This window comes from Niabella sp. (assembly GCF_030150205.1).
Lineage (GTDB): Bacteria > Bacteroidota > Bacteroidia > Chitinophagales > Chitinophagaceae > Niabella.
In genome coordinates this window covers 1-94,711 of record NZ_JASLGT010000014.1, presented here as the reverse complement: position 1 = coordinate 94,711, position 94,711 = coordinate 1, and the positions used below count along the sequence as shown (strand labels likewise).

74 protein-coding genes and 1 tRNA gene are annotated in these 94,711 nt (G+C 47.1%); 45 read left to right on the top strand and 30 right to left on the bottom strand.

Translation table 11 applies throughout. From position 1 onward, the window contains the following. Positions 1 to 281 precede the first annotated feature (281 nt). Positions 282 to 1,325: an IS110 family transposase gene (locus tag Q1V85_RS12585; RefSeq protein ID WP_300600430.1), complete on the top strand. Its 1,044-nt coding sequence runs from the start codon at positions 282 to 284 to the stop codon at positions 1,323 to 1,325. A 673-nt stretch (positions 1,326 to 1,998) separates the two neighbouring features. Beyond that, entirely contained in the window at positions 1,999 to 4,518 is a 2,520-nt protein-coding gene (locus Q1V85_RS12580; RefSeq protein WP_300600428.1) for a phosphocholine-specific phospholipase C, read from the top strand. Here Q1V85_RS12580 and Q1V85_RS12575 read toward each other — a convergent pair. Both Q1V85_RS12575 and Q1V85_RS12570 read right to left on the bottom strand, forming a co-directional pair. Further along, the gene (locus Q1V85_RS12575) at positions 4,515 to 5,276 is read right to left on the bottom strand and encodes a class I SAM-dependent methyltransferase (RefSeq protein ID WP_300600427.1); all 762 of its coding nucleotides are present in this window, start codon (positions 5,274 to 5,276) and stop codon (positions 4,515 to 4,517) included. The two genes, Q1V85_RS12580 and Q1V85_RS12575, sit on opposite strands and share 4 nt — an antisense overlap. Positions 5,277 to 5,303: 27 nt before the next feature. Next, on the bottom strand, positions 5,304 to 5,762 hold the full coding sequence (locus tag Q1V85_RS12570; protein WP_300600425.1) for a SufE family protein: 459 nt from the start codon (positions 5,760 to 5,762) through the stop codon (positions 5,304 to 5,306). A gap of 156 nt (positions 5,763 to 5,918) precedes the next feature. Here Q1V85_RS12570 and Q1V85_RS12565 point away from each other — a divergent pair, with 156 nt between their 5' ends. The 4 genes from Q1V85_RS12565 to Q1V85_RS12550 all read left to right on the top strand — a co-directional run bounded on the left by Q1V85_RS12565 (position 5,919) and on the right by Q1V85_RS12550 (position 9,042). Next, positions 5,919 to 6,164 carry a hypothetical protein gene (locus Q1V85_RS12565; RefSeq protein WP_300600423.1) on the top strand — a complete coding sequence of 82 codons (246 nt, stop codon included), beginning with the start codon at positions 5,919 to 5,921 and terminating at the stop codon, positions 6,162 to 6,164. Positions 6,165 to 6,307: 143 nt separating this feature from the next. Continuing rightward, positions 6,308 to 7,390 (top strand): 3-phosphoserine/phosphohydroxythreonine transaminase, encoded by a 1,083-nt coding sequence (gene serC, locus Q1V85_RS12560; protein ID WP_300600422.1) that lies wholly within the window; start codon positions 6,308 to 6,310, stop codon positions 7,388 to 7,390. A gap of 71 nt (positions 7,391 to 7,461) precedes the next feature. Continuing rightward, positions 7,462 to 8,049, top strand: coding sequence for a Crp/Fnr family transcriptional regulator (locus Q1V85_RS12555; protein ID WP_300600420.1), 588 nt, complete (start codon positions 7,462 to 7,464; stop codon positions 8,047 to 8,049). Positions 8,050 to 8,109: 60 nt separating this feature from the next. Further along, positions 8,110 to 9,042 carry an NAD-dependent epimerase/dehydratase family protein gene (locus Q1V85_RS12550; protein WP_300600418.1) on the top strand — a complete coding sequence of 311 codons (933 nt, stop codon included), beginning with the start codon at positions 8,110 to 8,112 and terminating at the stop codon, positions 9,040 to 9,042. Positions 9,043 to 9,436: 394 nt separating this feature from the next. Here Q1V85_RS12550 and topA read toward each other — a convergent pair whose 3' ends face one another. Further along, complete coding sequence (gene topA / locus Q1V85_RS12545; RefSeq protein ID WP_300600416.1) at positions 9,437 to 12,016, bottom strand: type I DNA topoisomerase; 2,580 nt, start codon at positions 12,014 to 12,016, stop codon at positions 9,437 to 9,439. Between the two features lie 219 nt (positions 12,017 to 12,235). After that, on the bottom strand, positions 12,236 to 13,078 hold the full coding sequence (locus Q1V85_RS12540) for an alpha/beta fold hydrolase (protein WP_300600414.1): 843 nt from the start codon (positions 13,076 to 13,078) through the stop codon (positions 12,236 to 12,238). A gap of 129 nt (positions 13,079 to 13,207) precedes the next feature. On the opposite strand from Q1V85_RS12540, the gene Q1V85_RS12535 reads away from it, so the two are divergent. The 5 genes from Q1V85_RS12535 (at position 13,208) to Q1V85_RS12515 (ending at position 17,654) form a co-directional block, all read left to right on the top strand. Next, on the top strand, positions 13,208 to 13,966 hold the full coding sequence (locus Q1V85_RS12535) for a DUF2520 domain-containing protein (protein WP_300600413.1): 759 nt from the start codon (positions 13,208 to 13,210) through the stop codon (positions 13,964 to 13,966). Positions 13,967 to 14,295: 329 nt separating this feature from the next. Then, positions 14,296 to 14,817: an HAD hydrolase family protein gene (locus tag Q1V85_RS12530; protein WP_300600411.1), complete on the top strand. Its 522-nt coding sequence runs from the start codon at positions 14,296 to 14,298 to the stop codon at positions 14,815 to 14,817. Positions 14,818 to 14,831: 14 nt separating this feature from the next. After that, positions 14,832 to 15,764, top strand: coding sequence for a geranylgeranylglycerol-phosphate geranylgeranyltransferase (locus tag Q1V85_RS12525; protein ID WP_300600410.1), 933 nt, complete (start codon positions 14,832 to 14,834; stop codon positions 15,762 to 15,764). A gap of 6 nt (positions 15,765 to 15,770) precedes the next feature. Beyond that, positions 15,771 to 16,361 carry a Maf family protein gene (locus Q1V85_RS12520; protein ID WP_300600408.1) on the top strand — a complete coding sequence of 197 codons (591 nt, stop codon included), beginning with the start codon at positions 15,771 to 15,773 and terminating at the stop codon, positions 16,359 to 16,361. 30 nt (positions 16,362 to 16,391) lie between these two features. Continuing rightward, positions 16,392 to 17,654: a DUF2851 family protein gene (locus Q1V85_RS12515; RefSeq protein ID WP_300600406.1), complete on the top strand. Its 1,263-nt coding sequence runs from the start codon at positions 16,392 to 16,394 to the stop codon at positions 17,652 to 17,654. Positions 17,655 to 17,737: 83 nt separating this feature from the next. Here Q1V85_RS12515 and Q1V85_RS12510 read toward each other — a convergent pair whose 3' ends face one another. Further along, the gene (locus tag Q1V85_RS12510) at positions 17,738 to 18,208 is read right to left on the bottom strand and encodes a hypothetical protein (protein WP_300600405.1); all 471 of its coding nucleotides are present in this window, start codon (positions 18,206 to 18,208) and stop codon (positions 17,738 to 17,740) included. A gap of 287 nt (positions 18,209 to 18,495) precedes the next feature. After that, the gene (locus Q1V85_RS12505; protein WP_300600403.1) at positions 18,496 to 19,125 is read right to left on the bottom strand and encodes an NUDIX hydrolase; all 630 of its coding nucleotides are present in this window, start codon (positions 19,123 to 19,125) and stop codon (positions 18,496 to 18,498) included. A gap of 59 nt (positions 19,126 to 19,184) precedes the next feature. Between Q1V85_RS12505 and pyrE the strand changes: the two genes are divergently transcribed. Next, positions 19,185 to 19,817: an orotate phosphoribosyltransferase gene (gene pyrE / locus Q1V85_RS12500; protein ID WP_300600402.1), complete on the top strand. Its 633-nt coding sequence runs from the start codon at positions 19,185 to 19,187 to the stop codon at positions 19,815 to 19,817. Here pyrE and Q1V85_RS12495 read toward each other — a convergent pair. The 7 genes from Q1V85_RS12495 to Q1V85_RS12465 form a co-directional block, all read right to left on the bottom strand. After that, positions 19,814 to 20,278 carry a hypothetical protein gene (locus tag Q1V85_RS12495; protein WP_300600400.1) on the bottom strand — a complete coding sequence of 155 codons (465 nt, stop codon included), beginning with the start codon at positions 20,276 to 20,278 and terminating at the stop codon, positions 19,814 to 19,816. The two genes, pyrE and Q1V85_RS12495, sit on opposite strands and share 4 nt — an antisense overlap. 706 nt (positions 20,279 to 20,984) lie before the next feature. Continuing rightward, on the bottom strand, positions 20,985 to 22,112 hold the full coding sequence (locus Q1V85_RS12490) for a glycosyltransferase family 4 protein (RefSeq protein ID WP_300600399.1): 1,128 nt from the start codon (positions 22,110 to 22,112) through the stop codon (positions 20,985 to 20,987). Next, on the bottom strand, positions 22,112 to 23,227 hold the full coding sequence (locus tag Q1V85_RS12485) for a hypothetical protein (protein WP_300600397.1): 1,116 nt from the start codon (positions 23,225 to 23,227) through the stop codon (positions 22,112 to 22,114). The genes Q1V85_RS12490 and Q1V85_RS12485 overlap by 1 nt, the downstream gene beginning before the upstream one ends. 8 nt (positions 23,228 to 23,235) lie before the next feature. Beyond that, positions 23,236 to 24,297: a UDP-N-acetylglucosamine 2-epimerase gene (locus Q1V85_RS12480; RefSeq protein ID WP_300600395.1), complete on the bottom strand. Its 1,062-nt coding sequence runs from the start codon at positions 24,295 to 24,297 to the stop codon at positions 23,236 to 23,238. Between the two features lie 961 nt (positions 24,298 to 25,258). Next, complete coding sequence (locus Q1V85_RS12475; RefSeq protein WP_300600393.1) at positions 25,259 to 27,892, bottom strand: TonB-dependent receptor; 2,634 nt, start codon at positions 27,890 to 27,892, stop codon at positions 25,259 to 25,261. A gap of 97 nt (positions 27,893 to 27,989) precedes the next feature. After that, positions 27,990 to 28,547 carry a hypothetical protein gene (locus tag Q1V85_RS12470; protein ID WP_300600391.1) on the bottom strand — a complete coding sequence of 186 codons (558 nt, stop codon included), beginning with the start codon at positions 28,545 to 28,547 and terminating at the stop codon, positions 27,990 to 27,992. Positions 28,548 to 28,612: 65 nt separating this feature from the next. After that, positions 28,613 to 28,686: transfer RNA gene (locus Q1V85_RS12465), tRNA-His, on the bottom strand. Positions 28,687 to 28,890: 204 nt separating this feature from the next. Between Q1V85_RS12465 and Q1V85_RS12460 the strand changes: the two genes are divergently transcribed. Further along, a complete protein-coding gene (locus Q1V85_RS12460) occupies positions 28,891 to 31,032 on the top strand; it encodes a carboxy terminal-processing peptidase (RefSeq protein WP_300600390.1) in 2,142 nt (713 codons plus the stop codon). Between the two features lie 90 nt (positions 31,033 to 31,122). Here Q1V85_RS12460 and Q1V85_RS12455 read toward each other — a convergent pair whose 3' ends face one another. The 4 genes from Q1V85_RS12455 to Q1V85_RS12440 all read right to left on the bottom strand — a co-directional run bounded on the left by Q1V85_RS12455 (position 31,123) and on the right by Q1V85_RS12440 (position 35,554). Next, positions 31,123 to 32,004: a sugar phosphate isomerase/epimerase gene (locus Q1V85_RS12455; RefSeq protein WP_300600388.1), complete on the bottom strand. Its 882-nt coding sequence runs from the start codon at positions 32,002 to 32,004 to the stop codon at positions 31,123 to 31,125. Between the two features lie 20 nt (positions 32,005 to 32,024). Further along, positions 32,025 to 32,903 carry a TIM barrel protein gene (locus Q1V85_RS12450; protein ID WP_300600386.1) on the bottom strand — a complete coding sequence of 293 codons (879 nt, stop codon included), beginning with the start codon at positions 32,901 to 32,903 and terminating at the stop codon, positions 32,025 to 32,027. Positions 32,904 to 32,911: 8 nt separating this feature from the next. Beyond that, complete coding sequence (locus Q1V85_RS12445) at positions 32,912 to 34,207, bottom strand: nucleoside permease (protein ID WP_300600384.1); 1,296 nt, start codon at positions 34,205 to 34,207, stop codon at positions 32,912 to 32,914. 66 nt (positions 34,208 to 34,273) lie between these two features. Further along, on the bottom strand, positions 34,274 to 35,554 hold the full coding sequence (locus tag Q1V85_RS12440; protein ID WP_300600382.1) for an MFS transporter: 1,281 nt from the start codon (positions 35,552 to 35,554) through the stop codon (positions 34,274 to 34,276). Between the two features lie 259 nt (positions 35,555 to 35,813). Here Q1V85_RS12440 and Q1V85_RS12435 point away from each other — a divergent pair, with 259 nt between their 5' ends. From Q1V85_RS12435 to Q1V85_RS12420, 4 genes are all read left to right on the top strand, one after another. Next, positions 35,814 to 36,869, top strand: coding sequence for a sugar phosphate isomerase/epimerase (locus tag Q1V85_RS12435; protein WP_300600380.1), 1,056 nt, complete (start codon positions 35,814 to 35,816; stop codon positions 36,867 to 36,869). 35 nt (positions 36,870 to 36,904) lie between these two features. Then, positions 36,905 to 37,303 (top strand): c-type cytochrome, encoded by a 399-nt coding sequence (locus Q1V85_RS12430; RefSeq protein ID WP_300600378.1) that lies wholly within the window; start codon positions 36,905 to 36,907, stop codon positions 37,301 to 37,303. 18 nt (positions 37,304 to 37,321) lie between these two features. Continuing rightward, positions 37,322 to 38,056, top strand: a complete 735-nt coding sequence (locus Q1V85_RS12425) for a DUF1080 domain-containing protein (RefSeq protein ID WP_300600377.1) — start codon at positions 37,322 to 37,324, stop codon at positions 38,054 to 38,056. Between the two features lie 64 nt (positions 38,057 to 38,120). Continuing rightward, positions 38,121 to 40,418 (top strand): beta-galactosidase, encoded by a 2,298-nt coding sequence (locus Q1V85_RS12420; RefSeq protein ID WP_300600375.1) that lies wholly within the window; start codon positions 38,121 to 38,123, stop codon positions 40,416 to 40,418. A gap of 278 nt (positions 40,419 to 40,696) precedes the next feature. On the opposite strand, the gene Q1V85_RS12415 is transcribed toward Q1V85_RS12420, so the two are convergent. From Q1V85_RS12415 to Q1V85_RS12390, 6 genes are all read right to left on the bottom strand, one after another. Next, positions 40,697 to 41,209 (bottom strand): hypothetical protein, encoded by a 513-nt coding sequence (locus tag Q1V85_RS12415; RefSeq protein ID WP_300600373.1) that lies wholly within the window; start codon positions 41,207 to 41,209, stop codon positions 40,697 to 40,699. A 63-nt stretch (positions 41,210 to 41,272) separates the two neighbouring features. Further along, positions 41,273 to 42,010 carry a Bax inhibitor-1/YccA family protein gene (locus Q1V85_RS12410; protein ID WP_300600371.1) on the bottom strand — a complete coding sequence of 246 codons (738 nt, stop codon included), beginning with the start codon at positions 42,008 to 42,010 and terminating at the stop codon, positions 41,273 to 41,275. Positions 42,011 to 42,386: 376 nt separating this feature from the next. Further along, a complete protein-coding gene (locus Q1V85_RS12405; RefSeq protein WP_300600369.1) occupies positions 42,387 to 43,784 on the bottom strand; it encodes a cation:proton antiporter in 1,398 nt (465 codons plus the stop codon). A 161-nt stretch (positions 43,785 to 43,945) separates the two neighbouring features. Beyond that, positions 43,946 to 44,713 (bottom strand): hypothetical protein, encoded by a 768-nt coding sequence (locus Q1V85_RS12400; RefSeq protein ID WP_300600368.1) that lies wholly within the window; start codon positions 44,711 to 44,713, stop codon positions 43,946 to 43,948. 162 nt (positions 44,714 to 44,875) lie between these two features. Then, a complete protein-coding gene (locus Q1V85_RS12395; RefSeq protein ID WP_300600367.1) occupies positions 44,876 to 45,313 on the bottom strand; it encodes a heavy-metal-associated domain-containing protein in 438 nt (145 codons plus the stop codon). A gap of 85 nt (positions 45,314 to 45,398) precedes the next feature. Further along, entirely contained in the window at positions 45,399 to 47,813 is a 2,415-nt protein-coding gene (locus Q1V85_RS12390; protein ID WP_300600365.1) for a heavy metal translocating P-type ATPase, read from the bottom strand. Between the two features lie 260 nt (positions 47,814 to 48,073). Between Q1V85_RS12390 and Q1V85_RS12385 the strand changes: the two genes are divergently transcribed. From Q1V85_RS12385 to Q1V85_RS12365, 5 genes are all read left to right on the top strand, one after another. Continuing rightward, positions 48,074 to 48,751 carry a (4Fe-4S)-binding protein gene (locus Q1V85_RS12385; RefSeq protein ID WP_300600363.1) on the top strand — a complete coding sequence of 226 codons (678 nt, stop codon included), beginning with the start codon at positions 48,074 to 48,076 and terminating at the stop codon, positions 48,749 to 48,751. 354 nt (positions 48,752 to 49,105) lie between these two features. Then, entirely contained in the window at positions 49,106 to 49,480 is a 375-nt protein-coding gene (locus tag Q1V85_RS12380; protein WP_300600361.1) for a hypothetical protein, read from the top strand. 391 nt (positions 49,481 to 49,871) lie between these two features. Next, positions 49,872 to 50,957 (top strand): efflux RND transporter periplasmic adaptor subunit, encoded by a 1,086-nt coding sequence (locus Q1V85_RS12375; RefSeq protein ID WP_300600359.1) that lies wholly within the window; start codon positions 49,872 to 49,874, stop codon positions 50,955 to 50,957. A gap of 26 nt (positions 50,958 to 50,983) precedes the next feature. Continuing rightward, entirely contained in the window at positions 50,984 to 54,148 is a 3,165-nt protein-coding gene (locus Q1V85_RS12370) for an efflux RND transporter permease subunit (protein ID WP_300600357.1), read from the top strand. Further along, positions 54,141 to 55,577: an efflux transporter outer membrane subunit gene (locus tag Q1V85_RS12365; RefSeq protein WP_300600355.1), complete on the top strand. Its 1,437-nt coding sequence runs from the start codon at positions 54,141 to 54,143 to the stop codon at positions 55,575 to 55,577. Before Q1V85_RS12370 ends, Q1V85_RS12365 begins: the two co-directional genes overlap by 8 nt. Before the next feature lie 435 nt (positions 55,578 to 56,012). Here Q1V85_RS12365 and Q1V85_RS12360 read toward each other — a convergent pair whose 3' ends face one another. Both Q1V85_RS12360 and Q1V85_RS12355 read right to left on the bottom strand, forming a co-directional pair. Continuing rightward, positions 56,013 to 56,903 (bottom strand): DUF72 domain-containing protein, encoded by an 891-nt coding sequence (locus tag Q1V85_RS12360; RefSeq protein WP_300600354.1) that lies wholly within the window; start codon positions 56,901 to 56,903, stop codon positions 56,013 to 56,015. A gap of 80 nt (positions 56,904 to 56,983) precedes the next feature. Next, positions 56,984 to 58,039, bottom strand: coding sequence for an FAD-binding oxidoreductase (locus tag Q1V85_RS12355; protein WP_300600432.1), 1,056 nt, complete (start codon positions 58,037 to 58,039; stop codon positions 56,984 to 56,986). A gap of 162 nt (positions 58,040 to 58,201) precedes the next feature. Here Q1V85_RS12355 and Q1V85_RS12350 point away from each other — a divergent pair, with 162 nt between their 5' ends. From Q1V85_RS12350 to Q1V85_RS12340, 3 genes are all read left to right on the top strand, one after another. Then, the gene (locus tag Q1V85_RS12350) at positions 58,202 to 58,618 is read left to right on the top strand and encodes an EVE domain-containing protein (protein WP_300600352.1); all 417 of its coding nucleotides are present in this window, start codon (positions 58,202 to 58,204) and stop codon (positions 58,616 to 58,618) included. Between the two features lie 256 nt (positions 58,619 to 58,874). Then, a complete protein-coding gene (locus Q1V85_RS12345; protein ID WP_300600350.1) occupies positions 58,875 to 60,659 on the top strand; it encodes an aromatic amino acid hydroxylase in 1,785 nt (594 codons plus the stop codon). Positions 60,660 to 60,689: 30 nt separating this feature from the next. After that, positions 60,690 to 61,190, top strand: coding sequence for a DinB family protein (locus Q1V85_RS12340; RefSeq protein WP_300600349.1), 501 nt, complete (start codon positions 60,690 to 60,692; stop codon positions 61,188 to 61,190). A gap of 309 nt (positions 61,191 to 61,499) precedes the next feature. Here Q1V85_RS12340 and Q1V85_RS12335 read toward each other — a convergent pair whose 3' ends face one another. Beyond that, on the bottom strand, positions 61,500 to 62,657 hold the full coding sequence (locus tag Q1V85_RS12335) for a homogentisate 1,2-dioxygenase (RefSeq protein ID WP_300600347.1): 1,158 nt from the start codon (positions 62,655 to 62,657) through the stop codon (positions 61,500 to 61,502). A gap of 388 nt (positions 62,658 to 63,045) precedes the next feature. On the opposite strand from Q1V85_RS12335, the gene hppD reads away from it, so the two are divergent. The 9 genes from hppD to Q1V85_RS12290 all read left to right on the top strand — a co-directional run bounded on the left by hppD (position 63,046) and on the right by Q1V85_RS12290 (position 72,721). After that, complete coding sequence (gene hppD, locus Q1V85_RS12330; RefSeq protein WP_300600345.1) at positions 63,046 to 64,176, top strand: 4-hydroxyphenylpyruvate dioxygenase; 1,131 nt, start codon at positions 63,046 to 63,048, stop codon at positions 64,174 to 64,176. Positions 64,177 to 64,394: 218 nt separating this feature from the next. Beyond that, positions 64,395 to 65,630, top strand: a complete 1,236-nt coding sequence (locus tag Q1V85_RS12325) for an aminotransferase class I/II-fold pyridoxal phosphate-dependent enzyme (protein ID WP_300600343.1) — start codon at positions 64,395 to 64,397, stop codon at positions 65,628 to 65,630. Between the two features lie 72 nt (positions 65,631 to 65,702). Beyond that, positions 65,703 to 66,731: a fumarylacetoacetate hydrolase family protein gene (locus Q1V85_RS12320; protein WP_300600342.1), complete on the top strand. Its 1,029-nt coding sequence runs from the start codon at positions 65,703 to 65,705 to the stop codon at positions 66,729 to 66,731. A gap of 63 nt (positions 66,732 to 66,794) precedes the next feature. Next, positions 66,795 to 67,181: a GxxExxY protein gene (locus tag Q1V85_RS12315; protein WP_300600340.1), complete on the top strand. Its 387-nt coding sequence runs from the start codon at positions 66,795 to 66,797 to the stop codon at positions 67,179 to 67,181. A gap of 52 nt (positions 67,182 to 67,233) precedes the next feature. Next, positions 67,234 to 68,109 carry a flavin reductase family protein gene (locus Q1V85_RS12310; protein ID WP_300600338.1) on the top strand — a complete coding sequence of 292 codons (876 nt, stop codon included), beginning with the start codon at positions 67,234 to 67,236 and terminating at the stop codon, positions 68,107 to 68,109. Between the two features lie 251 nt (positions 68,110 to 68,360). Continuing rightward, positions 68,361 to 69,164 carry a hypothetical protein gene (locus Q1V85_RS12305; RefSeq protein ID WP_300600336.1) on the top strand — a complete coding sequence of 268 codons (804 nt, stop codon included), beginning with the start codon at positions 68,361 to 68,363 and terminating at the stop codon, positions 69,162 to 69,164. A 411-nt stretch (positions 69,165 to 69,575) separates the two neighbouring features. Next, entirely contained in the window at positions 69,576 to 70,262 is a 687-nt protein-coding gene (locus tag Q1V85_RS12300; protein WP_300600334.1) for a hypothetical protein, read from the top strand. A gap of 35 nt (positions 70,263 to 70,297) precedes the next feature. After that, positions 70,298 to 71,860 (top strand): VWA domain-containing protein, encoded by a 1,563-nt coding sequence (locus Q1V85_RS12295; protein WP_300600332.1) that lies wholly within the window; start codon positions 70,298 to 70,300, stop codon positions 71,858 to 71,860. Between the two features lie 177 nt (positions 71,861 to 72,037). Further along, the gene (locus Q1V85_RS12290; RefSeq protein WP_300600330.1) at positions 72,038 to 72,721 is read left to right on the top strand and encodes a Sir2 family NAD-dependent protein deacetylase; all 684 of its coding nucleotides are present in this window, start codon (positions 72,038 to 72,040) and stop codon (positions 72,719 to 72,721) included. A 140-nt stretch (positions 72,722 to 72,861) separates the two neighbouring features. Here the strand turns inward: Q1V85_RS12290 and Q1V85_RS12285 are convergent, their stop codons facing one another. Together Q1V85_RS12285 and argS are read right to left on the bottom strand one after the other, a co-directional pair. Beyond that, positions 72,862 to 73,701: a hypothetical protein gene (locus Q1V85_RS12285; protein WP_300600329.1), complete on the bottom strand. Its 840-nt coding sequence runs from the start codon at positions 73,699 to 73,701 to the stop codon at positions 72,862 to 72,864. An 850-nt stretch (positions 73,702 to 74,551) separates the two neighbouring features. Continuing rightward, positions 74,552 to 76,327, bottom strand: a complete 1,776-nt coding sequence (gene argS / locus Q1V85_RS12280) for an arginine--tRNA ligase (RefSeq protein ID WP_300600327.1) — start codon at positions 76,325 to 76,327, stop codon at positions 74,552 to 74,554. A gap of 74 nt (positions 76,328 to 76,401) precedes the next feature. Between argS and Q1V85_RS12275 the strand changes: the two genes are divergently transcribed. Continuing rightward, entirely contained in the window at positions 76,402 to 76,965 is a 564-nt protein-coding gene (locus Q1V85_RS12275; protein ID WP_300600325.1) for a GtrA family protein, read from the top strand. Positions 76,966 to 77,478: 513 nt separating this feature from the next. On the opposite strand, the gene Q1V85_RS12270 is transcribed toward Q1V85_RS12275, so the two are convergent. Further along, positions 77,479 to 78,900 (bottom strand): DUF4403 family protein, encoded by a 1,422-nt coding sequence (locus Q1V85_RS12270; protein ID WP_300600323.1) that lies wholly within the window; start codon positions 78,898 to 78,900, stop codon positions 77,479 to 77,481. Positions 78,901 to 79,182: 282 nt separating this feature from the next. Here Q1V85_RS12270 and dnaK point away from each other — a divergent pair, with 282 nt between their 5' ends. The 6 genes from dnaK to Q1V85_RS12240 all read left to right on the top strand — a co-directional run bounded on the left by dnaK (position 79,183) and on the right by Q1V85_RS12240 (position 86,812). Further along, the gene (gene dnaK / locus Q1V85_RS12265; protein WP_300600321.1) at positions 79,183 to 81,099 is read left to right on the top strand and encodes a molecular chaperone DnaK; all 1,917 of its coding nucleotides are present in this window, start codon (positions 79,183 to 79,185) and stop codon (positions 81,097 to 81,099) included. A 255-nt stretch (positions 81,100 to 81,354) separates the two neighbouring features. Further along, positions 81,355 to 82,803 carry a Gfo/Idh/MocA family oxidoreductase gene (locus Q1V85_RS12260; protein WP_300600319.1) on the top strand — a complete coding sequence of 483 codons (1,449 nt, stop codon included), beginning with the start codon at positions 81,355 to 81,357 and terminating at the stop codon, positions 82,801 to 82,803. Positions 82,804 to 83,148: 345 nt separating this feature from the next. After that, positions 83,149 to 83,688 (top strand): lipocalin family protein, encoded by a 540-nt coding sequence (locus tag Q1V85_RS12255; protein ID WP_300600317.1) that lies wholly within the window; start codon positions 83,149 to 83,151, stop codon positions 83,686 to 83,688. 160 nt (positions 83,689 to 83,848) lie between these two features. Further along, positions 83,849 to 84,076 (top strand): hypothetical protein, encoded by a 228-nt coding sequence (locus Q1V85_RS12250; protein ID WP_300600315.1) that lies wholly within the window; start codon positions 83,849 to 83,851, stop codon positions 84,074 to 84,076. A gap of 361 nt (positions 84,077 to 84,437) precedes the next feature. Next, positions 84,438 to 84,698, top strand: coding sequence for a hypothetical protein (locus Q1V85_RS12245; protein ID WP_300600313.1), 261 nt, complete (start codon positions 84,438 to 84,440; stop codon positions 84,696 to 84,698). 206 nt (positions 84,699 to 84,904) lie between these two features. Next, on the top strand, positions 84,905 to 86,812 hold the full coding sequence (locus Q1V85_RS12240) for a sugar-binding domain-containing protein (RefSeq protein ID WP_300600312.1): 1,908 nt from the start codon (positions 84,905 to 84,907) through the stop codon (positions 86,810 to 86,812). A 33-nt stretch (positions 86,813 to 86,845) separates the two neighbouring features. Here the strand turns inward: Q1V85_RS12240 and Q1V85_RS12235 are convergent, their stop codons facing one another. Continuing rightward, entirely contained in the window at positions 86,846 to 87,334 is a 489-nt protein-coding gene (locus Q1V85_RS12235) for a hypothetical protein (RefSeq protein WP_300600310.1), read from the bottom strand. A gap of 575 nt (positions 87,335 to 87,909) precedes the next feature. Between Q1V85_RS12235 and Q1V85_RS12230 the strand changes: the two genes are divergently transcribed. The 4 genes from Q1V85_RS12230 to Q1V85_RS12215 all read left to right on the top strand — a co-directional run bounded on the left by Q1V85_RS12230 (position 87,910) and on the right by Q1V85_RS12215 (position 94,526). Further along, positions 87,910 to 88,770: an AraC family transcriptional regulator gene (locus Q1V85_RS12230; RefSeq protein ID WP_300600308.1), complete on the top strand. Its 861-nt coding sequence runs from the start codon at positions 87,910 to 87,912 to the stop codon at positions 88,768 to 88,770. A 73-nt stretch (positions 88,771 to 88,843) separates the two neighbouring features. Next, positions 88,844 to 90,295: an alpha-L-fucosidase gene (locus Q1V85_RS12225; RefSeq protein WP_300600307.1), complete on the top strand. Its 1,452-nt coding sequence runs from the start codon at positions 88,844 to 88,846 to the stop codon at positions 90,293 to 90,295. Between the two features lie 197 nt (positions 90,296 to 90,492). Further along, entirely contained in the window at positions 90,493 to 92,847 is a 2,355-nt protein-coding gene (locus tag Q1V85_RS12220) for a PDZ domain-containing protein (protein ID WP_300600305.1), read from the top strand. Between the two features lie 458 nt (positions 92,848 to 93,305). Further along, positions 93,306 to 94,526 carry an erythromycin esterase family protein gene (locus tag Q1V85_RS12215; protein WP_300600303.1) on the top strand — a complete coding sequence of 407 codons (1,221 nt, stop codon included), beginning with the start codon at positions 93,306 to 93,308 and terminating at the stop codon, positions 94,524 to 94,526. The last annotated feature ends 185 nt before the right edge of the window (positions 94,527 to 94,711 follow it).

Genomic DNA, 94,711 nt, shown 5'->3' with positions numbered 1-94,711 from the left:
CTCCTATGTTTGATTATAAAAAGTTCTTTGAGATATAGATCAAAGTTACCAATAGTTTTGAGTTTAATAAAGGTGAGAGGAGAGTGAGAGCGGGCTGAACGCTAAATAACATTAATAGTATATTGTCTATCAGATATCGCCTCACTCTTTTAATCTCTTCGAGTTTGAACAGAATGTAAGGAATACACAAGTTGTGTGGTATATCCAGGATATCCAGACAGGAGACAAAACGAAGGGAGATTTTTCACTTTATTATTTTATGGAATTAAAACAATATTGGTATGGAAAAAATTGTAAAAGAGGTTTGTGGTATTGATGTAGCCCAGGGCGAGTTGGTGGTAGCGCTGGGGCGGATGACGGGTGATCTAAACGCAGATGTTTACGCGTATAAATCGTTCACTAACAATCAGAAAGGGTTTGAGTTGTTATTAAAATGGGTGAAGAAATTGACCGTTGATTATGTGAATGTTTGCTTTGTAATGGAAGCTACAGGAGTGTATCATCAGAAATTGGCTTATTTTCTTTGCCAGAACGATCAGGTAGTAAGTATCGTGCTGCCTAATAAGATCAGTAATTATTTCCGGACCTTGGATGTAAAAACGGTTACGGATAAAACAGCGTCTGAAGCTATTACGTTGTTTGGATTAAGCAGGAAGTTAGATAATTGGACACCTCCAGATCCATTATTTAGGCAAATACGTCAATTAGTAAGAGAACGCGACCAGCTTATACAAGCTCGAACAGTGGCTAAAAACCAGCTCCATGCCGAGCAGGCGGAAATGCATCCACTGAGAAATACGATAGCCCGGTTTAAAAAGCAGATAGCGCTTTTAGACAAGCAGATAGCAGAGATTGTTGCAGATATCAATGTGTTGATCAAGTCAGACGAAAAGCTAAAAGCGAATATAGCGCTCTTAGCGTCTATCCGAGGGATCGGTTTACTAACAGCTGCTACGGTACTGGCTGAGACGAATGGTTTTGATCTGATCCGCAACAAAAGACAATTGACCAGCTATGCGGGCCTGGATGTGAAGGAGAAACAATCAGGGACATCGGTAAAGGGAAAATCCAAAATATCCAAAAGGGGCAATAAATACTTGCGAAAGGCGCTACATATGCCGGCATTGGCCGCTATTAAACATGATGAACGGTTTAAAGGCATTTTTGCAAGATTAGTGAGTAAGCATGGTATTAAGATGAAAGCGGCTGTAGCGGTGCAGCGAAAACTTCTGGAAATGATGTATACGCTCTACAAAAAACAAGAAAAATATGACAGCGATTATTTAAAAAAGCAAAATCAGCCGGCAGCTACAGAAGTGCAATAAAAAAGTAGAGAGCAATATTAAATAATTGCTCTCTTACACAGGCTGGCATAAAGCCGCCTAAAACACAAAAGTATTAAAAAAATTAAAACTTCTATTTGGTAATTAACACAGAATCTGATAGCTGATAGCCGAAAGCTATTTAAAGCTCAATATTAACCCCGTTTTATATCCAATGATCATGCTTAGCGTATGTTTGAGGTTCCTGGTTCCAAGTCGGGCTTCGGAGGGCGGGACGACCAGGGGGACGGGGGATTTCATTTAATGCCGTAGCTACATCCCCGGCCATATCTTCTGAAAACTGATAACTGATAGCTGAAAACTATTTAAAGCTCAATATTAACCCCGTTTTTATCCAATGATCATGCTTAGCGCATGTTTGAGGTTCCTGGTTCAAAACCGGGCTTCGGAGGGCGGGACGACCAGGGGGATGGGGGATTTCATTTAATGCCGTAGCTACTCCCCGGCTATATCTTCTGAAAACTGATAACTGATAGCTGAAAACTGCTGACTAGGCACTTTATTTTTCTTTCTTTCTCTTAAACTTTCTTAATTTTCTGCCGTCAAAATAGGAATAGAACCGGTCAGCAATGTTTTAATCGCCCCTCCGGGGCTCGTTAAATTATATTTGGCAGGTACTTTTTAAGACCATTGCTTCATTTATAAAAAAGATTGAATGGATAACAGACGCGCATTCCTGAAAAAGTCGATGCTGCTGTCGGGCGCAGCCGGCATTAAAGCCGCCGTTCCGGATAGCCTTTTAAAAGCCTTTTCCATTGACCCCAAACCGGGCAGTACCTTTTTAGACGCCGAACATATCGTGATCCTGATGCAGGAGAACCGTTCTTTTGACCATTGTTTTGGTACTTTACAGGGTGTACGGGGATATAATGACCCCCGGGCCATAACCTTACCGGATCAGAAACCGGTTTGGTTCCAGACCAATGAAAAAGGAGAAACCTATGCTCCCTTCCGGCTGAATATTAAAGAAACCAATGCCACCTGGCTGGGCGCACTTCCGCATTCACGCCACAGCCAGGTAGATGCATTTAATAATGGAAAGTATGATAAATGGCTGCCTGCAAAGAAAACGGGCAGCAAAAAATATGCGGCCATGCCGCTGACCATGGGCTACTATACCCGGGAAGACCTGCCGTTTAATTATGGACTGGCGGATGCCTTTACCGTTTGCGACCAGAATTTTTGTTCGGCCATGACCAGCACAACGCCTAACCGCTCTTTTTTCTGGACCGGAAAGATCCGGGATACGGATGACGGGTATCCCCGCGACAATATCCGTAATGATAATTTTGCACATGCTAAAATGACCTGGAAAACGTTTCCGGAACTGTTGACAGAAAATAATATCAACTGGAAGTTTTACCAGAATGATATTTCCTGTGGCGGCGGATACAAAGGCGAGGAACGGGCATGGCTGTCGAACTTCGGTTGTAACCTGCTGGAGTTTTTTAAAGCCTATAACGTAAAATATACGCCCCGGTATGTTGAAGGATTAAAACAACTGGTAGAAACACTGCCGGGAGAGATCAATCAACTGCAGGAGGAAAGTCCTTCCAGCGAAGAGGCTTCAAAGAAAATAAAAGCGGCACTCAGCAAAAAGCAGGCGGCATTGGATAATGCGCGGGCCGAACTGGAACGCTGGAGCCGGACCAATTTTGAGAAGCTGACCGATAAACAGAAGGAGCTTTTTTACAGTGCGTTTGTCAACAATAAAAAAGATGCACGCTACCGTTCGGTTTCCGAACTCAAATACAGCGAAGATGGCAAAGACCGGATGGTAACGGTTCCTTCGGGGGATATTCTCCACCAGTTCCGTAAAGATGTGGATGAGGGGCGTTTGCCTACTGTGTCCTGGCTGGCAGGCCCGCAGAATTTTTCGGATCATCCCAGCGCACCCTGGTATGGTGCCTGGTATGTTTCGGAGATCCTGGATATCCTTACCAGGAACCCGGAGGTTTGGAAAAAGACCATTTTTATCCTTACCTATGATGAAAATGATGGTTATTATGATCATGTGCCGCCTTTTTCCATTGCAGATAATAAGAAGCCCGGTACTGGAAAATGCAGCGAGGGCATCGATACAGAGGTAGAGCATGTACGGCTCGAATATGAATTGAAACAAGGCATTCCCGAAAAGCAGGCCCGTGAGGCCCCGGTTGGATTGGGATTCCGGGTACCGATGGTCATCGCATCACCCTGGAGCAGGGGAGGCAAGGTATGCTCGCAGTTGTTTGATCATACGTCTACACTGCAATTCCTCGAAACCTTTATCAACCAGAAATACAATAAGAAGATTCATCTCGATAATATCAGTGAATGGCGGAGAACGATTAGCGGCGATCTTACGTCTGCATTCAGTCCCTTTAATGGCGAGCCGGTACGGCAACTGCCGTTCCTGAAACGGGATGCATTTGTAGAAACCATTTATAATGCACAGTTTCAAAAAGACCCGGGAGGCTTTCATCTTTTATCGGCCAGCGACCTGAAGCAGGCGGAAAAAGGCGGCCGGGAACTGCCATTCATGCCCCGGCAGGAGCAGGGAACCCGTCCTTCTCCCGCGATCCCTTACGAATGGTACGTGGATGGAAACCTTTCTGAAGACAAAGCGGCCCTGGTTGTATCATTAAAAGCAGGCACCTCCGTGTTTGGTCAAAAAGCACAGGGCGCTCCGTTTACGGCCTATGCTCCTGTGGCATTTACAGATGAAACCGGGAAGGCGGACCTTTGCCGGAACTGGTCCTTTGCCGTAAAAAAGGGAGATACCCTAAGTTATGAGTGGCCGGTAAAAGCCTTTGCGCAGGGGAATTATCATCTGCGGCTGCACGGACCAAACGGGTTTTACCGCGAGTTCCGGGGCAACCAGCAGGATCCGCCCTTAAAGGTGCTTTGTACCTATGAGATGAACCGGGATCAGCCTACGGGGAATGTGTTATTGCTGTTCAGCAGCTCCGTACCGGTAACCGTTGATATCGTTGACAATGCTTATAAAAATAATACGGTCAGCAAGGCCGTCAACGGCAGTCAGAACCTGGTATTAAATCTTGCAAAAAGCGGTGGCTGGTATGATTTCAGTATAAAGATCAAGGGCAACAACAGCTTTGAAAAGCGGTATGCGGGCAGGGTAGAAACAAAAAAAGAGGGGATCAGCGATCCCTGTATGGGACGTACAGTTTAACCCAGCCGTCCCCAATATACCTTCGTGGCATAATGAATGATAACCTGGTTGCCGGTCTGATACTGATCAAACAGTGTTTTAAGATCGGCAACCATTTCTTTATATCCCGCTCCGTCTTTTGCGGGCATATAGGAGGAAGAAAGCAGGCGGCCTTCAAGTCCTTCATAGGTAAATACCTGCTGGTTGTCAAAAGCCGTTAACGTAACCAATCCCGGGGCAAAGAACGCTTCAATAGCGGCCGTATCAATATTCCGGTGATCTACTTTCTGGTATTGATGGCCATGCCGGACGATGAGTTCCTCATAGTCTTTTTCGAAGGGTGTTACCGTGAGCCGTTCATTCCAGATCAGGGCCAGTCCGCCACCGGGTTGCAGGATCCGCTCAAACTCCGGCCGGCACTGCTCCCTGTTAAACCAGTGAAATGCCTGTCCGGCAATGATCAAACCTACGCTTTGATCGGCAAGGGTAGTGGATTCTGCGGTACCGTCGATTGTTTTGAAACCCGGATACGATTGCAGCAGCTCTTCGCTTTTTTGCCGCATTTCCTGGTTGGGCTCAATGCCCCATACGGTATAACCTTTTTGTAAAAACAATTCGGCGGAGATCCCTGTGCCGGAACCGATGTCTGCCACCGGCAAACCTGGTTTTAGCAGGGCTTCCTGCTCCAGCAGGGCAATGATGGCCGCGGGGTAATGCGGACGGTATTTTACGTAATCTTCTACGCGGTTACTAAAACGGAGGGTGCTGTTTTGCGTCATGCAAAAATACCGGTAGTGCCGGCAGCGCTATGAAGTTTGGGGAATCTTATTGATCTGTCCTGTATCCAAATGTTGTACAATCGCCAGTGACTTGATGCGCTGTACCACAGAAAGAAAATCCCGCATCCAGGAGGCAGACAGGTATTGAAATAATTTGATCTCGTGCAGAAAATACAGGTCGGTATTGGTGATGGTTGACACGGTATGACCGGAATACACTTTTAATAAAAGATTGACCAATCCCCTTGTTATACTATGATCGCTGTCGGCTTTAAAGTAGATCCGGCCATCTTCCTTATAAGCCGTTACCCATACTTTCTTGCTGCAGCCGGCTACCAGGTTCTGATCATTTTTATCCGCTGCCTCCATGGCACCCGTACCATTTGAAACATGCTTTAAATGCCGGAAATAGGAGAATTTATTGACCGCAGCGGCCAGATGCTCAAACTCTGCGATGATTTTGTCTTGCATTCTGTTTATGTCCATGTGCGTAGTAGTTTACAGGTAATCCTAATATGTTTTGAACATAAGATAAAACGTTGAAATGAGCCCGATTCGTATGTGTGTGAATAAATAATATTTGAGCGAACGAATTCATTGGGTATGAATGCCTTCGGAAATGATTATCTTTGGGGATAAGCTATGGATTATAAATGTACACTGGATTCCGCCGACAGCTTTCTGGAATTGCTGAAATCGCATCTGGAAAATCAGCAGAAAGTTTCGCTGTTATCTGATATCGGCGGCTGGGAAAGGGCCGAAGGAATGATCCGGGAGATCGTTCAGCGGGATGGCATACAGTACCTGGTACTGGATAACGGCACTACCCTTGATATTTCAAAGATCATTGCGGTAAACGGTACCTTTAAAACAGATTGTTCCTGTTAACAGCGCAGATATGCTGCGAAATGGCGGGTTTGTTGAAAAAAAATCAACAGATCGGGATCTTATTAGAATTTAATTAAAGCATTTAGCAAGGTGCACGGTTCTTATTAATTTTGCACCTCATTTATTAAAAAACAGTTTTCAGAATGGAAAGAGTCTACAATTTTTCGGCCGGGCCCTGTGCATTACCGGAAGCGGTGTTATTAAGAGCACAAAAAGAGTTATTAAACTACAACAATACCGGGATGTCCGTGATGGAGATGAGTCACCGATCGAAAGATTATATGGCCATTATTGAATCAACAGAACAATTGTTCCGTGAGCTGATGCAGGTTCCCGACAATTACAAGGTATTGTTCCTCCAGGGAGGTGCATCCAGCCAGTTTGCCATGGTTCCCCTGAACCTGATGAACCGGAATAAAAAAGCAGACTATGTAAATACGGGTGTGTGGTCCGATAAAGCGATCAAGGAAGCATCCCGCTATGGTGCGGTAAATGTAGTGGCCAGTTCAAAAGACAAAACATTTAACTATATCCCCAAACTGGATCCGGCTACATTTACACCGGATGCCGATTATTTTCACATTACGACCAATAATACCATTTATGGAACCCGGTTCAATGCATTGCCGGATACCGGCGATGTAACACTGGTAGCCGATATGTCTTCCGACATCCTGTCTAAATACTACGATGTACGGAAATTTGGACTGATCTATGCCGGCGCTCAAAAGAATATGGGCGCAGCCGGAGTATGCGTGGTGATCGTAAGGGAAGATCTTTTAGGAAATGCAATGGAGTTTACACCGGCCATGATGAATTATAAAAATCATGCGGATAATGGGTCCATGTTCAATACCCCGCCCACTTACGGCATTTACCTGTGCAAGCTGGTTTACGAATGGCTGAAAGAGCAGGGAGGTGTAGAAGGTATTGCTGAAGTAAATATTGAAAAGGCACGTGTGTTATACGAATTCCTCGATAATTCTGCATTGTTTAGTGGAACAGCGGCAACAGAAGACCGTTCTATCATGAATGTGCCGTTCATTACAAAAGAGCATGCATTGGATGACCAGTTTTTAAAAGAGGCAGCGGCCGGCGGGTTTGTAAACCTGAAGGGCCACCGTACTACCGGCGGAATGCGGGCAAGCATTTATAATGCAACGCCTTTGGATACCGTACAAAAACTGGTGGATTTTATGAAAGAGTTTGAACAGCGGAACGCATAAAGTTATCTGGATAACAACAGCGATAAAGCCTCTGGTTATTTGCCGGAGGCTTTATTGTTTATCTTTACAGCATGTTGCATCCATTTATTGCCACCATACGCGGGTTTACGGCTTTCCCCGATGCGGAGGCTGATTATTTCCTGTCTCTTTTTTCAGAAAAAAAATACAAACGGGGCGCATTGTTGCTGGAAGAAGGGCAGGTGGCTAATGAAGTTTTTTTTATCATGAAAGGTAGTCTCCGCCAGTATTTTCTGAATGAAGAAGGACAGGAACGCACCTGCAATTTTTCGATGGAATATAGCTTCCTTACCGACCTTGAAAGTTTTTCCCGGAAGTCGCGGTCGGCTTCCAGCATTGTAGCACTTGAGCCAACAACCTGTTTGGTCATTACCTGTAAAGACCTGGTAACAGCCCTGCATACTTCTCCGGCTACTGCCGAATTTTTCAGGATAATTGTTGAAAATGTAGCAGCGGAGAACATCCGCCGCACAAAATCGTTATTGTCGCTTTCCCCGGAAAAACAATTCAGCGATCTGCTGCAGGAAAAGCCCCAGTTACTGCAACGGGTACCTCAACGGTATATTGCCCAGTACCTGGGCATTGCACCGGAAAGCCTGAGCCGTATCCGGAAACGGATGATGGTTCCTCAAAAATCTTAACACAGGTCATCGTTTGAGCAGCGTACCGGTGGTAGGTTTGCAATTATAAAACAAACAACCATGCAAACAATTTTAGGCGCAGGCGGTGACATCGGCAAATTTCTTGCAACAGCTTTAATGGAATATACCAACCGGGTGCGACTGGTAGGGCGGAATCCGGAAAAAGTAAATGAAACAGATGAATTATTTGCTGGTGACCTGCTGGATGCGAAGTTCGTTCAGAGCGCGGTGGCAGACAGTGAAGTTGTGTATATCACCGCCGGATTGCCCTATAACGCAACAATTTGGGAGCAGCAATGGCCCGTGATCATGGGCAATGTGATTGAGGCTTGTGTGCAGCACCATTGTAAACTGGTATTTTTTGACAATGTGTATGCCTATGCGAAAACGGCGATCCCTCACATGAAGGAAGATAGCTTCATCGATCCTCCCTCAAGAAAAGGCCGGGTAAGAACCGAGCTGATCCGGATGTTGGCCGCTGCTGCAGAAACAAAGGGATTGCGTTATCTTATTGCCCGCAGTGCCGATTTTTATGGTCCGGGCGCCCGGAATGGCATCTTAAACCAGCTGGTACTGGATAATTTTAAAAAAGGGCGCAGTGCCAACTGGCAAACCAATGCACATAAAATACATTCCTTCACCTATACACCGGACGCGGCGAAGGCTACAGCCATGCTGGGCAATACAGAATCCGCTTATGGCCAGGTATGGCATTTGCCTACATCGGAGGAGCGCCTTACCGGCAAGCAATTAATTGAACTGGCCGCCGCACAGATGCATATAAAGCCCCGCTATTTTGTTTTGTCGCCACTGCTGCTGGCATTGGGCGGATTGTTTTCCCGCACCATTAAAGAACTCCGGGAAATGCAGTATCAGAACAGTCAGGATTATTATTTTGACAGCTCAAAATTTATAAAGGCATTCGGGGTTAAGCCCACGAGCTATCGTGATGGGATCCGGCAAACGATGCAGGGGAGTGCTCCAACGGTTTAGCGCTCTTTTCCCTTTGTGTTTCTTAGAGTCTTGGAGTCTTCGTGGCCAGGTTTCACGCCACGGCGCAAAGGAGCAACGACGCAATGCCACAGGTGAACATTCCTTCAGTGTTTCAGCGTCTCTGTGGCTTATTTTCACCCGATGACGCAACGGTTTAGGTTCCTTTCCCTTTGTGTTGCTCTGTGTCTTGGAGTCTTCGTGGCCAGGTTTCACGCCACGGCGCAAAGGAGCAACGACGCAATGCCACAGGTAAACACTTCTTCAGTGTTTCAGCGCCCCTGTGGCTTATTTTCACCCGATGACGCAACGGTTTAGCGCTCTTTTCCCTTTGTGTTTCTTAGCGTCTTGGAGTCTTTGTGGCCAGGTTTCACGCCACGACGCAATGCTATAGTACTTATTTTTTCGTGGTCTTTTTCGCAGCTGCTTTCTTTTTAGCGGGAGCTTTTTTTGCTGCGGTTTTCTTTGCAGGTTTTGAAAATGCACCGGGTAATTCAGCTTCGATCATTTTTTTAACCGTTTCCACATCCAGCTGAGCTACCTCTTCCGGTGTATATTTTGAACCGTCTTCCTTTCTTCCAAGCTTCACCATCTTTTTGCCAAAACGGATAAAAGCACCCCAGCGTCCATTTTCAAGAGCGATCTTTTCTTCGGGCCATTGCTGAATATACCGGTTCGATTCCTTCTCCAGTTTTGTGTTGATCAGTTCATCAATGTCCGCCTGGGAAAGGTTATCAAAATTGTAGCGGCGGGGCACATTGATAAAAAGATCATTCCATTTGATATAAGGTCCAAAGCGGCCTTTACCTTTGGTAACGGGCTTTTCTTCAAAATGAGCAATGGGAGCGTCGGCAACCTGTTTTTCGCTGATCAATGCAATGGCACGCTCCATATCAACCGATAGCGGATCTTCTGATCGGGGAATTGAGATAAATTCTTCCCCCCATTTTACATAAGGACCAAAACGGCCTACATTTACGGATACCTCTTTCTCTTCATACGTACCTAATGTTACCGGAAGCTTAAACAGGTCCATGGCTTCCTCGAAGGTGATGGTTTCGATACTTTGCCCTTTCCGTAGGGTTGCAAACCGTGGCTTTTCTTCATCATCGGCATTCCCGATCTGGATCATCGGACCAAAACGGCCCATCCGGGCAATAACCGGCTTCCCGGTTCCCGGATCGGCGCCCAGTTCCCGTTCCCCTTTAATGCGTTCCGCGGTTTCGATGGTATTCTCAACGCCTTCCTTAAACGGATGGTAAAATTCGCCGATGAGTTTATTCCAGGAAAGTTTACCGTTAGCGATCTCATCAAATTCTTCCTCAATCCTGGCGGTAAAGCCATAATCCATAATATTCTCAAAGTACTGTTTCAGGAAATCGGTTACCACCAATCCCAGGTCGGTCGGAAACAGTTTGGCTTTTTCGGCCCCGGTGATTTCGGTATTTTCCTTTTTCGAAAGCTGGTTATCCTTTAAGGTAATGATGCGGAATTTACGTTCCAGCCCTTCCTTATCGCGCTTTTCTACATATTCCCGCTTCAGGATGGTTGAAATGGTAGGGGCATAGGTAGATGGCCGTCCGATGCCCAGTTCCTCCAGTTTTTTTACAAGAGAGGCTTCTGTATACCGGGGCGAAGGACGGGTAAACCGTTCGGTACCGGTCATTTCAACAAGCGGAAGCTGTTGCCCGATGGTTAACGGCGGCAGCATGCCTTCCTGTGCCTCATCTTCCTGGATGTCTTCATCATCGCGGTCTTCCCGGTACAGTTTCAGGAACCCGTCAAATTTTACAACTTCCCCGGTTGCTGATAAGTGCTCTTTATTGGTGGAAATTTCTATTTTGGCCGTGGTCTTCTCCAGCTGTGCATCGGCCATCTGGGAAGCCATAGTACGCTTCCAGATGAGATCGTAGAGCCGCTTCCAATCCGCATTTTCAACCGTGGTATTACTCATGTAAGTAGGACGGATGGCCTCGTGCGCTTCCTGTGCACTCTCGTTTTTATTCTTAAAACGGCGAAACTGGTGATACTGTTCCCCGTACATGTTTTTAATGGTATTGGTAAGGTCTCCAAGCGCCGTATTACTCAGGTTTACACTGTCGGTACGCATATAGGTAATATGCCCGTTTTCATACAACTGCTGTGCAAGCTGCATGGTACGGCTTACGCTATAGCCAAATTTCCGGCTGGCTTCCTGCTGCAGGGTTGAAGTGGTGAACGGGGGAGCGGGACTGCGTTTTCCCGGTTTTACCTGGATGTCTTTTACCGTATAATCTGCATGCAGGCAGGACTGTAAAAAACGTTCAGCATCTGCTGCATTATTAAATTTGGCGCCTTCCGCCTTGAAAGAAATCTTTTTCCCGGCAATATCCGTTGCCGTAAAAATGGCCACAATTTTAAAACTGCTCTGTGGCTCAAAGGCATTGATCTCGCGTTCTCTTTCTGCAATCAGCCGCACGGCAACGCTTTGAACCCTTCCTGCGCTCAGGTTGTTCTTCACGCTTATTTTTCGCCACAGTACCGGGCTTAGTTCAAATCCAACGATACGGTCCAGCACCCGGCGGGCCTGCTGCGCATCTACCAGGTTCATGTCTACATGACGCGGAGCTGCTACTGCCTGCTGGATGGCCGGCTTGGTAATTTCATTAAAAACAATGCGTTTGGTGGTTTTAGGATCCAGTCCCAACACTTCACATAAATGCCAGCTGATGGCCTCACCCTCACGGTCCTCATCCGTTGCCAGCCATACTTCTTCGCTTTTTGAGGCCAGGTTCTTCAGGTCGCGCACCACCTTCTCTTTTCCTTCGGAAACCACATAGCGGGGGTGAAACTGCTTTTCAATATCGATACCCATTCCCGCTTTCTCAAGATCACGGATGTGCCCGAAACTGCTCTTAACCTGGAAGTCTTTGCCTAAAAATTTCTCAATGGTTTTTGCCTTTGCAGGGCTCTCCACGATCAGTAAATTCTTCGCCATATGCTTTTCTGAACAACGCTTTTTATTACCAAATTTTGGGCAAGATTAGAATTTTTTTTTTAAATCCGCTTAATTTTTCCCCGGAGGGGGTGCGTGTTTTTGCTTTTCAGGTATTGCTTTTCACAGATTTATACCATATATTATTATTCTATGATGCCTTCTGTACAGCGCTCCGGCAGCTCCCCGAACAGGATAAAACGAACGATTGTGCGTATCTTGCTAAAGGAATCCGGCTACTTTTTCCAGTATGGCGGAATCGCGATAGATCTTACTATGTCCCAGGCCTTCGGTAAAAATAAAGCGGATATGGCCGGGAGCCATTTGCTGTATCTCGTAGGCTTCCTTTACCGGGGTGATCCGGTCGTCCTTGTCGTGGATCCAGAGAATACTGCTGTGAAGAGCGGGCAAACATCTTTTTATGGTAAACCAGCTCAGGTCTTTACCGCTGAGGCGGCGTACATTATTAAAGAAGTGTTGCTGTATTTCCGGGTCGGTAATGGCCATTTGTTTTAAAAAGACGGCCGCAAGACCGGTGGTGTCGGCAGCGGGAGCAAAGAGTACCATTTTTATGGATGCATTGCGGGGGAGTTCCGAAACCGCCAGCGCTACTGCCAGTCCGCCAAAGGAATGTCCGATATAAGTATCAAAAGGTCCATATTGTTCCGTGAGGCGGGTGATCAGCTGCATATAATCAATAGCGTTGATCTGTTTGCCGCCACTCCGGCCATGTGCCGGTGCATCAAATGCAGTAACCTCATAGCCTTTTTCGATTAGCTGGGGAATGAGGTGCTCGAACCGCTGCGTATGCGAGCGAAAGCCATGTGCAATCAGCAGTTTGCGCAACCCGCCTTTGTTCCAGCGGTATCCCTTTAGGGGTTGTTGCCCGTATACAAGGGAAAGCTGCTCCGCCGACTGCAGCTGCGGGCTGAGCGTATAGCTGGTCTTGCCCAACGGCGTACAAAAAAGCCGGAAGGCATAGTTGCCTGCCCGCTTTTTGGATACCAGCGCCAGCAGGCGGATACGGGTTTTGTAGAGCTCCTTTATAAAATTTTGTAATTTCATCCGTTGAATTTTTATTTTCCACCCTTGGTGGATGTTTTATGGTCGGATGGAACCTGGTTTGAACAGACTCCTGAATCCATCAGGGAGCTCATACACTGTTTCATCAGCGATCGCAAAGGTATTTATATTATGAATATTGTTATAATCGGATCGGGGAATGTGGCAGCGGTACTTGGCCGCAAACTGCTGAAGGCCGGGCATGTGATCCAGCAGGTTTATGGGCGCAATGCGGCGGCCGCTTCAGCACTTGCATACGAGTGGAATACGGAATCGGCCAACTATACCAGCCTAATTCTTAAAACGGCCGATGTATATCTGATCGCCGTGGCAGATACCGCCATAGCAACCATTGCAGCCGACCTGCGGTTAAAGGACAAAATTGTAGCGCATACAGCGGCAGCAGTACCTATGGAAGTATTAAAAGACGTTACAGGTAATTACGGCGTTTTTTACCCCCTGCAAAGTATGCGCAAGCAGCAGGAAAACATTCCGGAGCTAACGATGTACACCGAGGCTTCTAATAAGGACACACAAAAGGTGCTGGACCAGCTGGCGGCGTCAATTACGCACAATCCGGTACACCTGGCAGATCTGGATAAACGGTCGCGGTTACATGTGGCTGCGGTATTTGCCAGTAATTTTACCAACTATTTATTTGACCTGGCGGAGTCTTTTTGTAAAAAAGAGGGCATCTCCTTCAGTGAATTACTGCCGCTGATCCGGAATACGGTGGACCGCCTGGAACGGGAATCGCCCTCCCAGATGCAAACAGGGCCCGCTGCACGGAAGGACCTGGATACGATCCATCGCCACCAGGAGCTTTTGAAAAATTACCCGGAGCACCTGACTGTTTATAACTTTTTAACAGAGGCACTGATGCGGCATTGATAAAATGAGCGTCATTGAATTTAAATCTGACACGGGCGCATATAAAGGTTAACTGTGAAACCGCAGGGAGTGCGCGGTTTTTCGCAAAGGACCGCGAGGACAACATTTGATCTTCCTGCGATCGTTGCGGGTGCTTTGCGCACATTGCTGTTACACTTTAAACCGCAAGGAACCGCAAGGCTTTTTCGCTAAGTGCGCGAAGATATTGAACCCCGTAATCTCCCGTTGCGGTTGTTGCGGATGCTTTACGTTAAGCAGGGATCGCTTCGTTTCGGCGATTCAGCTGAATCCAATACATTTGCATCACCCTTAACAAAAATAAAGATCACATGAACCTGTTGCAGCGATTTCAGCAAATAAAGGTGTTTATATTTGACGTAGATGGCGTGCTGACGAATGGAGACCTGCTGATACTGGAAAGTGGTGAATGGGCCCGCGTAATGCATGTAAAAGACGGCTATGCACTCCAGCTGGCCATCAAACAGGGGTACCGGATCCTCATCGTTTCCGGATCCGGTCCATCAGCGGTACAGGGACGTTTAAATAAACTGGGTATCCGTGAAATTTATTTTGGAATCAAGGATAAACAGGCCTTTATCCGGCAATGGATGCAGGAACAGCAGGCAGCTCCGGAAACGGTGCTGTTTATGGGAGATGATATACCGGATCTGCCGGTGTTTGATATCGTGGGATTATCGGCCTGCCCCGCCGATGCTGTTAGCGAAATATTGCAAAAAGCAATCTTTGTTTCCGGACATACCGGTGGAAAAGGCTGTGTGCGGGAGGTGATTGAAAAAGTATTGCGCAGTAACGGACATTGGGGAATGGATGCGCAGGTCGCTTCCACTTAAATTTAAAAAACCGGATGAAGAAGATAGCTGCATTTCTCAGATTGGTACGTTACCCGAATCTTATATTTATTGCGTTAACGCAGGTGATGTTTCAATACTGCATTTATCATCCCATTTACCGCGACCGGATCCCGGAGGGCGATCGCATGCAATTCATTCTCCTCGTACTGGCATCTGTGTTTATAGCGGCCGCGGGCAATATCATCAATGATTATTTTGATATGAATATCGACCGGATCAATAAGCCGCAGAAAATGATCATTGGTAAATACATCAACCGCCGGTGGGCCCTGGTCTGGCACCTGGTGCTGAGTGTACTGGGAGTGCTGCTGACCGCCGTTGCCGTAAATTCGTTTTCGAGATGGTACCTGGTTGCAGCCAATATGGCCTGTGTGCTGTTGCTCTGGTTCTATTCTGTAAAATTCAAAAAAGAAATCCTGATCGGCAATGTGGTGATTTCACTGCTGACGGCCTGGACGATCATGATCATCTTTCTTTCCAAATTTTCGTTCTCCGATGCCTTTGGTAACGGGCATCCGGGTCAGCTGAAGCTTTTTCGTTTTGCCGTCTTATATGCCGGTTTTGCCTTTATCATTTCTTTGGTACGGGAGGCGATAAAAGATGTGGAAGACATTACGGGCGACCGCAAATATGGCTGCAATACCATGCCGATTGCCTGGGGGGTAAATGCTACCAAGGTTTATGTGGCTGTATGGCTCACCCTGCTGATGGCGCTGCTGCTGGTGGTGCAGTTCTATATCCTTCAACTGGGGTGGTGGCCGGGTGTAGTGTATTGTGTGGCATTGATCCTGTTGCCGGCAGGATACCTCTTCCGGAAACTGATACCGGCTGGTACACCGGCAGCATATCATTACCTGAGCATGGTTACAAAGGGCCTGATGCTGACCGGTATTTTATCCATGGGCATTTTTTATTTTTATCTATAAGTTATAATGGCCAGCAACCGTATTATTTTAGCCTCTTCATCGCCCCGCCGCAAACAGATACTGGAATGGGCGGATGTTCCGTTTGAGATCCGTACAAAAGAAATTGACGAAAGCTTCGACCCGGCGCTGGACCTGCAAGCGGCGATTGCGGATGTAGCCCGGAGAAAAGCGGAAGCCATATTAGAGGGCGTTGCCGGTGATACGATTGTGCTGGCAGCGGATACAGTTGTGGTGTTGGATAACCAGGTGATCGGTAAACCCAAAAGCAGGGAAGATGCGATTGACATCCTTACCCGTTTGCAGAACCGTACCCACCAGGTTATTACCGGAGTTGCGCTGTTAAAGGGTGCACAGGAGGTTCTTTTTTCGGATGTTACAGAAGTAACCTTTCATCCGTTAACACTGCAGCAGATCGTTTACTATATAGACCAATACCAGCCTTTTGATAAAGCCGGATCCTATGCCATACAGGAGTGGATCGGCGTAGTGGGCATAAAAAATATCAACGGGGATTTTTATAATGTAATGGGATTGCCGGTGAGCAGAATATTACAGGAAATGCGTAAATTGCAGTACAAGTTCGCGGAAGACGAATGAGTATTTAATAACCAAGAAAAATAGCAACCTATGAACGAACAGCTACTCCAGTATATCTGGCAGTTCCAGTATTTTAATGCCCGGTCTTTAACAACAACAGACGGAACCCCCGTGCAGGTATTGAATGTAGGCCTATTAAACCGGAATCAGGGGCCGGATTTTGAACATGCACGCATCCGTATCGGAACCACCCTTTGGGCGGGCTCCGTCGAATTGCATCTCAAAACTTCAGATTGGAACCGCCACCTGCATCAGCACGACCGTAACTACCGGAAAGTGATCCTCCATGTGGTGTATGAAGATGATGAGGCCGGCAACGGCGCATTGCCTGTTGTTGAGCTAAAGACGCTGGTTTCAAGAAGCCTGCTGAACCGGTATGAAACGTTGCTGCATGCACAATCTTTTATTCCCTGTGAAAAGCTGATCGCGACGGTGCCGGATATCATTCTTAATGTATGGAAAAGCAGGCTGGTGGCAGAGCGATTGATCCGGAAAGGAGCGGTCATTGAAGATTACCTGAAAGCGAATCATCAGCATTGGGAGGAAAGCTTTTGGTGGCTGCTGGCAAAAAATTTTGGACTTCCGGTGAATGCAGATGCCTTTGAAGCCATTGCAAAAAGCCTTCCGGTAACCTTACTGGCCAAACATAAACAACGGATCCAGCAACTGGAGGCCTTGCTGCTGGGGCAGGCCGGGTTGCTCAACGACCATTTTGAGGATCCTTATCCGGTGATGTTGCAACGGGAGTACCGGTTTCTCCGGAAAAAATACAACCTGTTACCGGTGGCACACCCCGTACATTTTTTACGGATGCGCCCCGGCAGCTTTCCCACGGTACGCCTGGCGCAGCTGGCAGCCGTAATTGCCGCATCGGCGCATTTGTTCTCAAAGATTATCCGGGAAGATGTTTTAGATACCGTTCGGGAATGGTTTAAGGTAGATGCCAATGATTTCTGGCATTATCACTACATATTAACTGAAGCAAGCCCGATGAAAATAAAATCGATCGGTGCTTCAATGATCGATAACATTGTGATCAATACCATTGCCCCGTTGCTCTTTGCCTATGGAAATGTATACGGTAGAAATCATCTGAAGGAAAAGGCTATCCGGTGGCTGGAAGAAACAAGACCGGAAAAAAATAAGATCACCAGGGGATTCGAATGCCTGGGACTGGTGAGCCAGTCGGCAATGGATTCGCAGGCGTTTATTGAATTAAAGACCCGGTATTGCGATGCCCGTAAATGCCTTTACTGCGCAGCGGGGAACTGCCTGCTTAAAAGGGAAAAATAAAATCACCGGGAATGACCCCGCTATAAAAAAAGAGCTGTATCAGCATCCTGATACAGCTCTGTATATAATCGCAGCAATAGCTGTTAACGGCGTCTGTTGCCGCCCCGGTCGTGGGCATAGTCGTTGTTCCGGTTTACCCGGTCATAAATTCCCCTGTCCCGCCTGTTATTATGAGCGGCATAATCTCTTATCGATACCTGTGTGTGATCATAACGGTACCGGTTATAACGATTCCAGTGAGCGTTATTATCCCGCCATGGATTGGGCGAATTGATCACTACTTTATAGGTGTTATAAAGATTGACATTTGCAAACTGACGGGGGAGCTGTCGGGTAGTTACCCAGCTTCTCCGGTCCTGGTAAATATAGGTCCGGTTATATACGTCGTAATACGCATTAATCTCAGGTAAATAGTAATAACGGGCCTGGTTATATCCGTGAGGACCCCATTGTGGCTGATTGCCGATATTCACATGAATATTCACCTGGGCACTGGCAGATTGTACTGCGGCCATTCCGCTTACCAACATCATTACAATGAATAACTTTTTCATAATGACCTCCTTTGTTTTTTAATAAATGTGGTTCTGATATAAAGACGAGCTTCAAAAGAAAAGGTCTGTAAGACAAGCGTTAATAATTTACTAAGGTTGGTTAAATCGCATGTTTCGTGTACCGGTACAAATCCCAGGCTTTTTTTAACGCAACGGCCGCAAGGATTTCGCAACGTTCGCCAAGCGCAGTGATATACGTGTTGACCGTATTGCCATTGCGGCCCTGGCGGATTCTTTGCGCACATTGCGTTTAAGCTTTTACTACAGAAAGAGGGCTATCAACAAGCTCAGGAGGCTTGCTCCCATGTATCCAGCACATCCACGATGGAAGGGTAGGCCTGCGTCTTATATGCCGCAATCTGTGCAGGGGCCACCCAGCCGATTTCAGTAATGTCTTCTTCGGTTTGCGGAACCAGTTGTTCCGTAGCCGTTCCTTTCATCATAAACCAGTGCGATTCCTTCAGGATATGATGGGTGCCCTGTTCATAGGTATGATAGGTAATGAGCAAGGGAGCGCCCAGTTCAACCTGCGATAGTCCGGTTTCTTCTTTTACCTCCCGGAGGGCACAGGCTTCAATGGTTTCGCCTTCATCCAGTTTTCCTTTAGGAAGATCCCAAAAGCCACGGCGGTGAATCATCAGCACTTCCCCGCTTTCATTTAACACCAAACCGCCGCCCGCCCGGATGATCTCAAACTTCCGGAAAAAAGCATGTTTCAGCTGCTCAAAATCCGGGTGAACGAAGATGCCGGTTTTGATTTCCGGAAGGGTCAGCTCCCGCAGCATTGCCTTTATGGAATGTGTATCCAGTTCATCGATCAGCACCGTTTCGGGATGGTGCAGCAGCTCTTTTAAATAGGCATCAGGCTGGTCGCAGAGATAGAGTACTTTATCATGGGTGTGTATTTTAATTTGCATATAATTTCTGTTTTATAAAAGATGCGCTTAATTTTGCAGCCTAAATTTAGGGAGCTATTATGAACGATGCAAAAGTAGTTGCAGAAAAGTTACTGCAGGTAAATGCGGTAAAATTAAGACCGGAAGCGCCTTTTACCTGGGCAAGCGGCTGGAAGAGCCCGATCTATTGCGATAACCGGAGCGTGCTGTCGTTTCCGTTTGTACGCGATTTTATTAAAAGCGAAATGTGCAACGTTCTGTTTGAGCAGTTTGGTGATGCTGATTGCATTGCGGGGGTAGCCACCGGTGCGATCGCCTGGGGCGCCCTTGCTGCCGACCAGCTGAAATTGCCTTTTATTTATGTACGCCCCAAGCCCAAGGAGCACGGACTGGGCAACCAGGTAGAGGGATTGTTTGAAAAAGGACAGAAGGTTGCCGTGGTAGAAGACCTCGTAAGTACCGGTAAAAGCAGTCTGCAGGCCGTAGATGCACTGGAAGCTGCGGGCCTTGATATCGTAGGAATGGTATCGATCTTTACTTATGATTTTGCCGTGGCACAGGCCGCTTTTGCAGATCGCCAGATCAAGTACCATCCCCTTACCAGCTACCCCGTATTATTGGAGCTGGCACAGGAAAAGGGAATGATCAACGAAACGGATGCTGAATTGTTGCTGAAATGGCGGGAAGACCCGGCAAACTGGATGCGCGGTTAAAATTTAAACTGACTTAATAAATCATTCGAAGCCTTTTTCCCGCTGTACCGCAGCGGGAAATTTTTTATAACCCCACCCTTACTCAAACGGGCATTTCCATCCAGTTTGATGTTTACTGAATCCCGTGTGATCAAACTGAGGGAATTCGCCAGCAGGTCTTTCATATTTACTTTTAAACGTACGGGAACCGAAAAATCGCTCCGTGCCGGTATTTTTACATCTTCATTCAGTAGAAAATCGCCAATATAAATATCCTGTATCCAGGCCTTACCTCCGGCATTGTTCAATAAGGCACCCAGCTTGTTAGGATTATTGAAAATAAGATTCATTTCCATGGTCGTCTCATTCATACCGATCTTGCCCATTTTTACATTATCAATGCCTACGAATTTTATATCCTGGTAGCGCATACAGGAGGGCAGGAGCAAAACAGCAATGGCCAAAACAAAAAATAACCTCATTCTATTTGATATTAATAGGGAGCAAATTAAGTGCATTTGCCGAAGCTGCGAAAAATGTGCTGTTAAAAGTATACCGGTACTGCCATTTTTTTTAGTAATTAAAATGAAGCGACCGTTCGAAAAAGTGTCAATATTTTTATCTTAATATAAATTGATTAAAATATTCATTTTTATAAAATTGTATCTCTTTATGTTCTTTTTAAAATAGTGTAATAATGAAGATTTTAGGTTTGGAATTGCCTGTATTCAAACTTGTTTGAACAATATAATTTTTGTACCGTATTTAATTGATAAAAAATAACTTGTATTAAAAGTATCTACTTTTTATTTCTATAGGCCAAGCATGCAGTTTTTTATGAATTCAACCTGCGGAAATTCATTTATATGAAAGACTCAAAGGGCCTGGATCTAAGAAAATGAAGTATTTGGTGCGGGCTTCTCAAGGTATTTTATTTGGGATAGCTTAAGCGCTCCATTGTTCCTGACCATCGGCAACCTAATGCCGTTTACCCAGGAGACCGAAAATATACCTGCTCAAGACTTTGGAAGGGATGAACTTGAATTGCCGGGGGGCGCTCAACAAGGATTTCGGTAATAAACCATGCGTTTCACACCTGGTTAATCTGATTTAATTCCTCAGGATTAAAAATACATCCTGTAAAAGCTTCGTTCCAAACACTTAAGGAAACACATTATTGATTGGCAATTACCAGAGACGTTGCATCAGCTGGCTGGTATTGCGGTCATTGTTAAACGAGGTTTCCACCAATGTTTTTCGCAGCTGGATCTCTTCATCTTCAAAAGGCTTATAATACAGCTGGGATATGATTGATGCGATGGCGTTGGAGTTACTACCGATATGGCAGGCGCTTTCCAGCCCGGTTCCGGTTACCATGGATGGAGTAGTGACGCAATGACGGCCGGAAAACAATGAATGTAAAAGTTTTAGGCGTATTCCTGTTATATTTTTATTGAAGCAGGGTAATACGTTGATATGGGCCTTTTGAACCAGGTCGTTGATCTCCGATTCGCTGGGATTGCTGATGAGGCAGGTATGCTGACAAAGCGCGGCGGCTTTCTGCAAGGGGCGGCCGGGATCTTTTCCGGCAATAATAAACGGTACCCGAACTTTGTTGAATACTTTGCTGAGCAGCCATAATGCGGCTTCTTCATTTTCGGCCACCGAAAGATTGCCGTGAAAAAGACAATGCGTACCCATGCCTTCGAGGCTGTTTACCTTTTGCCAGGAGGGGAAAGTGGGCAGCAGGAATACATTTTCAAATCCCTGAGCTGCAAAAAAATCGACATCGGTTTCCGAAACGCAGGCCAGCTGGATGTTTTTAGGAAGCGTAGGTACGTATTTTTTTATAAGCCGGCTTTCCGTTTTGTAGTAGAGTTTTTTAAAGAGATCGGAGGTGGCCCGGGCCAGTTCCTTGTAGTAGACCTCTTCGTTATTGTGCATCCGCACACAAATAGTACGGTCTGTATGTGCTATAAAAGGAATAATGCCCGTGCAATGCAGGCCTTCCAGCAGCACCGGGTAATTGTCTTTACACAGCTGTTCCTTCAATGCTTCATTGATACGTGAAGAAACAATATAGGGCAGGGAAAGGTTCAGGCATTCCGTTTTTTTTCTGCGTTCGTAAACATGTACCGATTCGCAAAAAATGTTCAGTTCCCGGGGTATACCCCGCTCATTATAACTGAAATAATGCAGGTGTACCTTTATGCCCAGCCGGTGAAATGCCCGGATGCGGTTCATCATATCGATCACGCCTCCGTAATCGGCCGGCCATGGCACATCCAAACAAACAATATGCAAGTGTTGCTGCATTACAAATAAGGTTCGTAAATTTTTATCAATACCCGCTTTTCCTGGTTCCAGTTCAGCTCTTTTTGTGCATTTAATACATTTATCCTGACTTTCCGTATGCTTTCGGCATCATCCAGGAAGCCCGCTATTTCAGCGGCCATTTCTCTTGGGGTACGGTTATTTAAACAAAATCCAACTCCGTATTGTTCAATAATCCTTTTTACCTCGGGTAACGGGGTTGCTGCAACCGGTATACCTGCTAATATATAATCAAAAAGTTTATTGGGCAAGCTTACCAGGAAATTTTCATCGGTGAACCCGTCCAGTGAAAGTCCGAGTTCTGCATGTGGGGTATAATTCTTCAATTGATCCGGTGGCAGTTTATAGATCATTTCCACGCGGTTCTCAAGGTTCCACTCCGTCCGTTTTTGCCGGATCTGCTCCCATAGCAATCCGCCACCAATATAAACCAGGTAATAATCCTCCGGGAGATATCGCATCATCTCCAGCGATTCCATGCCACCACGTCCGTGATTGATGCCCATTCCCTGCATCAGCAGCACCCGCTTGCCCGTCCAGGCAGCAGGACGCGGGATTGCGGAAGGCGGAGGAGGCACCGGGAGATTGCGTACCACGGAAATGGGGGTTCCGTATAACGCCTGGTATTTGGCCTTTACAGCATCGCTTACGGTATATACAACGGGGAGCCGGGGAAAAATGGCATCTTCCAAACGTTTCCAGATCTGCTTTTTTGCGGGGGAATCTGCCAGTTCCGGCACCCCGGTAAAATATTCGTGCGTATCATAGAACAGGAACTTTTTCCGCCATTTGGAGATGATATAGTTGGGTGCAAGCGTGTCCAGGTCATTGGCCAGCAGGTAATCGGTTTTGCAAAACAACAGGCGAAAAAACAAGCGCAGGTTAAATTCGGCATACTGCCAAACGCCTTTTCTGAAATAACAACGCATCCTGCGCGCCTGAAAAGGGTAGGTGCCCAGGGAAAGACTATTCCCGAATGCCCGGCCGATAAGGAACACGTCAAAACCCATTGCTTCGAGCGTTGTGCAGATCCGTATCACCCGTTGATCGGTCGTTATTTCAGATATTACGGATACGGTGATGCGCTTTCGCTTCATAACGGAATTTACAGAGAATCTGATAAATGATCGCAAATGTTCTGTGCGGCATTGCCATAGCCGAAGAGCGCGGCTTCAAAACCTGGCTTCAGCTGGTCAAGCCGGGTAAAGGCATGTAGGATCGCGTCTTTATTGGGGCCGCAGGCCAGGCCCGCTCCGGACCGTATAATCTCCGGCCATACAGGACGTTCCATAATCACCAGTGATGGCTTTTCTGCAAAGTAGGCTTCGCGGCTTACGCCGCCGCTATCGGTAATAACAAGGCTGGCCTGTTTGATAAAGGCCTTCATTTGCGGATAACCCAGGGGCGGAACTACCCGGAAGGACACGGTGGCCCCGGTTTCCGCTATTTTCTTTTGGGTATGCGGATGCAGGGGTACAACTACGGGTATATGGCGATGGAGGGTATTCAGCGCCTCAATGATTGCTTCAAGATGTTGCTTTATAAGAATGTTCTCTGCACGGTGAATGGTGCAAGCCACATAGGGAGCCGCTTCCAGGCGGAAAGAGGTATCTTCTGGTATTTTCAGATAGGCATCCAGCATCAGGTCGCCGGTAAATACAGGGGTTGCCCTTATTGATGTACCAAAGCCCTCTGCCTTTAGTGTTTGCAGGTTGTGCGTGGTGCAGCAATAATGCACGGATGACAGGCGGTCGGCCACCAGCCGGTTGATCTCTTCCGGAGCCTTCAGATCCCCGGTGCGTACACCGGCTTCAAAGTGATGCAGGGTTTGCCCGGTGCGCGCTGCAGCCTTTGCGGCCGCATAGGTGGTATTGGTATCGCCATATATAATAACGGTATCCGGCTTTTCCTTGGCAAGATATTGTTGGATCTGCCGGGTAGTATGCGCTATAAAAAGATCCGGGTCCGTATTCTCCACCTGCAGCCGGATATCCGGAGCCGGCAATGCCAGGTCATCAAAAAACACACCGCTCATTTCATGACTATAATGTTGTCCGGTATGCAGGATCTGCTGCCGGGCTATTTTCCGCGCTGCGATTGCCTGGTATAAAACAGCCAGCTTGATAAACTGGGGCCGGTTCCCCACGATGTGAATGATTTGCTTCAAGAAACAAATATAATACCCCTGCAGGGAATGAAAAAGGGAAATAGTTAACGGAGCGCTATGAATTTGAAAATTTGAGAATGTGGAAATGTGATAATGAGGTAATAGTAAATAGGCAGTAGTCAATGGGGAACCCAAAAAGTAAAGACCAAATTGCAAAGAATAAGAACCGGAGCCTCAGATAGCTTTCAGTGATCAGTTTTCAGTAGATACGGCCGGGAATGCAGCTCCTGCATTAAACGAAATATCCGTCCCCCCAGGTCTTCCTGTCTGGTGAAAGCCCGACTTGGAACCTTATACGCTAAACAGTTTTCAGTTATCAGCTATCAGTCATCAGTCGATACTGCTGGGGATGCAGCACTGGCATCAAACGACATTGCTCCTTAGACTTGAAACATGGGTTTAGCCCCCCGGCTTTCAGTCTTCAGTTATCAGTTTTCAGTGATGCCGATGGGGATGTAGTTCAACATAAAACGAAATTCGATGATCTTTTTATCCTGAACGCAAGCATCTGATAACTGATTGCTGATAGCTATCGAGAAATAAGCCTTCAGCCTTTAGCTAGCTCTCAGCGTCTCCCGTCCGGTATACCAGATCTATAGGGATCTGCATTGAATGACAATCTCCTTATCCTGAACGCAGCATCTGATAACTGATTGCTATCGAGAAATAAGCCTTCAGCCTTTAGCTCTCAGCGTCTCCTGTCCGGTATACCAGATCTATAGGGATCTGCATTGAATGACAATCTCCTTATCCTGAACGCAGCATCTGATAACTGATTGCTGATAACTGATAACCAGAGACGAGCATTCAACCCTCAGCATTTAGCGTTCAGCAGTGTTTGTCTCCAGTTCGGAAATAATAGGTCTACAGATGATCTGCATTGAAGCATTGCGCCCCTTACCCGTCCGGAATCATCTGATAACTGATAACTAATAACTGATAACTGATTGCTGATAGCTATTTACTGTCCGCCCATTCCCTGCATACCGCTCTGCATGCTTTCCTGCTCGCCTTTCATGTTCTTGCGTTTGAACAGGGACGCATCGAATTTTCCGAAGCGGTAGGCAAAGTTTAACCGGAAAAACTGCTGATCGCGGGTGCGTACCTGGTGCTGACTAAAGAATTTCGAGCTGGTATAGATATCATTTTTCCGTGTTTTAAAGATATCATTTACACTAAGGGTAACCGAAGCCGCTTTTCCTTTCAGGAACTCATACTTTAACGCGGCATCAACACCGTAATTGGGCATGGTATATCCCTGTGCGTTGCCGCTTACCGTACCGCCCATAAATCCACGGCCGCCGCCTCCGGAATTATTGCTGCTGCTGCCGCCCGGAGCCAGTACGGTTTTGGAATTATAATCACCGGATAACTGCAGCGTAAAGTTTGCCGGCAACTTAAAGTCATTATTGATCTTGCCAAACCAGCTGTAGATCTGGTCTGCAGTAGGAATCGTCGGATCGTCGATGGTGATCTTTGAGGTATAGATGTTAACATTACTGGTCAGATCCCACCAGGGGGTAAGCTTATTTTTACCAACCGCTTCAAAACCGCCCACAAAGCTGGAATTGGCATTGATAAAGGTATTGATCAGTACCGGCCGGCCGTTGATCGGATTGACATCGGGCGACTGGTACCGGGTAATGAGACCCGATGTTTGTTTATAATATACGGAAAGGATCAGGCTGTTGCTCCGGTTAAAATTATTGGAGTATGACAGCTCAAAGGAATTGGTAAACTCTGGTTTAAGGTTGGGATTTCCTTTATTAAGATTGAGCGAGTCTGAATAGTCCACAAATGGAAACAACTGGAAGAAGCCCGGCCGGTTAATGCGGCGGCTGTAGTTCAGCTGAAGGTCTTGCTGATCATTGAGCTTCTGGGTTAAGAAAACACTTGGGAACAGGCTGATGGGATATTTGATATTGAAATGTTGACTATTGTTCGTGTTAGACACCACCGTACCATCGTAATTGGAGCTTTCAACCCTTAAGCCCAGCTGATATCCAAACCGGTCACCAATCTTGCTGGAGAAGTTTCCGTAGGCGGCTAATACCTGGTCTTTATAATTGAACTGGGAAGAGAGCAGGGGCTGTAATACGGAAGAACCATCTGCCAGTATATAATACATATTGTTTATACTGGCTACTTTTGATTGGTTGATACGCACACCTGCTTCCAGTTTTGATTTATCCGACAGCGGATTGGTATAATCGGCCTGGCCCGTTATCCGTTCATTATTGCCATTGCCCAATTGCTGCTGGCTGAAACTCCGGGTTTGAGGTCCGGAGATATTGTCGAAAATGCGGTTGCTGATGGCCGTATTATTATCGTTCTTGCTTTTATTGTAATTAAAATCTGCCGTAAGCTGGTGCCCGGTTTTTGGAAAATTATGAACGTATCCAAGGCTTCCTCCGAGGTTGCGGAAACTGAAATTACCGTTGGATTCACGAATGGTTTTGGAATGTGCTTCATAATTAGCATTCGTGGAGATGGTGTCTACAAACAGGTCGCTGCCTGTATAATTATTGAATTTTCCCCGTACGCCCATCCCGGAAACGGTAATGGTATTGCGGTTATCCAGGAAATAATCAAAACCGGCCCTGCCAAACATAAAGGTACCGTCTCCAACATTATGATCGGTTTGCAGCAGGTTCAGGCTTGTATCATTTAAAAAGGTTTTTCTTTCAGTGGTTCCGTCAGAAATGGATTTGCGCTGGCCATAGTTGGCATTGGCAAATACATTGAATTTGCCCTGGCGGACGTTGATATTGCCACCGAAATTGGCCTTACCCCGCTGATCGATGCCGGCTCTTACATTACCGCTGTAACCCACCCGTTTTGTTTTCTTCAGCACAATATTGAGGATGCCCGCGGTTCCGCCGGAGGCGTCGTATTTAGCCGAAGGATTCGTGATCACTTCAATGGTTTCGATCTGGTCGGAAGGGATCTGATCCAGCGTAAGGGTAGTGGGGCGCCCGTCCACAAAGATCTGGGGGCTGCTGTTGCGGATGCTGATATTGCCATCGATATCCACGTTCACGGAGGGGATGTTCTTCAGGAGATCCGTGGCCGTACCACCTGCAGCCATCAGGTTGTTTTCTACATTATAAACCTTACGGTCGATGCCCAGGCTTACAGAAGGCTTGGAGCCCGTTACGGTAACCGAAGAAAGGGTTTGATTGTCGATGCCCAGCCGGATATTTCCAAGATCCTTATCCAGGTTGCCCAACAGGGAGGCCATATCTTTGCTGCCTTGTTTCAGCTTGGCAGGATCAATAAAACTGAATGGTTTTCTATAAGCGGTATACCCGATGCCGGTGATTTCAAGCAGGTACCGGCCCATTACAGGCACACCTTCCAGGCGGAATTCTCCGTTGGCCCTGGTGAGCATGCCGGTAACTACCGTGGTTTTATTTTGCCCGGAAGCGGAGTCTTTCTTTACCAATAGCAGCTGAATGGATGCAGCGTCAATACCTTTGCCGGTGGCAGAATCAATCACTTTTCCATAAAGCGATCCTGCAGGCATCTGACCATTCTGTGCATAGATTCCGATGGCTAATAAGAGCATCAGCCCCAGGAAGAATTGTTTTTTCATCAAAAATTATATTTAGTGCGTTAGACGGTTAATTAATAGAATACTTGTTACGGGGTAAAAAAAACAATGATCCGGTATCACATATTAAATAGAGATATCAGCGGATCAGGAAAAAGAATAACAGGTTTACGAGGCCAATGACCAGTCCGAAGAGCAGTCCCGCATTCCGGTATTGCCGGAGTTGCAGGCCAGCTTGTTTTTTAACGAGAGCAGATACCGGGTTCTTCTTCAGCTGCCGGGTTACGATCTGTTCGGGGTTCAGCGCTGTTTTCAGGTTCCCGGCGATCTGAAGCATTACCTGGGGAAAAAGCAGTTTTAGCTGATTGATAAATACTTCTTTTACCTTATCGGTAGTTTTATTGCCGATAAACATGGCCAGCATCGGGATCTCTTCTTTTAGCTTTACGTTCAAAAAATCATCAATATGTTGCTCTATAGCGGGCATGGCTTTTTCGATCAGTTGCGGATCACTGATCTTTTCTTCAATATTAAAAGATCCGCTGACCATTTCGCCAGCCAGCCGGCCTGCTTTTTCAGCCAGCTGCGCATCCTGCTGAGGCAGGTACTGGTTCAGAAAATAATTGCCTGCTATAACATGAAGTAACCAACCGGTGAGGGCAGAAACAGGAAGCAGGAGTAATAACCAAGAAGACATAAAAATGAATTTTGTCGTGAGGCGCTTACAAAAAAACCCCGAATAATGATTCGGGGTTTGATCGGGGTGGCTAACCGGGTTCGAACCGGCGACCCTCAGAACCACAATCTGATGCTCTAACCAACTGAGCTATAGCCACCATTCAACGGGCTGCAAATGTAAATAAAAAATGAATATAAACAGGAAGAAAATAATTATTTGACAGCAAATATTTTTAATGAAGTAATTTTAACAGGGAAAATTTACCAATTTATTGTCTTAAAAAAAACAACGAAATACGTAAGTCGTCGTTTTAAAATATTATTTTTGGGAAATGCGTGGTTTGTTAAAGTATATATTGAATATGAAAAGATTACCTTTTGTACTGTTAATTATATTGCTGACAGGATCCTTTTTTGCGTTTAAGTCATCGGTAGCCCGTACACCTCCGGGTAAATATGAGCAAATTATGGGCCTGGTAGGACAGCTCCTGGAGCAGGGACATTTTAGTCCGCAGAATATCGATGATAACTTTTCAAAAAAAGTGTTCGACAAGTTTATGGACGACCTTGACTTTGAAAAGAATGTTTTCCTGAAATCCGATTATGATTCGCTGGCTGCATTGTATGCCACACGGATCGATGATGAAATAAAAGGGGCACCGGTTCGGAGCTTTCTTGCAATCTCTTCCGTTTTTGACAGAAGGATCCAGGAAACGGCAGGATGGAGTAAAACCATTCTTGCAAAGCCGTTTGACTATACCGTAAATGAGTCCATTACCCTGAACACGGATAAACTGCAATACCCGGGCAGCAGCACAGAGCGCGAGGATCGCTGGAGGAAGAAATTGAAATACCTGGCACTGGAACGATATGTAGACCTGCAGGATGAGCGGACTGCGAATAAAAATGAGAAGGGTTATGTAGTGAAAAGTGACACAGACCTGGAAAAACAGGCGCGTAGCCGGACCGATACCGTCATCGGGAGGTTGTTTGAGCGCTATAAGGCGAAGTACCGCGATGACGACAAGTTTGATATGTTTATGAATGCCATTGCCAATACAATGGACCCGCATACCAGCTTTATGGCCCCGGTTGACAAACGGTATTTTGATGAAGAGATGAGCGGCGTATTCTTTGGTATCGGGGCTGCGCTGATGCAATCCGATGGAAAAATAAAAATAACCTCTCTGAATGCAGGAAGCCCTGCGGAAAAATCGGGGCAGCTGCAAACCGGTGATATTATTACCAAGGTGGCGCAGGGTGATGGTCCGGCAGAGGATCTGATGGGCTATAACGTGCAGGATGCAGTGAAGCTGATCCGTGGTAAAGAAGGTACGATTGTAAAACTTACCGTGCGTAAAACAGATGGTGTGGTAAAGGTGGTGCGCTTAAAAAGAGAAAAAATTGAAAACGACTTTGATACCTATGCCAGAAGTGCGGTGATCAATGATCCGGTAAAACATACCCATGTCGGAATTATTTATCTGCCGGAATTTTATGCAGCTTTCGACGATCCCAACGGTCGCCGCAGCTACCTGGATGTGGCAAAAGAGGTACAAAAGCTGAAAGATGCCAAAGTAGACGGCATCATTATCGATCTGCGTTATAACGGGGGCGGCTCTTTATTTGATGTAGTAAATATGGTAGGTCTTTTTGTAGGGAAAGGGCCCGTAGTGCAGGTAAAAGGCCGGGGCAACCGGGCTGAAGTGCTGGATGTAAAAGATGAATCGGTGTTGTACGATGGTCCGCTGGCAGTTATGGTAAACGAGTTCAGTGCTTCGGCTTCCGAAATATTTGCGGCGGCTATCCAGGATTATGGAAGAGGGGTGATCATAGGCGGAACGTCTACTTTTGGTAAGGGAACCGTACAAAGGAATTTTGGCCTGGATGCCAAAAATGGTATTACATACGGAGAGTCTGACCTGGGAACCGTAAAGCTGACCCTTCAGAAATTTTATCGGGTAAGCGGTGGTTCTACTCAATTGAAAGGTGTAGAGTCCGATATTGTGCTGCCCAGCTATATGGATGTACTGAAGCTGAAAGAAAAAGATAATAAAGATGCCCTGCCTTATGATGAAATAGCAAAGGCCAGTTATTTGCCCTGGAGGAGCGCCTGGAACATGCCTGAGATAAAGACACTGAGCGATCAGCGCCTGAAATCGGATTCTTCCTTTAAGGTTATTAAAGACAACAGCCAGTGGCTGGTACGGGAGAATGATGAAAGCTCACTGAATATCGATGGCTATCGCAAAGAGCGGAAGGCGATCAAGGAAAAATCGGAGCAGATGAATGCTGCGCAGAAATTAAAAAATAAGATGGATGTAACCCTTATTCCGTCAGAGGCTAACAAATTTGCGGGTGACAAAACCAAGCAGGAAAGGGCCAACCAATGGTTAAAGGGATTAAGTGAAGACATCTATCTGAACCAGGCTGCAGATGTGGTGGATGATATGGTAAATATCGACCGGCTGGCCAAGAACAATGCCCCGGCGCAGCATCCCTGATCATTCGTAATACGATCATTCTTTATTAAAATATAAAAAACCGGCTGAAAGGCCGGTTTTTTTGATATAGATGATTTGGTTTACGCTGTATTAAAAAACAAGTTTATTCAAATAAGCGGCTCCTTCCTTTACACACTCGATGGGCGCTTTTTCGTAAGCTTCCTGTTCCAGGATATAGTGTTGCATACCCTCCTTGCGGGCTGCTGCCAGGATGGTTTTAAAATCGATCGAACCGGTACCTACGATCACGCTTAAATTGGGTTCTCCTTTTTTGGGAACCACACCCTTCTTGCGGTCTTTTACATGACAAAGTTTAAAACGCCCGTTGTATTTTTTCAGCCAGGCAATAGGATCCTGTCCTGCTGTAACAACCCAATAGATATCCATTTCATAATCCATCAGGCCTTTGTCGGTGTTTTGCATAAAAATATCCTGGGGATATTGCCCTTCCTGTAACCGGAAACTGTAATCATGGTTATGATAGGCAAACCGGATCCCGTTCTTTTTGCAGATTTCGCCGGCCTTATTAAATTCCGCTGCCAGTTTTTTATAGTCATCCAGTGTTTTCTGCGGACCTACATACGGACAGATCAGGTAGCTCATTCCGATTTCGGCAGCCTCTGCGGCCTTGCGTTCAAAGTCGGTTCTGAAATCACAGTGACTGCTTACGATCTTCATGCCCAGGTCATCTACGTAGGATTTAAATCCCTTATGTCCCATTCCCCAAAACATGCCCTGCGCACCTTCGTAGCTTTCAATTTCCTTATAGCCAAAGGCTGCCAGCTGTTTCAGGATCCCTTTAGGATCTTTGGGAAGGTCGTCTCTCAGGCTGTAAAGCTGTATTCCCACAGCTTTGATACTGCCGGTGGCTTTTATACGGGAAGCGGTATTACAGGCGTTCAGTGCAGATCCCAGCATTAAGCTGAGGGCTGCACCGCCGGACCGTATTAAGAATTCTTTTCTATTATACATATATTTATACGTTTAGCGGGTTAAACATCACAAAGCAGCACGGCATCCTTTAAGGCCTGTTTGCGTTCATCATCCGTTTTACCGGTTGGAATGAATTCCTGGGCCACATACCCTTTAAAGCCCGTAGCGACAATGGCCTTCATGATGGCAGGATAGTTCAGTTCCTGGAGCTCATTCAGTTCATGCCTGCCCGGCACGCCTGCGGTATGATAGTGGGCAAAGTAGGAGTGATGGGCGCGAATATTGGCAATTACGTTTCCTTCATCAATCTGCATATGATAAATATCATAAAGCAGTTTAAAATTTTCCGATCCCAAACGCTTGCACAGCTCCACGCCCCAGGCGCTGTGATCACACATATAGTCATGATGATCTACCTTGCTGTTCAGCAATTCCATCACCAGGGTTACATTATTTTTTTCGGCATGCTGCAGGATCTTTTTTAATCCCTGCACGCAATTTTTCAGACCGCTTTCATCATCCATACCCCTGCGGTTGCCGCTGAAGCAGATCAGGTTCTTATAGCCTGCTTTTGCCACATACTCGATATGATCCGTATAATTTTTAATCAGGGTACTGTGAAAGTTGGGTTCATTCCAGCCGTCTACGAGGTTGATCTCAGCGCCGTTGCACATACTGGAATAAATACCATATTTTTTTAGTGTATCCCAGTCCTTGGGGCCAACCAGGTCAATAGCAGCAAATCCCAGGTCTTTCACGTTTGCGCAAAGCTGCTCCAGCGAAAGATTTCCGTAGGTCCACCGGCATACACTATGATTAATATTTCCTTTTAAACTCATTCTTTTTTTATTATTCTTTAAAACGGAACTCCAGCCGGAAACACTACCGGCCAGGGCGGCTGTCATTGCAATGGTCTGGATCGCCTTTCTGCGTTGCATCGTTCTACTTATAAATTATTTGTCGTTTTTTTATCGTTCCGGAAAAACAATAGGAACAAAATGGCTACGATGGCGGCAATCGCAGCGGGAATAACCCATACGTGCTGCCAGAAAACGCCATACTGGCTGGCGCGTTCTGCGGCTTCTGCTGCTGTTGGTGCAACACCATCCGCAAGTTTAGCTGGTACCAGGCTTTTATAGTGTTCGCCTACATAACCTGCTACCCAAAAACCAACTAGTTGACCAATGCCATATGTAGCTAAAGTAATTAAACCCTGTGCTGAGCTTTTATGTTTTTCCCCGGCTTTGGCATCAGTATAGATCTGCCCGGACACGAAGAAAAAGTCGTAACAGATGCCATGCAACGCAATACCGAGAATAAGCATGAATGCCATTCCTCCAGCGTTACCATAAGCAAATAGCAGGTAACGAACTACCCAGGCTATCATGCCTACCAAAATTGTTTTTTTGAAACCAAAGCGATTAAAAAGATAAGGAATCAATAATAAAAATAATACTTCGGAGACTTGTCCGATTGTCATCTTTCCCGTCGGATTTTTCATTCCGACGTCTGTAAGAAAGTTATTAGCATTTTGGTAGTAAAATGCCAATGGGATACAAATTAGAACTGAAGAAATAAAGAAAACGAGGAAATTCTTGTCTTTTAATAATTTTAAAGCATCTAGACCGAGTATCTGACTGACAGAAGCTCCTTGCTCAGCTTTCCTGGGAGGTGTTTTAGGTAAGATGAAACTAAAAAATCCCAAAATTAAAGATGCTATACCTGCCATTGCAAATGTATTTCTTAATGTGTCATTAGCTTTGTTATTTTGCTCATTATCCCAATGAAAGACGTAGCTTATAATGAGGCCGGCTAGAATCCATCCTATTGTTCCCCAAATACGGATAGAAGGAAATTGTTTTTCTGGACTCTTCATCTGATTAAAGGATACTGAGTTTACCAAAGCTAGTGTGGGCATATAAAGAATCATGTAAGCCAACACATATGGATAAAATGTCGCAACATTTTCAGCTTTAAACATCATATACATCAAAGCGGCGCCAATGAGATGAAGTATGCCAAGAATTTTTTCAGCATTAAAGAACCGATCTGCAATCAAACCAATTATAAAAGGAGCTATGATGGCCCCCCAGGATTGGGTGGAAAAGACATTGGATATTTCAAAGTCAGAAGCTTTTAAATTTTTCGGCAAAAATGTACCCAATGTTACAAACCAGGCGCCCCAGATAAAGAATTCGAGGAACATCATTACGGAAAGCTGGACTTTAACGGATGATTTCATATAACTGCTTTAGAAAGATTGTTTGAAAATTTAGTTAAGAATATAAGTACCTGTACCCGTTGTCAATCAGGCAGCCTGAAGTCTTTTGCTTCTGTTACGCATATAAATATTGAGGCCAATAAAGGCAACGATCAGCACGATGGGGATCACGAGTGTGGTATTGATGATCTCGGGACCTGCTGCCTTGTTGGCTTCTGCCAGGGCTGTCTTCATTTCCAGGGTAGCCTCCGGTGCGTTGTAGGCCTTGAGGTCGGCTCCGGCCGGCAGCTTTTCACCAATCAGGCGGTCATATACGCCGCCCATCAGCATCATGTATATAGATACGGCAAACATGCCGGCACCGCCCATCAGGTTAAGTCCGATGGCTCCGGTTCTTGGAAGGTATTCGGATACAAAACCCAGCATCGTTGGCCAGAAATAGCAAACGCCCGCACCAAAAATGAGAGCGCCTATAAAAATCATATTGCCTGAAGTATTGCCTAATAGATAAAGCCCGATGGTAGCAACGATTGCCGACATCAGCAACACACCCTGTGGTGCCAGGCGCTCTACAATAGGGCCTGCCATTGCACGGCCGATCACCATTACACCGGTCGATACCGTTAACACCAGCAGCGCATTATCAGTAATGTTCCGCAGGAGCACATCGATCCACTGACCCGTAAATAATTCGGTAATGGCCGTTCCAAACATGCAGATCAGCATGAAAATAAAAAGCGGATTCCCGAGTGAACGGTACATTTCAGCGGTAGAAATTCCGCTCGAAACACGCTCGGTTACCGGGAACTTCAGTTTGGAAAAAAGAAATCCATAGATCAATGTGGGGATCAGCATAACGCCCACCTGAACCTGCCAGCTTAACGCGGCTTTGTCAAAGAAATATACAATGAGGGTACCCAGTACAATGCCTCCCGGGAACCACAGGTGAAAGTGATTCAGCTTGGTCGTTTTATTTTCTGGAAACAATGCGGTAACCAGCGGGTTGCAGGCCGCCTCCACGGTTCCGTTGGCAATACCAATAAGCAGGGTTGAGAAGAACAGGGCCCAGAACGGATTGCCGAATTTTCCGGAAAAAATGGTTAACAGGATTCCCAAAAGATGAAAAACAAATGCGACCACTAACAGGCGTTTCATTCCTATGATATCTACTACAACGCCCCCGATAATAACTGCTAACGGAAACCCCCAGAATGCGGTGGCCGCAATGGTACCCAATTCTGCTTTATCCAGGCCAAAATCTACGCCCAGCTTATTTAATATCCCGGCTCTGATTCCAAAAGAGAGCGAAGTTACCAGAAGTGCCAGGCAGCTTGCTACAAATAGTTGAGGACGTTGAATGGACTTCATACCAATGCTTTCGTTATTTAATTTATGGGTTAAAATGTATTCAGATGCTAAATGTACTATTTTTTCATTCTTGAAAATAATTATGCTGATTTTTTTTAAACCGCCGGGAAGCCGGTAATTACACGTACGATTTTGGCATCCATACCGTTTCTATTACAGGAGCCGGAGAAAGTGTTTAGAATACACGAAAAACTGAAATGGATTATTGAAAGTTTTGTACATTTAGCCGGTATATTTAAAAAATAAATAACGATTATATATGACTACGCTGAAAGGACCCGGTATCTTCCTGGCACAGTTTGCCGGTGATCAAGCTCCCTTTAACACGCTGGAATCTATTTGTACCTGGGCGGCCTCATTAGGCTTTAAGGGGGTACAGATCCCTACCAACAATGATCAGTTTATCGATCTGCAAAAGGCTGCGGAAAGCAAAACCTATGCAGATGAGATCAAAGGCATCGTAAATGCATGCGGAATGGAGATCTCCGAACTGTCGACCCATTTACAGGGACAGCTGGTGGCAGTAAATCCGGCCTATGATCTTTTATTTGACTCTTTTGCGCCGGACGCTGTACGCAATAATTCCAAAGCCCGCACCGAATGGGCCATTCAGCAGCTGAAGTATGCTGCGAAAGCCTCTCAGAACCTGGGATTGAATGCCCATGCAACTTTTAGCGGCTCTTTATTATGGCATACCTTCCATCCCTGGCCGCAGCGGCCTGCAGGACTGGTTGAAGAGGGTTTTACTGAACTGGCGAAGCGGTGGACCCCCATCCTGGATACGTTTGAGGAATGTGGTGTGGATGTGTGTTATGAGATCCATCCGGGAGAAGACCTTTTTGATGGCGATACCTACGAGATGTTCCTCGAGAAAGTAAATAACCATGCGCGGGCCTGTTTGCTGTACGATCCTTCGCATTTTGTACTGCAATGCCTCGATTATATTGAGTACATCGATATTTTTCACGAGCGGATCCGGGCATTTCACGTAAAAGATTCGGAATTTAATCCAACAGGCAGGAAGGGCGCTTTTGGCGGCTACCAGCCCTGGCTGAAGCGCGCAGGACGTTACCGGAGCCCCGGCGATGGCCAGGTAGATTTTAAAACCATTTTCTCCAAGCTGGCAGAGTATGACTTTAAAGGCTGGGCGGTAATGGAATGGGAATGTTGCCTGAAGCACCCGGAAGACGGGGCGAGAGAAGGGGCGCAGTTTATTAAAGACCATATCATCCGGGTTACGGAAAAAGCCTTTGATGATTTTGCTGCTACGGTAAAAGATGATGCATTAAATAGAAAAGTTTTAGGGATCAATTAATATCTTTATAAAAAAATCAAACAAATACACAGAACATGAAGAAAGTTATTTTATCTGCGGTTATCGTGGCAGCCATTGCTGCTGCATGTGGCGGGGGAGAAGAAAAGAAACCGGAAGCCGGTTCCGAAACCAAGACAACCGAGAAGAAAGACGATATATCCGCTAATCCGGATTACCAGGCAGGTCTGGCAATGGTAGGGCAGTATCAGTGTATCACCTGTCATAAGATCGACGAAAAATTAACCGGCCCGGCTTATCGCGATGTGGCCAACAAATATGCAGGTGCAGATGATGCCACCATTACCAAGCTGGCGCAGAAGGTAATTTCCGGCGGCAGTGGTGTTTGGGGTGAAGTACCAATGACCCCGCATCCGAATGTAACGGAAGCCGATGCCAAGACCATGGTAAAATATATTCTGCTGTTAAAAAAATAACCCCATTAAACCTTGATTATGACAAAAACCTTTTTGATTGCCGCGGCCCTTGGCCTGTTTGCATCTTCCTGTTCCGGCCAGAAGCACGGTCAGGCAAACGAAGCGTCTGAAAATACGCTTAGTAAAAAAGAAAAAGCGGCCGGCTGGAAGCTGCTGTTCGACGGCAAAACCACAGCCGGATGGCATACTTATGGAGCCACGGCTCCGGGAACTGCCTGGCAGGCGGTAGATGGTACCCTGCAACTGGATGGAGAGGCTAAATCCGGCCGGGGCGACCTGGTTAGTGATGAAGAGTATGGCAACTTTGAGCTGCAGCTCGACTGGAAAATTTCTCAAAAAGGAAACAGTGGTGTGTGTCTTTATGTGATCGACAATAAAGACAAGTATAAATACATGTGGTACACCGGCCCCGAAATGCAGATCCTGGATAACGAGGGACACCCGGATGGAAAGATCACCAAACATCGCGCCGGTGATTTGTACGATATCATTAAAAGCAGCAGCGAGCCGGTGAAAGCCGTAGGCGAGTGGAACCATGTGGTAATAAAAAGTCTGAATGGTAAACTGGATTTTTACCTCAATGGGGTGCATATTATCGATACCCATATGTGGGATGATAACTGGCGTGCGCTGGTAGCGCAAAGCAAGTTTAAAAATCTTCCTGATTTTGCTGCTTTCAAATCGGGCCGTATCGGTTTGCAGGATCATGGCAATACTGTTTGGTTCCGCAATATCAAGATCAGAAGATTATAATTTAACACGCACCCCTTTCATGCACTGCTACAGAAGATTCGGCCGCGGTCTGATTCTTTTATGTGTGTCGTTGCTCCTGCAATACGGAGCCGCCGCACAAAAGAATCAGACCGCATTTGCCATTGGTGATACCAGTTTTTTGCTCAATCATAAACCGTTTGTGATCCGCTGCGGGGAAATGCATTATACCCGCATTCCCCGGGATTACTGGCGGGGCCGGTTAAAAATGGCAAAGGCCATGGGACTAAATACGGTATGTGCCTATCTTTTCTGGAATTTTACAGAGCGGGAACCAGGAAAATTTGACTGGAGCGGACAAGCCGATGCCGCGGAGTTTTGCCGGATGGCGCAGCAGGAAGGTCTGTATGTGATCCTGCGGCCCGGACCTTACTCCTGTGCAGAATGGGAGTTTGGCGGTTTTCCCTGGTGGTTGCTGAAAGATAAAAGCATGCGGGTGCGCACGCAGCATCCGCACTACCTGGAAGCATGTAAACGGTACCTGCTGGAAGTGGGAAAACAGCTGGCACCACTGCAGGTGAACAAGGGCGGCAATATCCTGATGGTGCAGGTGGAAAATGAGTACGGAAGTTTTGGCTCCGATAAAGAATATATCGGGCTGATCCGCGATTACCTGAAAGCGGCAGGATTTACGGTTCCGTTCTTTACCTGCGACGGACCAGTGCAATTAAAGAATGATATACGGCCGGATATTTTTGCGGCAGTTAATTTTGGCGGCAATCCTGAAAGCGGTTTCAAAGCCCTGCGCGGGGTGCAGGCACACGGCCCGTTAATGTGTGCCGAATATTATCCCGGCTGGTTCGATAGCTGGGGGCGTCCGCATCATACCGGTTCCAGTCAGCGCGTGATTGACGAGCTCAAATGGATGCTGGATCATAATGCATCATTCAGCATCTATATGGCGCATGGCGGTACTACTTTTGGCACTTTCTCCGGTGCCAATGCACCACCGTACCTGCCGCAAACCAGCAGCTACGACTATGACGCGCCTATCAATGAGGCCGGAAATCCCACCCCCAAATTTTATGCGATCCGGGAACTGTTGAGTAAGTACCTGCAGCCGGGAGAAACGCTTCCGGATGTGCCGGCGGCTACTGAGGCCCAATCGTTGGGTACGATCCGTTTTACGGCATCTGCTCCTTTGTGGAATAATCTTCCAAAGGCTGTTATCGCAGACACAGCCATGCTGATGGAAGATCTTAACCAGGGATACGGCGCTGTTCTTTATGAAACCCTGCTTCCGGCGGGCGGAACAGCTGCTATTCAGTTTGAAGACATACATGATTATGCGGTGGTGTATCTCAATAAAAAACAGGCAGGAACCATCGACCGGCGAAAAGGCAACTTTACCCTCAATATTCCTGCGCGCGCAAAGGCCACACCCATGCAGATCCTGGTAGAAGCTACCGGCCGGGTAAATTACGGTTATCTTATGCACGACCGGAAAGGTATTCATGGCAAAGTGATCCTGGACGATGGCCAAGCAAAAAAAGAATTGAAACAATGGAAAAACTACCCTGTTGAGCTGGGAGATAAGACCATCCCGGTACAATATGCACCGCTTTCAAAAATAGTACAGCCGGGTGCCGGTTTTTACAAAGCTGTTTTTGAAGTAAATGAATTAAAAGATACTTATCTCGATCTCCGCAAATGGAATAAAGGGCTGGTATGGGTAAACGGGATCTGTTTGGGCCGGTACTGGAATATCGGACCTACACAAACCATTTACCTGCCCGGGTGCTGGCTGAAGAAGGGGACCAATGAAGTGATCGTTTTTGACCTGCTGGGTATCAGCCACCCGGCGGAATTGAAGGGGCTCAGCAAACCCATCCTGGATTCTGTAACGGAAAAACGCGCCCAGGTACATAAAAAAGCATCACAAAAATGGACCATTCCTGCTTCCCGGGCGCATTACAACGGTACTTTTGAAGACAGCAAAGAGTGGCAAATGGCCTCTTTCAAGCCGGTAATGGCAAGGTATTTCTGCCTGGAGGCCCTGAGTGAGTTTAAGAACCAACCGTATGCCTCGGCAGCAGAGATCCAGTTGCTGGATGCAGATGGAAAAGAAATCCCACGCAGTGCCTGGAAAGTTTTGTATGCAGATAGTGAAGAAGTGGATGGTGATGACGGAAATGCAGCCAATCTCTTCGACCTGCAGTTTACCAGTATCTGGCATACCGAGTGGCAGGACCGTAGCCCGAAACATCCGCACCAGGTAGTGATTGATCTGGGCAGGGCTTATAAAATAAGCGGGTTAAAACTCTTGCCCCGGCAGGATAATCCCAACGGGCGTATTAAAGATTACCAGGTATATTTTTCATCCACGCCTTTTAAAGGTTTGTAAACCGGCGCCACTGGTGCTTCCATGGCTTTTCACGCAGGGGCGCAACGCATTATACCACTTCGTGTTTCTTAGCGCCTGCCGGTCTTTGTGGCTCCCATTTCGCGTAGTGACGCGGCAGGCCCGGAGAACAACTTAACTCACAAAGCGCGCAGGAGTTTCGCAAAGCTCCTAAGACTTTTTATAGCAGGTATCTCCCGTTGCGATCCTTGCGAATTCATTGCGAACATCGCGGTTAAAATGCAACCATAATACCTCTGTGTCTCTGTGGATTTTTTCGCTCATTTTTTCTTTAGCACCTTTAACGCCCTGCTGCGTACACCGGGAGCGGCGTTGGGCAGCACAAATTCCACCGCTGTTTTTAGTTCCGGCAATATTTCCGGATACTTTTCGGTCATACGGGAAAGAATGCCAATGGCAAAAGCACGGGCTGCGATCGTTTCTTCCGGGTCTTCCAGCGTCCGGAAACAGCTGTCCATTACCGGGCCATGAAACTTTTTGGGCACTTCGGGACCCTGGTCCATCAGCCGCAGGATATTCCTTTTTACAGCTGCCGGCTGTGTGGGATCATTCAATAGCTGGATGATCTTTCCATAATACGGGGTGATGAGCTCCGGGTGCCGGATCACACAATAGCTCATGGGCCAGGCTGCCCGCTGTACCACGCGAGGCTCACCTTCTGAAAAGAGCAGGAATAGTCCGTCAAACCGTTTTTGATCGGCCCCGATCCATTCAACAATTGCTGCCACAGTTTCTTTTCTAATGGCCGCTGAAAGCAAAACCGGTAAGTTCATAAGAAGGTTGGTTAAAAGAAAAAAGCCGGGAGAACCGGCTTTTAATAATCAGATTGAAATACATTAATTTCTTCTTCCAAACAGACGCAGCAGCATCAGGAACAGGTTAATGAAATCGAGGTATAAGCTTAATGCACCCATGATGGCCAGTTTCTTTACATCGCCGGCAATCACATTACCTTCCTGGTCGATCCCTTCACCGATCCTTTTCAGCTTCTGTACGTCGTATGCGGTTAAACCGGTAAACACGATCACCCCGATAAAACTGATGATATACCCCATGGAATCACTCTTCAGGAAGAAGTTTACAATCGAGGCGATGATGATACCAATCAGGCCCATCATCATAATACGGCCCATGGAAGTAAGATCCTGTTTAGTGGTATATCCCATTACGGCCATTACACCAAACATCAGCGCTGCGGTAAGAAAACAGCCAAATACAGAAGTGCTGGTATAAGCCAGTAAAATGAAGCTAAAACTGATACCGTTTATCGCTGAATAAGCAAGTAATAAAGCCATTAGAACCGGTGCCGAAAGCCGGTTAAAGGCAAAGGACATTAATAAAACAAAACCAAGCGGCGCAAAAATAGTGGCGTATAACAATAATTTATTGGATACGATCGGATAAAGCAATTGCTCTGAATTTGCCGCAAAAAGATAGGCAACTACTGCAGTGATCCCTAATGCTACAAACATATAGGTAAATACATTGGCAAGGAAAGAGCGTGACCGGGAGCCTACGGCTTCATTCCTTGAAAAAATGCTGTCTGGTGTGCTTCTTGAATAATTGTCTTCCATTTTTTAATCAATTTGTACGTGAAAATAAACGAAAAATGCTAGTTTACAAAAGATTAGATCGTTAAAATAATACCAATCAACCGTCTGCAGAAGCATCTCAGGAATCATCAACAGAAAAGTACCGGAAAAGTTTTGTACAGGGGGGCGGGCTTTCAGGGGACAGGAAGACCTGGGGGGACGGATATTTCGTTTAATGAAGGAGCTGCATTCCCGGCCGTATCTGCTGAAAACTGATCACTGAAAGCTATCTAAGGCTCCGCTTCTTGTTTTTTGCAATTTGGTCTTTGCCTTTTGGTTCCTGTTTACTACTGCCTATTTGCTATTACCTCATTATCACATTTCCACATTCCCACATTCTCAAATTTTCAAATTACCTCTATGACGATTTAAACAGCTTCTGGATCCGGTTAAGCGCCGGCCCGGTCATCAGCGTGGTAGACAGGGCCATGATCACCAGGATGGTAAAAATTTCTCTTGAGATCACTCCCAGGTCGTACCCGATGTTCAGCACCACCAGTTCCGTTAGTCCGCGGGTGTTCATTAGCGCGCCTAACTGAAGACTTTCGCTCCAGGACTGGCCGGTAAAACGGGCGGCGGCAGCACTGGCACCAAATTTAGCAATGACGGCAATGATCAGCACGATGATGCAAATACCCCAAAGCGTGGGATTGTTGAGCAGGGCGATTTGTGTTTTTAAACCGGTAGAAACAAAAAACAGGGGAAGCAGCAGGAGCAGGGCCACACTTTCGATCTTTTCGATCAGTTGGGTACGGAACTCCATATCGGCCGGCATGATCATACCTGCCACGAAGGCGCCAAACAAGGCATGGATGCCAATGGCGTCCGTAAGGTAGGCCGATGCGATCAGGATGATCATACATACCGCGATAAAGGGTGTTGTCAGCTGGTTGTTTACCTTTTTGTAATACCGGGCCATCAGCGGACGCAATATTTTTAGCATTACCAGGATGTAGCCGATGGAAAGTAAGATGGTGTACAGGGCGCTCCAGGCAGACCCGGCTTTTACCACCGCAATCACCAACGCAAGGATACACCAGGCCGTAACATCATCGGCCGCAGCACAGGTAATGGCCAGCACCCCCAGGTTGGTCTTTGAAAGATTGCGCTCCTGTATGATCCGGGCCAGCACGGGAAAGGCGGTTATGCTTAATGAAATGCCAATAAACAATGCGTATGAAATAAATTGTACACCCTGGGGGGCAAACTGCTGATAGGTAAAATAAGCGGTGGCCACTCCCAGGGTAAAGGGCACAATAATACTGGTATGACTGATCAATACAGCGGCGTTTGCTTTTCCTTTTAACAGGGACAGGTCCAGCTCCAATCCTACAATAAACATGAACAGCACCAGGCCAACCTGGCTGAGCAGGTTAAGATTACCCAGCGATTGCGGTGGAAATACAAAGGCAGATACATCCGGGAAATAATATCCAAGGAAAGACGCTCCCAGCAGGATGCCGGCAGCCATTTCGCCAATAACGCGGGGTTGTTTTATCTTTTTAAACAGGAATCCCATTAATGAACCAGCCAGCAGGATCACAAAGATCTGTAACAGCAGGATGGCCAGCGGTTCCCGGATATTGTGCCGGAGCACTGCAGTAAAGGGAATGCCCAGTGCGGGCTTGCTTTCGATAATGGACTTGATATTTTTTTGCGATTGCAGCTGGTCGCCCATGATAATGATCCACCAGATGATCGCAATAGCGGCGGCGATCGTTAACACATAAAAAAGAAGGTTTTTGTATCGTTGCATGCCGGTATATTTCACCCGCAATATATTCTGTTTCTTTTTAATGGGCCCATTATTTTTATGTCAATACCTGGGCGTAGCCACTGAGGCACAGAGACACTGAATCCGGTATAAAGCCCTGCTTTTATGCAAGGCGTTACCTGTATGCTACAGTTGGTGTGGATTTACCCACGGTGATGATGGATTTGTTGTTGTTCGGGGGCGGTATGTAACGTTGCTTTCACATCAAGGGTAAAATCTGCGGTATACACCGTACCGTCTATCTTAAATTGTACCCACAACCGGTAGCTGCCGGCTTTTTCAAACCGGGTATGCGCGATGATGGGAACATCCGTGCCCGCCTGCGGATGGATGTGCAGGAAGTCTTTATCGTCCTGGTGGATGAGGATCAGGTGTGCCACGGCGCCAAGATAGGACGACAACTCCGTTGCCTTCAGCAGGTGCCCGTTCCGTTTGATCCGGAAGGGAAGCAGCACGGATGTGCCGGCATGCAATGAAATAGCAGGATCGATCTCCGTACTAAAATCGCCGGTAGTGGCTGTTAATTTTTCGCCGGTGGTAATAACGGGCTGATGACCATGGCCAGCCACCTGCAGCGGTATCTGATCAACCAAGGGTGATGCACCTTCCGGCTGATAGTCTGCATACAATAAATAGCGGCCTCCTGCAGGAAAAGTAACGGCTACCTGGTAGCTGTCGTTATTCTGCAATTGCGGATGCAGGTGTTGAAAATGCTGCAGGTCTTCGCTTAGGATAATGAGGTGGAATGGCGCCTCGTGTTGCAGTACCAGGGGTACGACAGCATCGGGAGCAGAGTGCCTGACCGGTTTCAATAGCAGCTGTATTTCCTTTTCTGCAACGAGGTCTTCAGGCGTTGTTAACAGCTGCATTTGTACATCAGCTCCGGAGGTATGGTGTAAATTGTGATTCATATAATTATATTTATTCCGGTTTAATAAACCCACCGGATTTTATTTACTCCGGCTGTTTGTTTAATATTGAAGTAAACCATTAAGAGATGAAGATGCATTAAGGTTACCAGGAACTTAACGGCGCTTAATGCCTTAATGGTTTTTAAAGGATCTGTGCACTACTTACTGAACGGGTTCTATTTTAAAACCGGCGTTCTTAACAGTATTCATCACGTCTTCGGAGGTAGCACCGGTTGTTTTTACAGTAAGGATCTTATCCTTGCTCAGGGTATCTACCTGCCATTCGGCAATGCCATTGTTGCCATCCAGTGCCGGTCTTACGGAAGCCACGCAGCCACCGCAATTGATATTGGTTTTAAAACGAAAGGTGGCATCTGCTGCGTTGCTGTTTTCCGAAGCAATACCTGCTATGGTATACCCCGCTTTTTCGATCGCTGCTGTTACAGCATTTTGCTGTTCTGCATCACTGAGTGCAATGGCCGCCTGACCTGCTTTTATTTCATTAATGGTAATGCCTTCCACACTGCTGAGCGCGTTCTGAACGCGTGTCTGGCAATGCGCACTTTGCATATTTGGAATGGAAATGTGAATTGTTTTCATAATTATTATTTTAAAGATTCTGTTACAAATTTCGTTTCAATCAATGGCTGTACTATTACATCATTCCGGGTAATTCTTACATGTTTTACCGTTTCCATTTTAAGCGCAAACTATTGGTAACAACGCTTACGCTGCTCAATGCCATGGCAGCCCCGGCAATCATGGGGTTTAGCAGAAACCCGTTTACAGGATATAATATGCCTGCCGCTACCGGAATACCGGTCACATTGTAGATAAAGGCCCAGAACAGGTTCTGACGGATGGTGGCCACAGTGTGGCGGGATAATTGGATGGCTTCGGGGATCTTATTCAGATCGGAAGAAATGATGGTCATCCTGGCCACATCCATTGCAATATCACTGCCTTTTCCCATCGCAATGCTTACATCCGCCTGGGCCAGTGCGGTGCTGTCGTTGATGCCGTCACCAACCATGGCTACGGTGTTGCCCTCTGCCTGCAATTGTTTTACAAAGGCGGCTTTTTGCTCCGGCAATACTTCTGCCTGGTAGGCGGTAATGCCTGTTTGCCGGGCTATGGCGGCTGCGGTGGCTTCATTATCGCCGGTTAGCATATATACTTTAATACCCGCTTGTTTTAATGTTTGTATCGCTTCTACGGAGGTCTCTTTGATCTGGTCGGCGATGGCAAATACACCCAGCGCCTGTTGCGCATCGGCAAACCAGATTACGGTTTTGGAGGCATCGCTCCACTGCTGCGCCTTTTCCAAAAATGCATCATCGATCCGGATGCCTTTCTCATCCAGCAACCGGCGGTTCCCGGCATAATAAACAGCAGATCCCGCTTTTGCACTGGCGCCGCGTCCGGTTAAACTCTCAAAACCAGTGATGGGGGCCACCGGTAATCCTGCAAAGTGTTTTACCACCGCTTCCGCCAGGGGGTGTTCCGATTGTTTTTCGATGCTGAAAAAGATCTGTTTTAAAAGCGTGTCTTCATCTTTCCAGTAGCTGTCGGTAACTACGGGCTTTCCTTCGGTGATGGTACCGGTTTTATCCAGCACTACGGCCGTTACTTTTTTAGCCAGTTCGAGGCTTACCGCATCTTTGATCAGGATGCCTTTTTCGGCGCCCTTGCCGATGCCAACCATGATGGCCGTTGGTGTAGCCAGCCCCAGGGCGCACGGACAGGCAATTACCAGAACGGTGGCAAAGGCGATCAATCCCTGCGTAAAACCGTTATCGCCGCCCAGCAGGATCCAGCTGACAAAGGCGAGGATGGCGATCCCGATCACAACGGGTACAAAGATGCCGGCAATTTTATCGACCAGTTTCTGTACCGGGGCCTTGCTGCCCTGGGCTTCCTGTACCATACGGATGATTTGTGCCAGCATGGTTTCGGATCCCACTTTATCGGCACGGAACCGGAAGCTGCCTTTCTGATTAATGGCGCCGGCAAATACAGCCTCTTCTTCTTTTTTTAGCACCGGTACCGGTTCGCCGCTCAGCATGCTTTCATCTACATACGAACTGCCCCCCGTAACCACGCCATCAACGGCGATCTTCTCGCCGGGTTTTACCAGGATGATATCGCCTTTTTGTACCTTTTCAACAGACAGGGTTTCTTCCCCGCCATTGGCGCGGATAATGGTAACGGTTTGCGGCTGTAATCCGATGAGCTTTTTAATGGCCGAGGAGGTATTCCCTTTTGCTTTTTCTTCCAGCAGTTTTCCAAGGAGGATAAAGGTAACGATCACCGCTGCCGCTTCAAAGTATACATGTCCGTGCAGCCCCCGGTTATGCCAGAACGAAGGAAATAGGGTATTGAATACACTGAACAGGTAGGCCGTTCCGGAGCCCAGGGCCACCAGCGTGTCCATATTGGCAGAGCGGTGGCGGGCCTGTTTCCAGGCGTTGATAAAGAAATCTTTCCCAAAATAAAGCATCACGGGGGTAGACAGGATCCACATGATCTCGTTGGCGTAGGGCATATCCATAAAGAACATGCCAATGATCACCAGCGGAACCGTGATGAAGGCGGCCCACAGGGTTTTCTTTTTCAGGGCGCTGAATTTTTCCTGGTGGATGGCTTCCAGCGTTTCGGCTTCCTTTTCCGCGCTTTCGATCAGCAGGTCGTACCCGATAGCCTGTACTGCCTTTTGCATACCGGCGGTGTCAATGATATTGGGCAAATATTCTACGGCCACGGATGTGGTTGCAAAATTTACAGCAGCGTTTACGATCCCTGGCTGGCTCTTCAGCATGCTTTCCACGCTGATGGCACAGGAAGCGCAGGTCATATCCAGCACCGGGATATTCTTTTTTACGGTAGGTACCTCATAGCCCAGGTCGCGGATCGCCGATACGGCTTTGGACACTACTTCGTTCTCATCAGTACTGATCAATGCCCGGCGGTTGTTTAACTCTACTTTATGTGCCGCAATACCCGCCACTTTGTCCAGCCCCTTGTCTACAATAAGGGCACAGTGTTCGCTTTCTACACCTTCCAGGGGGATGGCTATTTCATTGAATGGATCGGTTGTCATAAATACATCGTTTAATAATTCCCTACAAAGTTCGCTCGGATGCCCGGCCGCACTGTTACACAATTATGGATTTGGTTTATATAATTGCCACGGTGATGCGGAGTGGCTGCGGGCGCCGCGTTTACTTATTGCCGGAATTTCCAGACGTCACCAACATATCACTAAAAACATCTTACTATTAATATAATAGCCCATTCCTTAACCTGGATTAATCCGGGAATCAATTAAATGATGTAGCTTGCTGTATATATAAAAAGCATATGAAATATAAATTTGAAAAGCCGGTAAATGCTGGTATCGGTACCGGTAAATATCAATGTACTATTACCTGGCGCAACGGCGGTTTCATTGCAGATGAGCCGGTAAGCCAGGGCGGACAGGATAGCGGCCCCGATCCGTATACCTTGCTGCTTTCTTCACTGGCATCCTGTACGCTCATCACCCTGCGGATGTACATCGACCGTAAGGAGTGGGCGATACCGGAGATCCGGGTGAATACCAATTTATATAGTGAGATCAGGGAGGGAAAGACCGTTACGGTCATTGACCGGGACATTTATTTTCCCCAGCCGGTGCCGGATGAGCAAAAACTGCGGTTGCAGGAAATTGCGAAAGCCTGCCCTATATCAAAGATCCTGGAAAACCAGGTAACGGTACGTACGTTTATGCAACGGGATCCGGAGGTAACAAAAAAGATCGTGTATCAGAACGGGGAGCTTGCGGTGATCTGGCGCCCCGAACTTTGTCAGCATGCAACCCGCTGCTGGAAGGAGCTGCCCGGGGTATTCCGGCCAAAGGAAAAGAAGTGGGTAGACGTGGATGGTGCCCCGGCGGATCAGATCGTAGAGCAGGTGCATCGTTGCCCCAGCGGTGCATTGGCCGTTGAATTTACTGTAAAAGAGGGGGGGGAGGCGCAACCGGAATCATCTGATAGCTGATAGCCTTAAGCCATTAGCTTTCAGCCGTGCTGCCCCCGTTCGGAGTTGACAGATCTATAGCGAATCCACATTAAAAATTGTTCCTCTTATCGTAACCGGAATCATCTGATAGCTAACTACTGATTGCTGACAGCCTTAAGCTTCCAGCTTTTACGCTTCGGTTATTAAAAAACTTGCGTCCCTTGCGGGTCCATAGCGGTCTTTGCGTTTAAAACAAACCGCGGAGAATGGAAGAACGCTGAGGGCTCCAAAATGGGAACGTACCCATAAAAAACCCAATACCGGTATTATAAAATTTTTAAATTAAAAAGTATTTTTTTAGAAAAGAACCGGAAGGATTATTTTTACGCCTTTATGAAGCGGGGCGGAGTATTGATGATTGTTTATAGTTTGATGTTTGCGCTGGGGTTTTTATTATTGAGTCCGGCGCAAAAAACGGGACACCGTTCTCCTGACCCTGCATTTGTACAAAAAACGGCCAATTATACAACTACACCAGACCTGCCCGTTTTTCCCACCGACCTGTTCCTTGACCGTACCGACGACAAGGAAGAAGATGTTGCCCCGGGCCTGCATGAACAGTCTTTTGCAGATTTTCCACATTGGGTTATCAGCTGGATCCCTAACCCGTATCAAAATGGTTATGACAAAGAAAAGTTGTACCGGAAACGGCATGCAGCTTATCAGCCTCCCGAAAAATATATTTTTTTCCGTTCTATCCGGGTATGACAGCCGGGCCCGGCGTTACCATCAACTGCTACTCCAGGTTTCCTGGAATAAATCCTTTAAGAACGCATTTTCGCATTTACAATATTAATAAATCAAAATTACCAACCCCGGCAACACATTGCAAACCGGAGTGATACAGATCAACGGTAATGAACGGGATACCAGTAACCCGTCAGAACGATTTTTCGGATCGGCGTACAGACCTGGCTTTTTGCCAGGTATCGGGTGAACCTCATATTAAGGACAACACATCTGGTACATACGTTTGTAAGTTCATCGATTGAAATTCCTTCATTCCGGTAAAGATCAGCTCCGCAGGTGTAGCCATTTTTAGCAGCCTTCAGTTTTTTCAACTGAAACGGTTGTGCTCCCTTAAAATTTCCATTCAACAATGAACAAAATCGCATTGCTGGTCAGCTTGTGCATAATCACGTACGGAACTACAAGCTGTAAGTCGGGCAAAGAAGAAAAAGCAACGGCTGAAACATTTTCTGTTACCAGTCCTTTAACCATCGACACCAATTATGTAAAAGAATATATCGCACAACTCCAATCGGTGCGCAATGTAGAAATACGCGCCCAGGAGAAAGGCTATCTTGAAAAAAGTTATGTAGACGAAGGGCAGTATGTAAAGGCCGGTCAATTGCTGTTCCGCATTATGCCTAAGATTTATGAGGCAGAATATCAAAAAGCAAAGGCAGAAGCGCATTCCGCCGAACTGGAAATGCAGAATACCCGTTTGCTGGCCGATAAAGAGATCGTTTCCAAAAATGAACTCGCACTGTCAAAAGCAAAATATGACGTAGCGAAGGCCGAAATGACCTTAGCCGGCACGCATTTATCGTTTACAGAAATCCGGGCTCCCTTTAGCGGCGTCATTGACCGGCTCCGGTTCAAACAGGGGAGCCTGGTAGATGATGGCACCCTGTTAACCACGCTATCGGATAACAGCGGCATCTATGCCTATTTTAATGTATCGGAAAGTGAATACCTGAATTTTAAAACGGATAGCAGCAGTACCACCAAAACACCGCTGGCGCTTACATTGGCCAACGCCGACCGTTATCCTTACCCGGGTATGATTGAAACCATTGAAGGGGAATTTGACAATACGACCGGCAATATCGCCTTCCGTGCGAAATTCCCAAATCCGAATGCGCTTTTAAAACACGGGCAAACAGGGAAGGTACTGATGCAGATTCCTTTGAGAAATGCCCTGGTTATACCACAGAAAGCAACCTATGAGCTCCAGGACAAGTTCTATGTATATGTGGTAGATAAAGATAATATAGTACGGTCGAGAAATATTACGGTGCAATATGAGCTACCCCAACTGTATGTGATCGGCAGCGGTCTTGCTGCAACGGATCATATTCTGCTGGAAGGGTTGCAAACCATCAAAGAAGATCAGAAAATAAAGCCGGTATATACAGCACCGGAAGAAGTAGCCCGTAAACTGCAACTCCTGAACCCTTAAAATGATGCTATTCCAAAACCGTTTTTATGTTTAATAAATTTATTAACAGGCCCGTACTGTCTATTGTTATTTCATTGATTATCCTTTTCCTGGGGATACTGGCGCTTACCCAGCTGCCGGTAACCCAGTTTCCCTCCGTTTCACCACCCAAGGTAAATGTAACCGCAGAGTACCCCGGTGCCAACAGCGAACTGATGATTAAAGCAGTGGTGATTCCGCTGGAGCAGGCCATCAACGGTATTCCGGGTATGAAATACATGGCTTCGGATGCCGGTAACGACGGGGAAGCCAGCATCCAGGTGGTTTTTGAGCTGGGTACCGATCCGAACCTGGCTTCTGTAAACGTACAGAACCGGGTGGCCGCTGTAGTAAACAAATTACCGCCCCTGGTGGTACGGGAAGGTGTAAAGATTACCCGGGAAGAATCGAATATGCTGATGTATGTAAACCTTTACAGTGATGACCCCAAACTGGATGGCAGCTTTATTTACAACTTTGCCGATCTGAACCTGCTGGCCGAACTGAAGCGGGTGAACGGCGTAGGGTTTGCCGACATCCTGGGGGACAAAGAATATTCCATGCGGGTATGGTTGAAGCCGGATCGCATGCTGGCATATAAGATCACCGCCAATGAAGTAATGGAAGCGCTGAGTGATCAGAGCCTTGAAGCATCCCCGGGACGCCTGGGCGAAAGCTCCGGTAAAAAATCACAGGCTTTTGAATATGTATTAAAATATACCGGTCGTTATAACAAGAAAGAGGATTATGACAATATTGTACTGAAGACGGGGCCGGACGGACAACTGCTGCATTTAAAAGATATCGCGGATGTAGAGCTGGGTAGTGCCTTCTACAATATTTATTCCAAGCTGAATGGACGCACATCGGCCGCCATCGTAATTAAACAATCCTATGGCAGTAACGCCAGCGAAGTGATCCGGAATGTAAAGGCCAAGCTAAAGGAAATCCAGGAATCGTCTTTCCCCAAGGGTATGCACTATGAGCTGAGCTATGATGTATCCAAATTCCTGGATGCCTCTATGGAAAAAGTGGTGCATACACTGGTAGAAGCATTTATTCTGGTGGGTTTGGTGGTGTTCCTGTTCCTGGGCGACTGGCGTTCGACGCTGATTCCCATCCTGGCAGTACCCATTTCATTGATCGGTACGTTTTTCTTTATGCAGTTCCTGGGGATCACTTTAAACCTGATCACGCTCTTTGCATTGGTGCTGGCAATCGGAATTGTGGTAGATGATGCCATTGTGGTGGTGGAAGCGGTGCATGCCAAAATGGAAAGTGAAGGCCTTAGTGCCAAAGCAGCTACCATGGCGGCGATGCATGAAATAGGGGGCGCCATTATTGCTATTACGCTCATCATGGCCGCGGTATTTATTCCCATTGCCTTTATGTCCGGACCGGTAGGAGTGTTTTACCGTCAGTTCTCTGTTACCATGGCAACAGCCATTGTTCTTTCGGGGATGGTAGCCCTCACGTTTACACCGGCGATGTGTGCCATGATCCTGAAGAATAATCATGGAAAAAAGAAAAGAAACCTGGTGAACCGTGGTATCGATGGTTTTAATAACTGGTTCAATAACTTAACGGGCTGGTATAAAAAACTGGTATCGGTTATCGTAAGCCGGCGTGCAATTACCTTCCTGGTACTGGTGGCCTTTATTGCCGGAACCTGGGGCTTTAGTACTTCTGTGCCTTCCGGATTTATTCCCGGGGAAGATCAGGGTATGTTTTATGCCATCATCGTTACTCCGCCCGGATCTACCCTGGAGCGTACGGATGCGGTGGCGGCGCAGTTGCAGAAAATAGCCTCGGGTATGGATGATATTCAATCAGTGTCCACTACGGCAGGCTATGAGGCATTATCTGAAGGAACCGGATCCAACTCGGGAACCTGCCTCATCAACCTGAAAGACTGGAGCGAACGTAAGCACAGCATGCAGGAGGTAATGGAAGAACTGGAAGAAAAAGCAAAAGGAATTAAAGGCGCTACGCTGGAGTTCTTTCCGCCACCCGCGGTACCGGGTTATGGCGCTGCCGGCGGTTTTGAGCTGCGGCTTTTAGACAAAGCCGGAACCGGCGATTATAAATTGATGGAAACGGTAAGCCGCGATTTTGTAAAGGAACTGAACAAGCGGCCGGAGTTAAGTTCGGTGTTTACGTTTTACAGCGCCAGCTTCCCGCAATACCAGCTGGCTGTGGATAATGATAAAGCCAAACAAAAAGGCGTTTCTGTAGAGAAGGCAATGGATAACCTTTCTACACTGGTGGGCAGTAACTACGAAACAGGGTTTATCAAGTTTGACCGGCCGTATAAAGTAATGGTACAGGCCCTGCCGCAGTACCGCCAGTTGCCGGAAGATGTGTTTAACTATTATGTAAAAAATGATCATGATGAAATGGTGCCTTACTCGGCATTTATGTCGATGAAGAAGACCTACGGTTTATCTGAGATCACCCGTCATAATTTATACAATGCTTCTGAGATCAGCGGAGGATCCGCACCGGGTGTCAGCAGCGGAACAGCCATTGATGTGATCAATGAGGTAGCTAAACAAAAGCTTCCACGAGGCTTTGGTATCGACTGGGCAGGTATCTCCAAGGATGAAACACGCCGGGGGAACCAGGCTATTTACATCTTCCTTATTTCACTCATATTTGTATACCTGGTATTATCTGCACAATACGAAAGTTTTGTATTACCGCTGCCCATCCTGCTTTCATTGCCCATCGGGCTCTTTGGTGCCTTTTGTTTCCTAAAGATCTTCGGACTGGAAAACAATATTTACGCGCAGATCGCCATGGTGATGCTGATCGGGATCCTGGGTAAAAATGCGGTACTGATCGTGGAGTATGCCGTACAGCGGCACCGGGATGGTCTTTCACCTGCGCAGGCCGCCATTGAAGGTGCTGCCGCGCGTTTGCGACCGATACTGATGACCTCTTTTGCATTCATTGCCGGGGTTATTCCATTGATGGTGGCAACCGGTCCCGGAGCCATTGCCAACCACACCATCGGATCGGCGGCAGCAGGAGGCATGTTGTTTGGAACCATCTTTGGTGTACTGGTGATACCAGGGTTGTACTACATTTTTGCCCGTATATCGGAGCGGCATATTTTGGTAGAAGACGAAGAAGAAAATCCGTTAACAGAAGAAATTGATCACAATGAATAGTATTAAAATATACCTGATCGGTGCTGTAGCTCTTACCCTTGTGGGAAGTGCAGGCTGCAAAGTGCCGGCAATCGTGAACCACGAAGTAAAAACGGAACCGCCGGCGGTCTTTGAAGCGGCTACGGTGGATACATTAAACAGTGCAGCTATAAAATGGCAGGATTTTTTTGCTGATCCTTACTTGTTGAAACTGGTGGATACAGCACTGCACAATAACCGGGAGTTGCTAAGCACGCTTCAGGAGATTGAGATCGCCCGGAATGATATCCGGGTAAAAAAAGGAGAATTGTTACCCAGCGTAATGGCAAAGGTTGGCAGTGGTGTGGAAAAAGTAGGACGGTATACCAGTCAGGGCGCCGGGGATGCTTCTACGGATATAGCGCCGGGAAAAGAAGTGCCGGACATCCTGGGTGATCATGAGCTGGGGCTTTATGCCACCTGGGAAGCTGATATCTGGAAGAAACTCCGGAATGGTAAACAGGCGGCTGTAGACCGTTACCTGGCAACGATAGAAGGGAAGAACTTTGTAACTACCAATCTCATCGCAGAGATCGCAGATGCTTACTACGAATTACTGGGATTGGATAATCAACTGGCCATTGTGAAGGAAAGCATCCAGCTGCAAAAGAATGGCCTGGAGATTGTAAAAGTGCAGAAGGAAGCGGCAAGGGCTACTGAGCTGGCCGTTAAAAAATTTGAAGCAGAAGTGCTCAATTCCCGGAGCCGGGAATATGAAATTTTACAGCAAATAAAAGAAGGCGAGAACAAAATTAATTTTCTCCTGGGACGCAATCCTCAGCCGGTGGAACGTTCTTCCGGTGGGTTTCTTACGGCATTACCCCGGCAGGTAAGTACCGGTATTCCGTCGCAGTTACTGGCAAACCGGCCGGATATCCGTCAGGCAGAGCTGGCACTGGCAGCTGCAAAGCTGGATGTAAAAGTGGCCCGGGCGGCTTTTTATCCTACATTGGATATTTCGGCTTCACTGGGATTACAGGCATTTAAACCTTCGTACCTGGCCAAATTGCCGGAATCCGTTCTGTTTTCCCTGGCCGGAGAACTGGCTGCACCGCTGATCAATAAAAATGCGATTAAAGCGGAGTTCGCCAGCGCTGATGCCCGTCAGCAGCAGGCCCTGTTTGAATACGAGAAAACCATTTTAAACGCCGTACGGGAAGTATCGAATGAGCTGTCCAATATCAGCAACCTGGAGCAGAAGTACCAGCTGAAAAATAACGAGGTGAATGCACTGGCGCGGTCGATTGCTGTATCCAATGACCTGTACAGGGCAGCAAGGGCCGATTACCTGGAAGTACTGATGACACAGCGTGATGCGCTGGAATCGCGGCTGGAACTGGTTGAAACCCGGGCGCAACAATTTAGTGCGGTTACCCATATTTACCGGGCCCTGGGCGGAGGATGGAAATAAGGAAGGGACTGTCTGCCGCTGATTCGTTTTTGCATTTATCGTGGCGTTTTAACCGCGGAATGGCGAAGGCATGGGAGATGCGCCGGGAAGTTATATAGAGGCGTGCTATACTTTCGGATTTTTTCGTTCGCTGCGGTTTAGTATTTAACCGCTACGTTCGCAAGGTATCCGCAACGGTCGCAAGGAAAAAGTTCTGATAGATATCCTGGCGTGCCTTGCACCTTGCGGTTGTATTTAACCGCTACGTTCGCTAGGTATTCGCAGCGGTCGCATGGAAAAACGTTCTGATAGACATCCTGGCGTGTCTCGCGTGGCCCTTGAGCATCTTGCGGTTGCATTTTACCGCGGAGATGCGCAAGGCGGTTGTATAAAGGGTATGTCATACCTTTTTGATCGTTGCGTTCTCTTTTCCCTGTGGTTTAGCTGTTATCGCTATTAAAATAAAGCGCCCTGTTCCCCGGCCTTGTCCGGTATTTTTAACGCGAGGTTAAATGTTTGATTCATGGTCCGGATAAAATGTGCAGCCAGCAGGGGCGACTCCAGTTCCACATTCTGGTGCACAAAGAAGTACAGTTTTTGTAATCCTTCCTTCCGCCATTGTTTGATCCGTTCAATCCAATCGTTCAGACGATCCACATCCGTAGGATGATTGGCTCCAACATACCGGACAAAGGCAATGGGGGTTGTAAGCCGCATATGCAGCATATCCCGGCGGCCGGCAGTATCCACAATAATATGTGCCATACCCAGCTGTTCCAGTAATGCACAATAACGGTCGTGGACGCGGCTGTTGGAAAACCATTCTCCGTTCCGTACTTCCACACTCAGGGGAATACCTTTGGGAAAGGACTGCAATGCCTGCTGTAGCCGGTCAAAATGCTCCGGTTTAAAATTATCGTGCAGTTGCAGGAAGGCCATGCCCAGCCGGTCTTCAAAATTGCTGACCGCGTTGCAAAATACTTCCAGCTCCTGCTGCACATCAATCAGCCGTTTGTAATGACTGATCGTATTGGTGAGTTTGGGAAAAAATTTGAATCCCTCCGGGGTTTTGCTCTTCCAGGTTGCTACCTGTTGCCAATCCGGCATTTTATAGAACGTTGCATTGAGTTCAATAGCGTTGAACTGGGTGGCATAATACTTTAATTCATCTTTAACACCACGGGGGTAAAAACCTTTCAGGTCGGTTCGGTTCCACTTGGCGCAACCTACATATACTTCAAATGTTTCCTGTTTTTTAACGGCTCCAAGCACGTTTGCCGTTTCCGGATGATCCGCCGGCAGGGCGAAATCAATTACACCGGGGTTGCTTACTTGTCCGAACTTCATTTTTTGGCAGAAAGGTAAGCGATTATTCGTTATGGTGAATAAATACAGTATGCTATAGAACCGCTCAACACCGGCAGCCGCTAGGTCATCAGTTCTGCAATCTTTTTTCCAGCGGTAGGAGCCAGTGCTACGCCCATGCCACTCATCCGGACTGCGCAAAAAGACCGGTCGGTCAGTTGTTCCACAATCGGTGTTTTCTCCTTGCCCATGGCCATAATGCCCGCCCAGCGGTGCGTGATCTGCGGCCGTTGTCCGGGTAAGATCACCGTAGATAAAAAAGCCTCCAATGCCTGCTGGATCGGTAATGTAGTAAAAGGTTCCAGTGTATATTCGGTCTGAAAAGAGGTATGGCGCGCACCACCCAGTAAGATACGATCGTCCAGGTTGCGGAAATAATAATAGCCTTCCTGGTAATGGAAGCTGCCTTTGAATTTTAAGCCGGGAATTGGTTCCGTAAGGAATACCTGGCCTCTTGCCGGTACCAGGTCTATCCGGGGCAATAGCCGGTTGCTGAAAGCATTGGTACAATAAACGATCCGTTCCGCAGCAAGACCGGGCCCCTTTGTTGTAAAAAGTTTTACGCCCTGCGAATCTTCTTCCACCTGGCGTACTTCGGTTGCAAATAAAAAGCGGATATTCATTTTTACCGCAAGATGATAAAGGGCATTTAATAACTTGCCGGGATGCAGACAGCCTTCAAAACGGTTTTCTACGAGGTGTGCTGTATTCGCAAATCCGAATACGGGGATCAGTTCGTCCTGCTGGCAAAAGGTTGCCGGCGCACCGGTAATTTCATAAAGCCATTCATTCAGCGCCGGCAGGCGCTCCAGGCTCCGGGAGCTGTCCAGCAGTTCGTATCCTTTACAAATGGAAAAATCGATCAGTCCGTTTGAAAAGATCTTCTGTATGGCCCGCAACCCCTCAAAGCGCATCTGCAGCAATTGCAGGGCCTTTTCTTTTCCCATGGCTTCCATATCAGATAAGATCTCTGTAGGGCTGCCAAAGCAGGCAAACCCTGCATTCCGCGTGGAGGCGCCAGCGGGTGTAGCCCCCCGTTCCACGATCAGGATATTTTTAGAAGGGAATTTTTGTTTAAGATAAACGGCCGTCCATAAACCCGTGAAACCTGCACCAATAATGATGATATCCTGCGGAGCATAAAAAGCCTCCTGCTCCCAGATGCTTATTTGATGTTGCGGATTCCTGATTGTTTTATACTTTTATAAATATAAAATTACTGATTACAAACAGGAACAACGCATCATTCTAAAATCAATCTATTAAATTTTACATTTCTTATGGCATATTGGCTTATAAAATCAGAACCCTTTAAATATAGTTACGATCAGTTGGTAAAGGACAAAAAAACCGTATGGGATGGAGTACGGAATTATGCCGCACGGCTGAACCTTCGCGCTATGAAGAAAGGAGACCTGGCTTTTTTTTATCACAGTAATGAGGGCGTGGAAATTGTAGCGATTGCAAAAATTGTGAAAGAGGCGTTCCAGGATCCAACCACAACAGATGAGCGCTGGGTGGCGGTTGAAGTAGCACCCTATAAGAAATTGAAAAAAACCGTACCGTTATCTGAAATCAAAGAAGTACCGCAGTTAAAAGATATGGACCTCGTACGCCTGGGCCGTTTGTCGGTACAAACCGTAAAGCCGGAGGAGTGGGAGCTGGTATTAAAGATGGCAGGAGAGGATATTGTTTAAGGTTGGACGCCGTTTTACACTCGATGATTTACTCACAATTGGCTATTTTACTACGGCCCTTGCTTTGGGGGACATGTAGACTGGGAGGACTATGGAATTATTTCAGGTTTAAAGTTCCAGGTTAGATCCGTATCCTACTCAATGCGGATGTCAGATCATAGATATCGTACAAATCACTGAAAACTGAAAACTGATGACTGATAGCTAAAAGTTACCATGGCTTACGATCGTTTGTTTAAAATTGTAATTTTGCCGGATGAACAACTATAATAACCCGCTTGTTGACCGGCTTCCCCGTCATCTGAAACAATATATCGTTCCACAGCACTATGAGCATTATACGGCGGTAGATCATGCGGTATGGCGGTATGTTATGCGACAGAACTACCGTTATCTGAAGGATGTGGCGTATTACCCTTATATACCGGGTTTGAAGAAAGCGGGCCTAACTATTGAACGGATCCCCGATCTGCAAACGATGAATGATCACCTGAAAACGATCGGTTGGGGCGCTGTTACGGTAAACGGTTTTATTCCCTCCCAGGCGTTTATGGAATTTCAGGCATACCGGGTGCTGATCATTGCGGCGGATATCCGCCAGATAGAACACATCGAATACACGCCGGCCCCCGATATCATTCATGAATCGGCAGGCCATGCGCCCATTATCGGAGAACCGGAATATGCGGCTTACCTGCAGTTTACCGGGGAAGTGGGTACAAAGGCCCTGCTTTCCAAAAAAGACCAGGAGTTGTTTGAAGCCATCCGGCAGCTGGCGGTATTAAAGGAGCTGGCCGGTACGCCCGAAAAAGAGATCCGGAAAGCGGAGGAAACACTGGCATTGATCCAGCAAAATATGGGCGATCCCTCAGAAATGGCACTCCTTGCCCGGCTGCATTGGTGGACGGTAGAATACGGGCTTATCGGAAGCCTGGAGGATTATAAGATCTATGGCGCCGGATTACTATCATCGATTGGTGAAAGTGTTACCTGCATGGGGCCGGGTGTAAAGAAGCTTCCCTATACCATTGATGCGGTAACCTATCCGTATGATATTACCAAGCCGCAGCCCCAGTTGTTTGTAACTCCCAACTTTCAGAACCTGGTCCGCGTGCTGAATACATTTGCGGATACACTTTCTTACCGCCGGGGCGGAGTATATGGTTTGCAAAAAGCTATTGATAGTGGTTTATTGTGTACGGTGGTTTACAGTTCGGGCTTGCAGGCATCCGGTATTTTTATAGAAACCGGTATGGGGGAAGGCACTTATATCGCCACTGCGGGACCAACGGCACTGGCCCTGGATGACCGTCAGCTGGCGGGGCATGAAAAAGAACTGTATCCGCAGGGATGGGGATCACCGGTAGGAAAGTTGCGGGATTACGATCTGCCACTGGAAGATTTTACCCTGGATGACCTGAAAAATGCAGGCATCGAAACGGGCAAAGCCGCAGCGCTGTTATTCCGGAGCGGGTTGCAGGTGCATGGCAGGGTGGAAGCTGTAGTGATCAAAAACAACAAGATCATCCTGATCCGTTTTTCGGGATGTACGGTGATCGACAGCGTTACAGCGAGGCAGTTATTTCAGCCGGAATGGGGCATCTATGATATGGCGGTGGGGGGCGAAATTACCTCGGTATACTCCGGTGCCGCGGATAAAGCGGCCTACGAGCAGGTAACCATCGTGCCCCGGGAGATGCCGCGTTCCGAATACAGCGAAGCCACCAGTCAATTACATGGATTGTATAAACAGGTACGGGCGATCCGGGAAAATGGAACGGATACTGCTGCACTGGAAAAAATTACCGGTATCCTGGACGCACAATATCCGGACGACTGGCTCTGCCTGCTGGAGATACTGGAAGTATTAAAGGACCGCAGGGAAGCACCGGGATTACAGGAACATATAATGCAGCGGCTGGCTCGTTTGCAATACCGGAAGCCGGAGCTTAAAAAGCTGATTGATGATGGACTGCATACCCTGGCACATATTGCAATTTTACCGGGCGCAGAAGGGCGTATGCCCGCGGGATCGGTTTGAACTATTTTTAAATTATAAATACCACCTACAATGAATGATTCAACTTTTGCAAAGGCATTTATCAAGGAGTTGGAAATGGAAACAAGGGCTACCCGTAGTTGTTTGGAGCGCATCCCAACCGCTTTGTCCGAATGGCGGCCGCATGAAAAGTCAATGCCCCTTGGGTACCTTTCGATACTGGTTGCAGAAATCCCGTTATGGATCACGACCATGGTTCGCAGTAATGAGATCGATTTTGCCACATTTGCGCATATCCGGCCTGCAAGCAGTGAAGAACTGGTGGCGCATTTCGATCAGCATATGGAAGGCGCAAAAGCTGCGCTGGCCGAAGTAAAGGACGGTGAACTGGAGGCTCCGTTTTATTTAAAGAGCAACGGGCAGGTTGTTTTTCAATCTTCAAAGAGAGAAAGCCTGGAGTCTACCATCAATCACCTGGTGCATCACCGCGGGCAGCTCACCGTTTATATGCGGCTGAATGATATAGCTGTTCCTTCCATCTACGGACCTTCAGCAGATAGTGGTGGGTTTTAACAGGCAATGGTGAATGGTCAATAGTGAATAGTCAATAGTCAATAGTGAATAGTCAGTAGGGAAGGGCCGTGTGTTCTTGCAATGTGGACGACCGGTTTTCTTCTTTGTCCAAATTCCGATTTTTCACGATTTACTAAGGGTCATTCAATTCCGTTTCCTTAAGCAGTTTTTATGGTTGCCGCAGATACGCTGATTGCGCCTGCGGCACTTTTCTACAACATTGTTGTAGTTAAAGCCGATACCGGATCTGCGCGGCTTTAAGGAAACGGCATTGATTTACCATTCACTATTCTCGCTCCACTAAAGCCGCTACTCGGCCCAGCTCATAATATAGTCCGGGTTTTCAATTTCCAGGGCTTCTTTGGTCAGCATCAATGGATGAAACGTATCTACCATTACGGCCAGTTCCTTTGTTTCTTTTGCCCCGATGCTTTTTTCAACAGCGCCGGGATGAGGACCATGCGGAATGCCCGCGGGGTGCAGGGTGATCATTCCCCGGGTTACCTGCTTGCGGCTCATAAAATCACCATCCACATAATAAATCACTTCATCACTGTCGATATTGCTGTGGTTATAGGGCGCAGGAATGGACTGCGGATGATAATCAAATAACCGGGGCACAAAAGAGCAAACAACAAAGGCATTGGTCTCAAAGGTCTGGTGTACGGGGGGCGGTTGATGTACCCGTCCGGTGATCGGCTCAAAATCATGAATAGAGAAGATAAACGGGTAACAGCAGCCATCCCAGCCAACCACGTCAAAAGGATGCGTACCATAATGCAGCCCATACAGCATTCCCTTTTTCTTGGCCTTGATGAGGAAATCGCCTTTTTCATCAATGGTTTCCAGGTCCTGCGGCGGACGGATATCCCGTTCACAATAGGGCGCATGTTCCATCAGCTGTCCGTTCCTGCTCAGGTAACGTTTTGGAAAACGCAGCGGCGTAAAGGATTCTACAATAAAAAGCCGGTTCTGTTCATCATTGAAATGGATCTGGTAAATGGTACCACGGGGCAATACGATATAGTCGCCATAACTAAAAGGCAGAGACCCGTATTGTGTTTTTACCACTCCTGAGCCCTCGTGGATAAAGATCAGCTCATCTCCATCAGTATTCTTATAAAAATAATCCCGCATACGCTGTTGCGGTGCTGCCAGTACCAGGTGACAGTCGTTGTTTACAAGTACCGGTACCCGGCTATCCAGGTAGTCTGCTACCGGGTTTACCTTAAATCCTTCAAAGCTGCGGTGCTGCAGCATCTTCTCCTCGGCGATATGCGGACTCACATCCCGATGCGGTTCGGTTTTAATAATTTGCGTAGGCGGATGGCAATGGTACAAAAGTGCGTAGTCATTGCTGAATCCTTCAGTAGAAAAAAGCTGTTCGCTATAAAGCCCGCCATCGGGTTTGCGAAACTGGGTATGACGTTTATGGGGAATGGATCCCAATGTATAATAGTGCGGCATTTTTAATTATTGATGGATGAACGAAAGGGCAGTATATACCAGGTAAAATAACCCGGAACTTTAAACCCTGAACCTGAAATCGAAAAGCACCGCGCCCATGGCAAGTGCCGCCAGCAGGAAATAATATTTCCAGCGCCGCTTATCGTTCCAGTAGATGAAATTTCTGAAGTAGGCCATAGAATAATTACTGGTACAAAATTACCGCTTTTAATAAAATAACGTACATTTGTTATTATTTTGTAACGTGCGACCCGATTATCCATATAAGCTTTTTTCAGACAAACGTGTAAACTACGTATTGTTGATAGAAGCTCTGGCTACAGACCGAAGTGGCCATTGATCCGTTCCCTTTTTCTTACATTTTTATTTATTGTTAAAATAATTGATCATGCTTGACACGAGTAAAGTGGCAGCTGCAATTCCGGCTGCCGCTGATTTTCTTCCCTTACTGGGTACTGACTATATTGAATTTTATGTGGGCAATGCCAAACAGGCCGCTCATTTTTACAAAACTGCTTTTGGCTTCCAATCCCTGGCCTATGCCGGGCCCGAAACCGGCGTTAAGGATAAAGCCAGTTATGTGCTGCGTCAAAATAAGCTCACCTTTGTATTTACCACGCCCATCCGGAATTGTGAAGAGATTGAAGCGCATATTGTCAGGCATGGAGACGGTGTACGAATGCTGGCGCTGGCCGTGGATGATGCTACCGATGCCTGGGTGCAAACAACAAAACGGGGCGGTAAAAGCTATCTGGAGCCCGTGAAGCTGGAAGATGAACAGGGCATTGTGGTCATGAGCGGTATTCATACATATGGTGATACGATCCATCTTTTTATTGAACGGAAAAATTACAACGGAACTTTTTTACCCGGTTACCGGCGATGGGAACCGGCGTACAATCCACCGGAAGCCGGGTTGCTGTATGTAGATCATTGCGTGGGCAATGTTGGATGGAACCAGATGAACAAATGGGTGCATTTTTATGAAGAAGTGATGGGGTTCCGGAATATCCTGTCTTTTGATGACACCGATATTTCAACCGAATATTCCGCGCTCATGAGCAAAGTAATGAGCAATGGCAACGGGTATGTAAAATTTCCTATTAACGAACCCGCAGAAGGCAAGAAAAAATCACAGGTAGAAGAGTACCTCGACTTTTACAAAGGAGAAGGAGTGCAGCATGTAGCACTGGCTACCAGGAATATCATTGAAACGGTAACTGCGTTGCAAAGCCGCGGCGTGGAGTTTTTGAAGATCCCGGCCACGTACTATGAAACCGTGCTGGACCGTGTGGGCTCTATTGATGAAGACCTCGCTCCCTTAAAAGAACTGGGGATCCTGATTGACCGGGATGAAGAGGGCTATTTATTACAGATCTTTTCCAAACCGGTGGAAGACCGGCCCACTTTGTTCTTTGAGATCATTCAGCGAAAAGGCGCAAAAAGCTTTGGCAAGGGGAATTTTAAGGCCCTGTTTGAAGCACTGGAACGGGAGCAGGAAGCGAGGGGGAATTTGTAGGGAATAGTGAATGGTCAATAGTTAATCAATGCCATTTCCTTAAGCAATTTTTGTGATTGCCACAGATGCACAGCTTGCACCTGCGGCGCTTTTCTGCGACATTATTGTAGTTAAAGCCGATACCAAATCTGCGCATCAGCGGCTTTAAGGAAACAACATTGAATAGTTAATGGTGAATACCATCCGGATTTATTTTTTAATACTTTATTTTATTTTCAATGAAACTATCCAGGTTGGCAGAACATACACCGCCTTCGGGTATCCTGGCCATCAGTAATGCGGTAAAGAAAAGAATGGCCGCCGGAGAGCAGTTGCTGAATTATACGGTGGGCGATTTTAATCCGCAACTGTTTCCCATTCCACCATTGCTGGAGGATGAAATAGTAAAAGCTTATCGCGGCCGGCAAACCAATTACCCGGCTACCGACGGAAACGAGGATTTAAGAGCGGCCATTGCGGCGTTTGTAAAAAAGCAGCAGGGCATTTCGTATACACCTGCAGAGATCATGATCGGGAGTGGTGGCCGGCCACTGTTGTTTGCTGCTTATCATATGATAGTGGATCCGGGCGACATCGTGATCTATCCTGTGCCTTCGTGGAACAACCATTTTTATGTGCAGCTTACCGGCGCAACGCCTTGTGTTATTGAAACAAAGCCGGAGCATCATTTTATGCCTACGGCGGATGAAATACGTCCGTTTATAAAGGATGCCGTGTTACTGGCGCTTTGTTCGCCTCAAAACCCAACGGGCACCTGCTTTACCGAAGCAGGATTAAAGGCCATTTGCGAAATGGTGGTAGCAGAGAATGCACGGCGTGGTAAGGATGAAAAAAAATTATACATCTTGTATGACCAGATCTATTACCTGCTGAATTATGGACGGCAGCCGCATGTGAGCCCGGTAAGTGTTTGTCCGGATGCACGGCCTTACACCATTTATATTGATGCCATCAGCAAGGCCTTTGCCGCAACCGGCGTACGGGTGGGCTGGTGTTATGGCCCCGAACCCGTGATCAGCAAGATAAAAACAATGCTGAATCATGTGGGCGCCTGGGCCCCGATGGCGGAACAGAAAGCGGTGGCCCGGTTCCTGGTAGATGATGTGGCGGCTGACGGCTATTTAATCGGATTTAAAGAAGCCCTGTTAGAACGGTTAACAAAAATTTACGGAGGTATCCGGCAAATGAAAATGGACGGGCTGCCTGTCGATGCCATCGCGCCGCAGGCCTCTATTTATCTTACGGTGAAAATTGATCTGCCCGGAGATATAACCTCCCTGCTGCTGGAAGAAGCAGGGATTGCGTTCCTGCCTTTCAGGGTATTTGGTGCGGCACATGCTGCTAACTGGTACCGGCTAAGCGTAGGCACCAGCAGGATGGAAGATATCGATCCAATGCTGAGCCGGTTAAAAAGCTTGTTGGAACGCCATGTGGAACCGGCGCACCGGGCCTGATCCACTGTCAGCTGAAACACCTGATGGCCGGCAGGTTTAGCCCCGGTGTAATAAATGCATTAAATTTTGATTATGAAACTGGTATCTTATCTGAATAACGGAAACGAGCAATTGGGATTGCAGGTAAAGGATCGGGTATATGCACTTTCATTCCTGAGGGCCGATGGTCCCGTTACAATGAAATGGTTATTAGAAAACTGGGAAGCATATTTTCCAATGCTGGTTGCAGAAAATAAAGGCCTGGAAGCCGGCGTATTTCCGGACGCAGGCACCCCCGTGGAAACGGTACAATTGCTGGCACCGGTACCGCATCCCACTTCCTGCAGGGATGGTTATGCATTCCGTCAACATGTGGCGGCTGCGCGCAGAAACCGGAAGGTTCCCATGATCCCGGAATTTGATCAATACCCCGTCTTTTATTTTACCAATCACAATAGCATCGCCGGGCCGGGAACAGTTACCTGCATGCCGGATCATTTTCAGAAGCTGGATTTTGAACTGGAAGCGGCGATTGTGATCTGCAAAAAAGGAAGGAATATTAAAGCGGCTGATGCAGCTGCCTATATCGGAGGCCTGATGATCATGAACGACCTGAGTGCCCGCACGCTGCAGATGGAAGAAATGGCATTGAACCTGGGCCCGGCAAAGGGGAAGGACTTTGCTACGGTAATTGGCCCCTGGCTGGTAACCCCCGATGCGTTAACATCCCGCGAGGTGCCGCCCAAACCAGGCCATACCGGCACATGCTGGAATCTGCAAATGAAATGCCGGGTCAATGGTATACAGGTGAGTACCGGCAACCTCGCAGATATGGACTGGACCTTTGCTGAGCTGATTGAACGGGCTTCGTATGGCGTAGATCTTTACCCCGGCGATGTGATCGGGAGCGGCACCGTAGGAACCGGCTGTTTCCTGGAGCTGAATGGTACGGGTAAGTTACAGGATCCCAACTACCCGGAACAGTGGCTGCAGCCCGGAGATACAGTGGTTATGGAGATAGAGGAATTGGGTCGTTTGGAGAATAAAATCGAAAGGGAGGCAACGGAATTTAGTATCTTAGAGAAGAAATTAACCGCGGAGAACTGGAGAACGCTGAAATAATGCGGAGATAAAAATTGTTTTTTGTGGTGAACTTTTTTTTGACCTGCGAATAAATACCAAATCATGACTAACAATGAACTAAACCGACTGGGAGGGATTATTTTAGATGCCTGTATCACCGTTCACAGGGAACTGGGCCCTGGCTTACTAGAGTCGGCCTATATGTATGCATTAAACCGGGAGCTGGAATTGAGGCGTATTTCGGTAAGGTTGCAGGTTCCGGTTGAAATGAGATATAAAGAATGTCTTTTAGGAAAGGTTTATGTAATCGATATGTTAGTTGAAAATGAAATCATTCTCGAAATTAAAGCCGTGATTGCAATTGAGCCCGTTTTCATGGCGCAATTGATTACCTATCTGAAACTAACGAATAAAAAATTAGGGTATCTGATCAACTTTAATGTTCCTTTGTTAAAAGATGGGTTCAGAAGAGTGGTGTACAAATTCTGATCTCCGCGAAACACTGCGGCTTTTATTCTCCGCGGTTGAAAAATGATCTTATATGGTATTTGATTTAAAAACGTTAACAACGCTGGAAACCCAGCATTATCTGCAACACATCATTGCTCCAAGGCCTATTTGCTTTGCCAGCACGGTAGACCGGGAGGGGAATATAAACCTGAGCCCCTTTAGTTTTTTTAATCTGTTTTCAACAAATCCGCCGGTAGTGGTTTTCAGCCCTTCCCGCAGGGTGCGCGATAATACCACCAAACATACACTTCAAAATATACTGGAGGTACCGGAAGTAGCCATTAATATTGTAGATGCAGATATGGTACAGCAGGTTTCGCTTGCCAGCTGCGAATACCCCAAAAATACCAATGAGTTTGCAAAAGCCGGTTTTACAATGGAACAGTCGCAGCTGATCCGTCCGCCCCTGGTTAAAGAGAGCAAGGCCAAAATGGAATGCCGCGTACTGGAAGTAAAATCGCTGGGCAGTACCGGCGGAGCAGGCAACCTGGTCATTTGCGAGGTATGCCTGCTGCATATCGACCCATCCATTTTAGATGGCAGTAACCGGGTTGATCAACGCAAACTGCATCATGTGGCGCGGTTAGGGGGCAACTGGTATTGCCGGGTAACGCCCGATAATCTTTTCGAGGTAGAAAAACCCAATACGCAATTGGGCATTGGGATCGACGCATTGCCGGAGGCCATCCGCAACAGCGGGGTACTTACCGGAAATGATCTTGGAATGCTGGCAAATATTACGCAGGTACCGGCTGCGGATCCAACCTTTACCGATGATACATTGGCTGGGCTGCTGCAGTATGAAAACAGCGAGGAGCAGGTCCGGGCTATTCATCAATACGCGCAGCGGCTGCTCCGGGAAGGAGCTTCGGGTAAGGCCTGGCAGGTGCTTTTAAGGCGGATCTGACGGCTGGAACTGCTTCAGGAGATTGTGCTGATGACACACAAAAACATCCAGGAGCATTTTGTCCCCGGGTGTAAGCCATCTTACGTTAAGACAATCTGCGCTGGTCCGTGTTTTCTGTGAGAACAAAATGTAAAAGGGGAGGCGTTTATTTCCAAAATAAATTATCATTTCATTAACACCGGTTGTTACGTATCTGTTCGTACTTTAGCTACGAAGAACTTCGTTAAATTTCTTGTTTTAAAACCCAACTAATGAAAAAGAGATCTATTTTGCGGACAGCTGTATGGCCGCTGCTGTTGCTTGCCTGCGTAGCCGCATTGTCCTTTACACCATTGAAGCCGGAGAGCAAACCGGATCCGGGCTTTCCTTTTAATAGCGATACCATACCGGCGATAACTGAATTTGAAACGGGCCGGCTGGATGCTGCATTAAACTATATAGATGAGCAGATCCGGGTACAGAGCGGTGCCCTGCGGAATATTAATACGGATATCCGGCGGCAGGTGGCGGATGCATTATCCAAAGCGGATCTTGCAAAAATTCAGGCCACAACAGCTGCAGCGATAAAAAAGATCAACTTTGAACAAATCAATAAAGATATAGAAACGGCGATGGCCGGCATTGATAAGTTAAAGATGGAGCGGGAACTTTCGTGCGCAATGGAATCCGTAAAAAACATAGATCCCGAACAATTAAAACAAGCGATTAACGCGGCATTAAAAGATATCCGGTTAAACCAGTTAAAGGGGCAACTGGAGGCGGCCGGCAGGGATTTGAAGATTCAGCAGCAGCAGTTAAACGCCGAAATGCGGCAAATAAAGCCAGGGATTCCTGATGAGCTGATAAAAACCCGCGGTCAATTGCAGCAACTTAAAGATGCTTACCAGGAAATGGAACGGGACGGGCTGATTGATAAAGGTCCCGGCAACCGGATCCAGTTCATCAACGGCGAACTCTACATTAATGGCGCAAAACAATCACCGGAAACCAGCGAAAAATACCGGCACTATTTTCTTAAACGTAAAATAACCTCCGGCAGGATCGTAGCCGTATAAAAGCAAATGCCCGATGGCCATCGAATGCCGGGAGGCAGATTTCAAAATCATTTATGGTCATCCTGAAGCCGTTGTTCGGGGATCGATTCCTGTTTCAGAATTTCAACGATTCAGGTATACCTGCTCGTTTCAAAATGTTTGAGGCTCCTGATATATCAGGCGCCTTTTTAATATTTATTAACATTAGTAATATGGTTACTTTTTTTGCAGATCAGTATTAAGATGAGAAGCGCGCTGCAGCACGCTTAACGATAAAGCAGCAGGCCTGTAAGCAGCAATAACCGGCTTTAACAGGGATGCAAACAGAACCATAAACAAGTGTAATCCAAAAACGCGCGCCTGGGATTTCCGGAGTCTCATGTCAACTGATTTCTGGCCACACCATTTCTAAAAAACTATAAAAAAAATACAATGAGCATTGTTGATAAAATAGCAACAATAGGGCTTCTTATTGTCTGCCTTGCAGCATGTGATCCTGCTACGGTTACCTTTTCTGAAACACAGCCAGGCGGAGAACCAGCATTGGGCCAGGTGCCCGATAGCCTCACCGGAACATTCCTGGATCACGATAAAGGAACGGTACTGGCCGTATCCGCCTATTATGTAGTTGCAAGAGACACGCTGAGCGATACGCTTAGTTATAGGGAGCTGTTACCACACGAGATGATCAACGGCGATACCCTTTTTAATACTCAAACAAATGAACGGTACCCGGTCCGGAAGGCCGGCGATTCGTTATTTACCGGCTATGTATTCAGAGATACGCTTTTAAATCTGAAAAAGAACGATGTACTGAAAACGTATCAGCAACAGTATTTTCTAAACCGGCCGCGGGAAGACAGCAGCTGGAGTGTACAAAAGCTTACCGTCAGGAACGGGGTATTGAATATCCGGAAGATCAGTACAAAGAATGAGGTGAAAATGATGGAAGCCATCACCGGAGCCCCAAGCGATTCTGCAAAACCATTGCGGGTAAGTCCCGGTAAGGAAGCGCTCAGCGAATTTATAAAAGAGGGGGGCTTTATAAATGGACGAACCTTTATACGAAAACGGGTTACTGTTAACAGCGAAGGATCCATACCTGCTCTTAAAAAGTAAAACAGCAATCAATTATTAATTTCTAAATTCTTTTTATGAAACGCCTTTTTTTTGCAATAGCGATATTGCCCTGGATCCTATTTGCCTGTAACGGCGGCCGTCATCAGTCGACGGAAATGTTAACAACTGCGGCACCGGTTCAGGCGGAAAGCGCTTTTAACACCGAAGGTTATGCTTCTATAGAGGAGAACACATTTCAGACCGCAAAAGCGCATCCGCTATCCACTTTTTCCATTGATGTAGATAAAGCGGCATATAGCAATGTACGCAGGTTTATCAATGATGGGGTGCATCCTCCGGCCGGAGCGGTACGGGTGGAGGAAATGATCAATTATTTTGATTATGATTATGCGCCTCCTCAAAACGGGGATCCGTTCAATGTTATTACAGAAGTTTCAGCATGTCCCTGGAATACAGAACACCAGCTGGTGCATATTGGTATCAAGGGCCGGGAAATTCCCCAGGGAGCCCTGCCGCCCTCCAACCTGGTTTTCCTGATTGATGTTTCGGGCTCTATGCAGGATGAAGATAAATTACCCTTGCTGAAAAAATCGATGCTGCTGCTTACAGATAACCTGCGTCCGGATGACCGCGTGGCGATCGTTACGTATGCCGGGAATGCCGGTTTGGTATTACCCTCCACCAGCGGTGAACAAAAAGCGCGGATCCGGGCAGCGATCGCTGAACTGGAAGCAGGGGGTTCCACGGCGGGTGGAGCGGGCATACAACTGGCCTACCAGGTGGCTAAGGAAAATTTCATCGAAAAAGGGAATAACCGGATCCTGCTGGCCACCGATGGTGATTTTAACGTAGGGGAAAGCAGTGAGGATGCGCTGGTACGTTTGGTTGAGGAAAAGCGGAAGAGTGGTGTTTTTTTATCGGTACTGGGATTTGGCAGGGGCGATTACCAGGATCATAAAATGCAGGAACTGGCCGATAAAGGAAATGGCAATCATGCTTATATCGATAATATCCGTGAAGCACAGAAAGTGTTGATCAGCGAATTTGGCGGAACCCTGTTTGCCATTGCCAAAGACGTAAAAATACAGGTGGAATTCAATCCCGCTATTGTGCAGGCCTACCGCCTGATCGGGTATGAGAACCGGATGCTGAAGAAGGAAGACTTTAATGATGATGAAAAAGACGCCGGGGAAATTGGTAGCGGCCATACGGTTACGGCTTTGTACGAAGTAATACCACCGGGGGTAAAGAATGCATTTGAAAAACCCGTAGATGATCTGAAATACCAGGCAGCCCCCGCTCAAACGGCTGCTCCGGCGCCGGCAGAGATGCTTACATTGAAACTGCGCTATAAGGAGGTGGATGCGGACCGGAGCAAATTGATTACCGTTCCGGTTGAAGGCCATATAACAGCCACTGGGAAAACTACTGATCATTTCCGTTTTGCAGCAGCGGTTGCGGAGTTCGGACTCTTGCTGCGGAATTCTGGGTTTAAACAAAATTCCAGTTATCAGCAGGTACTTGACCTGGCTGCCGGGGCTTTGGGAGCCGATAAAAATGGCTACCGGGCGGAATTTATAACGCTGGTGAAAAAGGGCGCGGCGTTGCGTAATGATGAAATGGCCAGGAGTGATTAAGGATATTGTTGGCTGAGCGAGGTTTAAAGCGGCTGTATGCATACCCGTTTAAAAATCGAACGGCATGCTGCTTGTTGCAGAGGAAGCATGTTGATCCGTTTTAAAGAACTTTTGATTCCGCCGCTTTTATTTTTTGCCAAAGAGCCGTTATTTTGTATCCTGTAAAAGTGCTGCAGGATGAAAAAGAAACTGGTTGTATTAACAGGGGCGGGCATCAGTGCCGAAAGCGGTCTCAAAACCTTTCGTGATAGTGACGGACTGTGGGAGGGATATGATGTAATGGAGGTAGCATCGCCGGAGGGCTGGATAAAAGATCCCGGACTGGTGCTGGATTTTTACAATATGCGCCGGAAGAACGTAGCAGATGTACAACCCAATGCGGCGCATTATGGCCTGGCAGCCCTGGAAGCGGATTATGAAGTGCATATCATTACTCAAAATATCGATGACCTGCATGAGCGGGGAGGATCTACCCGGGTATTGCACCTGCATGGAGAGATCTTTAAAATGCGGAGCGAACGGTTACATAAACCTTCTTATGAGATCCGGGGTGATATCCGTTTGGGTGATAAGGCTCCGGACGGAAGTCAGCTCCGGCCGGATATTGTGTGGTTTGGTGAAGCGGTGCCCATGATTGCACCGGCGTCCCGGCTTGCGGCAGCAGCGGATATTTTTGTGGTGATCGGAACTTCCATGCTCGTATATCCTGCGGCGGGGCTGATTGATTATGTAGCGGATAATATTCCGAAATACATCATTGATACCTCCATTCCCGCATTGCGACCGCTTCCCAACCTGCATGCCATTGAGAAGCCGGCTACAGCGGGTGTGGAAGAACTGATCCGGTTGCTGAAAGGATAAAACGGGCGCATCGTATCCCTGGATTGACAGCTGACAAATATGCTATGGTTACCAGTAGGAACGAATCAAAGGTCTGATTTGTCATCAATAGACAATGGAAGCCTTTATTGGCAATTTGCGATCTGGGAGCGGGTGACCTGTCAGGATACAAGCCCGATCTTATACCACCAGTCTACCTTACCGCTTACATCATCCTTGCTATGATTTGGATTACTGCCTTCGGCGCTGCGGTTATGCATACCTCCGCCGTACATGCCCCCTTTTCCACGCATGCCGCCGCCACCGCCGCCATGCATACTACCACCACGTCCGCCGCCGCCGGCGCTCATATGGGTAGTGGCCTCGCCACGGCCGGAGTAAGTACCAGGGCCCTGCTTCATTTCAGGGATCCGGATGCCAATAACCGTGTGGTCTTTATTGATGGCAAGCTGGCTTTTTGGAATGGATACCATATACCGGAAAAATCCGTCTGCATCATTGGCCGCTTTAAAATGGAGCAGGCCTGGTGTTGCAGTGGTTGCGTCTACCAGTTCCGTCTTTCCATTGCGGGTAACCCGGGCCTGTTTATAAAACGAAGTATAGTCACGTTCATCGGTTCGTTGCACTCCTGCTTCCGGTTGCCGGGGCGCACCGGCGGCACGGTGCTGATCTGATGGGGCTTTTTCAGTATCCGGATGAAAGGGATATTCAACCAGCCTTGCTTCTGATTTTGACCCGGTGGGCGCGAAGTATATTTTTACGCCCTCACGGAGCATGCGCATCCGGGCGGAAGGATTGTCGGTTTCCAGGATCACATACAGGTACTGGTTGTCGTTACGGAAATCGTAGCGGATCTGGGTATGATCATCATAAAACCTGGAGGGGTAATCCCGGGTAGTGGCCGCATCCATATGCAGCGACTCTGCCGGAAGCACTTTGCTGCCGGAACAGGATCCTAAAAAGAGTGCGGGTATTGCAGCCAGGAACAGTTGTTTGCGCATGCGGAAATATTTTCCTGTATGACTCCGTTTATAAAAAAATATTGCTGGGGTGGGTCGTTAAATGTTGTTAACAATTCGTTTGAGGAGCTACTGAGGTGCAAGGGGATTGCTTTTATTGCGATGGAATGCTGCCACGAAGGCGCTAAGGCTCAAAGAACCACGAAGATGATGGAAAGAGCCGCTGCGTCGTTGCTCCTTTGCGTCTTCCGCGTGAGATCTATGCATCGATACAGGAAAAGCCACTGAGGCACAGAAATACAGCGTATTACTTTTATTGCGATGAAATGCTGCCACGAAGGCGCTAAGGCACAAGAACCACAAAGATGATAGAAAGAGCCGCTGCGTCGTTGCTCCTTTGCGTCTTCCGCGTGAGATCTATGCATCGATACAGGAAACGCCACTGAGGCACAGAAATACAGCGTATTACTTTTATTGCGATGAAATGCTGCCACGAAGACGCTAAGGCACAAAGAACGACGAAGATGATGGAAAGAGCCGCTGCGTCGTTGCTCCTTTGCGTCTCCGCGTGAAATCTATGCATCGATACAGGAAAAGCCACTGAGGCACAGAAATACAGCGTATTACTTTTATTGCGATGGAATGCTGCCACGAAGGCGCTAAGGCTCAAAGAACCACGAAGATGATGGCAAGAGCCGCTGCGTCGTTGCTCCTTTGCGTCTCCGCGTGAAATCTATGCATCGATACAGGAAAAGCCACTGAGGCATTACAATTATATTTTAACCGCCATGTACGCAAGGCATCCGCAATGATCCGCAACGGGAGAAACCCTGCTATAAAAATCTTAACGAACCTTGCGGAAACCTTTGCGTGCGCTGCGGTTAATTATGGCCTACATCCGTTCCGGTACCCGGATGCCCAGTAATCCCATAGAAGCTGCGATGGTGGCCGCCGCAAGCGTACAGATCTTGAGCCGCAGGTTTTTCTTTTCCGGAGTTTCCGCATTGCGTACGGAATGGGCCGTATAGAAACTGTTAAACAATTTTGCCACGCTAAACGCGTAAATAGCCAGCAGGGAAGGATTGTGTTCTCCGGCAGCCTGCTGCACCTGGGTTTGGAACTGCTCCAGCAAAATGATCAGCTCTTTTTCCAGGGGTTCCAGTTGCTCCGGATCAGCAATGCCTGCGGCCAGCGGCTCATTCCGCAAAATGGACCGGATCCGCGCATGCGTATACTGGATAAACGGACCGGTAAAGCCCTGGAAGTCGATACTTTCTTCAGGATTAAAGATCATCCGTTTTTTGGGATCCACCCGGAGGAGGAAGAATTTCAATGCACCCAGTGCAATGGTATCATAGAGTTCTTTAAGCTCCGTTTCGGAGAAGTCTTTCACTTTGCCCAGTTCTTCTGTTTTAGCCGCCGCTACGTTTACCAGCTCATCCAGCAGGTCATCGGCATCCACCACGGTGCCTTCCCGGGTTTTCATACGCCCGCTGGGTAATTCCACCATCCCATAGCTCATATGATAAATACCGCCGGCATAGGGCTTATTGAGTTTTTGCAGGATGAGCTGCAATACCTTCATGTGATAGTTCTGTTCATCGGCAATGACGTAGATGCTTTGATCATAAGGGAAGTCCTTGTATTTTTCATCCGCCAGCCCCAGGTCCTGCGTAATATAAACGGCGGTACCGTCTTTCCGCAGCACCAGTTTTTCATCCAGTCCTTCAGCGGTAAGATCGATCCACACACTGCCGTCTTCTTTTTTAAAGAATACACCATCTTGCAGGCCTTCCTCTACAAATTGTTTGCCCAGTATATAGGTATCACTTTCATAGTAGATCTTATCAAAATCGGTTCCGATGCGTTTGTAGGTTTGATCAAACCCCGCATATACCCAGCTGTTCATTTGTTTCCAGAGTGCTATTACTTCCGGCTTGCCATCTTCCCAATCCACCAGCATTTGCTGTGCGGCTTTCATAATCGGTGCATGCTTTTCTGCTTCTTCCTTGCTCATCCCTTTTTCGATGAGTTCCGCCATCTGCTCTTTGTGTTTTACGCCAAACATTACATAGTAGTCGCCTACCAGGTGATCGCCTTTAATGCCGGTAGACTCCGGTGTGGCTCCATTGCCGTAAAGCTGCCAGGCCACCATCGATTTGGAAATATGAATACCCCGGTCGTTGGAAATACAGCATTTTCTGATTTCGCTGCCTGTTGCTTTCAGGATCTCAGCAATGGACCATCCCAGGAAATTGTTTCGCAAATGCCCCAGGTGCAGGGGTTTGTTGGTATTGGGAGATGAATATTCCACCATTACTTTAGAAGCCTGCCGGGGCTCCTTATTGGAGAAGGGATCCTTATAGTTATCATTCAGGAACGCCGTCCAGAAATTTCCGGCGATGCTCAGGTTCAGGAACCCCTTGATCACGTTAAACGAGTCGATCAGGTCCGGATGACGGTTCACCAGGTATTGTCCCATTTCAGCACCCAGCTCTTCGGGTTTCTTCTTCAGTTCCTTGATAAAGGAAAACAGAACAACGGTATAATCACCTTCAAATTCGGGCTTGGTACTGTTTATAGCGATCGACGAGGGCGTCAGATCTATTTGATATAATGCTTTTAATGCGTCCGCAACAATCGGTCTCAACGTATCTACAATGCTCATTCCTAACAATTTTGCTGCAAAAATAAGGAACCCCGGCGCAGAAATCATGCGAATAAGGAATATCTTCGCCGCCGATGAGGCAGCATTTATATAGTGTAAGGGACCGGTTGCTCCCGTTGATCGATTTTTTTTACCCGCCATTTAAACGGATCATGCCGCTGCAAACCTTCCGGTATGCGGTTTCCGGAGCGTCCAATACCTTCCTTGGGCTGCTGTCTTATTATATTGCCTATAAGTTCATTTTCCGGGAGCAGGATTTTCATTTTGGGTTTTATGCGTTAAAATCACACGTAGCGGCCCTTGGTGTATCCTTTGTAATAAGTTTCCTGGTAGGTTTTTTCCTGATGAAATACGTGGTATTTGATGATAGCCGGATCCGTGGCCGGGTACAATTGTTCCGCTACCTGCTGGTATGTGTGTTTAATCTTACGATTAATCTGGTGCTGTTAAAATTCCTGGTGGAAGTATGTGATATCTATCCCATTTTTGCGCAGATGGGCACCACGGTGATAGTTGTGCTGGTCAGTTACCTGGCACAACGGCATTTCAGTTTTAAAAAAGTACCGGAGCCTACCTACCTGGAAGATGAGCTGCCGGACCTGAAATCGCCGTCGGATAGCAGCGATGGAAGCATTTAGCATTCAGCTTTTAGCCTTTAGATTTCAGCATCGTTATCAGTACGGGCATAAAATGGTCTCAATGTCGCACCAGTCTCCGTGTCGCCGGAAAATATTTGAAAAATGTGGGAATGTGGAAATGTGAAAATATGGGGAATGTGTAAATGGGTTGCGCTTCAAGCGCGAAACGGCCTTTAGCTTTTAGCAATCAGCTATCAGATTCAGTTATCAGTATCGCACATCAAGGATGGAACCGGATTTAACATGAAACTTTAAACCTGGAACAGCTTTAGCTATCAGCAATCAGCCATCAGTTTTCAGTTGATTACGGCGGGAATACAAATCTATCCTGTCATATCAAGTGTAGAACGGATCTAACGTGAAACTTTGAACGTTAAACCTGGAACAGCTTTAGCTATCAGTTTTCAGCCGATTATGTATGAATTCGATGACCTTGATATTCTATGCAAAAAACAGGGAACTGTACTCCGCTCATCAAGTAACAAACGGGAATCAACCTGGAACTGAAACAATTCACAGATCTAACCCCGCCACTTTTAACAAAAAATCACCATCACCATAGGCCCTTACAGCCAGCCATCCGGATTGCGGAAAAATACCGGCTACACTGATGTCTTTAATATTGCCGCTGCCGGTGATCCCTTTTATAAATTGCCGGTTGAGTTGCTGGTTGATATTGCTACGGGCCGTTGACAACAATTCAGTCAGATCATATTTTGCCATTTTTTCAATTTCGCTGGTGATCTTCTTTGAAAACAGCCAGTCCGCCGTTTTTAACAGCGCATTTTGGGATTGAATATCGAAGTCCACATCGGTTACCTGCAGCGTCCTGGTATTGGCGTAGTACAGGGGCTTACCCGTTACATAAAAGGTGCCGTCATTGGTGCCGGTGAATTTTACCTGCATCACCAGGCGATTATCACGGCTGCCCAGGAGTTTACATTCCCGGAAAATGAATCGTTTTTTAATAAAGGCCTTACTGAAGGTAAATTCCTTTCCGGCAATCTGGGCGGTAAGAATGCGGCTCAGCGAGTCGTAATTCATCACCAGGTCTGCATACACCTGGAATCCCTGGTTCCGGCTAAAATTGCTTGCATGCGGCACCGGGGTTATAAGGGCCGATGGCTTTTCAAACCGCACCACAGGTTTGGCAGCCAGTCCCACGCTTATCTGCAACTGGTTGTTAACCGTTTGTATGCTGTTGATGCGGATCTTTTGGGGGTTGATCTGCAGCCAGCCCATATTGTTGACATTATACGGCGTATTGAGCTGGTTCCACAGGGTTTGAAAATGCGGCTTCAGATCCACCCGGCCATAGCTTTTCTCCAGGTCGGCCTTCGATACATCGAGTTCCTTTTTAAGCGCGCTGATGATCACCGGGGTAATATCCTGTCCCCAGAAACAAACGGTACATTTATCCAGCGGTTCCGGTTCTTTCCGGGTGATCTGCATTTTGACGGTGTAGTTGGTTAGCAGGGAGATGGCAATGGAGAAACCGACTTTTACTTTCCGTTCGCCTTCCTCAAAGCCACACTGGCAGGCGGGCGTCCAGGGGGTAACGGCCTTACCGTTTACACAGGCCCGGGTAGAGCCAATGATCTTGTAATAGCCCATAAAAGAAATGTCGAGCGTGGTGTTTTTTAAACTGAACTGCAGCGGTCCGCGCCGGAAACTATACTTATAGCGCGTATCGCATCCCTGCTGTACCCAGTCATCCGGAAACCGGGGAGAAGTAAACAAGGTATCTACTTTTTTATTGGCCATGGCAAAGAAGGGGGCCAGGTCTACCTGTACCGGTATATTGAGCTCCGATTCCGGTATAACGGCGGCCGGGTACGCTGGCAGCGACAATACGGGCGTAGGAGGATCAATTACCTGGGAATGAACGGTGATGGCGAGGCAGAGCATGCATAAAAGGAGAAATCGGTTCTTCATACTATCAAATCTGGCGCTAAAATAGGAAATCAATGGCAGGAATAGATAGAATACACGACATCCCAAACGGATTGATTGTATGTGCTCCGGAATCTAACTGCCTGCTGTTGAGCTTCTAAATGACAGGATTTAGTTGTTTATTCCGGTCAGGTCGTCTGGTAAGCAGGGATTTTTACCGATTTCTGACATTTTTTCATATTCCGCTACTGCGGCATAATCATTGAAAGTTAATTTCTGCCACGGATTGTGGTGATTTTTAATAAAAGGAGAAATTTAAATATTATGGGTAAAATTATTGGTATTGACTTAGGAACCACCAACAGCTGCGTTGCGGTAATGGAAGGTAACGAGCCGGTGGTGATTGCCAACGATGAAGGGCGCCGTACAACCCCATCCGTTGTAGCTTTTTTAAAAAACGGCGAGCGTAAAGTAGGGGATCCTGCAAAAAGACAGGCCATTACGAACCCGCAAAATACGATTATGTCCGTAAAACGTTTTATGGGCCGCCGTTTTGATGAAGTTTCTGAAGAGATCAGCCACTGGAGCTACAAAGTGGCACAGGGTGACAATAATACCGTTCGGATCGATATTGATGGACGTTTGTATACCCCGCAGGAGATTTCTGCTATGGTATTACAGAAAATGAAAAAAACTGCCGAGGATTACCTGGGGCAGGAAGTAAACGAAGCGGTGATCACTGTTCCGGCTTACTTTAACGATGCACAACGTCAGGCAACCAAAGAAGCCGGTGAAATTGCCGGGTTAACGGTACGCCGGATTGTAAACGAACCTACTGCTGCCGCATTGGCTTACGGGCTTGATAAAGGCGGTAAAGATCATAAAATTGCGGTGTTTGACCTGGGGGGCGGTACGTTTGACATCTCGGTACTGGAACTGGGCGATGGTGTATTTGAAGTAAAATCTACCAACGGGGATACACACCTGGGTGGTGATGATTTTGATAAAGTGATCATGGACTGGCTGGCAGAAGAATTTAAGACGGAAGAAGCCATTGATCTGCGTAAGGACCCGATGGCCCTGCAGCGTTTGAAAGAAGCGGCTGAAAAAGCAAAGATCGAACTGTCTTCTTCCAGTGAAACGGAGATCAACCTGCCCTATATCACAGCGGTTGACGGAGTGCCCAAACACCTGGTAAAAAAACTGACCCGCGCTAAATTTGAGCAACTGGCAGATAACCTGTTTGCCCGTTGTTTAAAACCCTGCGAAGCAGCATTGAAAGATGCGGGTATGAACCCCTCAGAGATCGATGAAGTGATCCTGGTTGGTGGTAGCACCCGTATTCCCAAAGTACAGGAAATTGTAGAAAAATTCTTTGGTAAAAAGCCAAACCGCGGTGTAAACCCCGATGAGGTGGTAGCTGTTGGTGCCGCTATCCAGGGTGCCGTATTAACCGGGGAAGTAAAGGATGTATTGTTGCTGGATGTTACCCCGCTTTCTTTGGGTATCGAAACAATGGGCGGTGTAATGACTACATTGATCCCTTCCAACACCACCATTCCTACAAAAAAATCAGAAGTATTTTCCACTGCAAGTGATAATCAGCCGGGCGTACAGATCCATGTATTGCAGGGTGAGCGCTCTATGGCCAAGGACAATAAGAGCCTGGGGATCTTTAACCTGGATGGCATTCCACCAGCCCCAAGAGGTGTACCGCAGATTGAAGTGATCTTCGATATTGATGCCAATGGTATCATGCACGTAACCGCTAAAGACAAGGGCACCGGTAAGGAACAAAAGATCCATATCGAAGCAGGAAGCGGCTTAAGCAAGGAAGAGGTGGAGAAAATGAAGGCAGAAGCAAAAGCCAACGAAGCTACAGATAAGGCAGAGCGTGAAAAGATCGATAAGCTCAACGCTGCAGACAGCCTGGTATTCCAGACCGAAAAACAGCTGAAAGAATATGGCGACAAGGTTCCTGCGGATAAGAAATCAGTGATCGAAGGAGCAGCTGCCAAGTTAAAAGAGGCACACAAGCAACAGGATATTGCCGCTATTGACAAGGCTACTGAAGAACTGAATGCAGCCTGGACTGCAGCCAGTGAGGATATTTATAAATCCGGACAAGGTGCTGAGGGTGCACAGGCGCAGGCTGGTCAGCCCGGAGGCGATCATACCCCCGGCGGAAATGCAGGCGGTGCGGATGATGTAACCGATGTTCCCTTCGAAGAAGTGAAATAATCATTCGAATAGCAGAAAGTGATCCCGGTAAGCAATTACCGGGATTTTTTTTTGATGTGTACAGCTTCCCGGGTTCCTTTCAGGTGATACCGGTACGAAAGGATACCTGCTTTTTTTCATCAGGAGCTCTCACAGAGCACCCTGCGTTTTCCGTTATAAATTCTATTTTCAAAAGAAGAGCAACCGTTTGCACAAAGGCTATCGGGTTATTATAACTATTTTTATGAACATTCTAAATAACAAAATACTTCCATTATGAGTAACCGAAGAAGCTTTCTAAAACACATTGCTGTGGGAACCGGCGCCCTTGCCATCAATTTGCCCGCCCTGGCCGTCAGCGATGAATCGATGCAACGCTCTTATGAACTGGAAAAAACGCCCGCCCGTTTTAATATGAGTGGTTACCGTGCACCAAAGATCGACCGGGTTCGCATCGGTTTTATTGGTCAGGGTATGCGTGGTCCGGGTGCAGTGCAGCGCATGTCGCATATTGACGGAGTGGAGATTGTTGCCATTTGCGACCTTATCCCTGCGCGTGCCGCCAAATCCAATGCCCTGGTGCAGAAAAGCGGCCGGCCGGCCGCGAAAGAATATTCCGGCGAAAATGGATGGAAAGATATGATCCGGAAAGAGAAACTGGACCTGGTATACATCACAACCCCCTGGAACCTGCATACCCCCATGGCCCTTTTTGCTATGGAAAATGGTTGCCATGCAGCATCTGAGGTGCCCATCGCATTGACCCTGGAAGATTGCTGGAAGCTGGTGGAAACCTCCGAACGTACCCGCAAGCATTGTATGATGCTCGAAAACTGCTGCTACGACTTCTTCGAGCTGCTGACCCTCAATATGGCCCGTCAGGGTATGTTTGGCGAACTGGTACATGCCGAAGGAGCGTACCTGCATGATCTGCGGGATCTCAATTTCAAAAAGGATACCGGTTACCAGAATATGTGGCGTCTCCGTCAAAATTATGAACATAATGGTTGCCTGTATCCCACGCATGGGCTGGGTCCTGTGGCGCAGTGCATGAACATTAACCGCGGTGATAAAATGGACTGGCTCGTATCCGTGTCCAGCAACGATTTTCAAATGGGACAGATGGCAAAAGATTTGGCTGCCACCGATCCTTACTTTAAGCAGTTTGTTGGCAAACCGTACCGCGGCAACATGAACACCACTACTGTAAAAACCAATAAAGGAAAAACCATCATGATCCAGCATGATGTAACCTCACCCCGCCCGTATTCCCGTATCCACCTTTTAAGCGGTACCAAGGGTATGGCACAGAAGTGGCCGGAGCCGGAGCGTATTGCTTTTGGTCATGAATGGATCAGCAGTGAAGAACTGAAAAAATTGTACGAACAATACACCCCGGAGATCGTCCGGAAAATTGGTGACCTGGCCAAACAGATCGGTGGCCACGGCGGTATGGATTTTATGATGGACTGGCGGTTGATCGACTGTTTACGCAACGGTTTGCCGCTGGACCAGGATGTGTACGACGGTGTGGCCTGGAGCTGTTTATTTCCATTGAGCGGCCGGTCCATCGAAAAACGCTCTTCCAGTGTAGATATTCCTGATTTTACCCGCGGTGCCTGGAAAACCAACGCCCCTGTAGAACTAACGCTGAAAGGTGGTGGTACCACAGGTGTGGTGAATCTTGAGAAAAAAGAACCATCCAAACAACTGAACGTAAATTAATCAGTATACCGGCTTTGTACAGCGCTCCTCGTCAACCGGGGAGCGCTTTTTTTATGGAAAATCCTCTTTAGTGGCTGTTTGAAGTGCGCGCTCTATCAAATAAAAGTAAAAAGGCGCAGCGCGCCGGTCATATTCATAGCCGGAAGCAACGAACGACCATCCCAGCCGCAGCGCGGCGGTAATCCCTTGCGCCGAAACAACCGTAATTGATTATCAGTGTATCATTTCCTCTGACAACTTTTCGTGAATGCCCTTTTTTACACAGCATTCCAGGCATAACTTTTGCAATAAACCATCGGGACATGCTCTTTCAGGGACCCTTTAAACCTCATTAAAAACAAACCTATGCAAAAGAAACAATGGATAACGGGGCTGGCGTTATTGACCCTGGGCGCTGCAGTTACTGCAGTTGTAAAACAACGTACCATACCGAAGGGGGTTAAAGCTGTGACCGGTTTTAATAAAGAACGGTACCTGGGACGCTGGTATGAAATAGCCCGGTTTGATTTTTATTTTGAGAAACAACTGAGCCAGGTAACAGCAACCTATACACTTATGGACGACGGTCATATACAGGTGGTAAACCGTGGGTTTGACTATCAGCAATCCAAATGGAAAGTATCCACCGGCAAAGCGAAATTTATGGCAGATGAGCAAACGGGTCGTTTGGCTGTGTCTTTTTTTGGACCCTTTTATGCCGGCTATAATGTAATCGCCGTTGATCCCGATTACCAGTATGCCCTGGTTTGCGGTAAAAGCCGTAAATATCTCTGGCTGCTCTCCCGGCAAAAGAACATGCCGGCAGCGGTGAAAGAAAGCTACCTGCACAGGGCCCGTGATCTTGGGTTTCCCATAGCAGACCTTACCTGGACGCAACAGGTATAGCAATACACAATTTAATAAAAACTTTTAAACCTTTTTTGACAGGGGATGTTTAGAATATCAAACACAATTATTAAATACCTACCGTGAAACACCCAGTACGAACGATATGCGGTACTGTGTTTAAACGTCAATTTGTTTAATGTTTAAATAATGTAATCGTATGAGACCTGTAATGAAAGTAAACCATGTTGGTTTTTTTGACAAAGATTCGCGCCATTATTTGCCCGTAACATTCACAGGGGATGCCATTCAGCATCTTTCTTCCCTGACGGCATCTTTTAACATTAAGGAATGGGTTTGGCATACAGAAGAGATCGATGGTAAAAAGTATTGTATCGTAACCGACCGGTTGCAGCCGGCTGATATCCCGGACCGTATACCCGCCTAGCTGTTTGTAGCAGGATACACCGGGTTAGATAGGGCCGGAGGTCCTTCAGAACGTTCCGGATGATTACCTGTTACTGAGCCGGAAACTATATACCAGGAGGAACGTTGCGCCTGTATTCCCTGGCAAAAAATCATCCGGAGCAACATTGTTTCACAGACCTTTCAACCACCTGGCTGGCCGTTCTGTTACAATAATATTACTGCCCTGTTAGCTGCTATGTAGCTATCCGGCTGCATAGCGGCTTTGCAGGAGCAAAAAGATCTGGTTATTTATGCCGTACAGGTGGCGATGTTTGTTGTACCCAAATAAAATACGACTGCGTTGAACTATGGATAAAACAGCATTTTACATTGTAATCGATATGAAAACTCCTGACGGATATGTGAGCTACTGCCATTTTTTTATTGGTGAAGACAAAGACCGTGCAGATGCTATTTTTAATACATTGATCGGCATTATTCCCGAAACGACCCATAATGCATATGTGTTGCGGATGTGCCTGGTTTGTAAACGTGGCGAATCGCGGTTGGTTAAAGCAATCCGGTATTGTACATTGAATGATCTTTCCTTTAATGTTCCGCTGATCACCAGGGAAGTGTTTAAGTTGCTCACCCTGCATTAGGAGGGTATCTGAAGGAATCCATTTCGGCCGGCCGCTTCTTACTGCGCTTCCGGTTTTGGGTCAGGGATATATATGAAGGCAGAAACTCGGGAATACCTTCGTTTTTTTAACCCCGGAGTTGTATTTTTGACGGAATTGATTTGCCGTAATACGATACACCGTATAACCTGCATTAACGATAATTTTAAACAACTACCAACAATCAAGTGAAAAAGAAAATTTTCTATCTTCTGTTTGCTGCCACAATTGGAACAACAGGCCTGCATGCGCAGTGGAAACCTGTTAGCGGAAAAATCATGACGCCCTGGGCGGAAAAAGTAAACGCGGCAAGCCCGTTGCCCGAATATCCGCGTCCGCAGCTGATCCGGAACCATAACTGGAAAAATTTAAACGGTCTGTGGCAATATGCCGTGTTACCCGGGAGCGGAGCCGATGCCATCCCGGAACAATATGATGGCAACATCCTGGTACCTTATGCCATCGAATCGGCGCTGAGCGGTGTTGGAAGAACCGTAGGAAAAGACAGCATACTGTGGTATACCCGGGTGATTGATGTACCGGCTTCCATGCGTAAAGGTAAACTGCTGCTGCATTTCGGTGCCGTTGACTGGGCCGCTCAGATCTATGTAAACGGGGTAAAAGTGGGCGAGCACGAAGGCGGTTATGATCCCTTTTCTATAGATATAACGTCGGCGGTAAAAAAAGGTAGCCGGCAATCGGTTTCAGTTCGGGTGTGGGATCCTTCAGATGACGGTCCGCAACCGGCCGGGAAACAGGTAAAAAATCCACATGGGATCTGGTATACCCCGGTTACGGGCATCTGGCAAACGGTGTGGCTGGAGAATGTACCCGAAACCTATATTGTAGCTACCAAACAAACACCGGATATCGATCAGCAGCAGCTGCAGGTTTCTGTAAACACCGCCGGACTTCAGCCCGGTGACGAAATCAGTGTATCGGCCTGGGATGGAACAAAACAGGTGGCCAGCCAGGCTTCAGCAGACGGCCAGAATGTGATCCTTCGTATTCCCGATCCCAAATTATGGTCGCCTCAACGGCCTTTTTTATACGATCTGAAAGTGTCTGTAAAACGGAAAGGAAAAACCATTGATGAAGCTACTTCTTATTTTGGAATGCGTAAAATATCCATGGCGAAGGATGCAAACGGCATTCAGCGAATGATGCTCAACAACCAGTTCCTTTTTCAATACGGGCCGCTGGACCAGGGATGGTGGCCGGATGGATTGTATACAGCCCCTACGGATGAAGCCCTCAAATTTGATGTGGAGCAAACCAGGGCCCTTGGATTCAATATGATCCGCAAACATATAAAAGTGGAACCTGCGCGCTGGTATTACTACTGTGATCAGCTGGGTATTTTGGTTTGGCAGGATATGCCCAGCGGCGACAGAGGTGGGAATATATGGTCGCAACAGTTACGTGTAAAAATGCCGGAAGGCAAGAAAGTAGATGATTCCCACCTGCTGAAAGCACAGGTACCCGGACTGGTGTTTGACAGGGACCGGAGCGCGGCATCAGAAGCCTATTACCGTAAGGAATGGGAATCGATTATGGATGTGCTGCACAATCATCCTTCTATCGTGGTATGGGTGCCCTTCAATGAAGCCTGGGGGCAGTTCAAAACAAAGGAAATTGTAGACTGGACGATGAAAAAAGACCCATCAAGAATGGTGAACGGAATGAGCGGAGGTAACTTTTTTATCGGCGTAAGCCCCGTGGTGGACCTGCATTATTATCCCGGACCAGCTATGCCCGATCCTGAGATCTACGGGCAAAAGCAGATCCTGGTGCTGGGTGAATTTGGAGGGCTTGGTCTTCCGGTAAAAGATCATCTCTGGCTCGATAAAGGAAACTGGGGATACCGGTCCTTCGATAACAATGAAAAACTGTTTGAGCAATACAGCGAGATGATCGGTTCAATCCCCGATCTGATAAAATGGGGGCTTTCAGCCGCCGTATATACGCAGACCACCGATGTGGAAATTGAAACGAATGGATTATTTACCTACGACCGGAAAGTGCTGAAATTTCCGAAAGATAAAATGTTCCAGCTGCATCAGCAGTTATACAATAAAGGACTGGTTTCCCAATAAGCACGGGAACTATGGCCATAAAAAGAGGAGCGGTTATTTCTTTATAACAGGAATAACCGTTCCTTTATATTTTTTATCGATAACCAGTAATAAAAAGGGCCGCGTTGTAAAAGACTGTTTGGGCCCTTTTATTTCGTCGTATGACAGTGCCAGGTAATCACCGTCCTTTTGCAGGGCTGCATTTTCAAACGAAACCGCATAATCCGACACCGAATCGATCAGGGCAATTGCATCCTGTTTTGTAAAGTCGATAGGCGTGGGAAGGCCGTCTTTCCCCATGGTGGCCGCCGCTCCAAAAATTGAATCAAAGTCCGCTTTATTGGTGATCCGGTGATCCTGCAGCCGGTCTTCTTTAAAATCATTCCGTACAAAATAATGCGCTGCCCTGGTAAAAGGGATCGCTGCGCCGTCCCTGAGCTCTTTATGTTCAATGACTTCCCTGGTTTTGGCTGAGTCTGTGCCATTACAGGCACCAAAAACAAGCAATGCCAGTACCGGGATAGGAAGGAGGATCTTTTTCATAATACATTTATTTTGATAATGGAATGATTCCGGGCTGAAAGATAAGCAAGAGTTGCGGATTTTGCAGACCTGTGGATGCAGAAACCTGCCTGCGCAGCTGGTAAGTCAGCATGAGCGTATGATTGATCGTTGAAACAAAGACACAATTTGTTATTGACGGCATGCCAGGTAGGATTCATTCCCGGTATCTATACCTGATATTCCCAGAGGCTGCATGTTCCGGTTGGTCGAAGTACGCTGATTATAAAAATACCGTCATCGTTTTTTTTGCTACAAAATCATCATCCCGGATCTTCAGACAGAAAACAATCCAGGCAGCAGCGATATCTTTTTTAAATCAGCGCAGCTTCATAAGGGTAATGCATTTGATGAATGAGGGTAAAATAGTTTATATAACAGGTAAGAAAAACTGCGGTGGAAATGCGCTGAAATCCTACTTTTGGAGAAGCGGATTTTGCATGAATAAATAGGATTACGAATTGCAGCAGGCAATACCGGAACAATGATTGCAGCCGGATGCGATTTGGGGATTTCTGCAGATTTCCCGGAGTAATAGTTGATTATTTGTTGGAAACGTGAAACCACAGTTTGTTGATATCATATTCTCAAAAGCCGGGAAGATCCAGGTAAAGAAAACGGCGAAGTCGCGGTTTGACGGTCCTTTTCATTTCCACCATTTATGCGAACTGGTATGGGTGGAGGAAGGATTCGGAACCCGGATCGTAGGTGATTCTGTTTCCAATTTTAAAAAGAACGACCTGGTGCTGATGGCGCCCAATCTGCCCCATATCTGGAGAAGTGATGCCGAGCTTGACTTTGTAAAATCGACCACAATCTATTTTGACCCGGATTTCCTTTCGCATCTTACAGATGAAACGGCCACGCTGGACCGGTTTAAGCAGATGATCCTGAAATCGCGAAGGGGCATGCTGTTTCACGGCGAAACCCGTAAAAAGGCAGTAAAATTATTATCAAAAATTACAGAGGCGGAAGGCATTGCAAAGATCATCGATTTTCTGAAGGTGATCGATCTGCTGACCGTTTCGGGAGAGTTTAGCGCACTGGCCACTGTTTTGTACAATAACCGTTATGATGAAAAGGATGCCGGCCGCATCTTTACGGTTTACCAGCACCTGCTGAAGAATTTTAAAAGAGACATCCCGTTAAAAGAAGTAGCGGATCTCTGCCATATGACCACAAATTCATTCTGCCGTTTTTTTAAAAGCCGTACCAATAAGCCCTTCACCCGTTTCCTGAATGAGCTGCGGATCGGCTATGCCTGTGAACTGTTGCAGGATGAAACACATTCCATTTCGGCCATTTGTTATGAATGCGGATACAATACAACGGCCAATTTTCATAAATTTTTCAAACAAATTCAGCATACAACGCCCGCCGGCTATCGTAAGTGGATACAGGACGGACAAACGGTTTAGCTGCGGTAAGTGCTGCGTCATGTGGAATAAAAACCTTTTTCGAATACATCTTAACACAAAACTCATAACGAACGTGAAAAAAAAGTACCTCCTCTTTTGCCTGATCCTGGTGAGCTGCACGGTTGCTGCTCAAAAATATCAACCGAACTGGGCCTCGCTCAATACCCGTAAAATTCCGGAGTGGTTCGGACAAGACAAATTTGGCATCTTTATTCATTGGGGATTATATGCCGTACCCGCCTATGCGCCCGTGATTCCCAATAGTGGTGAAAGTTATTCGGAATGGTACTGGTACCGGCTGGCCGAAAAGAACAAGAACTTTATGCCTTTTCATGATAAGAACTATGGTACCGGCTTTGAATATCCCCGCTTCGAACCCATGTTTAAAGCAGAGCTGTTTGACCCCGCACAGTGGGCAGATGTTTTTAAAGCATCGGGTGCCCGTTATGTAGTGCTTACCTCCAAGCACCATGAAGGCTATTGCCTGTGGAACAGTGCAGAGGCCAACCGTAGCTGGGGCCGCTCCTGGAATGCGGTAACCGGAACACCCGGGCGCGACCTGCTGGGTGATTTAACCAGTGCTGTAAAAGCAGCAGGATTAAAAATGGGCTACTATTATTCGTTATATGAATGGTATAATCCTGTTTGGCTGAAGGACCGCAAGCGGTATGTAACGGAACATATGCTGCCGCAGTTAAAAGACCTTGTGAATAAATATAAACCATCGCTCATTTTTGCTGATGGCGAATGGGACCTGCCGGATACGGCATGGCATAGCCCGGAGCTGCTGGCCTGGCTGTTTAACGATTCGCCGGTGGCAAAAGACGTAGTGGTGAACGACCGTTGGGGAAGTAATACCCGCGAGCACAATACCGGTGCTACCTATACCACTTCCGAATATGGCGGCGGTATGGATGCCAGCCGGGTATGGGAAGAAAGCCAGGGCATCGGGCATTCCTACGGATATAACCGGAATGAAAAATTAACCGATTATAAGACCGAACGCGAACTGATCCTGATGCTGGTGGATATTGTTTCCAGGGGTGGAAACCTGTTACTGGATATTGGACCAACAGCAGACGGAAGAATACCCGTAATTATGCAGCAGCGGCTGACTGCTATAGGAAACTGGTTAAAGGTAAACGGGGATGCCATCTATGGTACCCGCGCATACACCCGGCCCGTACAATGGAGCAAAGGCACTGTTCCCGGAAAAAGCGGCAAAAGTTATATGGCCGGTTATAGCGCAGCAGCCCTGGTAACGCCTAAAAAAGATACGGCGCATATAGAACTGTTCTTTACGCGCAAAGGCCGCGACCTGTATTGCATGCTGCCCGATTATCAAAGCAAGCTGCTGATAAAAGATCTGAATGTGCCGGCAAATACTACAGCAGTACTGCTGGCCAATAACAAAGAAGTAAAAGTAAAAAATGCAGGTAAAGACTGCTGGGTAGACCTTTCTGGCTTCAAGCCCGGAGAACTGCCCGGGGAATTGCTGGTTGTAAAGCTAAAGAACGTATTGTAACACACCTGTTACAAAAAGCAAAAGAAGCACCTGCTCCAAAAGGTGAAAGATTGGAAGGACCAATCGGCGAAAATCAGCGCTGTATTTAATCCGCGAAAATCAGCGGGAAAATAACCGGGCCGTGGTTGCCGGATTTTATTTAAAGAGAATCGTATTTCATTTTTAAAACTCAATAACCCGTAATCGCCGGGAACCATATGCAAAAAAAACGAACCGCCGTTCTTTTCCTGCTGATGTTGCACGGGCTGCTTCAGGCTTCCTTTGCTCAAACGAAGATTTTTGTAGCCACCACCGGCAGCGACCAGAATACCGGTACCCAACGATCTCCGCTCCGGAGTCTTCAAAAGGCCCTGGAAGTGGCCGCTGCAGAAAAAGGTGCCACCGCGGTATTGCTTCGGGGGGGTACTTATTATCTTGATGAAACGGTGACCATTGATGCGGCTACATCCGGAGCCGCGGGGCTCTGCATTTCCGCCTATAACAATGAATCGGTAAATATCAGTGCCGGAAAGCCGCTGCAGCTTCATTGGGAACCGTATCGTGATGGGATCTATAAAGCCATCGTACCCGCGGGTATTGTTTTTGAACAGCTCTATGTAAATAACCGGTTGCAGGTATTGGCGCGTTATCCCAATTACGACAGTTCCGCCCGGGTATTTCATGGCACCAGTGCCGATGCCATCAGCAAAGAAAAGATCGGGCAATGGAAAAATCCGGCAGGCGGATATGTACATGCGCTGCATGCCCATGAATGGGGCGGCTTTCATTACCGGATCACCGGGGTAAAACCGGATGGCAACCTGGAACTGGAAGGAGGGTGGCAGAACAACCGCCCGGCACCAATGCATCCGCAGTACCGGTTTGTGGAGAATATTTTTGAAGAGCTGGATGCACCCGGCGAATGGTTCCTGGATCGTGCAAAGAACGTGTTGTATTATTATCCGCCCAGGGGGCTGCGGTTGTCTGAGGCTTCTATAGTCGTATCCGTTTTAAAGAACAGTATCGTATTAAAGGGAACAGTGGAAAAGCCCTTGCGGAATGTGCGCCTGGAAGGCCTGCATTTTTTGCACAACGAGCGCAGCTTTATGGAAACCCGCGAGCCCCTGGTACGCAGCGACTGGACGATCTACCGGGGAGGCGCCGTGTTAATGGACGGTACGGAAAGCTGTATCGTTAAGAACTGCAATTTCACAGGTATTGGCGGCAACGCCATCATGGTCAGCAATTATAATAAACGGGATACCATCAGTGGCTGTCATATTTCATGGATCGGTGCCAATGCGGTTAGTTTTATCGGCGATTCCAAAGCCTTGCGCTCGCCTTCGTTCCGGTACGAGGATCATGTACCGTATGCACAGCTCGATCAAACACCCGGACCACTTACCGGCAATTATCCGCAGCAATGCGTGGTAACGGATAACCTGCTGCACGACCTGGGCCAGATTGAAAAACAGGCAACCGGGGTACAGATCGAAATGGCGGCGGCCATTACCGTAAGTTATAACAGCATTTACAATACGCCCCGGGCAGGGCTCAATATTGGTGACGGGGCATTTGGCGGACACCTGCTGGAGCACAACGACGTATTCAATACAGTACTGGAAACGGGTGATCATGGCGCGTTCAATTCCTGGGGGCGCGACCGGTATTGGGCGGCGGACCGGCGCTATATGGATAGTTTGGTAGCCGTTCATCCGGAGCTGATCCTGCTGGATGCGCAGGCGCAGACCATCATCCGCAATAACCGTTTTCGTTGTGATCATGGCTGGGATATTGACCTGGATGACGGCTCGTCCAACTACCATATTTACAATAATGTTTGTCTCAATGGCGGCCTCAAACTGAGGGAAGGTTTTCACCGCATCGTTGAAAACAATATCATGGTGAATAATTCCTTTCACCCGCATGTGTGGTTTCAAAACAGCGGCGACGTATTCCGGCATAATATTGTAATGAAAAAATATTTTCCCATTCAGATCAAATACTGGGGACTGGCTGTAGATTCCAACCTGTTCCCGGATGCCGTGGCGCTGCAACTGGCACAAAACAATGGAACGGATGCACATAGCCGCTTTGGTAATCCCCTGTTCCGGAATGCTGCCAAAGGCGATTACACCGTAACATCGGCCTCACCTGCATTAAAGATCGGATTTGTTAACTTTCCGATGATCTTTGGCGTGCAACGGCCCATCCTGAAAAAGATAGCCCTGCAGCCTTCTATCCCCGTCATTAATACCGGGGGAGCAGGCGCCGGTACTGCAATAGCAGATTTCCTGGGAGGCAAAATAAAATCTGTTGAAGGATTAGGCGACCGTTCGGCTTATGGCCTGCCGGATGAAACCGGTGTGGTGGTAATAGCCGCCGGTGCCAAAAGTTTACTTGCCCGTTCGGGTTTACAGGAAAAGGACGTGATCCGCAGCGCAGACGGAAAGCCGGTAAAAAATCTGAAAGATCTTATGGAAGTATTCAGCAGCAGCAACTGGAAGGGACACCTCCCGGTAACCATTATCCGCAATCAGCAGCTAATGAACCTTGAGTTAAAAACCCGGTAATACGGGTAGCTGTACGTGGTCGTCCCCGACCGTTCCGGGATCTGTTCCTGTTTCATGATCCTGCGCGAACAGGAAGGTAGTACCAACGCAGCGCCGGTCCTGTAAGTAAACGGCAATAACCGGCAACATTAGCTTCCTGGTAGCATTTATGATTATTTTGTTTATAAAAGAGATAACCCTTTTGAACGCTTACCCGGATATTCTTTTTTACTTTACAGTATTAAAATAAGCAATTCGTTATCAAGCCCGGCTCCGGCTTTTTCTAAAGTCAGTTCCGGGTTTTTTGTATAATATCCGCAACAGCTTCACCGGAAGTAGTTAATGGCCGTGAATATTAAAAAGGTATTCAAACGGCGTTTGCGGTATTTCCTGCAGCAAATCGGGATGCCTTGCGCAGCTTGGAGTAACCTGGAGTTTTATTTGTATTTTCGGAAAGGCAATCTTCAAAATTAGAAGCTATGCAAAAAACGATCGTTTTAGCAGTACTTTGTTTTGTTACGATACATGTGCTTGCGCAAAATGCGTTAAACAAAAATATACTTCCCTTAAAGCAGGAGGAAGGCATGCTATCCATTGCGCCGCTTCAACCCATGATTGATGAAATGGGAAGGCATAAGATTGTGGGGCTGGGAGAAGGCACGCATGGAACGAAAGCATTTAATGATCTCCGGATCAGTATCATCAAAGAATTAGTAGAAAAGAAAGGGTTCCGTATTATTTGCCTTGAAAATGCCTTTGGTGATTGTTATTATTTTAACGAGGTGATGCGTTCACGGGAATCTATAAAAGACGGAATGAAAAAATATTTGCTTTCCTTATGGCAAACCCGGGAAATGGAAGAACTTTTCACCTGGATAAGAACCTATAATGAAAGTCATTCAGAAAAGGTTTCCATCTCGGGGATGGATTTCAACTACCTCACCAATTCGGCAAAGATAATGACTGATGAATCCGGAAACCTAAAGCTACACCCGTTAATAACATTATCAGATGATCTTTACAGGGCGGCATTGTCATACGATGCGATCTGGGACAATCAAATGAAAGGGTTAGATAGAGATGCATGGATTGCACAGCTAAAGCATTTAAAGTCGAAATTGCAAGGAATTGACAGTATCATTAAGGCAGACAATCTGCCCGTGTCGGATTTGTTCCAAACCGCCTTATTGAGCATAAAATCCTGGAGCACCGGTGAAGGAAACCGGGACAAGAGTATGGCACAGATGGCAGTGCGGATCGCTAAAGATAATAAAACGATTATCTGGGCACACGCGGTGCATTTAGCACTTAAGTCTGCATTTAACGATAATAGTGTTGGCGGATGCGGAGGATATATAAAACAACAGGTTCCTGAATACTATGTATTGGGCACGGGTACGGCAACCGGACAATACGGAGGATTTGAAGACCGGTTTGACACCCGCATAAATGTTATGAAGCGCTTTGATTTGCCGGAAGTGAAAAATCCAAGCTGGGATGACTATTTTATGCAACAAAAGCTCCCTGCATTTTTTATTAACCTGCGCAATGTTAAAAATGACACCACAACTTTGCCGCTGCGTCTCGTTGGTTATGGTCCTCCAAAAAGAATGGGTTATAGTGATGCGCTAAAATTATCTGAATTATTTGACGGTTATTTATTCATCAAAAAAACCAGTGCCCCGGAATATCTTCCCTAAGGTTACACCTTCTGTTTTGACCCGGAACTGCAGTGCGCAGTATCTTTTAACAAAATATATTTGTTTTTACATTAAAAAAAATGTATATTTAAAATATATTGTTTAACCTAAAATGGAAAGTTATGGCCAACTATGACGTACTGCGGCTGTTCACCGTCGCCGAATGCGACGCAGTCCTCAAAAAA

What these genes read in the sequence shown, in the direction of transcription:
- Q1V85_RS12585 (WP_300600430.1), top strand. Translation starts at nt 282, where the DNA reads ATGGAAAAAATTGTAAAAGAGGTTTGTGGTATTGATGTAGCCCAGGGC.
- Q1V85_RS12580 (WP_300600428.1), top strand. Translation starts at nt 1,999, where the DNA reads ATGGATAACAGACGCGCATTCCTGAAAAAGTCGATGCTGCTGTCGGGC.
- Q1V85_RS12575 (WP_300600427.1), bottom strand. Translation starts at nt 5,276, where the DNA reads ATGACGCAAAACAGCACCCTCCGTTTTAGTAACCGCGTAGAAGATTAC.
- Q1V85_RS12570 (WP_300600425.1), bottom strand. Translation starts at nt 5,762, where the DNA reads ATGGACATAAACAGAATGCAAGACAAAATCATCGCAGAGTTTGAGCAT.
- Q1V85_RS12565 (WP_300600423.1), top strand. Translation starts at nt 5,919, where the DNA reads ATGGATTATAAATGTACACTGGATTCCGCCGACAGCTTTCTGGAATTG.
- serC (WP_300600422.1), top strand. Translation starts at nt 6,308, where the DNA reads ATGGAAAGAGTCTACAATTTTTCGGCCGGGCCCTGTGCATTACCGGAA.
- Q1V85_RS12555 (WP_300600420.1), top strand. Translation starts at nt 7,462, where the DNA reads ATGTTGCATCCATTTATTGCCACCATACGCGGGTTTACGGCTTTCCCC.
- Q1V85_RS12550 (WP_300600418.1), top strand. Translation starts at nt 8,110, where the DNA reads ATGCAAACAATTTTAGGCGCAGGCGGTGACATCGGCAAATTTCTTGCA.
- topA (WP_300600416.1), bottom strand. Translation starts at nt 12,016, where the DNA reads ATGGCGAAGAATTTACTGATCGTGGAGAGCCCTGCAAAGGCAAAAACC.
- Q1V85_RS12540 (WP_300600414.1), bottom strand. Translation starts at nt 13,078, where the DNA reads ATGAAATTACAAAATTTTATAAAGGAGCTCTACAAAACCCGTATCCGC.
- Q1V85_RS12535 (WP_300600413.1), top strand. Translation starts at nt 13,208, where the DNA reads ATGAATATTGTTATAATCGGATCGGGGAATGTGGCAGCGGTACTTGGC.
- Q1V85_RS12530 (WP_300600411.1), top strand. Translation starts at nt 14,296, where the DNA reads ATGAACCTGTTGCAGCGATTTCAGCAAATAAAGGTGTTTATATTTGAC.
- Q1V85_RS12525 (WP_300600410.1), top strand. Translation starts at nt 14,832, where the DNA reads ATGAAGAAGATAGCTGCATTTCTCAGATTGGTACGTTACCCGAATCTT.
- Q1V85_RS12520 (WP_300600408.1), top strand. Translation starts at nt 15,771, where the DNA reads ATGGCCAGCAACCGTATTATTTTAGCCTCTTCATCGCCCCGCCGCAAA.
- Q1V85_RS12515 (WP_300600406.1), top strand. Translation starts at nt 16,392, where the DNA reads ATGAACGAACAGCTACTCCAGTATATCTGGCAGTTCCAGTATTTTAAT.
- Q1V85_RS12510 (WP_300600405.1), bottom strand. Translation starts at nt 18,208, where the DNA reads ATGAAAAAGTTATTCATTGTAATGATGTTGGTAAGCGGAATGGCCGCA.
- Q1V85_RS12505 (WP_300600403.1), bottom strand. Translation starts at nt 19,125, where the DNA reads ATGCAAATTAAAATACACACCCATGATAAAGTACTCTATCTCTGCGAC.
- pyrE (WP_300600402.1), top strand. Translation starts at nt 19,185, where the DNA reads ATGAACGATGCAAAAGTAGTTGCAGAAAAGTTACTGCAGGTAAATGCG.
- Q1V85_RS12495 (WP_300600400.1), bottom strand. Translation starts at nt 20,278, where the DNA reads ATGAGGTTATTTTTTGTTTTGGCCATTGCTGTTTTGCTCCTGCCCTCC.
- Q1V85_RS12490 (WP_300600399.1), bottom strand. Translation starts at nt 22,112, where the DNA reads ATGCAGCAACACTTGCATATTGTTTGTTTGGATGTGCCATGGCCGGCC.
- Q1V85_RS12485 (WP_300600397.1), bottom strand. Translation starts at nt 23,227, where the DNA reads ATGAAGCGAAAGCGCATCACCGTATCCGTAATATCTGAAATAACGACC.
- Q1V85_RS12475 (WP_300600393.1), bottom strand. Translation starts at nt 27,892, where the DNA reads ATGAAAAAACAATTCTTCCTGGGGCTGATGCTCTTATTAGCCATCGGA.
- Q1V85_RS12470 (WP_300600391.1), bottom strand. Translation starts at nt 28,547, where the DNA reads ATGTCTTCTTGGTTATTACTCCTGCTTCCTGTTTCTGCCCTCACCGGT.
- Q1V85_RS12460 (WP_300600390.1), top strand. Translation starts at nt 28,891, where the DNA reads ATGAAAAGATTACCTTTTGTACTGTTAATTATATTGCTGACAGGATCC.
- Q1V85_RS12455 (WP_300600388.1), bottom strand. Translation starts at nt 32,004, where the DNA reads ATGTATAATAGAAAAGAATTCTTAATACGGTCCGGCGGTGCAGCCCTC.
- Q1V85_RS12450 (WP_300600386.1), bottom strand. Translation starts at nt 32,903, where the DNA reads ATGCAACGCAGAAAGGCGATCCAGACCATTGCAATGACAGCCGCCCTG.
- Q1V85_RS12445 (WP_300600384.1), bottom strand. Translation starts at nt 34,207, where the DNA reads ATGAAATCATCCGTTAAAGTCCAGCTTTCCGTAATGATGTTCCTCGAA.
- Q1V85_RS12440 (WP_300600382.1), bottom strand. Translation starts at nt 35,554, where the DNA reads ATGAAGTCCATTCAACGTCCTCAACTATTTGTAGCAAGCTGCCTGGCA.
- Q1V85_RS12435 (WP_300600380.1), top strand. Translation starts at nt 35,814, where the DNA reads ATGACTACGCTGAAAGGACCCGGTATCTTCCTGGCACAGTTTGCCGGT.
- Q1V85_RS12430 (WP_300600378.1), top strand. Translation starts at nt 36,905, where the DNA reads ATGAAGAAAGTTATTTTATCTGCGGTTATCGTGGCAGCCATTGCTGCT.
- Q1V85_RS12425 (WP_300600377.1), top strand. Translation starts at nt 37,322, where the DNA reads ATGACAAAAACCTTTTTGATTGCCGCGGCCCTTGGCCTGTTTGCATCT.
- Q1V85_RS12415 (WP_300600373.1), bottom strand. Translation starts at nt 41,209, where the DNA reads ATGAACTTACCGGTTTTGCTTTCAGCGGCCATTAGAAAAGAAACTGTG.
- Q1V85_RS12410 (WP_300600371.1), bottom strand. Translation starts at nt 42,010, where the DNA reads ATGGAAGACAATTATTCAAGAAGCACACCAGACAGCATTTTTTCAAGG.
- Q1V85_RS12405 (WP_300600369.1), bottom strand. Translation starts at nt 43,784, where the DNA reads ATGCAACGATACAAAAACCTTCTTTTTTATGTGTTAACGATCGCCGCC.
- Q1V85_RS12400 (WP_300600368.1), bottom strand. Translation starts at nt 44,713, where the DNA reads ATGAATCACAATTTACACCATACCTCCGGAGCTGATGTACAAATGCAG.
- Q1V85_RS12395 (WP_300600367.1), bottom strand. Translation starts at nt 45,313, where the DNA reads ATGAAAACAATTCACATTTCCATTCCAAATATGCAAAGTGCGCATTGC.
- Q1V85_RS12390 (WP_300600365.1), bottom strand. Translation starts at nt 47,813, where the DNA reads ATGACAACCGATCCATTCAATGAAATAGCCATCCCCCTGGAAGGTGTA.
- Q1V85_RS12385 (WP_300600363.1), top strand. Translation starts at nt 48,074, where the DNA reads ATGAAATATAAATTTGAAAAGCCGGTAAATGCTGGTATCGGTACCGGT.
- Q1V85_RS12380 (WP_300600361.1), top strand. Translation starts at nt 49,106, where the DNA reads ATGAAGCGGGGCGGAGTATTGATGATTGTTTATAGTTTGATGTTTGCG.
- Q1V85_RS12375 (WP_300600359.1), top strand. Translation starts at nt 49,872, where the DNA reads ATGAACAAAATCGCATTGCTGGTCAGCTTGTGCATAATCACGTACGGA.
- Q1V85_RS12370 (WP_300600357.1), top strand. Translation starts at nt 50,984, where the DNA reads ATGTTTAATAAATTTATTAACAGGCCCGTACTGTCTATTGTTATTTCA.
- Q1V85_RS12365 (WP_300600355.1), top strand. Translation starts at nt 54,141, where the DNA reads ATGAATAGTATTAAAATATACCTGATCGGTGCTGTAGCTCTTACCCTT.
- Q1V85_RS12360 (WP_300600354.1), bottom strand. Translation starts at nt 56,903, where the DNA reads ATGAAGTTCGGACAAGTAAGCAACCCCGGTGTAATTGATTTCGCCCTG.
- Q1V85_RS12350 (WP_300600352.1), top strand. Translation starts at nt 58,202, where the DNA reads ATGGCATATTGGCTTATAAAATCAGAACCCTTTAAATATAGTTACGAT.
- Q1V85_RS12345 (WP_300600350.1), top strand. Translation starts at nt 58,875, where the DNA reads ATGAACAACTATAATAACCCGCTTGTTGACCGGCTTCCCCGTCATCTG.
- Q1V85_RS12340 (WP_300600349.1), top strand. Translation starts at nt 60,690, where the DNA reads ATGAATGATTCAACTTTTGCAAAGGCATTTATCAAGGAGTTGGAAATG.
- Q1V85_RS12335 (WP_300600347.1), bottom strand. Translation starts at nt 62,657, where the DNA reads ATGCCGCACTATTATACATTGGGATCCATTCCCCATAAACGTCATACC.
- hppD (WP_300600345.1), top strand. Translation starts at nt 63,046, where the DNA reads ATGCTTGACACGAGTAAAGTGGCAGCTGCAATTCCGGCTGCCGCTGAT.
- Q1V85_RS12325 (WP_300600343.1), top strand. Translation starts at nt 64,395, where the DNA reads ATGAAACTATCCAGGTTGGCAGAACATACACCGCCTTCGGGTATCCTG.
- Q1V85_RS12320 (WP_300600342.1), top strand. Translation starts at nt 65,703, where the DNA reads ATGAAACTGGTATCTTATCTGAATAACGGAAACGAGCAATTGGGATTG.
- Q1V85_RS12315 (WP_300600340.1), top strand. Translation starts at nt 66,795, where the DNA reads ATGACTAACAATGAACTAAACCGACTGGGAGGGATTATTTTAGATGCC.
- Q1V85_RS12310 (WP_300600338.1), top strand. Translation starts at nt 67,234, where the DNA reads ATGGTATTTGATTTAAAAACGTTAACAACGCTGGAAACCCAGCATTAT.
- Q1V85_RS12305 (WP_300600336.1), top strand. Translation starts at nt 68,361, where the DNA reads ATGAAAAAGAGATCTATTTTGCGGACAGCTGTATGGCCGCTGCTGTTG.
- Q1V85_RS12300 (WP_300600334.1), top strand. Translation starts at nt 69,576, where the DNA reads ATGAGCATTGTTGATAAAATAGCAACAATAGGGCTTCTTATTGTCTGC.
- Q1V85_RS12295 (WP_300600332.1), top strand. Translation starts at nt 70,298, where the DNA reads ATGAAACGCCTTTTTTTTGCAATAGCGATATTGCCCTGGATCCTATTT.
- Q1V85_RS12290 (WP_300600330.1), top strand. Translation starts at nt 72,038, where the DNA reads ATGAAAAAGAAACTGGTTGTATTAACAGGGGCGGGCATCAGTGCCGAA.
- Q1V85_RS12285 (WP_300600329.1), bottom strand. Translation starts at nt 73,701, where the DNA reads ATGCGCAAACAACTGTTCCTGGCTGCAATACCCGCACTCTTTTTAGGA.
- argS (WP_300600327.1), bottom strand. Translation starts at nt 76,327, where the DNA reads ATGAGCATTGTAGATACGTTGAGACCGATTGTTGCGGACGCATTAAAA.
- Q1V85_RS12275 (WP_300600325.1), top strand. Translation starts at nt 76,402, where the DNA reads ATGAGGCAGCATTTATATAGTGTAAGGGACCGGTTGCTCCCGTTGATC.
- Q1V85_RS12270 (WP_300600323.1), bottom strand. Translation starts at nt 78,900, where the DNA reads ATGAAGAACCGATTTCTCCTTTTATGCATGCTCTGCCTCGCCATCACC.
- dnaK (WP_300600321.1), top strand. Translation starts at nt 79,183, where the DNA reads ATGGGTAAAATTATTGGTATTGACTTAGGAACCACCAACAGCTGCGTT.
- Q1V85_RS12260 (WP_300600319.1), top strand. Translation starts at nt 81,355, where the DNA reads ATGAGTAACCGAAGAAGCTTTCTAAAACACATTGCTGTGGGAACCGGC.
- Q1V85_RS12255 (WP_300600317.1), top strand. Translation starts at nt 83,149, where the DNA reads ATGCAAAAGAAACAATGGATAACGGGGCTGGCGTTATTGACCCTGGGC.
- Q1V85_RS12250 (WP_300600315.1), top strand. Translation starts at nt 83,849, where the DNA reads ATGAGACCTGTAATGAAAGTAAACCATGTTGGTTTTTTTGACAAAGAT.
- Q1V85_RS12245 (WP_300600313.1), top strand. Translation starts at nt 84,438, where the DNA reads ATGAAAACTCCTGACGGATATGTGAGCTACTGCCATTTTTTTATTGGT.
- Q1V85_RS12235 (WP_300600310.1), bottom strand. Translation starts at nt 87,334, where the DNA reads ATGAAAAAGATCCTCCTTCCTATCCCGGTACTGGCATTGCTTGTTTTT.
- Q1V85_RS12220 (WP_300600305.1), top strand. Translation starts at nt 90,493, where the DNA reads ATGCAAAAAAAACGAACCGCCGTTCTTTTCCTGCTGATGTTGCACGGG.
- Q1V85_RS12215 (WP_300600303.1), top strand. Translation starts at nt 93,306, where the DNA reads ATGCAAAAAACGATCGTTTTAGCAGTACTTTGTTTTGTTACGATACAT.